General features: G+C 59.7%; 80 protein-coding genes and 1 pseudogene. 41 read left to right on the plus strand and 40 right to left on the minus strand.

Features of this window, described 5'->3' with window-relative positions; genetic code table 11:
* The first annotated feature begins 215 nt into the window (after positions 1-215).
* Positions 216-1,181, plus strand: coding sequence for a GlxA family transcriptional regulator (locus tag F8N12_RS16210; RefSeq protein ID WP_150581341.1), 966 nt, complete (start codon positions 216-218; stop codon positions 1,179-1,181).
* Positions 1,182-1,327: 146 nt separating this feature from the next.
* Here F8N12_RS16210 and F8N12_RS16215 read toward each other — a convergent pair whose 3' ends face one another.
* Together F8N12_RS16215 and F8N12_RS16220 are read right to left on the minus strand one after the other, a co-directional pair.
* Positions 1,328-3,739, minus strand: coding sequence for a penicillin acylase family protein (locus F8N12_RS16215; protein WP_150581342.1), 2,412 nt, complete (start codon positions 3,737-3,739; stop codon positions 1,328-1,330).
* Between the two features lie 83 nt (positions 3,740-3,822).
* Entirely contained in the window at positions 3,823-4,434 is a 612-nt protein-coding gene (locus tag F8N12_RS16220; RefSeq protein WP_150581343.1) for a DUF6436 domain-containing protein, read from the minus strand.
* A gap of 97 nt (positions 4,435-4,531) precedes the next feature.
* Between F8N12_RS16220 and F8N12_RS16225 the strand changes: the two genes are divergently transcribed.
* Positions 4,532-5,479: an alpha/beta hydrolase gene (locus F8N12_RS16225; RefSeq protein WP_150581344.1), complete on the plus strand. Its 948-nt coding sequence runs from the start codon at positions 4,532-4,534 to the stop codon at positions 5,477-5,479.
* 71 nt (positions 5,480-5,550) lie between these two features.
* Here the strand turns inward: F8N12_RS16225 and F8N12_RS16230 are convergent, their stop codons facing one another.
* Positions 5,551-6,288 carry a DUF2059 domain-containing protein gene (locus F8N12_RS16230; RefSeq protein ID WP_150581345.1) on the minus strand — a complete coding sequence of 246 codons (738 nt, stop codon included), beginning with the start codon at positions 6,286-6,288 and terminating at the stop codon, positions 5,551-5,553.
* A 108-nt stretch (positions 6,289-6,396) separates the two neighbouring features.
* Between F8N12_RS16230 and F8N12_RS16235 the strand changes: the two genes are divergently transcribed.
* Both F8N12_RS16235 and F8N12_RS16240 read left to right on the plus strand, forming a co-directional pair.
* Complete coding sequence (locus F8N12_RS16235) at positions 6,397-7,041, plus strand: 2OG-Fe(II) oxygenase (protein WP_150581346.1); 645 nt, start codon at positions 6,397-6,399, stop codon at positions 7,039-7,041.
* The gene (locus F8N12_RS16240) at positions 7,032-7,517 is read left to right on the plus strand and encodes a DUF523 domain-containing protein (RefSeq protein WP_150581347.1); all 486 of its coding nucleotides are present in this window, start codon (positions 7,032-7,034) and stop codon (positions 7,515-7,517) included. The genes F8N12_RS16235 and F8N12_RS16240 overlap by 10 nt, the downstream gene beginning before the upstream one ends.
* 122 nt (positions 7,518-7,639) lie before the next feature.
* On the opposite strand, the gene F8N12_RS16245 is transcribed toward F8N12_RS16240, so the two are convergent.
* Entirely contained in the window at positions 7,640-8,227 is a 588-nt protein-coding gene (locus F8N12_RS16245) for a transporter substrate-binding domain-containing protein (protein WP_150581348.1), read from the minus strand.
* A gap of 134 nt (positions 8,228-8,361) precedes the next feature.
* Here F8N12_RS16245 and F8N12_RS16250 point away from each other — a divergent pair, with 134 nt between their 5' ends.
* Complete coding sequence (locus F8N12_RS16250; RefSeq protein ID WP_150581349.1) at positions 8,362-8,787, plus strand: DUF4399 domain-containing protein; 426 nt, start codon at positions 8,362-8,364, stop codon at positions 8,785-8,787.
* Positions 8,788-8,909: 122 nt separating this feature from the next.
* On the opposite strand, the gene serA is transcribed toward F8N12_RS16250, so the two are convergent.
* Positions 8,910-10,139 (minus strand): phosphoglycerate dehydrogenase, encoded by a 1,230-nt coding sequence (serA, locus tag F8N12_RS16255; protein ID WP_150581350.1) that lies wholly within the window; start codon positions 10,137-10,139, stop codon positions 8,910-8,912.
* Positions 10,140-10,340: 201 nt separating this feature from the next.
* Between serA and F8N12_RS16260 the strand changes: the two genes are divergently transcribed.
* From F8N12_RS16260 to F8N12_RS16275, 4 genes are all read left to right on the plus strand, one after another.
* Positions 10,341-11,735, plus strand: coding sequence for an FAD-binding oxidoreductase (locus F8N12_RS16260; protein WP_150581416.1), 1,395 nt, complete (start codon positions 10,341-10,343; stop codon positions 11,733-11,735).
* Positions 11,736-11,771: 36 nt separating this feature from the next.
* Positions 11,772-12,437 (plus strand): fumarylacetoacetate hydrolase family protein, encoded by a 666-nt coding sequence (locus F8N12_RS16265; protein ID WP_150581351.1) that lies wholly within the window; start codon positions 11,772-11,774, stop codon positions 12,435-12,437.
* A 248-nt stretch (positions 12,438-12,685) separates the two neighbouring features.
* Complete coding sequence (locus F8N12_RS16270) at positions 12,686-13,615, plus strand: SdiA-regulated domain-containing protein (RefSeq protein WP_150581352.1); 930 nt, start codon at positions 12,686-12,688, stop codon at positions 13,613-13,615.
* A gap of 117 nt (positions 13,616-13,732) precedes the next feature.
* Positions 13,733-14,650 (plus strand): SdiA-regulated domain-containing protein, encoded by a 918-nt coding sequence (locus tag F8N12_RS16275; RefSeq protein WP_150581353.1) that lies wholly within the window; start codon positions 13,733-13,735, stop codon positions 14,648-14,650.
* Between the two features lie 122 nt (positions 14,651-14,772).
* Here the strand turns inward: F8N12_RS16275 and rpiA are convergent, their stop codons facing one another.
* Positions 14,773-15,447: a ribose-5-phosphate isomerase RpiA gene (rpiA, locus tag F8N12_RS16280; protein WP_150581354.1), complete on the minus strand. Its 675-nt coding sequence runs from the start codon at positions 15,445-15,447 to the stop codon at positions 14,773-14,775.
* Positions 15,448-15,999: 552 nt separating this feature from the next.
* Between rpiA and ilvA the strand changes: the two genes are divergently transcribed.
* Together ilvA and F8N12_RS16295 are read left to right on the plus strand one after the other, a co-directional pair.
* Entirely contained in the window at positions 16,000-17,514 is a 1,515-nt protein-coding gene (gene ilvA, locus F8N12_RS16290; RefSeq protein ID WP_150581355.1) for a threonine ammonia-lyase, biosynthetic, read from the plus strand.
* A 38-nt stretch (positions 17,515-17,552) separates the two neighbouring features.
* Positions 17,553-17,978, plus strand: a complete 426-nt coding sequence (locus F8N12_RS16295; protein WP_150581356.1) for a DUF2269 domain-containing protein — start codon at positions 17,553-17,555, stop codon at positions 17,976-17,978.
* 119 nt (positions 17,979-18,097) lie between these two features.
* Here F8N12_RS16295 and F8N12_RS16300 read toward each other — a convergent pair whose 3' ends face one another.
* Positions 18,098-18,754: an HAD family hydrolase gene (locus F8N12_RS16300; protein WP_150581357.1), complete on the minus strand. Its 657-nt coding sequence runs from the start codon at positions 18,752-18,754 to the stop codon at positions 18,098-18,100.
* Positions 18,755-18,897: 143 nt separating this feature from the next.
* Here F8N12_RS16300 and F8N12_RS16305 point away from each other — a divergent pair, with 143 nt between their 5' ends.
* Together F8N12_RS16305 and ptsP are read left to right on the plus strand one after the other, a co-directional pair.
* Entirely contained in the window at positions 18,898-19,377 is a 480-nt protein-coding gene (locus tag F8N12_RS16305) for an RNA pyrophosphohydrolase (protein WP_028623697.1), read from the plus strand.
* A 22-nt stretch (positions 19,378-19,399) separates the two neighbouring features.
* A complete protein-coding gene (ptsP, locus tag F8N12_RS16310; protein ID WP_150581358.1) occupies positions 19,400-21,679 on the plus strand; it encodes a phosphoenolpyruvate--protein phosphotransferase in 2,280 nt (759 codons plus the stop codon).
* 112 nt (positions 21,680-21,791) lie between these two features.
* On the opposite strand, the gene F8N12_RS16315 is transcribed toward ptsP, so the two are convergent.
* Complete coding sequence (locus tag F8N12_RS16315) at positions 21,792-22,538, minus strand: NRDE family protein (protein WP_150581359.1); 747 nt, start codon at positions 22,536-22,538, stop codon at positions 21,792-21,794.
* A 132-nt stretch (positions 22,539-22,670) separates the two neighbouring features.
* On the opposite strand from F8N12_RS16315, the gene F8N12_RS16320 reads away from it, so the two are divergent.
* The 3 genes from F8N12_RS16320 (at position 22,671) to F8N12_RS16330 (ending at position 25,361) form a co-directional block, all read left to right on the plus strand.
* Entirely contained in the window at positions 22,671-23,453 is a 783-nt protein-coding gene (locus F8N12_RS16320; RefSeq protein WP_150581360.1) for a sulfite exporter TauE/SafE family protein, read from the plus strand.
* Positions 23,454-23,535: 82 nt separating this feature from the next.
* Positions 23,536-24,342, plus strand: coding sequence for a prolipoprotein diacylglyceryl transferase (lgt, locus tag F8N12_RS16325; protein WP_150581361.1), 807 nt, complete (start codon positions 23,536-23,538; stop codon positions 24,340-24,342).
* A 47-nt stretch (positions 24,343-24,389) separates the two neighbouring features.
* A complete protein-coding gene (locus F8N12_RS16330; protein ID WP_150581362.1) occupies positions 24,390-25,361 on the plus strand; it encodes a thymidylate synthase in 972 nt (323 codons plus the stop codon).
* A gap of 126 nt (positions 25,362-25,487) precedes the next feature.
* Here F8N12_RS16330 and cadR read toward each other — a convergent pair whose 3' ends face one another.
* Positions 25,488-25,937: a Cd(II)/Pb(II)-responsive transcriptional regulator gene (gene cadR, locus F8N12_RS16335; RefSeq protein ID WP_150581363.1), complete on the minus strand. Its 450-nt coding sequence runs from the start codon at positions 25,935-25,937 to the stop codon at positions 25,488-25,490.
* A gap of 84 nt (positions 25,938-26,021) precedes the next feature.
* Between cadR and F8N12_RS16340 the strand changes: the two genes are divergently transcribed.
* The 7 genes from F8N12_RS16340 (at position 26,022) to F8N12_RS16370 (ending at position 35,166) form a co-directional block, all read left to right on the plus strand.
* Complete coding sequence (locus F8N12_RS16340) at positions 26,022-28,283, plus strand: heavy metal translocating P-type ATPase (RefSeq protein ID WP_150581364.1); 2,262 nt, start codon at positions 26,022-26,024, stop codon at positions 28,281-28,283.
* A 16-nt stretch (positions 28,284-28,299) separates the two neighbouring features.
* On the plus strand, positions 28,300-29,163 hold the full coding sequence (locus F8N12_RS16345) for a LysR family transcriptional regulator (RefSeq protein ID WP_150581365.1): 864 nt from the start codon (positions 28,300-28,302) through the stop codon (positions 29,161-29,163).
* 290 nt (positions 29,164-29,453) lie between these two features.
* Positions 29,454-30,530 (plus strand): putative 2-aminoethylphosphonate ABC transporter ATP-binding protein, encoded by a 1,077-nt coding sequence (locus F8N12_RS16350; protein ID WP_150581366.1) that lies wholly within the window; start codon positions 29,454-29,456, stop codon positions 30,528-30,530.
* A complete protein-coding gene (locus tag F8N12_RS16355; RefSeq protein WP_150581367.1) occupies positions 30,530-32,254 on the plus strand; it encodes a putative 2-aminoethylphosphonate ABC transporter permease subunit in 1,725 nt (574 codons plus the stop codon). The genes F8N12_RS16350 and F8N12_RS16355 overlap by 1 nt, the downstream gene beginning before the upstream one ends.
* A gap of 42 nt (positions 32,255-32,296) precedes the next feature.
* The gene (locus F8N12_RS16360) at positions 32,297-33,322 is read left to right on the plus strand and encodes a putative 2-aminoethylphosphonate ABC transporter substrate-binding protein (protein WP_150581368.1); all 1,026 of its coding nucleotides are present in this window, start codon (positions 32,297-32,299) and stop codon (positions 33,320-33,322) included.
* Between the two features lie 141 nt (positions 33,323-33,463).
* The gene (locus tag F8N12_RS16365; RefSeq protein WP_150581369.1) at positions 33,464-34,597 is read left to right on the plus strand and encodes a TIGR03364 family FAD-dependent oxidoreductase; all 1,134 of its coding nucleotides are present in this window, start codon (positions 33,464-33,466) and stop codon (positions 34,595-34,597) included.
* Positions 34,597-35,166 carry a phosphonate degradation HD-domain oxygenase gene (locus tag F8N12_RS16370; protein WP_150581370.1) on the plus strand — a complete coding sequence of 190 codons (570 nt, stop codon included), beginning with the start codon at positions 34,597-34,599 and terminating at the stop codon, positions 35,164-35,166. The genes F8N12_RS16365 and F8N12_RS16370 overlap by 1 nt, the downstream gene beginning before the upstream one ends.
* Positions 35,167-35,461: 295 nt before the next feature.
* Here the strand turns inward: F8N12_RS16370 and F8N12_RS16375 are convergent, their stop codons facing one another.
* Together F8N12_RS16375 and F8N12_RS16380 are read right to left on the minus strand one after the other, a co-directional pair.
* Positions 35,462-36,841 (minus strand): GTPase/DUF3482 domain-containing protein, encoded by a 1,380-nt coding sequence (locus F8N12_RS16375; protein ID WP_150581371.1) that lies wholly within the window; start codon positions 36,839-36,841, stop codon positions 35,462-35,464.
* Positions 36,834-38,204, minus strand: coding sequence for a DUF2868 domain-containing protein (locus F8N12_RS16380; RefSeq protein WP_150581372.1), 1,371 nt, complete (start codon positions 38,202-38,204; stop codon positions 36,834-36,836). Before F8N12_RS16380 ends, F8N12_RS16375 begins: the two co-directional genes overlap by 8 nt.
* A gap of 100 nt (positions 38,205-38,304) precedes the next feature.
* On the opposite strand from F8N12_RS16380, the gene F8N12_RS16385 reads away from it, so the two are divergent.
* A complete protein-coding gene (locus F8N12_RS16385) occupies positions 38,305-38,817 on the plus strand; it encodes a dihydrofolate reductase (RefSeq protein ID WP_150581373.1) in 513 nt (170 codons plus the stop codon).
* Positions 38,818-38,907: 90 nt separating this feature from the next.
* Here the strand turns inward: F8N12_RS16385 and F8N12_RS16390 are convergent, their stop codons facing one another.
* Positions 38,908-40,299 carry an L-cystine transporter gene (locus tag F8N12_RS16390; protein WP_150581374.1) on the minus strand — a complete coding sequence of 464 codons (1,392 nt, stop codon included), beginning with the start codon at positions 40,297-40,299 and terminating at the stop codon, positions 38,908-38,910.
* A 254-nt stretch (positions 40,300-40,553) separates the two neighbouring features.
* Here F8N12_RS16390 and F8N12_RS16395 point away from each other — a divergent pair, with 254 nt between their 5' ends.
* Positions 40,554-41,621 (plus strand): haloacid dehalogenase-like hydrolase, encoded by a 1,068-nt coding sequence (locus tag F8N12_RS16395; protein ID WP_150581375.1) that lies wholly within the window; start codon positions 40,554-40,556, stop codon positions 41,619-41,621.
* Between the two features lie 326 nt (positions 41,622-41,947).
* Entirely contained in the window at positions 41,948-43,297 is a 1,350-nt protein-coding gene (gene mgtE / locus F8N12_RS16400; protein ID WP_150581376.1) for a magnesium transporter, read from the plus strand.
* A 97-nt stretch (positions 43,298-43,394) separates the two neighbouring features.
* On the opposite strand, the gene ilvD is transcribed toward mgtE, so the two are convergent.
* From ilvD to F8N12_RS16430, 6 genes are all read right to left on the minus strand, one after another.
* Positions 43,395-45,236 (minus strand): dihydroxy-acid dehydratase, encoded by a 1,842-nt coding sequence (gene ilvD, locus F8N12_RS16405; protein ID WP_150581377.1) that lies wholly within the window; start codon positions 45,234-45,236, stop codon positions 43,395-43,397.
* A 258-nt stretch (positions 45,237-45,494) separates the two neighbouring features.
* Positions 45,495-46,700, minus strand: a complete 1,206-nt coding sequence (locus tag F8N12_RS16410) for an MFS transporter (RefSeq protein WP_150581378.1) — start codon at positions 46,698-46,700, stop codon at positions 45,495-45,497.
* A complete protein-coding gene (locus tag F8N12_RS16415) occupies positions 46,693-47,667 on the minus strand; it encodes a diiron oxygenase (protein WP_150581379.1) in 975 nt (324 codons plus the stop codon). Before F8N12_RS16415 ends, F8N12_RS16410 begins: the two co-directional genes overlap by 8 nt.
* Positions 47,664-48,740 (minus strand): SagB family peptide dehydrogenase, encoded by a 1,077-nt coding sequence (locus F8N12_RS16420; RefSeq protein ID WP_150581380.1) that lies wholly within the window; start codon positions 48,738-48,740, stop codon positions 47,664-47,666. The genes F8N12_RS16415 and F8N12_RS16420 overlap by 4 nt, the downstream gene beginning before the upstream one ends.
* Before the next feature lie 601 nt (positions 48,741-49,341).
* A complete protein-coding gene (locus F8N12_RS16425) occupies positions 49,342-50,538 on the minus strand; it encodes a class I SAM-dependent rRNA methyltransferase (protein WP_150581381.1) in 1,197 nt (398 codons plus the stop codon).
* Positions 50,539-50,764: 226 nt separating this feature from the next.
* Positions 50,765-51,304 carry a type 1 glutamine amidotransferase domain-containing protein gene (locus F8N12_RS16430; RefSeq protein WP_150581382.1) on the minus strand — a complete coding sequence of 180 codons (540 nt, stop codon included), beginning with the start codon at positions 51,302-51,304 and terminating at the stop codon, positions 50,765-50,767.
* A 210-nt stretch (positions 51,305-51,514) separates the two neighbouring features.
* On the opposite strand from F8N12_RS16430, the gene F8N12_RS16435 reads away from it, so the two are divergent.
* From F8N12_RS16435 to F8N12_RS16445, 3 genes are read left to right on the plus strand one after another with little or no spacing between them, the layout of a single operon-like run.
* Positions 51,515-52,330, plus strand: a complete 816-nt coding sequence (locus tag F8N12_RS16435) for an HDOD domain-containing protein (protein WP_191623176.1) — start codon at positions 51,515-51,517, stop codon at positions 52,328-52,330.
* Positions 52,331-52,373: 43 nt separating this feature from the next.
* Positions 52,374-53,186, plus strand: coding sequence for a bifunctional DNA-formamidopyrimidine glycosylase/DNA-(apurinic or apyrimidinic site) lyase (gene mutM / locus F8N12_RS16440; protein WP_150581384.1), 813 nt, complete (start codon positions 52,374-52,376; stop codon positions 53,184-53,186).
* A 54-nt stretch (positions 53,187-53,240) separates the two neighbouring features.
* On the plus strand, positions 53,241-53,564 hold the full coding sequence (locus tag F8N12_RS16445; RefSeq protein ID WP_150581385.1) for a multidrug transporter: 324 nt from the start codon (positions 53,241-53,243) through the stop codon (positions 53,562-53,564).
* A gap of 223 nt (positions 53,565-53,787) precedes the next feature.
* On the opposite strand, the gene F8N12_RS16450 is transcribed toward F8N12_RS16445, so the two are convergent.
* The 5 genes from F8N12_RS16450 to F8N12_RS16470 all read right to left on the minus strand — a co-directional run bounded on the left by F8N12_RS16450 (position 53,788) and on the right by F8N12_RS16470 (position 58,467).
* Positions 53,788-54,039 (minus strand): YfhL family 4Fe-4S dicluster ferredoxin, encoded by a 252-nt coding sequence (locus F8N12_RS16450; protein ID WP_028621174.1) that lies wholly within the window; start codon positions 54,037-54,039, stop codon positions 53,788-53,790.
* A gap of 102 nt (positions 54,040-54,141) precedes the next feature.
* Positions 54,142-54,621, minus strand: a complete 480-nt coding sequence (coaD, locus tag F8N12_RS16455; protein WP_007945531.1) for a pantetheine-phosphate adenylyltransferase — start codon at positions 54,619-54,621, stop codon at positions 54,142-54,144.
* A gap of 115 nt (positions 54,622-54,736) precedes the next feature.
* Entirely contained in the window at positions 54,737-56,332 is a 1,596-nt protein-coding gene (locus tag F8N12_RS16460) for a GMC family oxidoreductase (protein WP_150581386.1), read from the minus strand.
* A gap of 130 nt (positions 56,333-56,462) precedes the next feature.
* Positions 56,463-57,008 (minus strand): twin-arginine translocation pathway signal protein, encoded by a 546-nt coding sequence (locus tag F8N12_RS16465; RefSeq protein WP_150581387.1) that lies wholly within the window; start codon positions 57,006-57,008, stop codon positions 56,463-56,465.
* A gap of 28 nt (positions 57,009-57,036) precedes the next feature.
* On the minus strand, positions 57,037-58,467 hold the full coding sequence (locus F8N12_RS16470; RefSeq protein WP_150581388.1) for a coniferyl aldehyde dehydrogenase: 1,431 nt from the start codon (positions 58,465-58,467) through the stop codon (positions 57,037-57,039).
* Positions 58,468-58,613: 146 nt separating this feature from the next.
* Here F8N12_RS16470 and F8N12_RS16475 point away from each other — a divergent pair, with 146 nt between their 5' ends.
* Both F8N12_RS16475 and F8N12_RS16480 read left to right on the plus strand, forming a co-directional pair.
* Positions 58,614-59,285 (plus strand): TetR/AcrR family transcriptional regulator, encoded by a 672-nt coding sequence (locus F8N12_RS16475; protein ID WP_150581389.1) that lies wholly within the window; start codon positions 58,614-58,616, stop codon positions 59,283-59,285.
* Positions 59,286-59,318: 33 nt separating this feature from the next.
* Positions 59,319-60,173: a sulfurtransferase gene (locus F8N12_RS16480; RefSeq protein WP_150581390.1), complete on the plus strand. Its 855-nt coding sequence runs from the start codon at positions 59,319-59,321 to the stop codon at positions 60,171-60,173.
* A 102-nt stretch (positions 60,174-60,275) separates the two neighbouring features.
* Here F8N12_RS16480 and F8N12_RS16485 read toward each other — a convergent pair whose 3' ends face one another.
* Genes F8N12_RS16485 through F8N12_RS16500 form a run of 4 tightly spaced genes read right to left on the minus strand, consistent with a single transcriptional unit; the run spans position 60,276 to position 64,781 of the window.
* Positions 60,276-61,271 carry a hydrolase gene (locus tag F8N12_RS16485; RefSeq protein WP_150581391.1) on the minus strand — a complete coding sequence of 332 codons (996 nt, stop codon included), beginning with the start codon at positions 61,269-61,271 and terminating at the stop codon, positions 60,276-60,278.
* 57 nt (positions 61,272-61,328) lie between these two features.
* Positions 61,329-61,943 (minus strand): 16S rRNA (guanine(966)-N(2))-methyltransferase RsmD, encoded by a 615-nt coding sequence (gene rsmD, locus F8N12_RS16490; RefSeq protein ID WP_150581392.1) that lies wholly within the window; start codon positions 61,941-61,943, stop codon positions 61,329-61,331.
* A complete protein-coding gene (locus F8N12_RS16495; protein WP_150581393.1) occupies positions 61,943-63,433 on the minus strand; it encodes a M16 family metallopeptidase in 1,491 nt (496 codons plus the stop codon). The genes rsmD and F8N12_RS16495 overlap by 1 nt, the downstream gene beginning before the upstream one ends.
* Positions 63,426-64,781 carry a M16 family metallopeptidase gene (locus F8N12_RS16500; protein WP_150581394.1) on the minus strand — a complete coding sequence of 452 codons (1,356 nt, stop codon included), beginning with the start codon at positions 64,779-64,781 and terminating at the stop codon, positions 63,426-63,428. The genes F8N12_RS16495 and F8N12_RS16500 overlap by 8 nt, the downstream gene beginning before the upstream one ends.
* A 341-nt stretch (positions 64,782-65,122) precedes the next feature.
* On the opposite strand from F8N12_RS16500, the gene ftsY reads away from it, so the two are divergent.
* The 4 genes from ftsY (at position 65,123) to rpoH (ending at position 69,292) form a co-directional block, all read left to right on the plus strand.
* The gene (gene ftsY / locus F8N12_RS16505) at positions 65,123-66,637 is read left to right on the plus strand and encodes a signal recognition particle-docking protein FtsY (protein ID WP_150581395.1); all 1,515 of its coding nucleotides are present in this window, start codon (positions 65,123-65,125) and stop codon (positions 66,635-66,637) included.
* Positions 66,634-67,305 carry a cell division ATP-binding protein FtsE gene (ftsE, locus tag F8N12_RS16510; RefSeq protein ID WP_150581396.1) on the plus strand — a complete coding sequence of 224 codons (672 nt, stop codon included), beginning with the start codon at positions 66,634-66,636 and terminating at the stop codon, positions 67,303-67,305. The genes ftsY and ftsE overlap by 4 nt, the downstream gene beginning before the upstream one ends.
* Complete coding sequence (ftsX, locus tag F8N12_RS16515) at positions 67,302-68,324, plus strand: permease-like cell division protein FtsX (RefSeq protein WP_150581397.1); 1,023 nt, start codon at positions 67,302-67,304, stop codon at positions 68,322-68,324. The genes ftsE and ftsX overlap by 4 nt, the downstream gene beginning before the upstream one ends.
* A gap of 113 nt (positions 68,325-68,437) precedes the next feature.
* Entirely contained in the window at positions 68,438-69,292 is an 855-nt protein-coding gene (rpoH, locus tag F8N12_RS16520) for an RNA polymerase sigma factor RpoH (RefSeq protein WP_007897890.1), read from the plus strand.
* A 191-nt stretch (positions 69,293-69,483) separates the two neighbouring features.
* Here rpoH and mtgA read toward each other — a convergent pair whose 3' ends face one another.
* Positions 69,484-70,206: a monofunctional biosynthetic peptidoglycan transglycosylase gene (gene mtgA / locus F8N12_RS16525; RefSeq protein WP_150581398.1), complete on the minus strand. Its 723-nt coding sequence runs from the start codon at positions 70,204-70,206 to the stop codon at positions 69,484-69,486.
* 74 nt (positions 70,207-70,280) lie between these two features.
* On the opposite strand from mtgA, the gene F8N12_RS16530 reads away from it, so the two are divergent.
* Entirely contained in the window at positions 70,281-70,652 is a 372-nt protein-coding gene (locus tag F8N12_RS16530) for a DUF423 domain-containing protein (protein ID WP_150581399.1), read from the plus strand.
* A 30-nt stretch (positions 70,653-70,682) separates the two neighbouring features.
* Here F8N12_RS16530 and F8N12_RS16535 read toward each other — a convergent pair whose 3' ends face one another.
* The gene (locus F8N12_RS16535; protein WP_224787713.1) at positions 70,683-72,689 is read right to left on the minus strand and encodes an acyltransferase family protein; all 2,007 of its coding nucleotides are present in this window, start codon (positions 72,687-72,689) and stop codon (positions 70,683-70,685) included.
* Between the two features lie 226 nt (positions 72,690-72,915).
* Here F8N12_RS16535 and thiS point away from each other — a divergent pair, with 226 nt between their 5' ends.
* Genes thiS through trmB form a run of 3 tightly spaced genes read left to right on the plus strand, consistent with a single transcriptional unit; the run spans position 72,916 to position 74,704 of the window.
* Positions 72,916-73,116 carry a sulfur carrier protein ThiS gene (gene thiS / locus F8N12_RS16540; protein ID WP_150581400.1) on the plus strand — a complete coding sequence of 67 codons (201 nt, stop codon included), beginning with the start codon at positions 72,916-72,918 and terminating at the stop codon, positions 73,114-73,116.
* 58 nt (positions 73,117-73,174) lie between these two features.
* Complete coding sequence (locus F8N12_RS16545; RefSeq protein ID WP_150581401.1) at positions 73,175-73,969, plus strand: thiazole synthase; 795 nt, start codon at positions 73,175-73,177, stop codon at positions 73,967-73,969.
* 9 nt (positions 73,970-73,978) lie between these two features.
* A complete protein-coding gene (trmB, locus tag F8N12_RS16550; RefSeq protein WP_150581402.1) occupies positions 73,979-74,704 on the plus strand; it encodes a tRNA (guanosine(46)-N7)-methyltransferase TrmB in 726 nt (241 codons plus the stop codon).
* Between the two features lie 163 nt (positions 74,705-74,867).
* Here trmB and F8N12_RS16555 read toward each other — a convergent pair whose 3' ends face one another.
* The 9 genes from F8N12_RS16555 to F8N12_RS16595 form a co-directional block, all read right to left on the minus strand.
* A complete protein-coding gene (locus F8N12_RS16555) occupies positions 74,868-75,191 on the minus strand; it encodes a DUF3392 domain-containing protein (protein WP_150581403.1) in 324 nt (107 codons plus the stop codon).
* Positions 75,192-75,200: 9 nt separating this feature from the next.
* Positions 75,201-76,340 carry a radical SAM family heme chaperone HemW gene (hemW, locus tag F8N12_RS16560; RefSeq protein ID WP_224787714.1) on the minus strand — a complete coding sequence of 380 codons (1,140 nt, stop codon included), beginning with the start codon at positions 76,338-76,340 and terminating at the stop codon, positions 75,201-75,203.
* Between the two features lie 62 nt (positions 76,341-76,402).
* On the minus strand, positions 76,403-76,999 hold the full coding sequence (rdgB, locus tag F8N12_RS16565) for an RdgB/HAM1 family non-canonical purine NTP pyrophosphatase (protein WP_150581405.1): 597 nt from the start codon (positions 76,997-76,999) through the stop codon (positions 76,403-76,405).
* Positions 76,996-77,430, minus strand: coding sequence for a DUF4426 domain-containing protein (locus F8N12_RS16570; protein ID WP_150581406.1), 435 nt, complete (start codon positions 77,428-77,430; stop codon positions 76,996-76,998). The genes rdgB and F8N12_RS16570 overlap by 4 nt, the downstream gene beginning before the upstream one ends.
* 40 nt (positions 77,431-77,470) lie before the next feature.
* Entirely contained in the window at positions 77,471-78,091 is a 621-nt protein-coding gene (gene metW / locus F8N12_RS16575; protein ID WP_150581407.1) for a methionine biosynthesis protein MetW, read from the minus strand.
* A gap of 14 nt (positions 78,092-78,105) precedes the next feature.
* Positions 78,106-79,245, minus strand: coding sequence for a homoserine O-succinyltransferase MetX (gene metX, locus F8N12_RS16580; RefSeq protein WP_150581408.1), 1,140 nt, complete (start codon positions 79,243-79,245; stop codon positions 78,106-78,108).
* Between the two features lie 193 nt (positions 79,246-79,438).
* Positions 79,439-80,029 (minus strand): YggT family protein, encoded by a 591-nt coding sequence (locus tag F8N12_RS16585; RefSeq protein ID WP_150581409.1) that lies wholly within the window; start codon positions 80,027-80,029, stop codon positions 79,439-79,441.
* A gap of 10 nt (positions 80,030-80,039) precedes the next feature.
* On the minus strand, positions 80,040-80,858 hold the full coding sequence (proC, locus tag F8N12_RS16590; protein WP_150581410.1) for a pyrroline-5-carboxylate reductase: 819 nt from the start codon (positions 80,856-80,858) through the stop codon (positions 80,040-80,042).
* Positions 80,859-80,894: 36 nt separating this feature from the next.
* Positions 80,895-81,581: a YggS family pyridoxal phosphate-dependent enzyme gene (locus F8N12_RS16595; protein WP_150581411.1), complete on the minus strand. Its 687-nt coding sequence runs from the start codon at positions 81,579-81,581 to the stop codon at positions 80,895-80,897.
* Positions 81,582-81,637: 56 nt separating this feature from the next.
* Here F8N12_RS16595 and F8N12_RS16600 point away from each other — a divergent pair, with 56 nt between their 5' ends.
* On the plus strand, positions 81,638-82,672 hold the full coding sequence (locus F8N12_RS16600; protein WP_150581412.1) for a type IV pilus twitching motility protein PilT: 1,035 nt from the start codon (positions 81,638-81,640) through the stop codon (positions 82,670-82,672).
* Positions 82,673-82,963: 291 nt separating this feature from the next.
* Here F8N12_RS16600 and F8N12_RS16610 read toward each other — a convergent pair whose 3' ends face one another.
* The gene (locus F8N12_RS16610) at positions 82,964-83,584 is read right to left on the minus strand and encodes a C40 family peptidase (protein WP_150581414.1); all 621 of its coding nucleotides are present in this window, start codon (positions 83,582-83,584) and stop codon (positions 82,964-82,966) included.
* A 247-nt stretch (positions 83,585-83,831) separates the two neighbouring features.
* Between F8N12_RS16610 and F8N12_RS16615 the strand changes: the two genes are divergently transcribed.
* Positions 83,832-84,263, plus strand: coding sequence for an NINE protein (locus tag F8N12_RS16615; RefSeq protein ID WP_150581415.1), 432 nt, complete (start codon positions 83,832-83,834; stop codon positions 84,261-84,263).
* A 303-nt stretch (positions 84,264-84,566) separates the two neighbouring features.
* Here the strand turns inward: F8N12_RS16615 and F8N12_RS16620 are convergent.
* Positions 84,567-84,721, minus strand: a pseudogene (locus F8N12_RS16620) (dihydroorotase); the annotation flags it as partial.

Below are 84,721 nucleotides of genomic sequence, written 5' to 3' on the forward strand. Positions count from 1 at the left end.
GCCACAGAGAGGCCCATTGCTACAGGGAGCGCCATTGCCACAGAGAGGCCCATTGCTACAGAGAGCGCCATTGCCACAGAGAGGCCCATTGCTACAGAGAGCGCCATTGCCACAAAGAGCCGCATTGCCCCAGAGAGCGCCACTGCCACAAAGGGCCCCTCGGCACAAAAAAACCTTGCCACAGGTAAGCCTGAAACCATGAGACCTTTCGTAGCATGACTAAAACCATCGCCATCGTTGTCTTCGCAGGCGTCCAGTCGCTGGACGTCACCGGTCCCATGGATGTGTTTTCCGAAGCCAATCGCTTCCTTGCCCCGCAGGATCACTATCGGCTGGAAGTGATCGGCGTCGAGCGCGGAGCCATGGCCTGTTCCAACGGTTTGTCACTTAACGCCCATCGGCATTTCAGCGAGGCGCTCGAGGCGTATGACTTGTTGCTGGTAGCGGGTGGTCCGCAGCTGCCTTTCATGGACTTCGGAGCAGCCTTCGATGCCTGGCTACGCGAGGCTTGCGCCCGGGCGCAGCGTTTCGGCTCGATCTGCAACGGCGCTTTCATGCTCGCCCGGGCCGGGTTGCTGCAGGGCAGGACGGTGACCACTCATTGGGTCGACGCAGCGGCGTTAACGGCGTTGTGCCCTGGCACGCAGGTTGAAGCGGATCGGCTGTACGTGCAGGACTGCGAGCTGTACACCTCGGCCGGGGTCACGGCGGGAATTGATTTGTCACTGTACCTGCTGGCCCGCGATCACGGAGCGGAAGTCGCGCTGAGCGTGGCGAAGCGATTGGTGGTATTCACGCAGCGCTCGGGTGGGCAATCGCAGTTCAGTCCATTCCTTACGCCCCACGCTGAACCGACGTCAGCGGTGGCCATGGTCCAGCATTACGTCCTGGCCAATCTCACGGGCGATCTGACGATTGCCGACCTGGCGAACGCGGCCAACATGAGCGCGCGCAATTTTTCCCGGGTGTTTGCCAGGGAGGCGAAAATCACCCCGGCGGAGTTTGTCGAGCGGGCAAGAGTGGATGCGGCGCGGGTGCTGCTTGAGAGCACCCGGTCGCCATTGAAGACCGTGGCCTACCAATGCGGTTTTCGCGATGCCCAGCACATGCGCAGTGTCTTCAATCGCAGACTTGGAGTAACGCCGCAGCAGTTCAGGCTAAATTTTGCGGCGATGGTTTAAGCGGTTATTTTGAGTGCCCGTGAGTGCCTCCTCGGCGAATCGCCGCCCGGAGCAAGCGCGCTTTCACAATCAAACCGAGCCTCTCTGAGCAGCTCGGTCACCTGTGGGAGCGGGCTCGCTCGCGAAAGCGGCCCTGACAACAACACTTATTGCCCGGAGCGCCTCGGCAGCAGCTTCAGGGTGCTGCGCGTATTGGCCATGACTTCTTCATCATTGAGATACGCCTGGAAATACATCCCTTCGATATACGCCTCGGCCTGATCTTCATAATGCTTGTCCAGCGGCACGCCGCTCTGGCCAACCGGGTTGACGGTCAGGCTGTGCGCCGGGTCGGCGAAATCGATCAGGCGGCGTGTCGAGGGGCCGTAAGTCACGGGCCACGGCGCGGGACCGATTTTCGATGACAGGTTGTTCGGCACTTCATGGCTGCCCGGCGCGGCGAATGGTCCGACGTTGAACACGCGATCCAGCGGCTTCTGCTGACCCAGCGGATGGCCGTGCGTCAGCGTGTGCGCCTTGCCCCACTGCCATTGCGCAGCATCGCCTCCCAGTGTGGTCCGAAGGTGCGCAAGGCTCGCTTGCCACGCCAGCTTGACCGTATCGGCGCGAGTTTCCTTGCCAGCGGTAGTGCGGTTATCCCACCACGGCGAGTTGGCGTCTGCGGCCAGACGTGGCAACGCGGCATCGATCACCCGGGTCGAAAGCAGCGTTTCGAAAAAGTCATTACCCAGCTCATCGTGCATCGTCGCGTCGGCCAGGTTGAACAGCAACTGGTTGAACAGCGTGGCGCTGGTGGAATCCAGCGGGTAGTCACCCTTCCACTGTGCCAGTTGCTCAATCATTTTCAGCTCGGCCGCATCGCTGGCCACTTCGCGCAGTACCGGCAACAACGGTGCGAGCAAGCGTGGGCCGTACGTGGTGGTGGTGCCCAGCTGCAGCTGCTTGCTCGCTTGCAGATCCCATTTGATGTTCTTGTCGCTGAGTTCACGGTTGAGCTGCTGCCCGCGATCGGCGAGGTTGTAATAGCCTGGAATCTCGATGCCCACCGGTGACACCGGCTGGAAGTTAGCCGAGACAATGTAGCCACGCGCCGGGTTTTCTTCCTGCGGATTGGCGCTGAACGGGTAGAAACCATCCTTGTCTGCCTCAGCGCTACCACCATCGAGGATGAACCACGGCCGCACGCCCGCCGGACGCTTCGGCAGTTGCGCCGCCGCCCACCAGCCGATGTCGCCCTTGGCGTTGGCCCAGACGATGTTCAGGCCCGGCGCCTGAACCTTGGCGGCGGCACTGCGTGCCTTGGCGAGGGTGTCGGCGCGGTTGAGCTGATAAAAACCTTCAAGGATCGGGTTTTCGCTTTCGAGGAAGCCCCACCACATGGCAATCGGGGTTTTGCCAGCGTTCTTGCCCAGTGCGTCATTGACGATCGGACCATGCGGCGACTGGCGCAGCACCAGCGTCACCGGTGCCTGGCCTTTGACCGCGATCTGCTGCTCGGTGGTCACCATGTCCACCCAGTTGCCGCGATACCAGACCTGGTTTGGATTGTCCGGATTGACCTTTTCGGCAATCAGATCCAGATCGTCATTCTGGAACATAGTGATGCTCCAGCCGAAATGGCTGTTCAAGCCGAGGGAAGCGAACGGCATCAGCGCCTGATAGTGACCGTAAAGGTCAAAGCCTGGCGCCGAAAGTTGCGCTTCGTACCACACCGAGGGCGCTGAGAAGCGAATATGCGGATCGCCGGCCAATAGCGGTTTGCCACTTTTAGTGCGGCTACCGGCAACCACCCAGGCGTTGCTGCCTTCGAACTGCGGCAATCCGTTATCGGCCAGCACCTGCTCGCTCAGACGGGCGAGGGCATTAAGGTCTTGCCAGTCCACACTGGCAAGGTGCGGCACGACGCTGCCCGGGTTTTTTGCCAGTGCACCGTTGGGCTGCCAATCCAGTTCGAAGACTTTCAGGTACTCGGGGCCGAGCTGATCGCGCACGTAGGTCAGCAATGGTTCGGTGCGAAACGCTGCAGCAAAACTGTAGGCCATGTAGCCGGCGATGCTGATGGTGTCCTGCGCGGTAAACGGGCGCCTGGAAATGCCGAGCGTATCGAACTCGGCAGGCTTGGCGCGGCTGTCCTGATACTGGTTGATGCCGTCGAGGTAGGCCTGCATGGCGATGAACGTTGGCGATTGCTTGTCCAGGTTCGTCAGATAGGTTTCGGCGCGTTCGCGAATGCGCAGGCTGCGCATCAGCTTGTCGGTGTCGAGCAGTTTCGGGCCGAGCACTTCGGCGAGTTCGCCACGGGCGAGGCGGCGCAGGATTTCCATCTGGAACAGCCGATCCTGGGCGTGCACATAGCCGAGGGCGCGGTACAGATCAGGCTCGTTTTCGGCGCGAATATGCGGAACACCACGCTCGTCGTAGCGCACGGTGACTGAGCCCTGCAGGTGCTGCAACTCGACCACGCCCTGGCGTGTCGGCTGCTTGCTGTAGACGTACCAGCCGATCCCGGCGGCCAGCACGACGATCAGCAGGACAAGTACGGTCAGCAGACGCTTCATGAGAATTCCTTGTTATTGTTATGTGGGGCAGCGGTTCCCTGGCGCCACTGTTTAACACGGCTTGCTGGCTCGGCCCATCACCCTTAGGAGGGATTCGTATTGCCGGGTTTGTCATGCTTCGTGGTGTCAGCCTGCCACGGGCAGTAACACCCCACCGCTAGCGTGTGTGTGGCATTCACGGCTCGACCTTCGTTAAGCGCCTGCAGAATTGGCTCGATAAAACTGTTACCCGAATTGCACGTCAGCCCTTCGCTGTACGGGCCGAAATACGCCAGTTTGCCGCTGCGATCCCAGATTGCCACGGCGGGACTGGCGGGGATCTGTTCTGCGCCGGGTAAAACCGTGATGGTTTTCAGATCGCCGAGAATGTCCGGCAACTGGCCGTGGCTGCCGGGTTTTTGCACCGCATAAAATTCAACGCCTTGCGGCTCGTAGCGGGCGACCAGTTCGGTGAGGTGTTGTTGATTGCCGACATTGCACGGGCAGGCCGGATCCCAGAAATGCACGAGGCGGATCGCGCCGGCGCCGGCGAGCTGATCGGGCAGGCGCAAGGGGTCGCCGGAAAACACCGCCGTGTGCGAACTGAAGGCGCGCAGGTAACGGCCCTGAAACCAGTCATACGCTGCCCACAGAACACCGGCACACACGAGAACGAGCAGGGTGGCGAGCAGTGGGGTGCGGTAAGGCGAGCGCATGGGTGGGTGTCCTCGAAGATCGCCCAGCTTGCCATGCTTGCCGCAACAGATGAATATCGCAGGCCCATAAAGTCCGTTTCATGTTCTGGAATCATCCATGGCTGCCCACTTCGACCCCGATATTCTGCGTGCCAGCCTGCGACCCTTGGTCGAATGGCAGCCGCTGTCGGAACAGGCGCAGGCTTATCGACGCTTCTACGGTGTGGATTTTCCGGGGCGCGAATTGCGCAGTGGTCTGGGGCGATTCGAGGTGGGCAGTTACGAAGTGGTCAGCCAGGTCTGGTGGCCAGCACGGGTGAAGGCGACGCTGCTGCTGTTCCATGGTTTCTACGATCACACCGGGCTGTATCGGCACGTGATCGAGTGGGCGCTGGATCAGGATTTTGCGGTGATTGCCTGCGACTTGCCGGGTCATGGACTGTCCAGCGGTGAACGGGCGAGCATCAAGGATTTCGCTGAGTATCAGGATACGTTGCAGAGACTGTTGGTCGAGGCGCAGGCGCTGGATTTGCCAAAGCCGTGGCACTTGTGCGGGCAAAGTACTGGTGGTGCGATCGTGATTGATCACGTTTTGCATGCCGGCGCGGACAGCCCGGCCCAAGGTCAGGTGATCCTCTTGTCGCCGCTGGTGCGACCGCGCGCATGGGGCTGGTCGCAGCTCAGCTATTACGTGCTCAAGCCTTTCGTCAAAGGCATCGCGCGGCGGTTCAGCGAAAACTCCAACGATCCGGATTTTCTCCCGTTCCTGCAGGCCGATCCACTGCAGCCTCGGCGTTTACCGACGGCGTGGGTTGGCGCCCTGGCGCGGTGGATCAAGAGAATCGAAGCTGCACCGGCCAGCACCCGGAGCCCGCTGATTGTGCAGGGTCAGGCGGACATGACGGTGGATTGGGTGCACAATCTGGCTGTCTTGAATGCCAAGTTTGATCGACCGCAGGTGTTGATGTTGCCGCAGGGGCGACATCATTTGGCGAACGAGACGTTGGCGATGCGGCGGGAGTATTTCGGATTTTTGAGCAAGTGGATCAATAGCCGAGGTGTTTAGTGGCGGTTCCGGCGTCTTCGTCGGATCGCCGCCAGGGGCAAGCCTCGCTTCCACAGTTGACCGAGTTGTCCTTAAGGATTCTGCCCCACCGCCAAGCCCGCCCGAATCGCGGCCAGTGCTGCCTGGTAATACGCCTTGCCTTCAGTCGACTCGGCAAACGTCGCAAATTCTTCCAGTTCGTTATCCGACAGGTCGCGGTAGACGTACAGCAGCGTGTTATTCACATCGCTGCCGATCTGGTCCATCAAACGCTGGCGTTGCCCGTTCAACATGCCCTGCGCCTGACCGCCACCGAGCAGGCCGGGGATCATCGAGCTCAGGCTGTCGGCCGCGACACCGGCGATGGCCAGGCTGACTTCCGCACCCGCTTCGCGCGCCGGCAATGCCTGGGCCAGGTGGCCAATGATCAGTTGGCGGTTATCGCTGACCTGCATCTTCGGCAGACCCTGGGCGTTTTTCGCCAGTTGATCGCGCCGGGTCGCGAGCAATTCGGCTGCGACGATTTTCTTGCCCAAGGGCGACTGAAAAAAGGCCAGGGCGGGTTGCGGATCGGCGAGTGTCTTGCGCAGTTGCGCTTCAGCACGCAGGTCCACAGCCTGTGGTGCAAAGCGTTTGTTGCTGTTGTTCACCAGGGCCTGAAAGACCGCCGGCGGCAGGCTGTTCTGATAGCGCTGCTGCGCCGCCGAGAGGGCGTCGTTGAAATGCGCACGTTGTTCCGGCCAGCCGGCAACCTTGTAGAGCTGGTCATAGCCGTCTGCCCAGGCGGGCATTACGCAGAACATCAGCAGTGAGAAAAGCAAACGGCGCATAGGGACTCCTGTCAGCAGGCGACTATTCTCCGTGTGGCATCCGGACTTGTCGAGAATTCGTATCAAGGCGCTGCGCGGCTCTGTCGGATTTTCGGGCACAGGAATACTATGCGCGCCATGCAAATACCCTCTGACCACCCGCTGCTGTTACGTATCGTCGACGACCTGGCCGAACAGGGCTGGTCGCAGCAGAATATCTTCCTGCCTCTGGATCTGACCGGAGCACTGGCGGCCGAGTGCCGCAAACGTGCTGCCGAAGGTGAACTGGCCCCGGCTGCAGTGGGGCGCGGGCCGTCGTCGGAGATTCGCGAAGGCATTCGCGGTGATCACATTCAGTGGATCGAGCCCGGTCAGGCGCTGCCTTGCGACAGCTACCTGCAACTGATGGACAGCCTGCGCGAGGCGATGAATCGCGGTTTGTACCTGGGCCTTGAAGACTTCGAAAGCCATTTTGCGATGTACCCGCCCGGAGCTTTTTATCTCAAGCACGTCGACCGTTTTCGCGACGACGACCGGCGCATGGTTTCGGCAGTGGTCTACCTCAATGACGCCTGGTTGCCGGAGCATGGTGGTCAGCTGCGCATGTACCTCAAGAATGACGTTGAATACGATGTGGTGCCCACCGGTGGCTGCCTCGTGGTGTTCCTCTCGGGCGAAGTGCCCCACGAAGTGTTGCCGGCAACGCGCGACCGCCTGTCTCTGACGGGTTGGTTTCGGCGTCGCGGCAACGAGCCGTTCTTATCATGCAAATGATCCTGGTAAGCCGCTGTCTGCTCGGGCACCGCGTACGCTACGACGGCGGGGCCAGCGGACCGTTTGATCAGCTTCAGCAGTGGCTGGATGAAGGTCGAGTAGTACCGCTGTGCCCGGAAGTGGCCGGAGGTTTGCCGACACCGCGGGCGGCGGCGGAAATTCCCGGCGGGCAGGGGAGTGAAGTGCTGGATGGGCGGGCTGCGGTGATCACGACGGATGGCGAGGATGTCAGTACGCAGTTTCTGAGCGGTGCTTTTCAAGCGCTGACGTTAGTGCGCGAGCACGGTATTCGCGTTGCGGTGTTGAAGGCCAACAGCCCATCCTGCGGCAATTTGTTTACCTATGACGGGACGTTCAGTGGCGTGAAGGTCAGCGGCGAAGGTGTGACGGCTGCGTTGCTCAAACGCCATGGCGTGCAGGTTTTCAGTGAGCTGGAGTTGCCACAAGCGGTCGAAGCGCTGATCGCACAAGCCTGAAGTCACAACCCCTGTGGGAGCGAGCCTGCTCGCGATAGCGGTTTGTCAGTCGACATCTCTTCCGGCTGCCGGCCTCATCGCGAGCTAGCTCGCTCCCACGGGGTAAGCCGCTGACTCGAAGATCAGGGTTTCGGGTTCGCGGTGGAATCCGCCTTCAACCACTTCTGCTCCAGCGCCTCCAGTCGTCCATCGGCCTTGATCCGCTGCAATGCGTTTTCCAGGCTGGCGTGGAACGCCGGGTTACCTTTTTGAAAAGGAATCGCCAAGCTCACCTTAGGCGCTGCTTTCGGCGCGGCTTGCTGCAACGATTGCACCAACACCATCGGCCGTGGTGGCTCGTCGTTCTGTGCGAGCAGTTGCCCATCAGCTACTGCATAGGGTTCGCTGAAGTCGAAACGATCCTTGAGATCCGGGGTCAGTGCTATGTGATTGATGGCGACGTCGTACTTGCCACTCTCGACGCCTGCCAGCAGATCATTGGCATCGGTGACGACGAAGTCGGCGCGTACATCCAGTTCGCTGGCCAGCATCTGGCCCAGCTCGACTTCGAAGCCTGCGAGTTTGCCATCGTCTTTGTAATTGAAGGGCGGTGTATTCGCCTCAAGGGCGATGCGCAGTTCGCCGCGGTCGTTGACGTCGTCGATCAGTTCGGCATGAGCCAGCGGGCTCAAAAGGGGTAGCAGGCAGATCAGGCCAGGCAGAAAGCGCATGGTCACTCCTTTGAATTCATTATCGCGAGACTCAGGGTCAGGCTCGCTTTGCTATGGTTATGCGTGCCTTCGACAACGAATGGTCATGAAGTTGTCATGACCGAGCGGATTTTACGGAAAAACTGGAGAAGAAAATGAAAACCTTTATGTCACGCGCCGCTTTCGCTGGCCTGTTGCTGAGTGCTTCGATGTTGGCGACCGCTGCGACGCCCGCTCCAAAAGGGGCAGAAGCGTTCATTGTTTCCCCTGAAGATGGCGCTACTGTGTCGCAGGAGTTCAAGGTCAAATTCGGCGTCAAACACATCTCATTGGCACCAGCGGGCGACGTTACCAAAAACACCGGGCACCATCACCTGCTGATCGACGTCGATAAACTGCCTCCTGCGGGCGCGCCGATTCCAACCGATGCCAACCACATGCATTTCGGCAAGGCACAAACCGAAGCCACCATCAAGCTGGCGCCGGGCAAGCATACCTTGCAGCTCGAACTGGGCGACGCCGGTCACATGCCGTTCGATCCGCCGATCGTGTCGGAGAAGATCACGGTCAATGTGAAATAAAAAACGGGAGCCCTTTTGGGGCTCCCGTTTTTATAGCTGCAAGCTTCAAATCATAAGCGGCAAGTCAAAGCAACAGCGAACTCAGCTTGCCGCTTGAAGCTTGCCACTTGCAGCTGCTCCTCCTAGAACAACACCCGGCAACGAATGGTGCCATTGATGTGCTGCAACTTTTCCTGGGCAATTTCCGAGTAGTCGGCATCGACGTCGATCACGACGTAGCCGACTTTTTCGTTGGTTTGCAGGAACTGACCGGAAATGTTGATACCGTTTTCGGCGAACACCTTGTTGATTTCGCTCATCACACCCGGAATGTTTTCGTGGATGTGCAGCAGACGGTGCTTGCCAGGGTGAGCCGGCAAGGCCACTTCCGGGAAGTTGACCGACGATACCGACGTACCGTTGTCGCTGTACTTGACCAGTTTTTCCGCCACTTCCAGACCGATGTTGGCTTGCGCCTCAGCGGTGGAGCCACCGATGTGCGGGGTCAGGATCACATTGTCCAGGCCACGCAGCGGGCTTTCGAACTCTTCATCGTTGGAGCGTGGCTCCACCGGGAATACGTCGATGGCGGCGCCGATCAGGTGCTTGTCCTTGATCGCATCCGCCAGCGCTTGCAATTCGACCACGGTGCCGCGAGCGGCGTTGATCAGGATGCCGCCCTTCTTGATCGCGCGAATTTCTTTCTCGCCGATCATCCACTGGGTGGCCGCCGTTTCCGGCACATGCAGGGTGACGATGTCGGACATGCCGAGCAACTCGTGCAGATTGTTGACCTGGGTCGCGTTACCCAGGGGCAGCTTGGTCACGGTGTCGTAGAAATACACCTGCATGCCCAGGCCTTCCGCGAGAACCGAAAGTTGCGTACCGATCGAGCCGTACCCGATGATACCCAGCTTCTTGCCACGGATTTCGAAGGAATTGGCTGCGCTCTTGATCCAGCCGCCACGGTGGCAGGATGCGTTTTTCTCAGGGATGCCGCGCAGCAACAGGATTGCCTCGGCCAGCACCAGCTCGGCCACGGAGCGGGTGTTGGAGTAGGGCGCGTTGAACACCGCAATGCCACGTTCGCGCGCTGCGTTGAGGTCGACCTGGTTGGTGCCGATGCAGAAACAGCCGACCGCCACCAGCTTCTTCGCGTGATCGAAGATTTCCTCGGTCAGTTGCGTGCGAGAGCGAATGCCGATGAAATGCGCATCAGCGATCTTTTCCTTCAGCTGGGCTTCCGGCAGAGAACCCGTGAGGTACTCGATGCTGGTGTAGCCCGCCGACTTGAGGACGTCGACAGCCGATTGGTGGACGCCTTCGAGAAGAAGGAACTTGATCTTGCTCTTATCGAGAGAAGTCTTGCTCATCTGCGTAAACCTGTATCCCGGAAAAAAATGGCAGGAGATAGCCAGCAGACGCTGACCCGGACGGCAAAGCCGTCGCCGCAGAACAGCCGTTGGGCACTATCCTGCGGGGTCGATATGCTAGCATAGGCGCCCCGCTAAACACTCATTCCTGCGACGTGAAGCGTTCTCAGGATGACCATGAATTGTTCGAGAGTTCTGTCGATGACCGATCCTGCGCTGATTGATGAGCTGAAGACCCTGGTTGAGCCTGGCAAGGTGCTGACCGACGCCGACTCCCTCAATGCTTACGGCAAGGACTGGACCAAGCATTTCGCCCCGGCACCTTCTGCGATCGTGTTCCCCAAGAGCACCGAACAGGTCCAGGCCATCGTGCGTTGGGCCAATGCACACAAGGTTGCACTGGTGCCATCGGGCGGTCGCACCGGACTTTCCGCCGCCGCCGTCGCTGCGAATGGCGAAGTGGTGGTGTCTTTCGACTACATGAACCAGATTCTCGAGGTCAACCTGACTGATCGCACAGCGGTCTGTCAGCCGGGCGTGGTTACCGAACACCTGCAGAACGTTGCTGAAGAAAAAGGCCTGTATTACCCGGTTGATTTCGCTTCGGCAGGTTCCAGCCAGATCGGCGGCAATATCGGCACCAATGCCGGCGGAATCAAGGTGATTCGCTACGGCATGACCCGCAACTGGGTCGCCGGCATGAAAGTCGTCACCGGTAAGGGCGATGTGCTCGAACTCAATCGCGACCTGATCAAGAACGCCACCGGCTACGACATGCGTCAGTTGTTCATCGGCGCCGAAGGCACGCTCGGCTTCGTGGTGGAAGCGACCATGCGCCTCGACCGCGCCCCGAAAAATCTCACCGCCATGGTTCTCGGCACCGCCGACTTCGACGCGATCATGCCGGTGCTGCACGCCTTCCAGAGCAAACTCGACCTGACCGCCTTCGAATTCTTTTCCGACAAGGCTCTGGCCAAAGTCATGGGCCGTGGTGACGTGCCGCTGCCGTTCGAAACCGATTGCCCGTTCTATGCATTGCTGGAATTCGAAGCGACCACCGAAGAGGTGGCCAACCACGCCCTGGAAACCTTCGAGCACTGTGTAGAGCAAGGCTGGGTGCTGGATGGCGTCATGAGCCAGAGCGAAACCCAGCTGCAGAACCTGTGGAAGCTGCGCGAGTACATCTCCGAAACCATTTCCCACTGGACGCCCTACAAGAACGACATTTCGGTCACTGTGTCGAAAGTCCCGGCGTTCCTGAAGGAGATCGACGCGATCGTCGGCGAACACTATCCGGACTTCGAAATTGTCTGGTTCGGCCACATCGGCGATGGCAACCTGCACCTGAACATCCTCAAGCCGGAAAACCTGAGCAAGGACGAGTTCTTCGCCAAGTGCGCGACCGTCAACAAGTGGGTGTTTGAAACCGTCGAGAAGTACAACGGTTCGATTTCCGCCGAACACGGCGTGGGCATGACCAAGCGTGACTACCTGACCTACAGCCGCTCGCCGGTTGAGATCGAGTACATGAAAGCCGTCAAAGCGGTGTTCGACCCGAACGGCATCATGAATCCGGGCAAGATCTTCGCAGTTTGATTTCGAACTTAAGTGCAACGAATCAGGAGTCGGTCAATGAGCTATCAGCACCAGTATGTCGACGGTACCCGTATTCACTTCCCGCTGGGGAAAGTGGTGTGCATCGGCCGCAACTACGCCGAACACGCCAAGGAGCTGGACAATCCGGTGCCTACCGAGCCGCTGCTGTTCATCAAGCCGGGCAGTTGCGTGGTGCCGCTGGAAGGTGGTTTCAGCATTCCGACCGAGCGCGGCTCAGTGCACTACGAAGCGGAAATCGCGGTGCTTGTCGGCAAGCCGTTGTCGACCAAGCCGAGCCGCGAAGAGGTGCTCGACGCCATTTCCGGTTTTGCCCCGGCGCTGGACCTGACCCTGCGTGACAAGCAGGCCGAGCTGAAATCCAAAGGTCTGCCGTGGGAAATCGCCAAGTCGTTCGACGGCGCCGCAGTGATCGCCCCATTCGTTTCCGGCAGCCATTTTGCCGACCTGACCGACATCGGCATCCGCCTGACCATCAACGGCGAAGTGCGCCAGGATGGCAACAGCAAGGACATGCTCAACCCGATCGTACCGATGATCCAATACATGGCCGGTTGCTTCTCGCTGCAAGCGGGTGACGTGATCCTCACTGGCACACCGGTAGGGGTTGGCCCGCTGAATGTCGGCGACGAACTGGTTCTGGAATTACCGGGCGCCAGCAGCTTCAACAGCAGCGTCCGCTAGTCCCTACACCGCAATACCCTGTGGGAGCGAGCCTGCTCGCGAATGCGCTAAGTCATTCAACATTTTTATTGAATGTGCTGGACAGTTCGCGGGCAGGCTCGCTCCCACAATGATGCGCGGGTCATGCACAGGTGTGCCTTTTTCCGTTTTTTTTCACATTTTGACTGGATAATTCCGGGGCCACCTGCCGCTTCGCCGGTTCCTTATGTGCTATTACCTTCGCCCTGTATCCCTGGAACATGCCCTCGATGCCGACCCAGCCTTTTCCCAAGCTTGAAACTTCTCGCCGCCCGCGCTTTTTCATGCGCTGGTATGTCTGGCTTTTACTGATCCTGGCAGCCGCCTATGGCCTCGCCTTTGCGATGCATTGGGATGACCGCGGCGTGCTGTGGTTGCTCGAGGGTTTCGAAAGCCCGGCGGAGCGTAAGGACAGCATCTGGCTGCCGGATTACAAGGCGGTGATTGATGCGAAAGCGTTGCCCGGCATGGAAAAGGACGAAGCGTCCGACATCGCCTACAACCCGCAATCCAAAACCCTGTTTTCGGTGATGGGCAAGAATCCGTTTCTGGTCGAGCTGAATTTGCAGGGCGACGTGCTGCGCAAAATGCCGTTGGTGGGCTGGAGCAATCCGGAAGCGTTGACGGTCATGGACAATGGTCTGCTGGCTATCGTCGATGAGCGCGAGCATGTTTTGTCCATCGTCAAGGTTGAAGCCGATACCCGTGAGCTCAATATCGCCAGCTTCCCTAAATACGACCTGGGCCCTTCCGAAGACCAGAACAAGGCGTTTGAAGCGATTGCCTGGGACGCCGGCCGTCGACAGATCCTGCTGGGCGAAGAACGTCCGCCGGCATTGTTCACCTGGAACAGCGACGGCAGCCAGACGCTCACCGGCGACAAGCAGAAGCTCGCCAGCGACGAACTGGATATCCGCAACCTGTCGGCGCTGGCCATCGACCCGCGCACCGGTCACACGCTGGTGCTGTCTGCCGATTCACACCTGTTGCTGGAACTCGACGAGACGGGCGAGCAGGTCAGTTTCATGACCTTGCTGGGCGGTTTCAACGGGTTGAAAAAAACCATCCCGCGCGCCGAGGGCGTGACCATGGACGAGGCGGGCACGCTGTACATCGTCAGTGAGCCGAACCTGTTTTATCGATTCGAAAAGCAGCACTGATCAATTAGTTTGTAGGAAATACGACGCTTTGTTGTAGGCCAAGGCTAATGGCCATTAAGCTTCAATTCAGACTGCCGTGGTATTTCATCCGCCCGTCCTGATTCCGAGCTTCCCTGAATGCGCCGACTTGCCCGTCCCAAACCCTTGATTATGATGTTCGGGGTCTTTGCTCTGATCGTGCTGATTGCGATTGGCCAGTTCATGCGCCTGTTCGAGCGCGCCTGGTTCAATGTGAACACCCTTTGGCAAGCCGAAAGCGCCCAATCCATCGGGCTCGATCACTACAGGGTCACGGTTGAGGCGCGGGTCATCGATGGGCTCAACGATAATGTCTCTGCCCTGACGTACGATCCTGTGCGCAAGAGCCTGTTTACGGTGACCAATAAAGACTCCGAACTGGTTGAGCTGTCGCTGGAGGGCCAGATCATTCGGCGTATTTCTTTAATTGGTTTCGGCGATCCGGAGGCGGTGGAGTTCATCAGCGCCGATACTTATGTGATCACCGACGAACACCAGCAACGCTTGATCAAGATTCATCTGGACGAAGAAACGACGTTCCTGGACGCAGCCGATGCCGAGCAGATGACGCTGGGTGTGCATATGAACGGCAATAAAGGCTTTGAAGGGCTGGCGTACGATTCGGTGGGCAAGCGTCTGTTTGTCGCCAAAGAACGCGACCCGATGCTGATTTATGAAGTTCAGGGTTTTCCTCATTACAATCCAGAAAAATCCTACGCGGTGCACGTGGTGAACAACCCGAAGCGCGATGCCGGAATGTTCGTGCGCGATCTGTCCAGCCTGCAATACGACGAGCGCAGCGGGCATTTGCTGGCGCTGTCGGATGAGTCGCGGCTGATTCTGGAACTGGATGTGGACGGGCGGCCCCTGAGCACCATGTCATTGAGCAAGGGGCGTCAGGGATTGCAGAAGACTGTGCCGCAAGCGGAAGGCATCGCCATGGATGACGACGGCACGATGTACCTGGTGAGCGAGCCGAACCTGTTCTACGTCTTCAAAAAACCGGTACAACCCTGACCAACACCCCGAAACAACTGTGGGAGCGAGCCTGTCGCGAAGGCGGTCGGTCAGCCGACATCTCCATCGACTGATGCTGCCCCTTCGCGAGCAGGCTCGCTCCCACAGGTTTTGCGTTGGTCTTACTGGGCGCGCAAGGTTTTCACACCTTCGCTGGTGCCCAAGAGCAACAGATCCGCCGGACGCGCCGCAAACAAACCGTTGGTGACCACGCCCACAATCGCATTGATCTGCGTTTCCAGCTCCACCGGGTTGGTGATCTGCATGTTGAACACATCCAGAATGATGTTGCCGTTATCGGTCAGCACGCCTTCGCGGTAAACCGGGTCGCCGCCGAGCTTCACCAGCTCGCGGGCCACGTGGCTACGAGCCATCGGGATCACTTCGACCGGCAGCGGGAACGCGCCGAGGACCGGCACCAGTTTGCTGCCATCGGCGATGCAGATGAAGGTCTTGGCCACAGCGGCGACGATCTTCTCGCGCGTCAGCGCAGCGCCGCCGCCCTTGATCAGATTCAGGTGCTCATCGCTTTCATCGGCGCCATCGACATAGAACTCAAGGTCGCTGACGGTGTTCAGTTCGTACACCGGAATGCCATGTCCCTTCAGGCGCGCGGCAGTCGCTTCGGAGCTGGCGACCGCGCCGTCGAACGCACCTTTGTGCTTCGCCAGGGCATCGATGAAACAGTTGGCGGTGGAGCCAGTGCCAATCCCAACGATGCTCTTGTCATCGAGTTTCGGGAGGATGAGGTCGACGGCGGCCTGAGCCACTGCCTGTTTGAGTTGATCCTGGTTCATGCGGGCTCCGAAGTGCCGAGAGGACGAAAGGCCGGCATTATAAGCTTCAGGACGGGGGAGGTCATTGCCCGATTGGCCGGTGCGGCGGTATGTCAGTGGGAGTTTTATTTTGTGGCGAGGGGGCTAGCTTGTGGCGAGGGGGCTTGCCCCCGTTGGAGCGCGAAGCGCTCCCCGGCATTCTTTCAGGCAGACCTCATTCGCACATTTTTACGACTGCTTTGCAGCCGAACGGGGGCAAGCCCCCTCGCCACAGTGGATGTGCTGCAAAGGGGCAAGCCCCCTCGCCACAGTGGATGTGCTGCAAAGGGGCAAGCCCCCTCGCCACAGTGGATCTGCTGCAAAGGGGGCAAGCCCCCTCGCCACAGTGGATCTGCTGCAAAGGGGGCAAGCCCCCTCGCCACAGTGGATCTGCTGCTAAGGGGGCAAGCCCCCTCGCCACAATGAGTCTCCATCGCCTATGGAGGGTTAAAACCACCGGTTTAGTGTGGTCGCCCGGCCGAAAGCCGGGTTAGACTCCTTGGCCCTGCCCAAACCGCTCAGTGATGTTTTCCGATGCTCGAACAGTACGTCAAAAAGATCCTCACCTCGCGCGTTTATGACGTTGCCGTAGAAACCCCGTTGCAGACTGCCCGTCAGCTCTCCGAGCGGCTGGGCAACAGCATTTGGCTCAAGCGTGAAGACTTGCAGCCGGTGTTCTCGTTCAAGATTCGCGGCGCTTACAACAAGCTCACTCAGTTGAGCGACGAGGAACGTGCCCGTGGCGTCGTGACCGCGTCGGCGGGCAACCACGCGCAAGGCCTGGCGCTGGCGGCGAAGGTATTAGGCGTGAAAGCGACCATCGTCATGCCCAAGACCACCCCGGAAATCAAAGTCGAAGGCGTGCGCTCACGTGGCGGCAAAGTGGTCCTGCACGGGGATTCGTTTCCGGAAGCCCTGGCCTACTCGCTGAAGCTGGTCGATGAAAAAGGCTACGTTTACATTCACCCCTATGACGATCCCCACACCATTGCCGGGCAGGGCACGGTGGCGATGGAAATTCTGCGCCAGCACCCTGGCCGCCTGGATGCGATTTTCGTTCCGGTAGGCGGTGGCGGGCTGATCGCCGGTATCGCCGCTTACGTGAAATACCTGCGCCCGGAAATCAAAATCATCGGCGTCGAGCCAGACGACTCCAACTGCTTGCAGATGGCCATGGCGGCCGGCGAGCGCGTGGTGTTGCCAACCGTTGGCATTTTTGCCGACGGCGTTGCCGTGGCGCAGATCGGTCAATATACGTTTGAAATCTGCAAAGATCATGTCGATGAAGTGATTACTGTCAGCACTGACGAAATCTGTGCGGCCATCAAGGATATCTACGATGATACCCGCTCGATCACCGAACCTGCCGGCGCACTCGGCGTTGCCGGGATCAAAAAATACGTCGAGCAGCACGGGCTTGCCGGCCACACCTTCGTCGCGATCGATTCAGGTGCCAACGTCAACTTTGACCGTTTGCGCCATGTTGCCGAGCGCGCCGAACTGGGCGAGGGTCGCGAAGCCATTATCGCCGTGACCATCCCGGAGAAACCGGGCAGTTTCAAGGCGTTCTGCGAAGCCATCGGCAAACGCCAGATCACAGAATTCAACTACCGCTACAACACCGGCAGCGAAGCGCACATCTTCGTCGGAGTACAGACCCACCCGGACAACGACCCGCGCAGTGCACTGCTCGCCAGTCTGACCGAGCAGGGTTTTCCAGTGCTCGACCTGACCGACAACGAGTTGGCCAAGTTGCACATTCGCCACATGGTCGGCGGGCGTGCGGCGCACGTTGTCGATGAGGTAGTGCTGCGTTTCGAATTCCCGGAGCGTCCGGGCGCGTTGTTCAATTTTCTCAGCAAACTCGGCGGGCGCTGGAATATCTCGATGTTCCATTACCGCAACCACGGCGCGGCGGATGGTCGCGTGGTGGCCGGGCTGCAGGTGCCTCACGACGAGCGTCATCTGGTTCCAGCAGCACTTGAGGAAATCGGCTACCCGTATTGGGATGAAAGCGACAACCCGGCCTATCAGCTGTTTCTTGGCTGAGTGGCTACGCTGATGGCAAGTCATAGGGAAATCGAACCATGGATACGTTAACCGCCCTGAAAATGGCGCACACCGCGGCGACAGCAATCATGTTCGGCTGTGCACTGGGCCTGGCGATATGGGTCTGGCAAACGCGGCGTAGTGGTGATGCGACTGCTGCGGCGCGCACGCTGCAACGGCCACGGCTGTTCGTCTGGCTGCTGATGGGCTTGGCATTGTTGAGTATGCCGTTCACGGGTTGGTGGATGGTGCATCTGGTGGGCTGGCCGCTGGGGCAGACGTGGTTACTGGCCTCGAGTGTGCTTTACACGGTGGCGGCGCTGGGCTGGTTCTGGCTATTGGTGCGGTTGAACAAGTTGCGCAAGGCGTCGGGCGGGAGCGGCAAGTTCACCTTTGCGTTAGCGTTATTCAGCTTCGTCTGTTTCGTCGCGATTGCCGGACTGATGGGTGCCAAGCCGGTTTAGCGCGGACCGTGTAGCAGCTGCCGAGGCACGAGGCTGCGTTGCGGTCCCGCAGGACCAGCCATAGGGGCCGCTTCGCAGCCCATCGCAGCCTCGTGCCTCGGCAGCTGCTACAGGTGATGTCAGTCGCGCAATGACATCACCGGCCAGCCACGCTTCTGTGCTTCGGCGCGCAAATTCGGGTCCGGATCCACCGCCACCGGGTTCGCCACCTGCTCAAGCAACGGCAAATCATTCATGGAGTCGCTGTAGAAATAGCTGTCCTCCAGTGAATGCCCGGTCTCTTCCAACCAACGATTCAGCCGCGTCACCTTGCCTTCACGGAAGCAGGGAACGTCAGTGCTGCGCCCGGTGTAACGGCCATCGACCATCTCGCATTCGGTGGCGATCAGGGTGTCGACGCCCAGGCGCAACGCGATCGGCGCGGTCACAAAGCGGTTGGTGGCAGTGATGATGACCAGTTTGTCGCCGGCGTCGCGGTGCTTGGCCAGCAGGTCCATGGCCTTTGGCAGCACGATCGGCTCGATGCAGTCGCGCATGTAATCCAGGTGCCACTGGGTCAGCGTGGCCATCTCGGTGCGGCCGAGCACTTCCAGGCAAAAATTCAGATATGCGTCATTGTCCAGCTTGCCAGCCAGGTAATCCTGATAGAACTCGTCGTTGCGAGCCTTGTAGGCCACGGCGTCGAGGAAGCCGCGCTCGCACAGGTAATCGCCCCAGGCGTGGTCACTGTCGCCGCCCAAAAGCGTGTTGTCCAAGTCGAATAAAGCCAGGCGCATTGCGGTTGCTCGCTGAAAAGTCTGTAGAAAGGCGTCCAGAATACGGACTTTTCACAAGAGTGCACATAAGGTAGGCAGCCTCGTTGCTGCCTTCACGACCTTTGTGGAACAATGCGACAACATGCGTTTGCGAGGTTGTTGCCGTGATCGACCCCGATGGTTTCCGCCCCAATGTCGGGATCATTCTCACGAATGATGCTGGACAGGTGCTATGGGCTCGCCGTATCAATCAAGATGCCTGGCAGTTTCCACAGGGAGGGATCAACCCCCAGGAGACGCCGGAAGACGCCTTGTACCGCGAGTTGAACGAAGAAGTCGGACTGGAGCGCGAGGATGTTGAAATACTCGCCTGCACCCGGGGCTGGTTGCGCTATCGTTTGCCGCAACGTCTGGTCAGGACCCACAGCCAACCGCTGTGCATCGGCCAGAAACAGAAATGGTTTCTCCTGCGCCTGATCTCCAACGAGCAGCGGGTGCGGATGGATTTGACCGGTAAACCGGAATTCGATGGCTGGCGCTGGGTCAGTTATTGGTATCCGTTGGGCCAGGTGGTGACATTCAAGCGCGAGGTGTATCGACGCGCTCTCAAAGAGCTTGCCCCGCGCCTTTTATCGCGCGACTGACGACGGAGTTCGACCCCGAGCCATGCTCAATACGCTGCGCAAGATCGTCCAGGAAGTTAACTCCGCCAAGGATCTCAAGGCGGCGTTGGGCATTATTGTGCTGCGCGTCAAAGAGGCGATGGGCAGTCAGGTCTGCTCGGTCTACCTGCTTGACCCCGAGACCAATCGATTCGTGCTGATGGCCACCGAGGGCCTCAACAAGCGCTCGATCGGCAAGGTCAGCATGGCCCCGAACGAAGGTCTGGTCGGTCTGGTCGGTACCCGTGAAGAACCCTTGAACCTGGAAAACGCTGCGGGTCACCCGCGTTATCGTTACTTCGCCGAAACCGGTGAGGAGCGTTATGCATCTTTCCTCGGCGCACCGATCATTCACCACCGCCGCGTCGTCGGCGTGCTGGTCATTCAGCAAAAAGAGCGTCGCCAGTTCGATGAAGGTGAAGAAGCCTTCCTGGTGACCATGAGTGCGCAACTCGCCGGCGTTATCGCCCACGCCGAGGCCACCGGTTCGATCCGCGGTCTGGGCCGTCAGGGCAAAGGCATTCAGGAGGCAAAGTTCGTCGGCGTACCAGGCTCGCCGGGTGCGGCGGTCGGTACTGCGGTGGTCATGTTGCCGCCAGCCGATCTGGACGTGGTGCCGGACAAGACCATCACCGACATTACCGCCGAGCTGGGGCTGTTCAAGACCGCCATCGAAGGCGTGCGCGCCGACATGCGTGCGTTGTCCGCCAAACTCGCGAATCAGCTGCGCCCGGAAGAGCGCGCGCTGTTCGATGTCTACCTGATGATGCTCGACGATGCCTCGCTCGGCAGCGAAATCACCACCGTGATCAAGACCGGCCAGTGGGCGCAGGGCGCATTGCGTCAGGTGGTCACTGAACACGTCAACCGTTTCGAGTTGATGGACGACGCCTACCTGCGTGAGCGTGCCTCCGACGTCAAGGACCTCGGCCGTCGCTTGCTGGCCTATCTCCAGGAAGAACGTCAGCAGACGCTCGTCTACCCCGACAACACCATTCTGATCAGCGAAGAACTGACGCCGGCGATGCTCGGCGAGGTGCCGGAAGGCAAGCTGGTCGGTCTGGTTTCGGTCCTCGGCTCGGGCAACTCGCACGTGGCGATCCTGGCGCGTGCCATGGGCATTCCGACGGTGATGGGCTTGGTCGATCTGCCGTATTCCAAGGTCGACGGCATCCAGATGATCGTCGACGGTTACCACGGCGAGGTCTATACCAACCCCAGCGATGTGCTGCGCAAGCAATTCGCCGAAGTGGTCGAGGAAGAAAAACAACTTTCGCTCGGGCTGGATGCGCTGCGTGATCTGCCGTGCGTAACGCTCGATGGCCACCGCATGCCACTGTGGGTCAACACCGGCCTGCTGGCGGACGTTGCACGCGCACAAAAACGCGGCGCCGAAGGCGTGGGCCTGTACCGCACCGAAGTGCCGTTCATGATCAACCAGCGCTTCCCGAGCGAAAAGGAGCAGTTGGCGATCTATCGCGAGCAGCTTTCCGCGTTCCATCCACAACCGGTGACCATGCGCAGCCTGGACATCGGCGGTGACAAGTCGCTGTCGTACTTCCCGATCAAGGAAGACAACCCGTTCCTCGGCTGGCGCGGAATTCGGGTGACCCTCGACCACCCGGAAATCTTCCTGGTGCAGACCCGCGCGATGCTCAAGGCCAGTGAAGGCTTGAACAATCTGCGTATTCTGCTGCCGATGATCTCCGGCACTCATGAACTCGAAGAAGCCCTGCACCTGATCCATCGGGCCTGGGGCGAAGTGCGCGACGAAGGCACCGATGTGCCGATGCCGCCGATTGGCGTGATGATCGAGATCCCGGCGGCGGTGTATCAGACCAAGGAACTGGCGCGTCAGGTGGACTTCCTGTCGGTCGGATCCAACGACTTGACCCAATACTTGCTGGCGGTTGACCGCAACAATCCAAGGGTCGCCGATCTCTACGACTACCTGCACCCGGCTGTGCTTCAGGCCCTGCAGAACGTGGTGCGCGACGCACACGCCGAAGGCAAGCCGGTGAGTATCTGCGGGGAAATGGCCGGTGACCCGGCAGCGGCAGTGTTGTTGATGGCGATGGGTTTTGACAGCCTGTCGATGAACGCCACCAACCTGCCGAAAGTGAAGTGGATGCTGCGCCAGATCAATCTGAGCAAGGCCAGGGAATTGCTGGCTGAGCTGATGACCATCGACAACCCGCAAGTTATCCACAGCTCGCTGCAATTGGCCCTGAAGAATCTGGGCCTGGCGCGGATGATCAATCCGGCGTCGGCCAAGACTCTCTAAAATGCTGATGGCCTCATCGCGAGCAGGCTCACTCCCACAGGGGGGCTGAGTCGATCACAAAACCCTGTGGGAGCGAGCCTGCTCGCGATGAGGCCAGTCCAGACAATAATCATCACACCCGGATTTCCACCTCCCCAAGATGCCCCCCATATGGACCGAAACTCCTCTCGACCATATGTCGTGTCCCATCCGCCTGAACAATCAGCGCCGTACTCGCCCGGGTTCCATAAGTCGGGCTGGCAATAAACACACTCGATAACAGTGCTTCGGTCGCCAATCCCACCCCGGTGTCCGGCAATTCGGTAAACGGCGCAGGCTGCGGATCATTCAGCAATGCCAGTAACGCCTCCGGCTGCGGATCGTCCAGCAACGCTTCCAGCCCTGCGCGCGCCCTCAGCAACTTCGGCCAGGGCGTGTCCAGCCCGGCGTTCGACAACCCGTAAACACCCGGCGGCACCATCACCGCCTCGGTTTCGTGTGCGTTGAAATGCCACAGCTCATGAGCATTGCCGATCAACAGGTTAAACCCGGCATATTCGAGTGAGCGCCCGATAACCTCGCTCAAATAATCATCGATCGGCATCTCACCAGTTAGAAATCGCGCCACCAGCTCACCGCGCGATTTTCGGGCGGGCGGTTGATGGGGGTCGCGAATATTGGTCAGCGCGGCAAAGCGTCCATTGGCGCCGATACCCAGCCAGGTGCCGCCGGCTTCGAGGTCGCGGCCGGCGTAAACCTGCGGCGCTTCCGGCCATTGCGCCAGCGGCAGGCTGGGCCGGGCATAGAATTCGTCGCGGTTGGCCGCAACGATCAGCGGTTGCGCATGACCTGGTCGCCAGGCGAAAACAATCAGGCACATAAGGCGGTCCTTCTGTGTTTTTTGCTCACTCTACGCAGTCGACGCTGATCGATCCATCGCCATCCGCAGTGGGCCTCCGGTCACGCATCCGTTACCATGCGAGGCTATTTTGCGAAGCGGACCAGGACGGCCATGGAATTTCTGCTCTATCTGGCGCTCGGCGCCTGCGCGGGCGTGCTGGCTGGCCTGTTTGGCGTGGGCGGTGGGATCATCATTGTCCCGGTGCTGGTGTTCAGTTTTACCTTGCAGGGTTTTGATCCCTTGATCCTGACTCACCTGGCGGTCGGCACATCGCTGGCCACGATCATCTTCACCTCGATCAATGCCGTGCGCGAGCATCACCGCCGCGGCGCCGTGCGGTGGCCGATCTTTGCCTGGATGACTGGCGGCATATTGATCGGCGCCGGTGTTGGTGCGCTGACCGCCGAAGCGATCTCCGGGCCCAACTTGCAGAAAATCATCGGAGTGTTTGCGCTGGTCATTGCGGTTCAGCTCGCGCTGGACGTCAAGCCCAAGGCCAGCCGCACTGTGCCCGGTAAAGTCGGGCTGACCGTGGCCGGCACGGTGATTGGCTGGGCGTCGGCAATTTTCGGCATTGGCGGCGGCTCGTTGACCGTGCCGTTCCTGACCTGGCGCAGCGTGCCGATGCAGCAAGCCGTAGCGACGTCGTCGGCCTGCGGTCTGCCGATTGCGCTGGCCAGTGCATTGAGTTTCATGATTCTGGGGTGGCACGATCCGCTGTTGCCGGCCCATAGTCTCGGTTTCATTTATTTGCCGGCGCTGGTGGGGATCGCCCTGACCAGCATGATCTTCGCCCGCTTTGGTGCACGCCTGGCCCATCGCTTGTCGCCGCGCCTGCTGAAAAGACTGTTCGCCGCTTTGCTGTTCTGCGTCGGCCTGAGCTTTCTGCTCTGACGCGCAGCGCAATACTGGCTTAATCCTGGCGTGACAGCGTCGCCCGGGCATTTTTTGGTTTCAACTCTAACGAGGAGTCGCAATGCTGCCTTACCCGCAGATCGACCCGGTGGCCCTGGCCATCGGTCCGCTGAAAATCCACTGGTACGGTTTGATGTACCTGATCGGCATCGGCGGTGCGTGGCTGCTGGCGTCGCGCCGGCTCAACCGCTTCGACCCGACCTGGAGCAAAGAAAAGCTCTCCGACATGGTGTTCTGGATGTCGATGGGCGTGATCGTCGGCGGTCGTCTGGGTTATGTGCTGTTTTACGACCTGAGCGCATATCTGGCCAACCCGACGCTGATTTTTGAAGTGTGGAAGGGCGGCATGTCGTTCCACGGCGGGTTTATCGGCGTAATGCTCGCAGCGTTGTGGTTCGGCAAGAAGAACGGCAAGTCGTTTTTCCAGTTGATGGACTTCGTGGCGCCCATGGTGCCGATCGGCCTGGGCGCCGGGCGCATCGGCAATTTCATCAACGCCGAGTTGTGGGGCAAAGCCACCGACGTACCCTGGGCGATGGTGTTCCCCACCGATCCGGCGCAACTGGCCCGTCACCCTTCACAGCTTTATCAATTCGCGCTGGAAGGCGTGGCGCTGTTCGCGATCCTGTGGATATTTTCGCGCAAGCCGCGGCCCACCATGGCGGTCTCCGGGATGTTCGCGCTGTTTTACGGGATCTTCCGTTTCATCGTCGAGTTCGTCCGCGTACCCGACGCGCAGCTCGGCTATCTGGCGTGGAACTGGCTGACCATGGGTCAGGTGCTCTGCGTACCGATGATCCTCGGCGGGCTCTTCCTGATCTGGCTGGCGTATCACCGCGCACCGGCAGCGCCAGCAGCGACCGTATAAATCGGAGCCTGGGGCGACGGCCCCGGGTTCAAGGACACAGGTAATTCATGAAGCAATATCTCGAACTGGTCGCCCACGTCATCAAGAACGGCACCAAACAGGCCAACCGCACCGGCATCAACACCATCAGTTTTCCGGGTGCGATGCTGCGCTACGACCTGAAGGAAGGTTTCCCGGCGATCACCACGCGCAAGATGGCGTTCAAATCGGCCATCGGCGAGATGTGCGGTTTTCTGCGCGGGGTCAATAACGCTGCCGAATTCCGTGCGCTGGGCTGCAAGGTCTGGGACCAGAACGCCAACGAAAACGCGCAGTGGCTGGCCAACCCGTTCCGTCAGGGCGAGGATGATCTCGGCGAAATCTACGGTGTGCAGTGGCGCAAATGGCCCGCGTACAAGCAGATCCCGGTCAGCAACAAAGCCGCCATCGAGCAGACCCTGAGCCAGGGTTATCGTCAGATTGCTGAAGGTGAAGAGGACGGCCGAGCCTATGTGGTGCTGTACAAAGCGATCGATCAGATTCGCCAGTGCATCGACACCATCATCAAGGACCCGGGCAGCCGCCGTATTCTGTTCCACGGCTGGAACGTGGCGCAGCTCGATGAAATGGCCTTGCCGCCGTGTCATCTGCTGTATCAGTTTCACCCGAATGTAGAGACTAAGGAGATCTCTCTGACGCTCTATATTCGCTCCAACGATCTGGGCCTGGGCACGCCGTTCAACCTGACTGAAGGCGCCGCGCTGCTGAGCCTGATCGGTCGCCTGACCGGCTACACGCCGCGCTGGTTCACCTATTTCATCGGTGACGCCCACGTCTACGAGAACCATCTGGACATGCTCAACGAGCAGCTCAAGCGCGAGCCGTTCCCGATGCCGAAGCTGGTAATCAGCGATCGCGTGCCGGAGTTCGCCAAGACCGGTGTGTATCAGCCCGAGTGGCTGGAACTGATCGAGCCGGGTGATTTCTCGCTGGAAGGGTATGAGCACCATCCACCGATGACCGCGCCGATGGCGGTTTAAGCTACAGCGCAGTACCCCTGTGGGAGCGGGCTTGCTCGCGAAAGCGGTATGCCAGTCGACATAATTGTTGCCTGACACGACGCCTTCGCGAGCAAGCCCGCTCCCACATTTGGTTTTGTGGTGTTTTCAGTGTCCGTGGCTACGGCCCACATGCGAGTGCTCCACCTCCGTCGCCACAACCCCGCCGCTCACTTCCAGGCGCTGCAAGATTCCGCACTGATCCGCATCCGGCCCTTCACCACAGCGTTGACGCAGGTCGAGCAGTTGCGCCTGCAATGCCAGCAAGCCGTCGATCCGCGCTTTGACGTGGTGAATATGCTCATCAATCAGCGCATTCACGCTTTCGCATTGATCCTGCGGGCTGTCGCGCAAGGCCAGCAGACTGCGGATCTCCTCCAGCGTCATGTCCAGTGTTCGACAATTACGGATGAAGGTCAGGCGTTCGGAGTGGGCCTGGGTGTAGACGCGGTAGTTACCATCACTGCGGGCCGGCTCCGGCAATAGGTGTTCGCGTTCGTAATAGCGGATGGTCTCTACGGCGCAGTCGGTGAGTCTCGCCAGTTCTCCAATTTTCATGAGGGGCATTTCCGAATAGATGCTTGACCCTATAGTGGCTACAGGGTCTTTACTTGGCAACAGGCACTTTTATGGACGAAACCAATGAGCGATTCCCGGCACACGCATAAACATGAAGTCGCAGACACCTGCTGCAGCAAACCCGAACCCGCGCCCAAGCACGCGCATGGCGGCACGGGTGATGCCTGTTGCTCCTCGACCGCCGCAGCGCCGGCGCTGGTCCAGTTGACTGAGGCGCCCAGCGCCGACGCGCGGCTGAGCAGTTTTCGCATTGACGCCATGGATTGCCCCACCGAGCAGACGCTGATCCAGAACAAGCTCGGTAAGCTCGCCGGCGTGCAGCAACTGGAATTTAACCTGATCAACCGCGTATTGGGTGTCACTCACGACCTGCCGGGGACGGCGCCGATCATCGATGCGATCAAGTCCCTCGGCATGCACGCCGAGCCCCTGGAACAGGGCGTCGAGGCCCCGGCCCCTGTGCCGGAGAAAAAATCCTGGTGGCCGCTCGCAGTGTCCGGCGTGAGCGCGCTGGTCGCCGAAGTTATCCACTTCACCGACGCCGCGCCGAACTGGGTGGTGGCGTTGATTGCGCTGGTCTCGATCCTCAGCGGCGGCCTCGGCACCTACAAAAAGGGCTGGATCGCCCTGAAGAACCTCAATCTCAACATCAACGCGCTGATGAGCATTGCGGTGACTGGCGCGATCCTGATCGGGCAGTGGCCGGAAGCGGCGATGGTGATGTTCCTCTTTACCGTCGCCGAATTGATCGAGGCGAAGTCGCTGGACCGTGCGCGCAACGCCATCAGCGGTTTGATGCAGATGACCCCGGAGCAGGCCACGGTGTTGCAGGCCGACGGCAGCTGGAATTTACAGGACGTCAAAACTGTCGACCTCGGGGCGCGGGTTCGTGTCCGGCCTGGCGAGCGAATCGGTCTCGACGGTGAGGTGGTGTCGGGTAACTCGACGATTGATCAGGCGCCGATCACCGGGGAAAGCCTGCCGGTCGAGAAGACCCTCGGCGACAAGGTCTTCGCCGGCACCATCAATCAGGCCGGATCGCTGGAGTACGCGGTGACCGCTGCGGCCAATCATTCGACCCTGGCGCGGATTATTCATGCCGTCGAACAGGCCCAGGGTGCGCGGGCGCCTACCCAGCGTTTCGTCGACCACTTTTCAAAAATCTATACGCCTGCAGTGTTCGTCATGGCCCTGGGCGTGGCGGTGATTGCGCCTCTGTTCATGGGCGCAGTCTGGTTTGACTGGATCTACCGGGCGCTGGTGTTGCTGGTGGTCGCGTGCCCGTGCGCTCTGGTGATTTCCACCCCGGTGACTATCGTCAGCGGCCTCGCGGCAGCGGCGCGCAAAGGCATTCTGGTCAAGGGTGGCGTCTATCTGGAGGGCGGTTACAAGCTCGATTATCTGGCCTTGGACAAGACCGGCACGATCACCCACGGCAAGCCGGTACAGACCGATTACCTGTCGCTGGATCCGACTGCCGATGAAACGGCGCCGGCAATCGCTGCGGCACTGGCCGGCCGGTCGGATCATCCGGTATCGCTGGCGATTGCCAATGCGGCGCAAGACAAACTTCTTGCCGCGTTGACGGTGGATAACTTCGAGGCACTGGGCGGGCGCGGTGTTCGGGGCGACATCAACGGCCAGACCTATCACCTGGGCAATCACCGCCTGGTCGAGGACCTCGGCCTGTGCTCGCCTGAGCTGGAAGAGAAGCTGTTCGCCCTGGAAAAACAGGGCAAATCCGTGGTGTTGCTGCTCGATTCCGCCGGCCCGCTCGCGCTGTTCGCCGTGGCCGACACGGTGAAAGAGTCCAGTCGTGAAGCGATCCAGCAATTGCACGAGCTGGGCATCAAGACCCTGATGCTCACCGGCGACAATGCCCACACGGCGCAGGCCATTGCCGCACAGGTCGGGATTGATCAGGCGCAGGGCGACCTGCTGCCGACGGACAAGCTGCAAGCCATCGAAGCACTTTATGCACAGGGTCATCGGGTCGGCATGGTCGGCGACGGCATCAACGATGCGCCGGCGCTGGCCCGTTCCGAAATCGGCTTCGCAATGGCCGCGGCCGGGACCGATACTGCGATAGAAACCGCCGATGTCGCTCTGATGGACGACGATCTACGTAAGATTCCCACGTTCATCCAGCTGTCGCGCCAGACCTCGCGCATCCTCAAACAGAACATCGCCCTGGCATTGATCATCAAAGCGATCTTTCTTGCGGTAACCTTTGCCGGGTTCGCCACGATGTGGATGGCGGTGTTTGCCGACATGGGCGTCAGCCTTTTAGTGGTGTTCAACGGTTTGCGCCTGTTGCGCAAATGATCGACGAGGGATAGCTGTGCTGAGTGCCGAGCTGAAGGCGTTTTATATGGTGGCCCGTTTGGGCAGCATCACCCTGGCCGCGAAGAAGCTCGGCCTCAGTCAGCCGACGGTGACGACGCAGATTCGCCATTTGGAAAGCCAGTATTCGGTGGAACTGTTCTACCGCGGCGGCCGGCGCTTAAGCATCAGTGAAGAGGGCGCGCGCCTGCTGCCGATGGTCAAGGCGCTGTTGCAGCAGGAAGCGGATATCGAATTTTTCCTGCGCAACAGCGGCCAGGTTCAGGGCACGTTGCGCATTGCCGCCACGGCGCCGTATTACATTCTCGATCTGGTGAAGGCCTTTCGTGAGCGTCTGCCGCAGGTGGAGGTGTCGGTGGAGATCGGCAATTCTCAACAGGTGCTTGAGGCGCTGGAGGATTATCGGGTCGACGTTGCCGCGTCTTCGCAGATGCTCGACGATGCGCGGTTGATCCGCCGGGTGCTCGGCAGCGATCCGCTGGTGCTGGCGGTGCATCGCAATCACCCGCTGGCGGTGCACGACCATGTGCCGCTGAGCGCACTGGCCGGGCATACCTTGTTAATGCGCGAGTCGGGCTCGACCACCCGGCGTTTGACTGAAGAGTTGCTGGCCGGCGCCGGGGTCAGCTTCGGCCCGTTGCTGGAGATCGGCAGCCGCGAGTCGATTCGCGAAGCGGTGCTGCGCAACATCGGCATTAGCCTGATCGCGCGCCAGGAAGTCCCGCACGATGCGCAATTGCGCGTGCTGACCCTGGAGAATGCGCCGCAGATTCCCGAGTATCTGTACTGCCTCAAGGAGCGCAAGGGCGCGCGATTGCCGGCGGCGTTTTTGGGGTTGGCGCAGGAGATGTCGCCTGTTTAGTCCCTTGTGGCGAGGGGATTTATCGGAATGCCGCACTACCCCGTTCGGCTGCGCAGCAGTCGTAAAACCATTGAATGCGATCTGCCTGACGAAACACGATCACAGGTTTTAGGGCAGCTTCGCGACCCAACGGGGGCAAGCCCCCTCGCCACAATTTCATCCGGCATAAGACCGCAGAGCTCCCCAACCCAAATCCCCCAATACCACTATCAGCCATTTTTGCCTCGCTGCCACATGACAGACGCATTACATCCCTAGGATGAGCCTCATCTGCTTGATGAGGCCTGTCCATGAACCACTCGATCGCAACTGCCCTGACCAACCCCGGTGCGCCGATGAAAGTGCGTGGCGTGCAGAAACGCTTTGGCGCTTTCACCGCACTGGACAACGTCTCGCTCGACGTCGCCGCTGGCGAGTTGGTGTGCCTGCTCGGCCCGTCCGGCTGTGGCAAAACCACCTTGCTGCGCTGCATCGCCGGTCTCGAGAAGCAGGACAGCGGCGAACTGTACCTCGGTGATCGCGACGTTTCCCACCTAGCACCGCAGGCTCGCGACTACGGCATTCTGTTCCAGTCCTACGCGCTGTTCCCCAATCTGACCGTCGAAGCGAACATTGCCTACGGCCTCGCCGGCAGTGGCCGCGATGAAGTGCGCAAGCGCGTGGGGCAGATGCTGGAGCTAGTCGGCCTGATTGGTAGCGAAAAAAAATACCCTGGCCAGTTGTCCGGCGGCCAGCAACAACGTGTCGCCCTGGCTCGCGCTCTGGCGCCGGCGCCCTCGCTGTTGTTGCTCGACGAACCGATGTCGGCCCTCGACGCCCGGGTTCGCGAGCATCTGTGCACCGAGCTGCGTCAGCTGCAGCGCAACCTCGGCGTGACCACGCTGATGGTCACGCACAACCAGGACGAAGCCATGCTGATGGCCGACCGCATCGCCGTGATGAACAACGGCAAGGTCGAGCAGTACGCCACGCCGCAAGACATCTACGACCGACCGGCGACGCCGTTTGTGGCGGAATTTGTCGGCCAGGGGAACTGGCTGCCCTTCAACCGCAGTAGCGTTAGCCACGCGCAGGTCGGCGGCATGAGCATGCGCCTGGCCGATGGCAGCGCGAATACCACGTCGGGCCGTCTGTTCTGCCGCCCGGAAGCGATCAACGTCAACCCGCCGGTGCACGAGGAAAACCTGTTCCCGGCGAAAATCCGCGAAATTACCTTCCTCGGCAACCGCTGCCGCATGAGTTTCGAACTCGATCAATTGCCCGGTCACGCCTTGCTCGCCGAGCTGGCGCCAGAATCCATGCCACGCCTCGGCGCGCAGCAGATCATGGTCGCTTTGCCCCCGCGCAGCTTGCAGGTGTTCGCCTGATGAGCGCGAATATGGCGCTGCCGATACCGCACAAGCAGGTTCGGCAGACCTCCCGTGCCGAGATAGGCGACCGGGTGTTCGTGGTCGGCGGCAAGGTCCTTTTGCTGGTGCTGCTCGGCGTCGCGGTGTTGATGCCGTTGCTGGCGATCTTCTGGCGCGGCTTCAGTTCGGAAGCCGGGCAGGGCGGTGGTTGGGTCGCCGCACGCGAGCTGGTCACCAGTGCCAACTTTCACTGGCTGGTCGGGAACAGCCTGAAAGTTTCCCTTAGCGTGGCGGCCATCGTCGTACCGCTGGCCTACCTGTTTGCCTACGCGCTGCAACGCACATTGATTCCCGGCAAGGGCATCTGGCGCGGCATCTCGCTGTTGCCGCTGATGGCGCCGTCGATGTTGCCGGGCATCGCACTGGTCTATCTGTTCGGCAATCAGGGCATGTTGCGCGGTTTGCTCTCGGACAACATCTACGGTTTCTGGGGCATCGTGCTCGGCGAGGTCATTTACACCTTCCCCCACGCCTTGATGATTCTGCTGTCGGCGCTGTCGCTGGCAGATGCGCGACTGTTCGACGCCGCCTCCAGCATGGGCGCCAGTCCGGCCAAAGCCTTTCGCAGTATCACCTGGCCGGCGACGCGTCAGGCCGTGTTCGCTGCGTTCTGTCTGGTGTTCACCTTGACCATCACCGACTTCGGCGTGCCCGTCGTTGTCGGAGGTGATTATCAAGTACTCGCGCTGGAAGCCTACAAAGCCGTGGTTGGCCAACAGCAATTTGGTCGCGGCGCGCTGATCGGCATGGTTCTGCTGCTGCCGGCGCTGCTGAGTTTTGCGGTGGATGCCTGGCTGCGTCGGCGTCAGGGCGATTCCATGAGCGGTCGGGCGCAGGTCTTTCAACCGGCACCTTCGAGGCTGCGCGATGGTTGCTACCTCACCATCGTCTTGCTGATCTGCGCGGCGTTGCTGCTGGTGTTCGGCATGGCCGTGTTCTCGTCACTGGTGAAATTCTGGCCGTACAACCTGTCGCTGTCGCTCAACCACTACCAGTTCAATGACACGGCGGGCGGCGGCTGGCTGGCCTATGGCAACAGCGTGAGGATGGCCATCTGCACGGCATTGATCGGCAGCGTGCTGATCTTCACCGGTGCCTACCTGATGGAAAAAACCAAAGGCCAGCGCGGCCTGAACCTGAGCCTGCGCATGCTCAGCTTTGTACCGATGGCGGTCCCCGGCCTGGTGCTCGGCCTCGGTTACGTCTTCTTCTTCAACCTCAGCGGCAACCCGCTGCATGTGCTCTACGGGACCATGACGCTGTTGGTGGTTTGCACCATCGCTCACTATTTGACCACCGCGCAGATGACCGCGACCACCGCGCTGCGTCAGCTCGACGCCGAGTTCGAAGCCGCAGCGCTGTCGCTCAAGGCGCCGCTTTATCGGCATTACCTGCGGGTCACCGTGCCGATCTGCCTGCCGGCGCTGCTGGACATCGTGCGCTACCTGTTCGTCTCGGGCATGACCACCGTCTCGGCGGCAATTTTTCTCTATAGCCCCGACACCATCCTCGCGGCCGTGGCGGTGCTGAACATGGACGACGCCGGCAACGTCGGCGGCGCGGCGGCGATGTCGACCCTGATTCTGTTTACCTCAGCGGGCGTGTCCCTGCTGCTGGCCTGGGCCTCGCGCGGTTTGTTGCGCCGCTCTCAGGCTTGGCGGCAGACCGCGCCCGGCAACTGATTCACTGCTCAAAATAACCTCAACTCAAAACAGGAAAAGATCATGTTCAAGCCCCTGGCTCTGGCCGCTGCTGTCCTCTCCGCTTTCAGCCTGAACGCCCTTGCGGCGACCACTGAGTTGACGGTGTACACCGCCCTCGAAGCTGAACAATTGAAAACGTACAAACAAGCCTTCGAAAAAGCCAACCCGGACGTCGAGATCAAGTGGGTACGCGATTCCACCGGCATCATCACCGCCAAATTGCTCGCTGAAAAAGCGCGTCCGCAGGCTGACGCCGTCTGGGGGCTGGCCGCTTCGAGCCTGGCGATTCTCGATCAGCAAGGCATGCTGCAAACCTACGCGCCTAAAGACCTCGACAAGATCGGCGGCAACTATCGCGACGCCGCCAACCCGCCTGCGTGGGTTGGCATGGACGTCTGGGCCGCGACCATTTGCTTCAACACCGTCGAAGCGGAGAAGCAGGGTTTGAGCAAACCGGTGAGCTGGCAGGACCTGACCAAGCCTGAGTACAAAGGCAAGATCGTCATGCCTAACCCGGCGTCTTCCGGCACTGGTTTTCTCGACGTCAGCGCCTGGCTGCAGACCTTCGGCGAGAAGCAGGGCTGGCAGTACATGGACGACCTGCACCAGAACATTGGTCAGTACGTTCACTCCGGTTCCAAGCCGTGCAAACTGGCCGCGGCCGGTGAATTCCCGATCGGCATTTCCTTTGAATACCCCGCTGTGCAGCTGAAACGTCAGGGCGCGCCCCTGGACATCATCCTGCCGAAAGAGGGCTTGGGCTGGGAGATCGAAGCGACTGCGGTGATCAAGGGCACACCGCACGAGGAAGCTGCGAAGAAACTGGCTGATTTCTCTGCCAGCCCGGCGGCGATGGACTTGTACAAAGAAAACTTTGCTGTTCTTGCGCAGCCTGGCATCGCCAAGCCGCAGACCGAATTGCCGGCGGATTATGAGCAGCGCCTGATCAAGAATGACTTCGCCTGGGCCTCGAAGAATCGCGATGCAATCCTGGCCGAGTGGCGCAAGCGCTATGACGGCAAGTCCGAGAAGGTGGTTGCCAAGTAAATCTTCATTGACTGACAAGGCCTCATCGCTGGCAGGCCAGCTCCCACAGTTTCAGGGCAGCTACAGAATTTGTGTTTAGCGCCAACCCTGTGGGAGCTGGCCTGGCAGCGATAGCGGTCTTTCATTCAGGACATTATTCCAATGACACAACACAACGACATGCTGATCATCGGCGCCGGAATTTTAGGTCTGTCCCACGCCTACGCCGCTGCCAGGCGCGGCCTCAAGGTCACGGTTTTCGAACGCAGCGAAACCCCGATCGGCGCGTCGGTGCGTAACTTCGGCCAGGCCCTCGTCACCGGTCAGCCGCCGGGCCAGATGCTCGAACTGGCCAAAGCCAGCCGCGCTATCTGGGGCGATTGGGCGCAACACGCTGGCCTGCAACTCAAGCGCAACGGTTCATACCTGTTTGCCCGTACCGAAGCGGAAGAGCACCTGCTGGAAATGTTCTGCGCCGGCCGCGCCGTGGAGCACGACTACCGCGTCGAATTGTTGCAAGGCGCGGCGCTGCGCGACCTCTATGGCGGCCAGTTTCGGCATCACCGCGCAGCGTTGCACGGCATCGAAGACCAGCAGCTGTACTCGCGCGAAGCGATCCCGGCGTTGATCGACTACCTGCGCCGCGAACTCGGCGTCGAGTTTCACTTTTCGACGCTGGTGCGCGACATCGAGCCGGGGCGCCTGCACAGCACCGCGGGCACTTTCAGCGCCGAGCAGATCATCGTCTGTTCCGGCCACGATTATCAGACGCTGCTGGCCGAACCCATCGCTGCGCTCGAACCGCAGATCTGTCGCCTGCAAATGCTCCGCGCCCGTCCGCAGCACAATCTCAACCTGCAACACGCACTGCTCACCGGTCTGAGTTGCGTGCATTACGGGGCCTTCGCCGATCTGCCGGAAGCGGCCGCCGTGCAGGCGCAGATCCTGCGCGAGCAACCGCACTTGCATGACAACGGCATTCACTTGCTGATCAGCCCCACGCCTTACGGTGAGTTGATCATTGGCGATTCCCATCACTACGGCCGTGATCCTTCACCGTTCAACGCGGAACAGGTCGATGACTGGATGATCGAACTCGCTGAGCAGACACTGGGCTGCAAGGTGCGAGTAGTGGAGCGCTGGCAGGGCGTCTATGGTTCACGAGGGCCGGGGCCGTTTTCGTTTTTGCGGCCAATGCCAGGCGTTAGTATGGCCCTGATGCACAGCGGTGTCGGCATGAGCGTCGGCCCGGCGATGGCCGAGCGTAATGTCGCGACCTTGTTGGGAGAAAGTTGATGGACCGCAATGGGCAAGTCATCGAGGAAGTATTCAGTCTGTATGAACGGTTTGGCGACAATGATTACATCGGTGAGCCAGTGTCGCAGCTTGAGCACATGTCTCAGGCTGCTCAGCTGGCGATCACCGAAGGCTTCGATGATGAGGTGGTGCTCGCGGCGTTCTTCCATGACATCGGCCACATATGCGCTGCCGAAACTACCGAGAACATGGGCGGGTTTGGCGTGGTCAGCCATGAACGACTGGGCGCCGATTACCTGCGCCGCGCCGGCTTCAGCGAACGCCTGGCGCGGCTGGTGGAATACCACGTGCAAGCCAAGCGCTACCTGACGCTCAGGGAGCCCGACTATTTCGAGCGGTTGAGCGAAGCCAGTCGCCGGACGTTGGCGTATCAGGGTGGGGTGATGACGGAGGTGGAGGCTGAGGCGTTCGAGCGTGATCCGTTGTGCGCGGTCAGTTTACGTATGCGTCAGTGGGATGAGTCGGCGAAGGAGATGGATGTGCCGGTGATAGATCTCGAGATCTTGAAATGCAAAGCCGCGAACGTTTTGTCCGGCGCGTCACGTTGAGTGCCATACAGTCAAAGCACTCGCTGACATCGCCCCCAATCCCCGTAGCAGCTGCCGAGCCTGCGAGGCTGCGTCCGAGGTGACATCGCCCCCAATCCCCGTAGCAGCTGCCGAGCCTGCGAGGCTGCGTCCGAGGTGACATCGCCCACAATCCCCGTAGCAGCTGCCGAGCTTGCGAGGCTGCGTCCGAAGCCGAAGCACTCGCACCATGGGCGATTCGGTTCTCAGACACTTCGCGTCAGCAGCTTTGGCATCTGCTTCGCAGCCGAACGCAGCCGCGCGGGCTCGGCAGCTGCTACAGGACTTTTTCGGCCAGTGCTTCGATTTGCTCCTGGCGCTCGGCCTGATCCAGCTTCGGATGAGGATTGAGCGACGTCCACTGCGGATGCGCGCGGGCCTTGTTCAAGGCTTCGGGTAATTTGCCTTCGCGCCAGGTCTTGTCCTGCGGCGTGGCGACCTGAATGCTGTCCATCGCCGCATGTCCGCGGGCATTCAGCGCCTGCAGCAGCTGACGCTGACGCAACGCCAGCAGCCTCAGTACGCTGTCATCGACGGTCAGTTCGCGCTGGCCTCTGATCTTGCCGAGTAAACGGCTGCCATAACTGCGCGCGGTTTGCAGTGCGCCGCCGGCAATTGCACCGGCCAGCGCTGCTGCGCCCAGGGTCAGGCCACCGACCAGCAGATCGACGCCAGCCCCCGCCGCCGCGCCCGCTGCAATACCGCCGCCGACGCGCACACCCAGCCGCTTGAGGGTTTCCGGATTGAAAAGGTCATCGCCCCAGCGCCCGTCGAGCAGCGGCAAGTCGCTGGCTGCCGCATCTTGCGGCCGGAACACATAAAGCCTGAGCAGCGCTTCGACGCAACGTTGTTCGCGTTGACGTACGGCTTTGCGCAGCTCGCTGATCGCTTGTTGTTCCTGCTCCGGGTCGCTGACCACACTGCGCCGGCACGCGGCGCAATCGATCAGCAGCTCGGCAATCAATCGTGCCGCACCGTGTTGACGCGCGAGGCGTTGCGCCTGTTGATCGGTAATCAGGCGCTCCAGTTGTGGCCGCGAGGTTTCCAGCAGCAGCGCGAGGCTTTCATAGAGTCGACGCTCGCCATCTTCCGGCGGCGCGACGCTGTCGAAACGCACCAGCGCGTGCAAGCCCAGCCGCGCCAGCGCTTCTCGCCAATCCAGTTCGCGGTGGTTGGCGCTGCTGACGAAATTGAGCACCGGCAACAGCGGTTTGCCACAACTGGCCAGCACCTCCAGTTCATCGCGGTATTTCGACAGCACCGGCTCGCGGGCATCAATCACGTAGAGACCGGCGTCGCAGGTCAGCAGTTGCCGCAGCACTTTGGCTTCCTGTTCGAAGCGTTGCCGTGCTTCGCTACCCTCCAGAAATCGCGCCAGTCGCGCCGGGCCGTCGAGGCGTTCGCCGGGACGCTCCAGGCGTTCGAGGTAATCGAGCAGGGCGATGGCGTCTTCCAGCCCCGGCGTGTCGAACAGGTCGAGCAACGGTTCACCGTCCACCGATAACCGTGCGCCTTCGACGTGTCGTGTGGTGCTGGGCCGGTGCGACACTTCGCCGAAACCGACATCCCGCGTGAGGGTGCGCAACAATGAGGTCTTGCCGACGTTGGTATGGCCGACGACGGCGAGTTTCAGCGGCGGTTTGCCCGGCTTAGTCATGACCTGTCTCCAGCCAGTTCAGCGGCGCACTGTCGGAAAATGCCAGCTCCAGTTGCTGCAGCGCCAGGTGCCAGTCACCGAGCCGGTCGGCATCGAGCGCTTCACCCGGAGGCGCTTGCAACAGCCAGACACGGGTGGCGCTCGCGTTACGCGCCAGTTCGGCAATCAGCGTGAGGCTGCCGCGATCCGGTGAACGGCGCGGATCGCATGCGATGGCCAGGCGAGCGGGCGGAAAACGGCTGAGTTGTTCGAGTAATTTATGGCGCGACTCACGACTGTCGAGAATGCCTGCGTCGCTGACATTTTTCGGCAGCGATGGCGGCCACGGTCGCTGATCATCCAGCTCGATCGCGACCAGCAGCGCGCCGTCGCTTTGCAGCGCATTGACCGTGCTTTCGACACGATGCAAATGTTCGGGCGCCGCATCGCTGATCCCGAGGCGCTCGCTGGTGGGCATCAGCCGTTCGCGCAGTTGCGCGTAACCGGGCAGGTTCATATCCAGACGCAGACGGGCTTTGCCGCTCTTCCAGCGCCACAGGCAGAACGCAGCCAGTAGCAGACGCGGCAACACGCCATAGATCAGCAACACGCCCACCAGCCACCCCGCCCAGGCCTGGCGCGCGCTTTCGATGTTCAACGCGCTGTCGCCGCTGGCGCGGATCATCTCCACGGTCGGCACGCTGAAACCGAGCAGGGCAGGTACCGCGCCAAGGGCTTGAGTCAGGGTGACGAAGGTGTCGCCGCCGAGGATCGTGGTTTCCCAGACGAAGCCATAACGGCGGGTCGCCATCAGCATCAGCAGAATCACCAATGCGCTGAGCATCGCCAGCAGCCACAGGCCGTTGACCAGCGCACCGAGTGCCCAGCGATTGAGTTTGTGACGTTGCAGCAGCAGGAGCAGGGCCGGTGCCAGTTGTGCAGCCTTGGCATCGCGGGCGAGTTTTTCGCTAAGCCACAACCACAAGCGGCCAAGCGTTGCGCCGTGGTCACCGGCAAATACCGAGCCCAGTGCCCAGCTGATCAACAGAATCAGGTTCAGCCCAAGCAGACTGCCCAGCGCCCAGAAGACATTCACCGGCGTCTGGCCGTCGCCGAGTGCGGTGAATGCCAGGCCAGCGCCGGTGACGACGGCCAGTATCGCCATGACGATCAGCGCCAGGCGCGCGCCTTGCAGCCAGTGCGTGAGGGCGTTGCTCAGCCCGTCGCGCTCGGCCAGCCAGAGTGCGCGGCGCCGGATGCGTGCCGACAAGTCACCCCCTGCGCTGCGGGCAAGACGGTTGGCTTCCAGATCATCCAGAGGGCCGGCGTGTTCTTCCCGCAAGCGGATGGTTTCGGTCAACCAGAGGGTATTCAGTTCAGTCACGCGTCGTCCCGTCGCTCCATTGAGCTTGTGAGCATAACCGCTGTGGCGCTTGTCGGGGGGCTACGTTGCGAGAAGCTGAGGCTCTGGTATCCTCGCCGGCATGACCAAATCACTCCCCCTCAGCCTGATTGCAGCCCTCGGTGAAAACCGCGTGATCGGCGTCGACAACAGCATGCCCTGGCACCTGCCGGGGGACTTCAAATACTTCAAGGCGACCACGCTCGGCAAGCCGATCATCATGGGTCGCAAGACCTGGGATTCTCTCGGCCGTCCGCTGCCGGGGCGGTTGAATCTGGTGGTCAGTCGTCAGACCGGCCTGGTGCTGGACGGTGCGGAGGTTTATCCGTCGCTGGAAGCCGCCGTGGTCCGCGCCGAAGCATGGGCGCGGGAGCAGGGCGTCGATGAACTGATGTTGATTGGTGGGGCGCAGTTGTATGCGCAGGGACTGGCGCAGGCAGACCGGTTGTATCTGACGCGCGTGGCCTTGAGCCCGGAGGGGGATGCGTGGTTTCCGGAGTTTGATTTGAACCAGTGGAAACAGGTGTCGAATGTTCCGAATCCGGCTGCGGGCGATAAGCCGGCGTACAGCTTCGAGGTCTGGGAAAAAGTCTAAAACGTATCGCGAGCAGGCTCACTCCTACAGGGGAACGCATTCCAATTGTAGGAGTGAGCCTGCTCGCGATAACGGTCTGTCAGGCGCTACTTAAGCGTGCGCCAGTTCGGCATGCTCATCCGCCCCCAGCAACTCCTTATCCGTCTGCTGCATCACCTGACTGGTAATCGCCCCCGCCGCAATCGAGCCACTCACGTTCAGCGCCGTACGACCCATATCGATCAGCGGTTCAACCGAAATCAGCAACGCCACCAGTGACACCGGCAAACCCATTGCCGGCAATACGATCAGCGCGGCGAACGTTGCACCACCGCCCACCCCCGCGACACCTGCCGAACTCAGGGTGACGATCGCCACCAGCGTCGCGATCCACAGCGGGTCCAGCGGGTTGATGCCCACCGTCGGCGCCACCATTACCGCCAGCATCGCCGGGTATAGACCGGCACAACCGTTCTGGCCGATGGTCGCGCCAAACGAGGCGGCGAAACTGGCGATCGACTGCGGGATGCCCAGACGGTTGGTCTGCGCTTCGATACTCAACGGAATCGTCGCGGCGCTGGAGCGGCTGGTGAAGGCAAACGTCAGCACCGGCCAGATTTTGCGGAAAAAGCGCAGCGGATTAATCCCGGCGGCGGACACCAGCACGCCATGGACCACAAACATCAAACCCAGCCCGATGTAGGAAACCACCACAAAACTGCCCAGCTTGATGATGTCTTGCAGGTTGGAGCCGGCGACCACTTTGGTCATCAGCGCCATAACCCCATACGGGGTCAGCTTCATCACCAGACGCACGAGACGCATCACCCACGCCTGCAAGGTGTCGATGGCGCTGATCACTTTCTGACCTTTCTCGACGTCATCTTTCAGCAGTTGCAGCGCGGCTACGCCCAGGAATGCCGCAAAAATCACCACGCTGATGATCGACGTCGGCTTGGCCCGGGCCAGGTCGGCGAAGGGGTTTTGCGGGATGAATGACAACAGCAACTGCGGCACATTGAGGTCGGCAACTTTGCCGGCGTAGTCGTTCTGAATGGTTTGCAAGCGGGCCATTTCCTGGGTGCCGGCGACCAGTCCTTCAGCGGTCAGGCCGAACAGGTTGGTCAAGCCGATGCCGATCAGCGCCGCGATGGCCGTGGTGAAGAGCAGCGTGCCGATGGTCAGGAAGCTGATCTTGCCCAGCGACGAAGCATTGTGCAGCCGCGCCACGGCGCTGAGGATCGAGGCGAAGACCAGCGGGATCACGATCATTTGCAACAACTGCACATAACCGTTGCCCACTAGATCGAACCAGCCGATCGAGGCTTTCAAGATCGGGTTGCCAGCACCGTAAACGGTATGCAGAGCGACACCGAATGCCACGCCCAGCACCAACGCAAGCAAGACTTTTTTTGCCAGACTCCACGAGGTGTGACGGGTTTGCGCCAGGCCAAAAAGCAGGGCGAGGAACACCAGCAGATTGAGGATCAACGGCAGGTTCATTGAGAAACTCCACTAAGACTTGTGCCAGCCCCTCCGGGGAAGCTGCGAGCCGGCAAGCCTAACAGCTTGATTTACAATGAATTAATATCAAAAAAGCAGAAGGACTGTCGTTTTTGGAATAAGCGGGTGTCGTTGTCGGGGATGCAGCTGACGCGTAGGGGACTCAGGCGGTCGCAGTCAGGAGTAGATCGTTGTGGAAATTTGCTAGCGTCTATGGCGTTGATCCAGGGACTTTTATTTAGGGAAGCATGCCGATGAAACTCGCTCCGACATTTCTCGCGGTTGCGCTGGGATTGGGCCTTGGCCTGAGCCTCGCGAGTCAGGCGTTCGCCACCGATCTCAAGCACTGGCCGCGCGATCAGGCCAAGGCGCTGGATGCCATGATTGCCGCCAATGCGAACAAGGGTAACTACGCCGTGTTCGACATGGACAACACCAGTTACCGCTATGATCTGGAAGAGTCGTTGCTGCCGTTCATGGAGAACAAGGGCCTGATCACCCGTGAGAAACTCGACCCCTCTCTGAAACTCATTCCCTTTAAAGACACCGCCGAGCACAAGGAAAGCCTGTTCAGTTATTACTACCGCTTATGCGAACTCGACGACATGGTGTGTTACCCGTGGGTCGCCCAGGTATTTTCCGGTTTCACGCTTCAAGAGCTCAAGGGGTATGTCGACGAGCTGATGGTGTCCGGCAAACCGGTACCGAGCACGTATTACGAAGGCGACGTGGTCAAGACTATCGAGGTCAATCCGCCCCGGATTTTCACCGGTCAGAAAGAGCTGTACAACAAGCTCATGGAGAATGGCATCGAGGTCTATGTGATGACCGCCGCCTCCGAAGAGCTGGTGCGCATGGTCGCGGCCGATCCGCAGTACGGCTACAACGTCAAACCGCAGAACGTGATCGGCGTGACGATGCTGCTCAAGGACCGCGCATCCGGTGCCTTGACCACGGCGCGCAAACAGATCGCCGCCGGCCAGTATGACGAGCAGGTAAACCTGGGCCTGGAGCTGACGCCTTACCTGTGGACGCCGGCTACCTGGATGGCCGGCAAGCAGGCCGCGATCCTGACGTACATCGATGAATGGAAAAAACCGATCCTGGTCGCCGGCGACACCCCGAGCAGCGATGGCTTCATGCTTTTTCACGGCGTTGACGTGGCGAAGGGTGGCATCCATTTGTGGGTCAATCGCAAGGATAAATACATGACCCAGATTAACGGCATGATGGCCAAGCACGCGGCCGCCCAGGCCAAGGAAGGGTTGCCGGTAACAGCAGACAAGAATTGGGTGATCGTCACCCCCGAAGAAATTCAATAAGGCCCCAGGCGCCGCTTGCGCGAGCAGGCTCACTCCAACCCTGCATACGGGCTGAAGCGTCTGAAATTCGTCAAACGTCTGTAGGAAGCATCTGAAAGTAGGCGGACACCGCTATCCAGCGATTGTCTCGTCCACTCGCTCTTCATAAACTCCGACCCGCCGCATGTGCGGCTCAAGAGGCAACGCCCTTACATGGACCTTCCCAGTTTAAGTTCACTTCGAACTCATAACTCCAGATCAACCGCTTACGCGGTGGACTTGCCTGTGAGCTGACGTCAGCCCTGTCTGCGCCTACTCCGGGCGCGCCGCGACGCCCGGAGAAACAAATGACTACATCTGCAATTGCAACAAACCTGAGCACATTGCTCAGCAAGCAACGCCCGCACGATGCTCATGCATCCCTGACGCAGCTGCAGCCAGCCGACGCTGCCGAGCAGCTCGACCAACTCACGACCCTGCAGGTTATCCAACTGCTCGGACTGGAACCGCTCACCCGGCGTGCCCAGGTCTTCGGCTATTTCAGTCTGGAGCGGCAAGTCGAACTCTCCCGCGCACTGCCCCGTGCGGCGCTGGCCACGCTGATCGCTGCGATGTCGGCGGATGAACGTGCGGATTTGTTCAACCGCTTCGACGAGGAGCAGCGAGAGGCACTGCTGCCGGCGCTCGCCCAACTGGAACGGGACGATCTGCGCCGGCTGAGCAGCTACCTGGAAGGTACCGCCGGTGCCTTGATGACGTCGGAATACTCAACGCTCAAGGCCGGCATGAGCGCCAGTGAGGCTATTGCCGCGTTGCGCTTGGGCGCGGCAGATGCCGAAACCATTTATCAGACCTACGTGCTGGACGATGAGCGCCGTTTGCTGGGTACTCTGTCGCTGCGGGAATTGATTCTGGCTACGGGGGACACTCCAGTGTCACAGCTGATGGTGCAGCCGGTGATATCCGCCCGGGTCAATGACACCCAGGAGCAGGTAGCAAAGAAAATTGGCCGTTACGACCTGCTGGCGCTGCCGATTCTTGACCGTGACCACCGATTGGTGGGCATTGTCACTACAGACGATGCACTGGACGTGGTGGAGCAGGAGGCTACCGAAGACTTCCACAAAGGTGCATCGATCAGCTTGAAGATAGGCAATATCAAGAATGCCACCATCGGTTTGCTGTATCGCAAGCGAGTGTTCTGGCTGGTGCTGCTGGTTTTCGGCAACCTGTTTTCCGGGGCTGGCATCGCCGCCTTCGAGGAAATTATCGCGGCCAATATTGCCTTGGTGTTCTTCCTGCCTTTGCTGGTCGATAGCGGTGGCAACTCGGGCTCTCAGGCAGCAACGCTGATGGTCAGGGCACTGGCAACTGGCGAAGTGGTTATGCGCGATTGGTTACGGCTTTTAGGGCGAGAGTGCTTCGTTGCGCTGGGCTTGGGATTGACCATGGCGTTGGCGGTGGCCGGTTTGGGCCTGATGCGCGGTGGCCTCGATATTGCCCTGGTCGTGGCCAGCAGCATGGTATTGATCGTAATAATAGGCAGCCTGATCGGCATGAGTTTGCCCTTTCTGCTTAGCCGCATGCGCCTGGACCCGGCGACGGCCAGTGCGCCACTGATCACCTCGATTGCCGACGCAACGGGAGTGTTGATTTACCTGGGCATTGCTTCACAGGTACTGGACCTTTCGGTTTAGCAGCGCATGATCAGGTAAACAATCGCACATCAAGCGCGTGAATCGGCAGCAAAATGCCCCGCACTCGGCGGGGCATTTTGCAGTGCCGAGGTCGGGCTTACAGCCCGTCGAGCATCGCTTTGTTGCGCACGGCACCCTTGTCGGCGCTGGTCGCGAGCAGAGCGTAGGCCTTCAGTGCAGTGGTCACTTTGCGCGGGCGCTTCTCAACCGGTTTCCAGCCTTTGTGGTCCTGCTCGGCGCGGCGGCCGGCCATTTCGGCATCGCTGATCAACAGGTTGATGGAGCGATTCGGAATGTCGATCAGCACTTTGTCGCCATCCTGCACCAGACCAATTGCGCCACCCGCCGCCGCCTCCGGCGAAGCGTGGCCGATGGACAGGCCCGAGGTGCCGCCGGAGAAACGGCCGTCGGTGAGCAGAGCGCAATCCTTGCCCAGGCCTTTGGATTTCAGGTACGACGTCGGGTAGAGCATTTCCTGCATGCCCGGGCCGCCTTTCGGACCTTCGTAACGGATGATCACGATGTCGCCGGCTTTCACTTCGTCGGCGAGGATGCCACGCACGGCGCTGTCCTGGCTTTCGAAGATTTTCGCGTTGCCTTCGAATACGTGGATCGACTCGTCGACGCCGGCGGTTTTCACCACGCAGCCGTCCAAAGCGATGTTACCGTACAAAACAGCCAGGCCACCTTCTTTCGAATAAGCATGCTCGACACTACGGATGCAGCCGTTTTCACGATCGTCGTCCAGGGTTTCCCAACGGGTCGACTGGCTGAACGCGGTTTGCGTCGGGATGCCCGCCGGGCCGGCCTTGAAGAAGTGGTGCACGGCTTCGTCGTCGGTCTGGGTGATGTCCCACTTGGCGATGCCTTCGGCCAGGGTCTTGCTGTGCACGGTCGGCAAGTCAGTGTGCAGCAGGCCGCCACGGGCCAGCGAGCCGAGGATGCTGAAGATCCCGCCGGCACGGTGCACGTCTTCCATGTGGTATTTCTGGATGTTCGGCGCGACTTTGCACAGTTGCGGCACATGGCGGGACAGACGGTCGATATCGCGCAGGTCGAAATCGATCTCGGCTTCCTGAGCAGCGGCCAGCAAGTGCAGGATGGTGTTGGTGGAACCGCCCATGGCGATGTCCAGCGTCATGGCGTTCTCGAACGCCTTGAAGTTGGCGATGTTGCGCGGCAATACCGACTCATCGTTGTCGGTGTAGTAACGCTTGCACAGCTCGACGATAGTGCGGCCGGCCTGCAGGAACAGCTGTTCACGGTCACTGTGGGTGGCCAGGGTCGAACCGTTGCCCGGCAATGCCAGGCCCAGGGCTTCAACCAGACAGTTCATCGAGTTGGCGGTGAACATGCCGGAACACGAACCGCAAGTCGGACAGGCGCTGCGCTCGTACTCTGCAACCTTCTCGTCAGAAGCGCTGGAGTCGGCGGCGATAACCATGGCGTCGACCAGGTCGAGACCGTGGGAAGCGAGTTTGGTTTTGCCGGCTTCCATAGGACCGCCGGAAACGAAAATCACCGGGATGTTCAGGCGCAACGCAGCCATCAGCATGCCAGGGGTGATCTTGTCGCAGTTGGAAATGCAGACGATGGCGTCGGCGCAGTGGGCGTTGACCATGTACTCGACGGAGTCGGCGATGATCTCGCGGCTCGGCAGCGAATACAGCATGCCGTCGTGACCCATGGCGATGCCGTCATCGACGGCGATGGTGTTGAATTCCTTGGCCACGCCGCCGGCGCGTTCGATTTCGCGGGCGACCAGTTGACCCAGGTCCTTCAGGTGCACGTGCCCCGGGACGAACTGGGTGAACGAGTTGGCAATGGCGATGATCGGCTTTTTGAAGTCGTCATCTTTCATCCCGGTGGCGCGCCACAATGCGCGGGCACCGGCCATGTTGCGGCCGTGGGTGGATGTTTTCGAGCGGTAATCAGGCATGAAGCACTCCGGGCGGCTAATCAGGTATCAAAAGGGAAGTGAGCTTCTATTGACGTCTGGAACACCCGGAAATGGCCGTGTGTCCGGAAGTTGCCGATAACTTTGCGGGATCGCCGCGCGCTTCAGCTTGAGCTCATAAACCCGCCGGGGGATGACTGGCGATGAATGTGGCGATTCTACACGGCTGGCAGCGGGAGGGAATGCCGGGAAGCGCGGATCCGGCCTTGACGGAGCGTGCAGGATGACGACCGGCAGCTATCAATCGGCGTCCATGGCCGGCTGCTGGCGGGTGACCAGTGCGTTGAGACCCACGCCAAGGATGCTCAATATCAGGAAACTGCAGGCAAGCGTCGTTTGCAGATGACTGCCACTCTGGGTCACTAGCGCGCTGATCAGCCCGCCGAAGATAAAAACCAATGTGTTACCCGCCGAGGCGGAGGCGCCGGCGCTGCACGGGAATATGTCCATGGCCTTGGAAGTCGCAACCGGGCGCGCGATGGTCGTGCCAGCGGTGCATATGATCATCGGGATCAGCACTGTCAGGGTGGAAAGCCCCAGCTGACTTGATAGTAAAAGCATCACCAGTCCCGAAAAAAAGATCAGGGCAAGTCCCACGATTATTAGCGTGTTTGGCGCGATCCGGTTGGCGAGGATGCGGGCAACCACTCCTCCGAAAAGGTAGGCCGCACCATAAAGCAAAAGGGTCAGGGAAAACTCGTACGGTGACAGCTGCAATTGCTCCATGAACATCAGGGGTGAAATGACGATAAAAGAGAAGTGACAGGTGAATGCAATGGCAGCGATGAACCAATAACCAATGAAACCGATGTCGCGACCGATCATCCGGTATGACTGGAGGATGTTCTGGTGCCGTGTTGTAGGGGGGCGCAGGTTTTCGAGTTGGAAACAGGCCTTCAAAAACACCACGGCGGCCAATGCGATGAAGGCAATGAAACTACCGGGCCAGTCCATTACCTGATGCAGCAGGGTACCCGCCAATGGAGAGACGGAAATGAAAACGCCGCTGGCGGTGACCATCCAGATCCGCAACTGATCGCGCTCCTTACCTTCGAACAGGTCCTGAACCAGTGCCTGCGAGAGTACGAAGCAGCCACACCCGATGGCTTGGACCAACCGGAACGCCAGGAATGAGGTGTACTCAGTGGATAGTACGCAGCCGGCTGCACTAACGATTGAGACTGCCATACCAGCCAGCAACAGGCCTTTGCGTCCAATGATGTCCGAAAGCGGCCCGATCAGCAGTTGAGACAGCGAAATCCCGATTGCAAATAGGCTGATGGAGTACGCGATGGTTGCCGGTGCAGTCCGAAAGTGTTCGGCCAGCGCCGGGAAGGAGGGCAGCAAGACATCGAGGGGAAAGACCCCAAGCAATACCATTGTCATCAACAGGATGACCGCAGACCGCTGTTTTTCTACAGTGCCTGCCGCTTTCCCGTCATTCATCGAGCAGCCCTGCCTTGGAGAAGAGTTGCCGGTTGGCGGGCAGATCGAAAAAGCCCGCTTTGTTCAACGCGACGAGTGTTGAAGCAGCGCCTGACTGAGTGCGGTGTAGAACGTTGGGGGTATCTGTCAGATCACACAGAATCTGCGCCACAGACATTTCACCAAGACCCGCACAGCGCAGGCTTTCGACCAGCCAGCGTTCGTCAACTTCAAAGAAAATCAGCAGGATTTCCAGCAGCGACCTGGCAGTGAATGTGCGTTGGCCACAATCCAGACGCAGCCACAGGTAATGGAACACGTCGCAAAAGTAGCGACTGTGGCGCGCCTCGTCCGCGAGGTGGTCCCTGAGCATTTCCTGAACGCCGCTCACCAGTTCGTCTCGACAAACGTCAAGCAGTTCCTTGGCAATGATCGTCTCTGAGACGAAGCCAACGAGAAACCATGCCAACGACTTGTGCCTGGCTGGTGTACGTTCGATCAGCGCGTTCAACCGGATTATTCGTTGGGGCATAACCGGTCGATCAACCATGCCGTAGAACTCAGCAATCTGTTCGGCGAGATGACTGGAGAACAACGCGTGATAACCCTCGTCGGTGTAGAGCTGCAGTGCCGACGTTTTCATCTGAGCCGGGATGGGAATGCCGAGCTCATCGTGGACGATGGTTTCTACCGATCGATTGACGATGCGGTGTTCGAGCAGGGTGGTGTAGTCGAGGAAATACACCAGATGGTTGGCGGACAGACGATGAGCCGTCGTTCGACCTGCGGCTTCAACTGCCGGGTGATTCAGATAAGGCAGGAGGCTCGCTGGAAACCAGCGTCGAGTCTCCAGTTGGCGTTCCAGGTCCGAGTGCAATAGGTAACTATGCTCGCTGGTTCTAACCGAGGATCGGGAATCCCAGTCACCGAGGGTGAAGCGTTCGACCCAGGACGCCGGGGAAGCCGGATCAGTCTGAGGTTCGGTCATTGTTCCTGCCCTCGAAGGTGCAGCAGCGCCTTTAATTCCTTGCACATAACTTGCCCGTCGCTCTCGCCACAGCCTACGAAAAACAACGGTTGCTCTGCACTGTTTTCGAGTCCCAACAAGGGTTCGACTTGATCGTCAGTCAATGCGCCGGTCAACCAGGTGTTCAATCCCAGTGAGGTGGCGACCAGTTGAAAGGTCTGAGAAATGTGACCTGCTTCTACGTAGGCCATTCGGTAGGCACGAGAGTGTTGATATTTCCACCATAGTTTGTCGAATCGACAGGTGATAAACAGGCCGATTGGCAGGTCATTGATAAAGTGTTGTCCGCATAGCAGCTGCCCCAAGGGTTTGTCGGGCAGCGGATTAACGAAACAAAGCACGTGTTCTGCCGGCTGATAGGCGTAGACGCCGGCTCTCAAACCGAGGACGTTTTGCACAAGCAGAAAGCCTTCACAGGCATTCAGCCCACCACCCGAAGGACTGCTTCGCCGGGCGCTAAGACCTTCGGCAACACTGCTATCGATGTCGCTTTCGCGCTCATGCAAATAGCCGAGAGACAGATACAACAGCGTACTGACTGCGTTGAGGGAAACAGCTTCGCCGGTGAAGGAGCGACACGTTTTCCGGTCGATCAAAACATCAGGAAGGGAGCCTTCCATGAGGGAAGGCGTTGGCAGCGCAATGCGCACCTCTGCCGTTCTTTCCGAAACCCTGCCACGCGGGGCGGGAGTGGTGAGTGTCTGGGCGCAATGGTCAAGGTACTGTGCCGACCATTCTTGAATGTCTTCTGGGACATGGTCAAAGGGAATGTTCTTGGTACCAATATGGAATATTTTGGATAGTTCATCCCAGCCCCATTCGTAAATATCAAGTTTGGATGTGGTCAGTATTCCCGCGCTAAAAAGTTCGGCGTCAATTGTATTCAGGTTATTGAAGTTGCTCGGGTTGTCTATTAGCTCTGCCAGCCGAGTAGAGTATGTAATATCGAGTTCAAATTGTTTGTGATTTTTGTAGTCCCAAATTATTTGACCGGGCGTGCGTGGTAGTATGAATATATGAGGGTTAATTTGCATGTGGATAGTTCTCTGAGCATTGCTCCAGAAAACGCTGGGTAAGCCGGCACTCCCCAGCGCTTCATTTACTTACCGGGCTTTTGGAGCAACCAGAAAAGCCAAGTTGGCGATGGTGCTAGCTTCCAGAGTAATTGCTTTCATATTGAAACTCCTTGTAATTGAAAGTACGTGTCACTCGTAGTGACAACTCAATCATAGGCCGTAACGGGCGATTATCAAGGCAATATGAAGTAAGACTTTTCTGGGAATGCTATCGGAACGATCCTACGAGCGAGAGAACCTTGCAGGGTTGTAACCGCTATATAAATTAGCTCTTTGAATTTTCCTGCAAATCAGCAAGTGCTTACGCAAGTCAATAACAGGAAACAAAAATAATCGATTGGCATGCGCCGATTGTAGGTGCTGCGAAGCAGTCAGATCATGCGATGCGGTGTATCAGCGATACCGCGTGCTCTGACTTTACGACTTATTCGCAGCCGAACGCAGCCATGAAGATCAAAAGATCGCAGTCTTCGCCAGCTGCTACAGGGGGCGAATTCACCTCTTGTAGCCGCTGGCGCAGTCTGCTTTGGGGTTGCGCAGCGAGCCCATTTTTCAGCGGTTAGCTATTCGGCAGCAACCGGCAAGTAATGCTCTTGATGTACCGGGTTTCCGCAATCGCCGGGTGAACCGGGTGATCCGGCCCCTGGCTGCCGCGTTCGAGCATCTGGATGTTGCGGTCCAGGTGACGGGCGCTGGTCAGCAGGATGTTCTGCAAGTCGTCCTCCGGCAGGTGCATCGAGCACGAGGCGCTGACCAGGATGCCGTCCTTGGTGAGCAGGCGCATGGCTTGCTCGTTCAGACGGCGGTAGGCGCCTTCGCCATTTTTCATGTCTTTCTTGCGTTTGATGAACGCCGGCGGATCGGCCACGATGACGTCAAAACGTTCTTCGCTGGCTTTCAGCTCTTTCAGGGCGTCAAACACATCGCCTTCGAGGCAGGTCATTTTCTCGGCGACGCCGTTAAGTGCGGCATTGCGCTCCACGCCGTCGAGGGCAAAGGCGGACGCATCGACGCAGAACACTTCGCTGGCGCCGAATGCAGCGGCTTGCACACCCCAGCCGCCAATGTAGCTGTACAGGTCGAGTACGCGCTTGCCTTTGGCATACGGGGCCAGGCGCGCGCGGTTCATGCGGTGATCGTAGAACCAGCCGGTTTTCTGACCCTGGATGACAGGCGCTTCGAATTTCACGCCGTTCTCTTCCAGCGCGACCCACTCCGGCACCAGGCCGAACACGGTTTCGACGTAGCGGTTGAGGCCTTCGGCATCGCGTGCGGCGGAATCGTTCTTGAACAGAATGCCGCTTGGCTTGAGCACTTGCGTCAGCGCCGCGATCACGTCTTCTTTATGGGCTTCCATGGTCGCCGAGGCGATCTGTACCACCAGGATATCGCCGAAACGGTCGACCACCAGGCCGGGCAGCAGGTCCGAATCGCCGTAGACCAAGCGATAGAACGGCTTGTCGAACAGGCGATCGCGCAGGGACAGCGCGACGTTCAGGCGATGCACCAGCAGCGACTTGTCCAGCGGCAACTTGATGTCGCGCGACAGCAGGCGCGCGCAAATCAGGTTGTTTGGGCTCATGGCGACGATGCCAAGCGTCTTGCCGCCAGCGGCTTCGAGGATCGCCTGATCACCGGCCTTGAAGCCGTGCAAAGGAGTCGCCGCTACATCGATTTCGTTGCTATAGACCCACAAGTGGCCGTTTCGCAGGCGACGGTCGGCGTTGGCTTTGAGGCGCAGGCTAGGCAGGGACATGACGTCGCTCCGGAAAAAAGAGCGGGAGTATAGCGTGTTGGGCCACGCACAGGTTTGCGGGTGGACATGTGGTGAGGGGGGCTTGCCTGTGGCGAGGGGGCTTGCCCCCGTCCGATTGCGCAGCAGTCGCAACCCATCGCAAATGGGATTTCGTAATCTCTGCGCTGGTTTTGGGGCTGCTGCGCAGCCCAACGGGGATGAATCCTCTCGCCACACTGTTTCGGTGTCAGGCCGACAATGCGCTGATCAGCTCTCGATTGAACGCCGGAATATCATCCGGCTGACGGCTGCTGATCAAATTCCCGTCAGTCACCACTTCCTTGTCGACCCAGTTCGCCCCGGCATTCTCCAGATCATCCTTGAGCGTTTTGTAACTGGTCATGGATTTCCCCCGAACCAGTCCGGCGGAGATCAGCAACCAGCCGCCATGGCAAATCACCGCAATGGGTTTACCCGCCGATGTAGCGGTTTTCACCAGGTGCTGAGCATCGAGATCAATACGAATTGTGTCGGAGTTCTGCACGCCGCCCGGCAAAACCAGTGCATCGTATTGCTCGATGCTGGAGCTCTTGAAGGTCTGGTCAACCTCGAAATCGTCGGCCGGTTTGTCGTGATTCCAGCCTTTGACCTGGCCTTCCTCGGCGCTAAGAATATCGACCTTCGCGCCTGCCTCCTCCAGTGCCTGCTTGGGGCCGGTCAGCTCGACCTGTTCGAAGCCATCGGTTACCAGCATTGCGACACGTTTGCCGTTCAGGGATGTGGACATGACTGAGTCTCCTGAGTTGAGTGTGTGTTTTGCCGTCATCGGCATTACTCAGTCCGAAGCCTTGCAAACAATGAAAGTTCCGTCGATGTGCCCGCTGGTGTGTTGGATCCAGATTCAGAAGGGGTAGAATCGGCGCCTGACCCTGAGTGTGTACTTATGCCCCAAGAGCTCACCGCCGAACAGATCCAACAGTCCCTGCAAGGCATCAGCGTGCCTGCTCAGCCGCAGATCATGGTGGATTTGCAGATGGAGCAGTACATGCCTGATCCGGACCTGGAGGTGATTGCCAAACTGATCTCCCAGGACCCCGGCCTTTCGGGTTCTTTACTGAAAATCGTCAATTCGCCGTATTACGGCTTGAGCAACAAGATCACTTCGATTCAGCGTGCAGTGAATCTGCTGGGCAGCCGTTCGATCATCAACCTGATCAATGCACAATCGATCAAGGGCGAGATGAACGACGACACCATCGTCACGCTTAACCGTTTCTGGGACACCGCTCAGGATGTAGCGATGACTTGCCTGACCCTGGCCAAGCGCATTGGCGTGCAGGCGGGCGACGAAGCCTACGCGCTGGGCCTGTTCCACGACTGCGGCGTGCCGTTGATGCTCCAGCGTTTTCCCGACTACATGAAGGTGCTGGAACAGGCGTATGCAAGCGCCAGCAGTGAATGTCGGGTAGTCGACACCGAGAACCGGGTGTTCAATACCAACCATGCAGTGGTCGGTTATTACACGGCCAAATCCTGGCGCCTGCCGGAACATGTGAGCATGGCAATCGCCAACCATCACAATGCGCTGGCGATTTTCAACGATGAATCGTCGCGCAACAGTCAGTTGAAAAATCTGCTGGCGATTCTGAAAATGGCCGAGCACATTTGCGCGTCTTATCGAGTGCTGGGCAATCAGGCCGATGACCATGAATGGAACAGCATTGCGCCAATTGTGCTGGATTACGTCGGGCTGTCAGACTACGACTTCGAAACCCTCAAACAAACCATCCGCGACCTTGGCGCTCATCGCTGAGTCGCGGCCAGTGCCTCATCCGAGCGCCTGATCCGAGAGCCCCATGCCAGAACTGCCGGAAGTCGAAACCACCCGCCGCGGCATCGCACCTCATCTGGAAGGGCAGCGTGTCAGCCGGGTGATCCTGCGCGACCGTCGTCTGCGCTGGCCGATCCCGGAAGACCTGGATGTGCGCTTGTCCGGCCAACGCATTGTGTTGGTGGAGCGACGCGCCAAGTATTTGCTGATCAATGCCGAAGTCGGCACCTTGATCAGCCATCTGGGCATGTCGGGTAACCTGCGTCTGGTCGAGATCGGCATGCCGGCGGCCAAGCACGAGCATGTCGATATCGAACTGGAATCGGGGCTGGCGCTGCGTTACACAGACCCGCGCCGTTTCGGCGCGATGCTCTGGAGCGCCGATCCGCACAACCATGAGTTGCTGCTGCGTCTTGGGCCGGAGCCGTTGACCGACCTGTTCGACGGCGATCGCCTGTTCCAGCAGTCCCGCGGACGCTCAATGGCGGTCAAGCCGTTCATCATGGACAACGCGATAGTGGTCGGCGTCGGCAATATTTATGCGACCGAAGCGCTGTTCGCTGCCGGGATTGACCCGCGTCGCGAGGCCGGGGGCATTTCCCGGGCGCGCTATCTGAAACTGGCGATAGAGATCAAACGTATCCTCGCGGCCGCGATTGAACGTGGCGGCACGACGTTGCGCGACTTCATCGGTGGCGACGGTCAGCCGGGTTACTTTCAGCAGGAATTGTTTGTGTATGGTCGCGGCGGCAAGCCGTGCAAGGTCTGCGCAACCGAGCTACGCGAAGTCAAACTCGGCCAGCGCGCCAGCGTGTTTTGCCCGCGCTGTCAGAGATGACAGGGCAATAGGTCTATAGTCTGTGTTTTCACTGTCCAGTCGAAGGATCGCGTCATGAAACTGTTTCGAACCCTCGCCGTTGTTTTGCTGATCAGCACCGCTACTTCAGCGCTGGCGTCCAATGTCGGAAGTGGCGATCCGCGCTACACCATCCAGAACCCGCCGGCTTACGCCATGATCGGCGATTTGCTGATCGCCCGGCCTTTGTTGATCGTGGCCACGGTGATCGGTGCCGGTCTGTTCGTGGTGGCTTTGCCGTTTACCGCGTTTGATGGCGGCATTGGCGATGCTGGCAAGGCGCTTGTGGTCGATCCAGGGAAAGCCGCGTTTGTGCGGTGCCTGGGGTGTATCGGCGAGGGGTTCGAGCAGCGGGAGTGAGGTCAGTCGGATCTTCGGTGTGGTTAATGTCCTCATCGCTAGCAGGCTAGCTCCCACAGGGACCTGGGTGACCACAACACTGTGATCCAATCCGCGACTTGTGGGAGGCTAGCCTGCAGGCGATGACGGCGGCATTGGACTTTCAATGCTGACTGACCTATCGCAATCTTGCTGTAGGGCGATCCGACGATGAGGGCGGTACAAGCTCTACAGAATGCCTGACTCAAACCTTCCCGGTAATCACCCGATACTTCGCCATCAATTGCTCTTCGGTTTCCGGATGTGCTTCGTCCAGCGGAATGCAATCTACCGGGCACACTTGCTGGCATTGCGGTTCGTCGTAGTGACCCACGCACTGCGTGCACAAGTTCGGGTCGATCACGTAGATCTCTTCGCCTTGGGAAATGGCAGCGTTCGGGCACTCAGGTTCGCAGACGTCGCAATTGATGCAATCGTCAGTGATGATCAGGGACATGCTAACTCCAGCCGGGGCGCGGAGCCCGGGCGCAATAAACCAATGCGCGCAATTGTGCCGCATTGGCGCCCGCAGTGCACGCGGGCGCCGCTCGAGCGGTTGTTACTTCTTGAAGCGTTCCGTCAGAGCGTCTGCCACGGCGGGGTGGACAAACTTGGTGATATCGCCGCCCAGGGCGGCAATTTCACGGACCAGCGTCGACGAAATGAACGAATAACGCTCCGACGGTGTGAGAAACAGACTTTCCACATCCGGCGCCAGCTGACGATTCATGTTGGCAAGCTGAAACTCGTACTCGAAGTCCGACACCGCACGCAGGCCACGCAAGAACACATTGGCGTTCTTCTCTTTGGCGAAATGCGCCAGCAACGTCGAAAAACCGACCACTTCTACGTTCGGTAAATGTTTGGTGACCTCGCGGGCAAGCTCTACTCGCTGTTCCAGGGGAAACAACGGGTTTTTCTTCGGGCTGGCAGCGACAGCAATGATCACGTGATCGAACAGGCGCGCGGCGCGTTCGACCAAGTCGCCATGGCCCTTGGTAATAGGGTCGAAGGTACCTGGGTACAACACTCGGTTCATCGCGTCGTCCTGGCGGGAGTCCGTTGGGGAGTCGGATGGTATCGCAGCATTCCCGGTCGGCCAAGTCGCCTGTTGATTAAGTAGGCACTATAGACGACAGGCATATTGTCTCGTTTCAGCGGTTTTTCAAACGTTCGGCCAGGGAAGTTGCCAGTTGCGCGGTCAGCCCATAGACGGACAGTTGCGGGTTCGCGCCAATGCTGGTGGGGAATAGCGAGCCGTCGTGGATCGACAGATTGGCAATCTGATGATGGCGGCCGAGGCTGTCGGTCACTGCGTTTTTCGGATCTTCGCCCATGGCACAGCCGCCCATCACATGCGCACTGCCCAGGCGCGTGCGGTAGAGCTGCAGGCTCAAACCGTCGATCAGCGTTCGCGCCTCCCCAAGGGTTTTCACATAACGCGCATCTGCATGCATCGGCATCACCGCTTTGGCGCCACCGGCAAACTGGATCTCGGCCATGCTGTGAAACGCCCGGCGCAGTCCGTCCCAGGTGTAGGGCGAAACTGTGTAGTCAAGGACCGGCGTGCCATCGCCGCGCAACTCAACGCTGCCGCCCGGGCTGTCCGGATGGAAGCCATCGCGCAACAGGGCGAGCATGGCGTGGGTATTAGGCAGGTTGTGCATGTGGCGCGCGCTTTCGTCGCCAAAGCCACCCAGCAGAGTGCTCGCCAATGCCGGGTGCAGCGGCGGCACTTCCAGTTTGTAGGACATCTTGCCAGTGGTGCCGTCCTGCCACTGAAAATGGTCGGAATAGATTGATTGCGGCGCGCCGTAAAAGGGGTTGATCACCTCGTCGAACAGCGCGGCAGACATGTTGACCAGATGCAGGAACGTGCGCTTGCCCAGCCGCTGGTGCGGATCGGGCGCGTCGGAGCGCAGGAGCAGGGCGGGGCTGTTGATGCCGCCGCCAGCCAATACGTAATGCCGCGCCTTGACCGTGATGGTCTTGCCGGTGGGTTCGACGCAGCGTTGGTCCATGGCGACACAGCGCAACTCGCTGATGGTATCGCCGCTGAACAGGAGTTTTTCAGCGCGGGTCAGATACAGCAGCTCACCACCGTTTTCCAGGGTCGCCGGTATAGTCGTGACCAGCATCGATTGCTTGGCATTGGTCGGACAACCCATGCCGCAGTAACCGATATTCCAGCAACCGCGCACGTTGCGCGGGATGACGTGCCAGCTGTAACCGAGTTGCTCGCAGCCCCTGCGGATCACGTCGTTGTTGGCATTGGGCGGAACTTGCCACGGCGCGACACCGAGGCGCTGTTCCATGTGCTCGAACCAGGGGGCCATGTCGGCGGGAGAGTGGCCTTTTACATCATGCTCACTGGCCCAGTGTGCCAGCGTCGGGTCAGGCGTGCGAAAGCTTGATGTCCAGTTGATCAGTGTGGTGCCGCCGACGGCCCGCCCTTGCAGAATAGTGATCGCGCCGTCCTTGCTCATACGGCCGATGCCTTCCTGATAGAGGCTGGTGTAGGCCTGATCTTCGAGCATCTTGAAATCGCTGCTGGTTTTCAGCGGGCCTTCTTCGATCAGCAGCACCGTGTAGCCGGCGGCGCTGAGGATTTCCGCTGTCGTGCCCCCGCCCGCGCCGCTGCCGATGATCGCCACGTCGGCTTCCAGGGTCAGATTCTCCGTCAGGCGGGAGCCGTCGCGGGTTTTCCAGCCACGGGCCATGCCTTCGCGGAACGGATCGGGTACGGGCATGTTCTTGATCTCATAATGTTCTGAAGTTGAAGGTAAGGCGGCTGACGCCTTCACGGGCCAGCCACGCTCCCACAAGAACGACGCGAACCCCTGCGGGAGCCGGCTTGGTCGCGAAGGGCGCGACTCGATCTCAAACGGTCGGCGGTCCCGGATACCCGCAATGCGCCCACGACTCCTTGCGGGCATACCATGCCATCATCACCATTTGCAGCAACGAGCTATGCCCCATGCGCAGCAGACTTAACGAGCTGTTTTCCCAGCGCTGCAGAAAGTGCCGTATCTGATCGGCACTGGCGTTTTCCCAGCTGCCCCAGATCCCGGTCAGCGGTCCGCGCGTGACAGCCATCCCCAGCACATCGAACAATTGCCGGGTCAGCTTGAGCATTTCCGGCGACAGGTGGTCGAGCCCGCTGTCCAGGTTCTTGAGGGTGCCGTCGACGGCCGCTGTCATGTTTGCTATGGCCACGGCACCGTCGAGCATCACCGGGATCACTGCCCTTAAAAACAGCAGATCCCCCGTGCGTAATGTCGCAAAACCGTTGGCGGGGCTGCTTGAAGAACAGCCGCTCAGGCCCGCGCCCACTCCGGCAGTGGCCAGGAACGCGCTCGCGCCAATTCCGAATTTGAGCAAGCCGCGCCGTGACAGCGTGGGTGATTCAGACAGGTCTGGGCTCATTATTGTTATTACCCGCGTGCGACGGTTGTTAACGGATAAACAGCTTCTGAATCAGTTTCTGAATGGACTTGCCATACGGCGGGTAGATCAATCGCGCCGCATTGAAGCGCTGTTTGATCAGCACACCCTTGGCCTTGCTGAACGTCATAAATCCTTCGCGCCCGTGGTAATGGCCCATTCCCGAGGCGCCGATACCGCCAAACGGCATATCGTCCTGAGCGACATGCGACAAGGTGTCGTTGAGGCACACGCCGCCGGAATGGGTTTCATGCAACACGCGGTTTTGTTCGCGCTTGTCGTAGCCAAAGTAGTACAGCGCCAGCGGCCGAGGTCGTTGATTGATGTAGGCGAACGCCTCGTCCAGATCCTTGTAGGGAACAATCGGCAGCAACGGCCCGAAGATTTCGTCCTGCATCACCATCATGTCTTCAGTGACATTGAGCAGCAGGCTGTGACTCATGCGACGACCCTGACCCTGGTCGAACAACGGAATCAATAGCGCGCCTTTGCTGGTGGCATCGCTCACATATCCGTTCAGTCGAGCGAGTTGTCGGTCATTGATGATCGCGGTGTAGTCCGGGTTGTCTGCAAGTGTCGGATAAAACCCGCGGACAGCCTGACGATACGCTTCGACAAAGGCGCCGACACGTTCATGCGGCACCAGGACATAGTCGGGCGCCACACAGGTTTGTCCGGCATTGAGGGTTTTGCCGAATGCGATGCGCTCGGCCGCGTCTTTGAGCGGTACGTCGCGGGAAACGATGGCTGGCGACTTGCCTCCCAGTTCAAGCGTCACCGGCGTCAGGTTCTCCGCAGCGGCGCGCATCACGTGTTTGCCGATGCTGGTGGCGCCGGTGAACAGCAAGTGATCGAAGCGCAGCCTGGAAAATGCCACGCCCATGTCAGCCTCGCCAAGCACCACGCAGACCAGGTCTTGCGGGAAAATCCGGCCGAGCAGCTCCTTGAGGAGCAAACCGGTGGCCGGTGTCGACTCACTGAGTTTGAGCATCACCCGATTGCCCGCCGAGAGCGCGCCCACCAACGGGCCGATGGCCAGATACAGCGGATAATTCCACGGCACGATCACCCCGACCACGCCCAGCGGTTGATAAACCACCTTGGCCGCCGCCGGCTGGAAAGCCAGCCCGACCTTGCGCGGCGAGGCTTTCATCCAGCCTTTCAAGTGCTGACTGGCGTAATGAATGCCGTGCAGGCTGGGCATCAGTTCGGCGAGGAGGGTTTCGTCAGCGCTGCGATGACTGAAATCCTGGCTGATCGCGTCGATCAGGCGCTGACGCTCATTGCTCAATAGGTCGCGCAAGGCTTTCAGCCATTGCAGGCGCTGCGCGGCGGGCGGCATCGGGTTGGCAGCATAGGCCGCGCGCTGGGCGTTGAATTGTTGTTGAAGGTCGTCCAGTGGCTGCTGCAAACTTTGCAGGTAGGCAATTTCAGCAGGCATCGTCAGCTCCGGATTTATTGTAATGATGAGCTTTTTAGAGTCAATGCTCTAGGAAGTCAAATACCCTGTTCGCATCCTGTGGTTTTATCCGTTCGTCGATAAGCCGTAAGATGCCCGTTATCGCACTCTGAATTAAAGCTCAAGCCATGGCCCCTCGGATCAAAACCAGCGAGCGCATCGTGCAGAACAGCCTCGAGCTGTTCAATCAGCAGGGCGAGCGCAGTATCAGCACCAATCACATTGCCGCCCACATGGAGATCTCTCCGGGCAATCTGTATTACCACTTCCCTAACAAGCAGGCGATTATCGCCGTGCTGTTCAGTGAGTATGAGAGCCTCGTCGACAGTTTTTTGCGTCCGCCCCAGGGGCGCGCGGCAACGGTCGATGACAAGCGTTTTTATCTGCAGGAATTGTTGGCGGCCATGTGGCGCTATCGTTTTCTGCATCGCGACCTCGAACACCTGCTGGACAGTGACCCCGATCTCGCGGCGCGTTATCGGCGCTTCTCACAGCGCTGTCTCATCCATGGCACCCACATTTACGCAGGCTTCGTCGACGCCGGCATTCTGCGCATGGACAAGGTCCAGATCGAATCGCTGACCCTGAATGCGTGGATTATTCTGACGTCCTGGGTACGTTTTCTATGCACAACGCGGGAAAATTCCAGCCATTTGAGCGAACAGGCGATTAAACGCGGCGTGTATCAAGTGCTGGTGCTGGAGGCCGGATTTGTCACTGATCAGTCGCGCGCCGCGGTCAACGCATTGTTCGAAGAGTTTTACGTGCCGCTGGCCCAGGCGCTCGAGGAAGTGCAGTAGGATCCAGCATCATCGCCATCACAGGAGCCCGTTATGCCCATTGCGCAACTGATCAGCCCACAAGCACTTGACCAGAAAAAAGAGCAGCCAGGGCGGGTGATTCTGGACTGTCGTTTTGCCCTTGAAGACCCGGTCTACGGTCAGCGCAGTTATGCCGAAGGTCACATCGCCGGGTCCAGCTTCGCCGATCTTGAACGTGATTTGAGCGGTGAAGTGGTCAAAGGAGTTACCGGGCGGCACCCGTTGCCGCAAGCGCAGGACCTGATCGAGCGACTGCAAGCCTGGGGTGTGAATGCCGACAGCGAAGTGATTCTATACGACGACGGACCAGGTGCTTACGCGGCACGGGCCTGGTGGCTGCTGGCGTGGCTGGGCAAGCGCGACGGCGTGTTCATTCTCGATGGCGGTATCAAGGCCTGGCATGCCGCCGGATTGCCACTGAGCCTTGATGCGCCGTCGATCATCCGCGGCACCTTCACCGGCACGCCTGATGATTCGTTGGTGCTCGATGCCGAGCAGCTGCAACAGCGACTTGGCCAGCCAGCGCTGACCTTGCTCGACGCCCGGACCTTGCCGCGCTTTAAAGGCGAGGTGGAGCCAATCGACCCGGTGGCTGGGCACATTCCCGGTGCGCAGTGTGCCGCGTTTACCGACAACCTTGGCAGTGACGGTCGATTTTTGCCCGCCGATCAGCTCAAGCAGCGCTTCGCTGAAAAGCTCGCTGATCGTTCACCGGAGCACCTGGTGGCGTATTGCGGCTCCGGGGTCACCGCTTGCCATAACCTCTTTGCTTTGTGCCTGGCGGGTTATCCGCTCGGTGCTTTGTACGCCGGGTCGTGGAGCGAGTGGATCAACGAGCCGGCGCGGGGCATCGCGGTTGGCGAATAGTCGCTATACCCTGTGGGAGCAGGCTTGCTCGCGAAAACGGTCCGTCAATGGCACAGGTGTCTTCTGGCCTGACTCATCGCGAGCAAGCTTTCATAGCGGTGTTCATTGTTCAAGGCTGGCCAGCCACTGTGGAATACGTCGTTCCAGGTAGTAATCCGGGCGTCGCAGCGTGCCATCGACAAATCCGACATGGCCACCCTTAGGCTGCAACTCGAATTGCGTGGTGGTAGACAGCTCTTCAGCGATCGGCAGGCTGTGGGGGAAGACGAAAGGGTCGTCCGCTGCCTGAATGATCAATGTCGGCGTACGAATCTCACCCAGAAAGTAGCGGCTTGAGGCGCGGCGGTAGTAGTCGTGCGCATCGGTAAATCCATGCAGCGGCGCGGTAACCCGGCCATCGAAATCCCAGAAGGTGCGCAGGTTCTCCAGTGAGCCAAGTGCGGCCAGCTCCGCCAGGCCGTCCTCGCGTCCATCGTGCTGAAACTGGCGTTGCTTGTTTTTGATGTAGCCGACCATCTCACGCATGAAGTGCGCCTGATAGACCCTGGAAAAACCTTGGCCGATGCGATCGGCGCATTGGTCCAGCCGAAAAGGTACCGACACCGCAACTGCCCCCGTGATGCCGCTTTGTCGACCTGTCTCGCCCAGATGCTTGAGCAAAATATTGCCGCCCAGCGAGTAGCCGACTGCGTACAGCGGTGCGAGCGGCCGCTTCGCCCGCACGTGTGCGATGACCTCGGCGAGGTCCTCGCTGGCGCCGGAGTGATAGCTGCGCGACAGCAGATTCGGCTCGCCGGAACAGCCACGCCAGTTCAGCGCGACACTGGCCCAGCCTTGAGCCCCCAGCACTTTTTGCAGGCCGGCTACGTAAGGCGAATTGGACGATCCGGTAAGGCCGTGCAACACCAGCACCAATGGCGCATCGACGCTATGCGGGCCGTGCCAGTCGAGGTCGAGGAAGTCGCCGTCTTCAAGCCACAGGCGTTCACGTTCGCGGTCTATGTGTGTGGTTTTACGCCAGAGCGGTCCCCACAAGGTCTGCAAGTGCGGGTTGCCGAGGCCGAAGGCGGGGGTGAAGCGTTCTGCGGGATGGGACACGAGGGTTCTCGATGCAGCGGTGCATCATCGCTGACGCACCTTGTTCGGGTCGGTCGATTAACCGACGATCTCTACTGTACGTTGCCATAAAGAATAGTAGACCCGCCCGGATTTTTGCTCGCGATGCAGGCGCCAGTTGGCCGGCAGGCCGAGGGTCGAGGGCGCGGTTTCACTTTCGGTGTACACCCACGCCTCGTCTGCCAGCCACTGACGCTCTTCCAGCAGCGTGCAAACGATCGGCAACAGGTTCTGATTGAAAGGTGGGTCGAGGAACACCAGATCGTAGGCGACTGCGGCCTGGGTTTCCAGATAACGCAACGCATCGGCGGTCTGCACCTGCCCGGTTGTGCAGCGCAACGTGCCCAAATGCTCCTTGAGGCTCGACACCGCAATGTTGCTCGCGTCCAGCGCCTGCCCCATGGCCGCGCCGCGCGACAAGGCTTCGAGAAACAGCGCGCCGCTGCCGGCGAACGGATCGAGCACCCTGGCCCCGGTAACATAGGGCGCAAGCCAGTTGAACAGGGTCTCACGTACCCGGTCCGGGGTCGGTCGCAAGCCCGGTGCGTCGGGAAAGCTCAGCTTGCGGCTGCGCCATTCGCCGCCAATGATGCGCAGTTGATTTACACCGTTGTGCACGTTGTGGACAGGCTTTTTAGGACGAGAGGTGGCCATTAATGCTCCGGAACCCCGAGCGGTTGCTCGGCAGGTTTATCAGATGGGGCCGGTAACGGCTTTTGCGGTACGGTCGGGCCAACGCTGACGACTACCATTTTGTCCGTGCTCAAATGTTTGTTCAGCGCTGTTCTGACCTGTTCGACGCTCAGGCGCTGGGACTCTTGCATGAAGTCTTCAAGATAGCTCAGCGGCAGGTCGTAGAAGCCCATGGCGCCGAGCTGCCCGACGATATCGGCGTTGCTGGCCGTGGACAGCGGGAAGCTGCCGGCCAGTTCACGCTTGGCGTCTTCGAGTTCTTTTTCGGTGGGACCGGTCTTCAGGTAATCGGCGAGCACATCCTGCACCAGCTTCAGCGTACCTTCGCTCATTTCCGCGCGGGTTTGCAGGTTGATCAGGAACGGACCGCGCGCCTGCATCGGGGTGAAGCCCGAATACACGCCGTAAGCCAGGCCACGCTTCTCGCGTACTTCGCTCATCAAGCGCGTCCCGAAACCACCACCACCGAGAATCTGATTGCCCATGGACAGTGCCGCGTAATCCGGATCATCGCGATCGATCCCCAGTTGCGCGAGCATCAGGTTGGTCTGCTTCGACGGGAATTCGATGTGACCGATGCTGGCCGCTGGCTCGGTCGGTTGCGCCAGTTTCGGCAATGCTGGCCCCTTGGGCAATGCAGAGGAAACCTGAGCGGCGATCGCCTCGGCTTCGCTGCGCGACAAATCGCCCACCAAGGCGATCACCACGTTGCCGGCGGCGTAGGCTTTCGCATGGAAGGCCTGCAGCTGCGCCAGTGTAATCGGTGGAATGCTTTTCGCCGTGCCGTCGCTGGTATGGGCGTAAGGGTGATCGCCGTACAAGCGGTTCATCAGCTCAATGCTGGCCAGCTTGCCGGGGTTCTGTTTCTGGTACTCGAAGCCCGCGAGCATCTGATTCTTGATACGCGCGAAGGAGTCGGCGGGGAAGGTCGGTTTGCCAATTACTTCCGAGAACAGTTTCAGTGCGGGTTCGCGTTTGTCCGTTGCGCTCAGGCTTCGCAACGAGGCCAGCGCCATGTCTTTGAACGCGCCATTGCCAAAGTCCGCGCCGAGACCTTCGAAGCCCTGAGCGATGGCACCGACGTCTTTGCCGGCGACACCTTCATTGAGCATGGCGTTGGTCAATACGGCGAGGCCGGGGGCATCGCCGTCCTGGCTGCTGCCGGCGGAAAAAATCAGGCGCATGTCGAACATTGGCAGTTCGCGGGCTTCGACGAACATCACCTTGGCGCCTTCGGCGGTGTTCCAGGTCTGCACGTCCAGCGACCGATGGCTAGGCGCCTTTCCATTGAGTTCGGCGAGCGATTGCAGTTTCTGGCTGGCCTTGGCCTTATCCAGCGCTTCGCTGGCATTCGACTCGTCGGTCTTCGAGAAATAGAAAACGGCAGAGCCGATCAGTGCGACGACAACGAGGCCGATCAGCGCCAGGCGCGGTGTTTTACGCTCACTCATGAGTCGTCTCCTGTGGCAGTACATGGGCGACGCTGAGACGTTCGCGGGTGAAATACAGCTTGGCGGCTTTCTGGATGTCTTGCGGGGTCACGCTTTCCAGGTCGGCGAGCTCGCTGTCCATCAGTTTCCATGACAGGCCGACGGTTTCCAGTTGGCCGATAGCGGTAGCCTGGCTGGTGATCGAGTCGCGCTCGTAGACCAGGCCGGCGATGACTTGCGCACGCACGCGCTCCAGTTCTTCAGCGGACGGCGCGGTGTTTTTCAGCTGATCGAGCAGCTTCCACAGACCGGCGTCGGTCTGCGCCATGGTGACGTTTTTCTGAGTGTTCGGCGTCGCCGACAGGGTGAACAGGCTGTCCCCGCGGGTGTAGGCGTCGTAACTCGACGAGCCGCCCGAGACCAGCTCTTCGCCACGCTCAAGTTGGGTCGGAATACGTCCGCTGTAGCCGCCGTCAAGCAGCGCGGAGATCAGGCGCAAGGCGTTTACCGAGCGCTTGTCTTCAGAGGTGGCGATGCTTGGCACGTTGAAGCCCAGCATAAGGCTCGGCAGTTGAGTCTGTACGTGCAGAGTGATCTTTCGTTCGCCGGGTTCGGCCAGCTCCAGCGGGATTTTCGCCGCCGGGATGTCACGCTTGGCTATCGGGCCGAAATAGCGCTGGGCCAGGGTTTTGACTTCGTCCGGGGTGACGTCGCCGACCACCACCAGCGTGGCGTTGTTCGGTGCGTACCAGGATTGATACCAGTGCCGCAGCTCTTCGACTTTCATGCGGTCCAGGTCTGCCATCCAGCCGATGGTCGGCGTGTGGTAGCCGCTGGCCGGATACGCCAGGGCCTTGAAGCGTTCGTAGGCCTTGGACATCGGCTTGTCATCGGTGCGCAGGCGACGCTCTTCCTTGATGACTTCGATCTCGCGGGCGAATTCGTCCGGCGGCAAGCGCAGGCTTGCCATGCGATCGGCTTCCAGTTCGAATGCTACACCCAGACGATCGCGGGCCAGCACCTGATAGTAAGCGGTGAAATCGTCGCTGGTGAAGGCGTTTTCTTCAGCGCCGAGGTCGCGCAGGATCAGTGACGCTTCACCCGGTCCGACTTTCTCGCTGCCTTTGAACATCATGTGTTCGAGTGCGTGGGACAGGCCGGTCTGCCCCGGCGTCTCGTAACTGGAGCCGACCTTGTACCAGACCTGAGAAACGACCACTGGCGCACGATGGTCTTCGCGAACGACGACCTTCAGGCCATTGTCGAGGGTGAATTCGTGGGTAGGTTGCGGGTCGGCAGCGAAGACTGAAAATGGCAGACAAACTGTGCTGAGCAGCAGGCCTGCAGCGCGGCGGACAAAAGCATTCATTCGTTTTTAAACCTTTGGGACTGCCCGCTAGGTCTTAGCGTCGGCGGGCGAGAGGGTGCTAGGATACTGACCCGTTAGAGCGGCGGCCACGCCTATCAAGCCTAATTGCTTGATCAGGTTGTATGGGTTTGTGACGGTAAGCAGGCTTTTATTAGCTTGATTCAGTGTTTTCGCCGATTTTAATGCTTCAGTCCTGCGTTATACCGTTCCTTGAAGTGCCATGATCGCCTCAACAAATTGTTGCGCGTGAACAAGCTGGGGAAATCGCAGTCTGTTGCGCATCGAATATTTAATTGCCGAGGCGCCCATGGCGCGTCGCCACCGTGAGATAGCCGTCCTCCATGTTTGGTTCCAACGACGACAAGAAAGCACCAGCTGCGGCTGGCGAGAAAAAAAGCCTGTTCGGATGGCTGCGCAAAAAACCGCAGGAACCCGTCGTCGAACAGCCACAGCCACTTCCAGAGCCAGCGCCCGCGCCGGTTATGGAAGAAGCGCCCGCGCCGATTGTGTTGCCGATCACCGAGCCGGTGCTACAGCCGGTTGCAGAGCCTGAACCTGAAATCGTTGGCGAACAGCCGCTGACACCTGCTGCTGAGCCATGGCTGAGCTTGCCAGTGGCAGAAGAGCCGGTGGCGCTGGTTGAAGACGAGCAGGCTGCGCATGTAGCGCCGCCTATTCCTGCGCCCACGGCGTTTTCTCCCGAGCCGGTTCAAGCAACAGTGATTGAACCGGTGGTGGTCGAGCCTGCAGCCGTAGTTGTAGAACCTGAGTTGCCTGCTGTCATGGCTCCGGTTGCTCCGGTTGCTCCGGTTGCTCCGGTTGAGCCCGTGCTCGCCGCGCCAGCGCCTGTTATGGCTCCTGCAGTCGCCGAGTCCGTTGAACGGGTCGAAGTCCCCGCCGAGCCGTCGCGCATTGAAGAAAACAAAGCCGGTTTTTTCGCCCGTCTCAAGCAAGGGCTGTCCAAGACCAGCGCCAGCATCGGCGAAGGCATGGCGAGTCTGTTTCTCGGCAAAAAAATCATCGATGACGAGCTGCTCGAAGACATCGAAACCCGCTTGCTGACGGCCGACGTAGGTGTTGAAGCAACCTCGGTGATCATTCAGCGTCTGACGCAAAAAGTTGCGCGCAAGGAACTGGCCGACGTCGCTGCGCTATACAAATCCTTGCAAGCAGAGCTTGCGGCGATGCTCAAGCCTGTCGAGCAACCGCTGAAAATCGCCTCGCAGAACAAGCCGTTTGTGATTCTGGTCGTTGGCGTCAACGGCGCCGGCAAGACCACCACCATCGGCAAACTGGCCAAGAAGCTGCAGCTCGAAGGCAAGAAAGTCATGCTCGCGGCCGGCGACACCTTCCGTGCCGCTGCCGTGGAGCAGTTGCAGGTATGGGGTGAGCGTAACAAGATCCCGGTCATCGCCCAGCACACCGGCGCCGATTCCGCCTCAGTGATTTTCGACGCCGTGCAGGCCGCCAAGGCTCGTGGCATCGACGTACTGATCGCCGACACGGCCGGTCGCCTGCACACCAAAGACAATCTGATGGAAGAGCTGAAAAAGGTTCGTCGGGTCATTAGCAAACTCGACGCCGACGCACCGCACGAAGTGCTGCTGGTGCTCGACGCGGGCACCGGTCAGAACGCCATCAGCCAGGCCAAGCAATTCCACCAGACCGTCGAGCTGACGGGGCTGGCCCTGACCAAACTCGACGGCACCGCCAAGGGTGGGGTGATCTTCGCCCTGGCCAAGCAGTTCGGGCTGCCGATTCGCTACATTGGTGTCGGTGAAGGCATTGATGACTTGCGTACTTTTGAAGCAGAACCCTTTGTCCAGGCATTGTTTGCCGAGCGGGAGCGTTCATGATTCGTTTCGAACAGGTCGGTAAACGCTACCCGAACGGTCACGTCGGCTTGCATGAACTGAGCTTTCGAGTCCGGCGCGGCGAATTTCTGTTTGTCACCGGCCATTCCGGCGCGGGCAAAAGCACGCTGTTGCGCCTGTTGCTGGCCATGGAGCGTCCGACCACGGGCAAATTGCTCCTCGCCGGGCAAGACCTCGGCACTATCAGCAATGCGCAGATTCCTTTTCTGCGTCGGCAGATCGGCGTGGTGTTTCAGAATCACCAGTTGCTGTTCGATCGCACGGTGTTCAACAACGTGGCGCTGCCATTGCAGATTCTCGGCCTGTCCAAAGCCGAAATCACCAAGCGCGTGGATTCGGCGCTGGAGCGCGTCGCGCTCTCGGACAAGACCGATCTCTACCCGGGAGATTTGTCCACCGGTCAGCAGCAGCGCGTCGGCATTGCCCGCGCCATCGTCCATCGCCCGGCATTGCTGCTGGCGGATGAACCCACCGGTAACCTCGACCCGCGTCTGGCCGCCGAGATCATGGGCGTGTTTGAGGACATCAATCGTCTGGGCACCAGTGTGCTCATCGCCAGCCATGACCTGGCACTGATTGCCCGCATGCGTCATCGCATGCTGACCTTGCAGCGTGGTCGCTTGATCGGCGACGGGGAGGCCGGGGTATGAGTGCGACACGCAGTCCCAAGGTTTCCGAGCGAGTAGCGCCGAAAGCCGCCGACCCGCATGCGCCGAAGAAGAAACGCGACGAGGACGACGGCCCGGACTTCGCCACGCTGTTCCGTGCCTGGGTCGAAAGCCATCGCGCGAGTCTGCTCGACAGTTTGCGCCGTTTGGGCAAACAGCCTATCGGCAGTTTCTTCACCTGCATGGTGATGGCCGTGGCCCTCAGTCTGCCCATGGGGCTGTCACTTCTGCTGAATAACGTCGAGCGTCTGGGCGGCTCCTGGCAGCGCGCGGCGCAGATTTCCCTGTACCTGCAACTCGACGCCAGCCCGACCGAGGCCGAAGCGTTGCGTGCGCAGATCAAAGGCATTCCCGGCGTCGCCGAAGCTGAATATGTCAGCCGGGATCAGGCGCTGGAAGAATTCCAGCAACAGTCCGGACTGGGCGATGCGCTCAAGGAGCTGCCGGAGAACCCGCTGCCCGGCGTAGTCCTGGTCACTCCGAACGAGGTCGACAAGCCCGCGCTTGAAGCATTACGACAAAAACTTTCCGAGTTACCCAAGGTACAACTGGCGCAACTTGATCTAGTCTGGGTCGAGCGTCTGGCAGCCATACTCAAGCTGGGCGACCGATTTGTCTTCGGTCTGACCGTGCTTTTGGTTTCCGCATTACTTTTGGTGATAGGCAATACCATTCGTCTTCATATTGAAAACCGGCGCACAGAGATAGAAGTGATTAAACTCGTCGGTGGCACTGACAGCTATGTGCGCAGGCCCTTCCTTTATATGGGCGCGCTGTATGGCCTCGGTGCAGGGGTTCTGTCCTGGGGTGTATTGGCCTTCGGGCTTGATTGGTTGAACGATGCGGTGGTTGGGCTGGCCGGCTTGTACGGCAGCGATTTTGCGCTGGCGGGAGTGCCGGTTGCCGATGGTCTGTCGCTCTTGCTTGGCGCGTTGCTGTTGGGTTATATCGGTGCATGGATTGCAGTCGCTCGTCATCTCAGGGAGTTGGCGCCGAAGTAGTATCTTTTTGCGCGTATTGACCTTTCAGTTTTTGTGGGAACTTGTCTTTCGGTTTCCGGTCAATTTTCGCAGTGCTGAACTGCACGAGTTATGTAAGACGGAGGTTTTTTCGTATGACCAATTCTTTGCAACCTGCATATGCTCTGGTCCCAGGCGCGAACCTGGAGGCTTATGTGCACACGGTGAACAGCATTCCATTGCTGACGCCGGAGCAGGAGCGTGAACTGGCCGAGAGTCTCTACTATGAGCAGGATTTGGGGGCGGCTCGGCAGATGGTGCTCGCCCACCTGCGTTTTGTCGTACACATCGCCCGTAGCTATTCCGGTTACGGTCTGGCTCAGGCTGACCTGATCCAGGAAGGTAACGTCGGCCTGATGAAGGCTGTAAAACGCTTCAACCCGGAAATGGGTGTGCGTCTGGTGTCGTTCGCCGTGCACTGGATCAAGGCGGAAATTCACGAGTTCATCCTGCGCAACTGGCGCATCGTGAAAGTCGCGACCACCAAGGCTCAGCGCAAGCTGTTCTTCAACCTGCGCAGCCAGAAGAAACGTCTGGCGTGGCTGAACAACGAGGAAGTCCACCGTGTGGCGGAAAGCCTCGGCGTCGAGCCGCGGGAAGTGCGCGAGATGGAAAGTCGCCTGACCGGCCATGACATGGCCTTCGACCCGGCTGCTGAAGCCGACGACGACAGCGCTTTTCAATCGCCGGCCAATTATCTGGAAGACCACCGGTACGACCCGGCTCGTCAACTGGAAGATGCCGACTGGAGCGACAACTCCAACCACAACCTGCACGAAGCGCTGGAAGTGCTGGACGACCGCAGTCGTGACATTCTTTATCAGCGCTGGCTGGCTGAAGAGAAAGCTACGCTGCATGACCTGGCGCAGAAGTACAACGTGTCGGCCGAGCGTATTCGTCAGCTCGAAAAGAGTGCGATGAACAAGCTCAAGTTGTCGATCGCCGCGTAATCTGGCGCCTGGCAATTAAAAACGCCCCGATCAGTGATGATCGGGGCGTTTTTGTGTGCGTGCACTGGCAGCTTTACCTTGGTTTGATTGTGGAAGTGAGCCTGCTCGCGATAGCGGTCAATCATCCGGCGACTATGGCGACTGAATGGACGCCATCGCGAGCAGGCTCGCTGCCACAGGGGATTGCGGTGTTATTGCGCCCACGGCGCCCGCCGTGAATCATTGAGCCCCACCAGATAACTGTCGCCGCCCAACTGGTTCATCTGCTGGCGAATCCACCCGGCCCGGCGCGCTACGTAACTGGTTGGACGACTCGCGCTCCAGACCCTTGGGTTGGGCAGGACTGCTGCAAGCAAGCTCGCCTGTTGCCGCGACAACGACCGCGCGCTCACGCCAAAATGATGCCGGGCCGCCGCTTCGGCGCCAAACACACCCTTGTCCAGCTCGACACTGTTGAGGTAAACCTCAAGAATACGCTGCTTGGGCCACAACACCTCAATCAGTGCGGTAAACCACGCTTCCAGGCCTTTGCGCAGCCAGCTGCGCCCCGACCATAGAAACAGGTTTTTCGAGACCTGCTGGCTAAGCGTGCTGGCGCCTCGAACCGTACCGCCGAGTTCGTTGTGCGCCAAGGCTTTCTGAATCGCTCCGAAATCGAAGCCCCAGTGCTCCGGGAATTTTTGATCTTCCCCGGCAATTACAGCAAGCTTGAGATCATCGGAGATTTCATCCCAAGGCTTCCAGGTGCGCTGCAGATCGATCGGTTCGCCATCGGTCCACGATTCGACCTTTCGCTCGATCATCAGCGCCGTTCCCGGTGGTGGAACTACGCGGAAAATCAAAACCAGCAAAATGCTGCCGCCGGCGAACCACAGCAAGGCTTTGATGAAACGTCGCAAAAAAATACGCAGCATAGAGATGGCTTGGCCGAACCCGTTGAGCGGGCCATTATACAGACCCTGTGGATTGAGTCTGACTGGAGTTCTTCATGCTGCGTGGCTTTCTGATGCTGGCTGCTTTTTTCGGCTTCACCGGCGTTGCCCTGGGCGCGTTCGCCGCTCACGGCCTGAAAAGCCGTCTGACTGCCGAATACCTGGCAATATTCCACACTGGCGTCACCTACCAGCTGGTGCATACCCTGGCCTTGTTAGGAGTAGCGTTGCTGGCCACGCAGGTCCCCGGCCGGCTGGTCACATGGGCCGGCGCCTCGTTTGCCATCGGCATTTTGCTGTTTTCCGGCAGCTTGTACATCTTGACCATGACAGGCATCAGCAAACTGGGGGTCATCACGCCTTTCGGCGGTTTGGCATTCTTGATCGGCTGGTTTTGTCTGGGCCTTGCTGCCTGGCGGCTGAGCTGAGAGCGCATCCCGTTTGAATCGGCCGCTGAATCAGCTCGCGTTCTTCAAGATGGTCAGCAGGACTTCGGTAAAATCAGCCTCAAGAACGCGATTGCCGTATCCGCTGAGGTGATCGGCGTCGCGATATAACGGTTTACCGTCGGCAAAGGCTGAGCAAATCTTGCCCGGGCACAAAAGCGGCAGCGGGTCCCACACATGGACCATCGGGTATTGCTCTGTCAGCCGGTCGATCAATGCCATTTGGGGGCCCCGCAACCGCTCCAGCTGTTCCCGATCCATGCTGAATCCATCGGCGCATATTGGGTTCAACCGGTTGAACCAGTCCGAGCAGCGGTAAGGCGGCGCCTTGAAAATAGGTTTGGGCGCATCAATCAGCACCTGTACCTGGGTCGCCATTAGCCGAGAGAGCACTGCTCGCGCGGAGGCGTGTGCGCCATCGATCTGATTCGGCGTAAGTTCGGAAAGCACCTCTTCGAGGACTACTGCATCACCCCGGGCCCAACCGCGGCCGGCCAGCTCTGGCATGCGTAATGAGGCGAGAAAGACGATGTCACCCGGTTTCGCTTGCGTTTCCACCTTGCGCAAAGCGCTTTCCCGAGCTTGCGTGCAGGCGCCTTGCGGGTCAGGCGCGATCAGGTTGACCACTGCACAACCACCACGCTCATATTCCACAACCCTGATGCCCAGTCGCTGAGAAGCAATGCTTAACAGGGTGCGATAGGCTGCGGCATGCGAATCGCCGATAACAAACAGCTGACGGTCCTCCCACTGCGGGTCCCTGACTGGATCGCTGATCAGGTGTTGCGGGACCTGTCGGGAAAACCAGGTCGAAGTGTCTCGAGTATTGCTTAGCGACAAGACTTCGGGATTATCGGAGACCCACTGTGCAGTCGACCAGGACACGCTAGTTGCCACGAGACACCCGGCGATCGGCACCCAGGGGCTGCGCCCGAGGGCCAGGCGACCGTGGCGCAACGGCAATTCAATGCAGTGATAGGAGGTTGCCGCAAGCGCCATCACGATGAACGGGTAGGCGAGTTGAGCCGCAAGCTGCTCCAGGCCAATGGTCCAGCGCAAGAACACCAGCACCGGCCAATGCCAGAGGTACAGCGAGTATGAGATCCGCCCGATATAGGTCACCGTCGACGACTGCAGCAGTCGCAAGGGCAAGGATGGAGCAGCCGTTGGCTGCACCAGAGCGCTGATGACGAGCAGCGTGCCCGTCACGCTGACGAGTGCCCAGGGGAAAGGAAACTGGTTTTCGTCTGCCAGCAGGAACCCTGCGGTGATCAGTGTCAGCCCGGCGTAAAGTAGTATGCCCGGGGAACGCAGTGTGAACCGGCCGCTTTCTGTCAATTGGTAGAGGATGGCACCGGCGGCTAGCTCCCAGAATCGGCTGGGTAGCAAGTAGAACGCTTCAAGAGGACTGTCTCGAGTTTGGACAGCACTGACCGCCAGTGATATCAGCGCCAGCAGCGGCAAGATTAGCCAGACGGACCTGTGCCGGTCCTTGTAGCGCAGCCAGGCGAAATAGATAAGCGGGAATACCAGGTAGAACTGCTCTTCAACGGCGAGCGTCCAGGTGTGGGTATAGGGATTGAGCAAGGCGGAAGGGGAGAAGTAAGTATCGGTGTTCCATGCCAGCACAAAGTTACTCAAGCCGAAAAATGCCGCGAGCCCGGTGCTGTCATTTTGCTGGCTGAGCCAGGCTTGCGGCACGAACATCGTGGAGATCAGGCTGCACGTCACCAGTACCACCAGCAGCGCGGGCATGATCCGCAACAAGCGGCGGCGATAGAAGTCCGTCAGATAGGCTGCAAAGCCTTGGTCGGATCGGCCGGCAAGTGATTGGCTGATGACATACCCTGAGATGACGAAGAAAATGTCGACACCAGTAAAACCGCCGGGTAGCACGCCCAGGAAGTCAGCGTGGAAGATCATCACGCTCAGTACTGCAACGGCGCGCAGGCCGTCGATAGCGGGGATGTTTGCTGTCAATCGCATGCAGGTCACGCGTTCTCCTTGCGGGAAGAGCATTCTTGGTTTGACTTGACGTGAGGCGAGGATAGCCGGTTGAGAAATGGCGGAAGTAAATAAGGTGTTGCGGGGTTAGTCCGTGCTAAACGCACTCAATGCAAGTCCCAGGGCCTGCACCGCCGGGCAGTTGAGCTGACCGCACGGTCCAATTCATGACGAATGGCTTGGGTCGCCAAGTCTGATCGGGCTAGAATGCCAGCCCCTAAAATGATGGCGGCCATTCGGTATGCGCATTCAGTTGAACGGCGAATCCCTTGAACTGCCCGACGGTGAAACCGTTGCGGCCCTGCTGACCCGTCTGGAACTGACCGGTCGCCGGGTTGCGGTTGAACTCAATCTGGATATCGTCCCGCGCAGCCAGCATACGGAAACCATGCTGAACGACGGCGACTCGGTCGAAGTGGTACACGCCATCGGCGGCGGCTAGCCGCGCAGCCCGCAAGGCCCGAATTCTGCAAGACCCTCACCCCTACAGAGGATTTCCCATGAGCATCGTTCGTAGCGACAAGCCCTTCGTCCTGGCCGGTCGTACTTGCCAGTCGCGTTTGCTGGTCGGCACCGGCAAGTACCGCGACATGGAAGAAACCCGCCTGGCCATCGAAGCCTCGGGCGCCGAGATCGTGACCTTCGCCGTGCGGCGTACCAACCTCGGCCAGAACCCGGGCGAACCGAACCTGCTCGAAGTTCTGTCGCCGGAGCGCTATACCTTTCTGCCTAACACTGCCGGTTGCTTCGATGCTACCGAGGCTGTGCGCACCTGTCGCCTCGCCCGCGAGCTGCTCGGTGGCCACAATCTGGTGAAGCTGGAAGTGCTGGCCGACCAGAAAACTCTGTTCCCCAACGTGATCGAAACCCTCAAGGCCGCCGAAGTGCTGGTCAAGGAAGGTTTCGACGTGATGGTCTATACCAGCGATGACCCGATCATTGCCCGTCAACTGGCGGAAATCGGCGTTATCGCGGTCATGCCGCTGGCCGGTCTGATCGGTACAGGCCTGGGGATCTGCAACCCGTACAACCTGCAGATCATCCTCGAAGAAGCCAAGATCCCGGTGCTGGTGGATGCCGGTGTCGGTACCGCTTCCGACGCCACCATCGCCATGGAACTGGGTTGCGAAGCGGTGCTGATGAACTCGGCAATCGCCCATGCTCAGCAGCCGGTCATGATGGCTGAAGCCATGAAACACGCCATCGTTGCAGGTCGCTTGGCCTACCTCGCCGGCCGGATGCCGAAAAAACTCTATGCCAGCGCCTCCTCGCCGCTGGATGGTCTGATCAAGTAAGAGCCATTGATGACTGAATCAAACGACACGCCAATCCAGACGGAAGAAGGCGACGAGCGCCAACACCGCCGCATCAAGAGTTTCGTGATGCGCGCCGGGCGCATGACCGAAGGCCAGCAACGCGGCCTTGACCAGGGCACGCCGCTATTCGTGTTGCCGCTGGCCGATGCGCCGGTGGACTTCGATCAGGTGTTCGGTCGCTCGGCGCCGCGCTCGCTGGAGATCGGTTTTGGCATGGGCCATTCGCTGCTGGAAATGGCAACGGCTTCGCCCGAACAGGATTTCATCGGTGTGGAAGTGCACCGGCCCGGTGTTGGCGCATTGCTCAATGGCGTGGTGACTCAGGGCCTGACCAACTTGCGCGTCTACGATTGCGATGCGATCGAAGTGCTCAACCGCTGTATCGCCGACAACAGCCTCGATCGCCTGATGCTGTTTTTCCCGGACCCGTGGCACAAGAGCCGTCATCACAAGCGCCGTATCGTTCAGGCGTCGTTTGCTGAACTGGTGCGCAGCAAGTTGAAAGTCGGCGGCGTCCTGCACATGGCCACCGACTGGGAACCGTATGCGGAGTACATGCTGGAAGTGATGAACGTCGCGCCGGGTTATCGCAACCTGGCCGAAGACGGCAAGTGCGTCCCGCGCCCGGCCGAGCGCCCGATCACCAAGTTCGAACGCCGTGGCGAACGACTTGGGCATGGCGTGTGGGATTTGAAGTTCGAAAAGCTGTCCTGAACCGTAACGCAATAAACACTGTGGGAGCGACGGTGCGACGATTCGACCTGCTCGCGAAAGCGGTCTGACATTCAAAGAAGATGTTGAATGTTATGACCTCTTCGCGAGCAGGTCGAATCGTCGCACCGTCGCTCCCACATTTGTTTTGGGGTGTTTTCGAGATTCAGCGGCGGTCGGCGACGACACCGATCAGCACCAGCACTACCAACAACACCGGCGCCAGGCTGTAGTTGTTGAACTGGCTCAAACCTTTGACGATCCATGGCGTGGCGTAAATCAGCGCCGCACCGCTGCCGACCATGCACACTGCAGCCATCAACGGGACGCGCAAGGCACCGGCGATGCTGCCCAGACGCTGGTCGACCCAGCCTTTGATGTCCGCGCCGAACAACACCAGCAAACAGCCCACCAGTGCCAGAGAGATTTCCGACAGGTTGCTGCGGCTCCAGCGGGACACCGTGGCGAGCAGGTCGAGTACCAAATCCATTCGAATTCCTTAGGTCAGAAAATTCTGCAGCAAGTCATTGAGAAAGAGTTGTCCGCGCTCGGTGGCCGCCAGACGTGACGGTTCGACCTGCAACAGGCCACTTTGTTCTGCATCACGGCGGCCTTCGGCGAGGCTTTCCAGCGGCAAACCGGTGCGTTCGGGATACAAGTGCGATTCAACGCCAGCGGTCAAACGCAAGGCGTTCATCAGAAACTCGAACGGCAGTTCTTCATTGGTCAGGGCTTTCTCGCCCGCCTGGAAGTTTTTCGCCGGGTTCAGATAGTCTCTAGGCAGACGCGTCTTCCAGGTGCGCACGATGCGCCCGTCCGGGTGGCTGAGCTTGCCGTGGGCGCCGGCGCCGATGCCGATAAAGTCACCAAAGCTCCAGTAATTGAGATTGTGCCGCGCAGGACGACCGGGCTGCGCGTAGGCCGATACTTCGTACTGCGCGTAACCGTGTTCCGCCAGTAACGCCTGGCCGGCTTCCTGGATGTCCCACAGCGTGTCGTCTTCCGGCAGCGTCGGCGGCTGGTTCCAGAATACGGTGTTCGGCTCCAGCGTCAGTTGATACCAGGACAGATGCGTGGGGTTCAGCGCGATGGCCTGGCGCAGGTCGCTCAATGCATCGTCCAGCGACTGGTTCGGCAGGCCGTGCATCAGGTCCAGATTGAAATTGTCGAAGCCGGCCGTGCGCGCCATGCCGGCAGCCCGTATCGCTTCGTCGCCGTTATGGATCCGCCCCAACGCCTCCAGCTTTTCCTGCTGAAAACTCTGGATACCAATCGACAGGCGATTGATCCCCAGCGCTCTGTAAGCCACGAATTTTTCCTGTTCGAACGTCCCGGGATTGGCCTCCAGGGTGATTTCGATGTCGCTGGCAAACGGGATCCGTTGCTCGACACCCTTGAGCAAGCGACCCAAGGCAGCAGCGCTGAACAGGCTGGGCGTGCCTCCGCCGAAGAAAATCGAACTCAACTGCCTGCCGTAGACCGCGTGCAAGTCCTGATCGAGGTCAGTCAGCAACGCGTCCACGTACTCTTCTTCCGGCAGCACCGGGCTGGCGGTGTGGGAGTTGAAGTCGCAATACGGGCATTTGCGCACACACCACGGAATGTGGATGTACAACGCCAGCGGCGGCAGTACGGGCATGGCCGCACGTGGCGATTGCACGGCGCCGCCGAAAATCAGCGGCGACGCGGAGGGGGTGTGGGTCATTTCAGGCCCAGACGCTGGCGCAGCAGATCCATTGCACGGGCGCGGTGGCTGATCAGGTTCTTTTCATTCGGACTCAGTTCCGCACTTGAGCAATCTCGCTCCGGCACCCAGAACAGCGGGTCATAACCAAAGCCATGTTCACCGCTGGCGGCCGGCAGAATGCGTCCGTGCCACAGGCCCTCGCAGAGGATCGGCAACGGATCGTCGGCATGCCGCACCAAGGCAAGCACACAAACGAACTGCGCACCGCGTTCGGTTTCCGGCACATCCTTCAAGGCCTCCAGCAGTTTGGCGTTGTTCGCCGCGTCGCCCTTGCCATCGGCGTAACGGGCCGAATAAATGCCCGGCGCGCCACCTAGGAAATCCACCGCCAGACCGGAATCGTCGGCCAGCGCCGGCAAACCGGAAATGCGCGCCGCGTTGCGTGCCTTGAGAATGGCGTTTTCGACAAACGACAGGCCGGTTTCTTCAGGCTCGACGCTGCTGAACTCGCCGATCGAGCGCAGTTGCACCGAGTCGCCGAGCATGGCCTGGAGTTCCTTGAGTTTGCCGGCGTTGTGGCTGGCCAGCACGAGTTGGGTGAAAGTGATCATTCGCCGGGGAATAGCTCTTGGTTGAAATTAAGGGTGTTGATTTTATCGCCGGTCTGCACGTTGATATTGAAAGTGCGGACTTCCTGCTGATCCACCGGGAACTGGGCGATGTAGTAGATCGCGCCCTGCTCGGTGATTTGCCGGAAGTTCAGCTTTACGCTTTGGCTGGTCAGGTCTTTGATCGTACCGCTGACCTGAGCCATCTGCGGCTTGCCGTCTTTAACCACGGAAACATTGATGACGCCTTGGTTCTTGCTGCGTGTCAGCTCGGCGGCCTTGGCGATGTCCGGGGTCAGGAACGTCGAGTTGAAGGTGTTGTAATGCACCGTCACATCGCCGAATTTTTCCTGGCGGTCACCCTTGATGGCGTCGGCAGCCATCGCCGTGACGCTCAGGCAGGCAGTGAGTACAAACAGCGCTAGGCGAACCATGATCCTTACTCCTTATAAATGGCCTGGCAAATGGCGTGATTCAGACCGCGATCCGGTGATCCTGCAGCCCTGGACTGCTGACGCGGTAGATGCCGATCTCACCTAACAGATTAGGCCAAAGCTTACTGGCCCACCCGTGACGGTGCTGTTGATCCACCGCCAGCCGATCAATGACCTTGGCTTCACGTTCGCGACATAATGCTTCAAAGTCTTCGAAGGTACAGAAGTGAATGTTGGGCGTGTTGTACCAAGTGTAAGGAAGGAATTCCGATACCGGCATACGTCCCTTGCTCGCCAGATACCAGCGGCAACGCCAGTGACCGAAGTTGGGGAAGGTGATGATGCATTGGCGGCCGACCCGTAGCATCTCGTCGAGAATGCGGTCGGGGTAGTGGACGGCTTGCAGGGCCTGGGTCATGACCACGATGTCGAAGCTGTTGCTGGCAAAGTTGCCGAGGCCCTTGTCCAGATCCTGCTCGATGACGTTGATGCCTTTGGCAACGCACTCGGCGATGTTGTCCGGGTCGTTTTCCAGGCCGTAGCCGGTCACTTGCTTGTGGTCGCGCAGCCAGGTCAGCAGCTCGCCGTCACCGCAGCCAAGGTCGAGCACGCGGCTGCCGGCGGGTATCCATTCCTGGATGATTTCCAGATCAGCTCTCATGGCTTTCTCGCTTCTCACAACGGTATGCGGTTCATGTAATTGCTGAACGCCTGCAGATAGCGCGGGATCGGAATCAGGAAGGCGTCGTGGCCTTGCGGAGCATCGATCTCGAGGTAGCAGACGTCTTTCTTGGCCGCCATCAGCGCGTCCACCAGCTCCCGTGAGCGGGCAGGGGAGAAACGCCAGTCAGTGGTGAAGGACATCACGCAGAATTTCGCCGAGGCGCCAGCGAAGGTTTTCGCCAGGTCATCGTCGAAGTTCGCTGCCGGGTCGAAGTAGTCCAGCGCTTTGGTCATTAGCAGATAAGTGTTGGCGTCGAAACGGCCGGAAAACTCTTCGCCCTGATAACGCAGATAGCTTTCCACCTGGAACTCGACGCTGTGGAAGTCGTAGTTGAGCTTTTCGCTTTTCAGGCCACGGCCGAATTTCTCGCCCATGGAATCGTCGGACAAGTAGGTGATATGACCGACCATCCGCGCCAGCATCAGCCCGCGTTTGGGGATCACGCCAGCTTCCTGGAACGAGCCGCCGTGGAATTCCGGATCGGTGAGGATGGCCTGGCGCGCGACTTCATTGAAGGCGATGTTTTGCGCCGACAGCTTGGGCGCCGAGGCGATGGCCAGGCAGTGCCGTACTCGATCCGGGTAGGTGATGGTCCACTGTAACGCCTGCATTCCGCCGAGACTGCCGCCGATGACGGCGGCCCACTGGCTGATGCCGAGCAGATCAGACAGACGCGCCTGACTGTGCACCCAGTCTTCAACGGTGAGCACCGGGAAGTCGGCGCCAAACGGCTTGCCGGTGTCCGGGTTGAGGCTGCTCGGACCGGTCGAACCGTTGCAGCCGCCTAGGTTGTTCAGGCTGACGACGAAGAACCTGTCGGTATCGATTGGCTTGCCGGGGCCGATGCAGCTGTCCCACCAACCGGGTTTGCGCTCGTCGGGGCTGTGGAAACCGGCAGCGTGGTGATGCCCGGACAAGGCGTGGCAGATCAGCACGGCGTTGCTCGCCGTGGCATTGAGCGTGCCGTAGGTTTCGTAGATCAGGTCATACGCTGGAAGCGAGCGGCCACAGGCCAGGGCCAGGGGATCGCTGAAGTGGGCGACTTGCGGCGTCACCAGACCAACAGAATCGGCGGGAAAGGCAGTTGGCATCGACCCTGCTCTCGTTGAAATGAGGCGTAAGTCTAAAGACCGGTGGGGTTAGCGGCAAGCAAAGGCCGGGGCTGATTTCATTCAGTGAGACCGCGGTGCAGCCTTCGCGAGCAGGCTCGCTCCCACAGGGATCACATTAATCCTGTGGGAGCGAGCCTGCTCGCGAAGAACGATGATTCGGTGAGCCTGCTGGTTACATCAACAGGCGCAGGATTTCCGGCATCATGGTCATGGCGGCAAGATTGTTGATCACCAGCATGTCGATCAGCTTGAGCACCAGGAACGCGAGGATCGGCGAGATATCCAGACCACCAAGGTTCGGTACGATTTTGCGGAACGGCGCCAGGGCCGGCTCGCAGATGTCATTCACCAGTTCAGCGCCAGGGTTGTGGCTGCCCGGCGCGACCCAGGACAGGATGACGCTGATGATCAGGGCGAAAAAGAAAATCTTCAGGAACAGCGCCGTCACGCCGATCAACGACCAGATGAACAATTGCAGCGGGTTGCCGGTGGTGCCGTACGTCAGCAGCAGCGTCAGGGCCATCAGCGCCAGTTGCACCAGAATCGCCAGCACCAGCGAGGACATGTCCAGACCGAACATGCTCGGGATGATCCGGCGCAGTGGCTTGAGCAGCGGTTGCGTGGCTTTGACGATGAACTGGCAAAGCGGGTTATAGAAGTTCGCGCGTACCAGCTGCAGTACGAAGCGCAGGAGCACGATCAGCAAATACAGGCTGCCGAGGGTTTGCAGCACGTAGACCGCTGCAGTGTTCAATCCAATCATGTAAGGCTCCTTATTGACCTAGTTGTTCGGCCATTTCGGCCGAGCGGTGCGCAGCGGCGCCGAGTGCTTCTTCAACCAGGGCTTCGAAGCCCCCGGCCTGGAATGACTTGATTGCAGCTTCCGTGGTGCCCGACGGCGAGGTCACGCGGCGACGCAGTTCAGCGGCATCGACATCGCTGGCCACCGCCATGTGCGCGGCGCCCAGAGCGGTTTGCACGGTCAGTTGTGCTGCGATGTCTGCCGGCAGGCCAAGCTTGACGCCGGCAGCGGTCATCGCTTCAATCAACAGGAAGAAGTAGGCAGGGCCCGAACCGGATACCGCAGTGACCGCGTCCAGCTGTTGTTCTTCATTCAGCCACAAGGCGATGCCGACTGCAGATAGCAGTTCTTCCGCCTGCCGGCGTTGCTCCTCCGTCACCTCGGCGGTGGCGAACAAGCCACTTACACCCTGACGCAACAGTGCCGGAGTATTGGGCATGCAGCGCACGATCGGCTGGGCGCCAAGCCAGTTGTTCATGCTGGCACAGGTGATGCCCGCCGCAATTGAGACAACCAGTTGATTTGGTTTCAGGCTGGGGCGGATTGCCTCGCAGACGGCTTTCATCGCCTGGGGTTTGACCGCCAACACCACGACGTCTGCATCTTTGATGGCTTCTGCGTTGTCGGCGAAGACGTCGATGCCCTGTTCGGCGTTCACTTTGGCGCGAGTCTCTGCGCCCGGGTCGCTGGCGCGGATCAGTCCAGCGTCCAGTCCCTTGGCACGAAGCCCGCCGATAAGGCTGGCGGCCATGTTGCCGGCACCGATAAAGGCAATACGCGTGTTGCTCATGTCAGGTCCTTATAAAAGAGAAGAGTCGGCCATGGTTCAAGGCTGATGATAGTCGCGGGCACCAAACAGGGCCGTACCGACACGCACCCAGGTGGAGCCCATGGCGATGGCCGATTCGAGGTCGTGGCTCATGCCCATGGACAGTGTGTCCAGCGGCAGACTGAGGCTGGCCTGCAGGCGTTGTACGGCAGCAAAGGCGGCATCCTGCGCGGCGCGATCTTCAGTCGGCTCGGGAATCGCCATCAACCCGCGCAACGTGAGGTGGGGCAGTTCGCTGATGGCTTTGGCCAGTGCCGGCAGATCGGCAGGAGTACAGCCGGATTTACTGGATTCGCCGCTGACGTTGACCTGGATGCAGATGTTCAGTGGCGGCAAATCGGCGGGGCGTTGTTCGGACAATCGTTGTGCGATTTTCAAACGATCCACGGAGTGCACCCAGGCGAAGTGCTCGGCAATTGCACGAGTCTTGTTCGATTGAATGGGGCCGATGAAGTGCCAGATCAAGGGCAGGTCCGCCAACTCGAGCTGTTTGCTCAAGGCTTCCTGCAGATAGTTCTCGCCAAAATCGCGGATTCCGGCGGCGTAGGCTTCACGCAGTGCCTCGGCGGGCTTGGTTTTGCTCACTGCCAGCAGTTGCACGCTGTGCTCGTCGCGGTGGGCAGCGAGTGTGGCGGCACGTATGCGCGAAGTAACCTTAACGATGTTGTCTGCTATCGTGGACATTCAATGTGCGCCAGCGGGTCAGAGTTCGCGGCATTCTACTGGAATTGAGGAGCGCTATGGATATCACTGAGCTGCTGGCTTTCAGCGCCAAACAAGGCGCGTCCGACCTGCACCTGTCGGCCGGCCTGCCACCGATGATCCGCGTCGACGGCGATGTACGGCGCATCAACCTGCCGGCACTGGATCACAAGCAGGTGCAGGAGCTGATCTACGACATCATGAACGATACCCAGCGGGTGGACTTCGAGAAGAATCTGGAAACCGATTTTTCCTTCGACGTGCCCGGGGTGGCACGTTTTCGGGTTAATGCGTTCAATCAGAATCGTGGTGCGGGCGCGGTGTTCCGCACCATTCCGTCGAAAGTCCTGACCATGGATGACCTGGGCATGGGCGAAGTGTTTCGCCGCATTACCGAGTCGCCCCGTGGTCTGGTGCTGGTAACGGGCCCGACCGGTTCCGGCAAGTCGACAACACTGGCGGCGATGATCGATTACCTGAACAACCATCGCCATCATCATATTCTCACCATCGAAGACCCGATCGAGTTCGTTCACGAATCGCGTAAATGTCTGATCAATCAGCGCGAAGTTCACCGTGATACCCGCAGTTTTTCCACCGCGTTGCGCTCGGCGCTACGGGAAGACCCGGACGTGATTCTGGTGGGTGAAATGCGTGACCTGGAAACCATTCGCCTTGCACTGACGGCGGCCGAAACCGGGCATCTGGTGTTTGGCACCCTGCACACTACGTCAGCGGCGAAGACCATTGACCGGATAGTGGACGTGTTCCCGGGCGACGAAAAATCGATGGTGCGCTCGATGTTGTCCGAGTCGTTGCTGGCGGTGGTATCGCAGGCGTTGGTGAAAAAGGTCGGCGGCGGGCGTATTGCCGCGCATGAAATCATGCTCGGCACCTCGGCGATCCGTAACCTGATTCGAGAGGACAAGGTGGCGCAGATGTACTCGTCGATTCAGACTGGCGGGAACCTGGGGATGCAGACGCTGGATATGTGCTTGAAGGATTTGCTGAGCAAGGGCTTGATCAGTCGCGAACACGCGCGGGAGAAAGCGCGCACGCCGGATAATTTCTGACGTTGAACACAGCCCTGTGGCGAGGGGCTTTATGGGAGGGGGCTATGTGACAGGTGGCTTTGTGGCAAGGGGCTATTTAGCAGGGGGCTTTGTAGCAAGGGGTATGTAGCAGGGGGCTTGGTAGCAGGGGCTTTTGTGGCGAGGGGACTTGTCCCCGTTGGACTGCGCAGCAGGCCTGGAAAAGCGGGGTCGCTGCGCAACCCAACGGGGGCAAGCCCCCTCGCCACACAGGCCCCCTCGCCACAAAATCCCCTCACCGCAGGTCCCATCACTACAGGGGCTCACCATTGATCAGCGCTGAACGACCTGCAGCGTGCTCTTCTCTTTCGGCAGCACCCGCTTGGCGACCACGTAATGGCTCTGCCAGTAAGGCTTTTTCAGCGTGTCGATGGTCACCGACTTGCCACGCCGGGGCGCGTGGATAAAGCGGTCGTTGCCAAGGTAAATGGCGACGTGATTGACGCGACGGCTCTTGATATTGAAGAAAATCAGGTCGCCTGGTTTCAAATCCTTGCGATCGACTTTCTCGCCATGACCTGTGGCCATGGCGTTGGAAGTGCGTGGCAGGTCGAAGGTGGCGTCGTTGAACGCATATTTCACCAGACCGCTGCAATCAAAGCCTTTACTTGGGCTGCTGCCGCCCCAACGATAAGGTGTGCCGAGCACGTTTACCGCGCGGCTCAACACGTTGCTGCTTTCCTTGGTCCCCATTGGAGGCACAAGTTTGCTGTTGGCTTTGCTCAGCTGGGTCGGCCGTTTTGCAGTTTGCTTGTTCTTGCTCGTTGGAGCAGAAACATGGGATTTAGGGGTGAAACCATTGACGTTAGGAAGACGTTGCTCACGATTGGTGGCGTGGGCGGCCAGTGGCATTAGTAGGCAGATGGTCAGCCATGTCTTGAAAAATGGACGCATTCGGCAGGGCTCATATAGGTTAGCGCGCAACTTTATAACAGCTTTTCCGCCGCTTCCGGGTCCGTTTGTCGATTCGGCCCAGGGCCAAGGGAACCAAATAAACTCGAATTCGTCTGCGCTGTCGGACAAAAGTTAAGAGCAACAAGGCTTTAACAGACGCACAGTGTGGACGACCGTACGTCGGCCGCTTGTAAAAAAGTCACAAAGAATTCAACAATATTTATCTATCGTGTGCATCGAGGCCCAAATGAACACCTATCAACATCCTGTTCCGCGTCAGAACACGCATAGCAAACTCATAGGGTACTTGCTGTGGATTCTCGGCTTCACTGGCGCTCACCGCTTCTACTACGGCAAGCCAGTAACCGGGACGATCTGGTTCTTCACATTCGGATTGCTTGGTATCGGCTGGCTGATCGATCTGTTCCTGATTCCAGCCATGGACCGTGAAGCGGATCTGCGTTTCACCGCTGGGCCGATCGAATACAACGTCGCGTGGATTCTGCTGACGTTCCTGGGCGTGTTCGGCGTGCACCGTATGTATCAAGGCAAGTGGATCAGCGGCTTGCTGTACCTGGTGACGGGCGGGCTGTTCTTTCTGGGAGTGCTGTATGACTTCTGGACGCTGAATGACCAGGTGTCCGTGCGTAACGCGCAGAACCGCGGCGCTTTCCAGTAAGTAATGCGGCGAGGGCTATCTGGTTGGTGGTCTTCTTGTGGCGAGGGGGCTTGCCCCCGTTGGGCTGCGAAGCAGGCCCCCAAATCTGCGACTGCTGCGCAGCCGAACGGGGGCAACCCCCCTCGCCACAAAAGCCCACTCTTCAAGTAGCCCTAAAACCAACAGCCCACTCTTCAAGTGGCCCTAAAACCAACAGCCCACTCTTCAAGTGGCCCTAAAACCAACAGCCCACTCTTCAAGGAGCCCTAAAATCAGCAGCCCACTTTTCAAGTAGCCCTTAACCAGCAGACCCTCACCACAACGTCAGGCCTGGTGACTGATCCGCCCATCTACCAGCGTGTAACGCACCACACTCGGCAAGCTATGCCCAATGAACGGGCAGTTTTCACCCTTGGACAGCCAGGTTTCGCCGGCCACGGTCGACGCCGCTGGGTCGAACAGCACGATGTCCGCCGGGC

This window comes from Pseudomonas fluorescens (assembly GCF_902497625.1).
Lineage (GTDB): Bacteria > Pseudomonadota > Gammaproteobacteria > Pseudomonadales > Pseudomonadaceae > Aquipseudomonas > Aquipseudomonas fluorescens_BQ.

Excerpts from the sequence above, each read along its gene's own strand:
- F8N12_RS16210 (WP_150581341.1), top strand. The coding sequence starts at position 216 with ATGACTAAAACCATCGCCATCGTTGTCTTCGCAGGCGTCCAGTCGCTG.
- F8N12_RS16215 (WP_150581342.1), bottom strand. The coding sequence starts at position 3,739 with ATGAAGCGTCTGCTGACCGTACTTGTCCTGCTGATCGTCGTGCTGGCC.
- F8N12_RS16220 (WP_150581343.1), bottom strand. The coding sequence starts at position 4,434 with ATGCGCTCGCCTTACCGCACCCCACTGCTCGCCACCCTGCTCGTTCTC.
- F8N12_RS16225 (WP_150581344.1), top strand. The coding sequence starts at position 4,532 with ATGGCTGCCCACTTCGACCCCGATATTCTGCGTGCCAGCCTGCGACCC.
- F8N12_RS16230 (WP_150581345.1), bottom strand. The coding sequence starts at position 6,288 with ATGCGCCGTTTGCTTTTCTCACTGCTGATGTTCTGCGTAATGCCCGCC.
- F8N12_RS16235 (WP_150581346.1), top strand. The coding sequence starts at position 6,397 with ATGCGCGCCATGCAAATACCCTCTGACCACCCGCTGCTGTTACGTATC.
- F8N12_RS16240 (WP_150581347.1), top strand. The coding sequence starts at position 7,032 with ATGCAAATGATCCTGGTAAGCCGCTGTCTGCTCGGGCACCGCGTACGC.
- F8N12_RS16245 (WP_150581348.1), bottom strand. The coding sequence starts at position 8,227 with ATGCGCTTTCTGCCTGGCCTGATCTGCCTGCTACCCCTTTTGAGCCCG.
- F8N12_RS16250 (WP_150581349.1), top strand. The coding sequence starts at position 8,362 with ATGAAAACCTTTATGTCACGCGCCGCTTTCGCTGGCCTGTTGCTGAGT.
- serA (WP_150581350.1), bottom strand. The coding sequence starts at position 10,139 with ATGAGCAAGACTTCTCTCGATAAGAGCAAGATCAAGTTCCTTCTTCTC.
- F8N12_RS16260 (WP_150581416.1), top strand. The coding sequence starts at position 10,341 with ATGACCGATCCTGCGCTGATTGATGAGCTGAAGACCCTGGTTGAGCCT.
- F8N12_RS16265 (WP_150581351.1), top strand. The coding sequence starts at position 11,772 with ATGAGCTATCAGCACCAGTATGTCGACGGTACCCGTATTCACTTCCCG.
- F8N12_RS16270 (WP_150581352.1), top strand. The coding sequence starts at position 12,686 with ATGCCGACCCAGCCTTTTCCCAAGCTTGAAACTTCTCGCCGCCCGCGC.
- F8N12_RS16275 (WP_150581353.1), top strand. The coding sequence starts at position 13,733 with ATGCGCCGACTTGCCCGTCCCAAACCCTTGATTATGATGTTCGGGGTC.
- rpiA (WP_150581354.1), bottom strand. The coding sequence starts at position 15,447 with ATGAACCAGGATCAACTCAAACAGGCAGTGGCTCAGGCCGCCGTCGAC.
- ilvA (WP_150581355.1), top strand. The coding sequence starts at position 16,000 with ATGCTCGAACAGTACGTCAAAAAGATCCTCACCTCGCGCGTTTATGAC.
- F8N12_RS16295 (WP_150581356.1), top strand. The coding sequence starts at position 17,553 with ATGGATACGTTAACCGCCCTGAAAATGGCGCACACCGCGGCGACAGCA.
- F8N12_RS16300 (WP_150581357.1), bottom strand. The coding sequence starts at position 18,754 with ATGCGCCTGGCTTTATTCGACTTGGACAACACGCTTTTGGGCGGCGAC.
- ptsP (WP_150581358.1), top strand. The coding sequence starts at position 19,400 with ATGCTCAATACGCTGCGCAAGATCGTCCAGGAAGTTAACTCCGCCAAG.
- F8N12_RS16315 (WP_150581359.1), bottom strand. The coding sequence starts at position 22,538 with ATGTGCCTGATTGTTTTCGCCTGGCGACCAGGTCATGCGCAACCGCTG.
- F8N12_RS16320 (WP_150581360.1), top strand. The coding sequence starts at position 22,671 with ATGGAATTTCTGCTCTATCTGGCGCTCGGCGCCTGCGCGGGCGTGCTG.
- lgt (WP_150581361.1), top strand. The coding sequence starts at position 23,536 with ATGCTGCCTTACCCGCAGATCGACCCGGTGGCCCTGGCCATCGGTCCG.
- F8N12_RS16330 (WP_150581362.1), top strand. The coding sequence starts at position 24,390 with ATGAAGCAATATCTCGAACTGGTCGCCCACGTCATCAAGAACGGCACC.
- cadR (WP_150581363.1), bottom strand. The coding sequence starts at position 25,937 with ATGAAAATTGGAGAACTGGCGAGACTCACCGACTGCGCCGTAGAGACC.
- F8N12_RS16340 (WP_150581364.1), top strand. The coding sequence starts at position 26,022 with ATGAGCGATTCCCGGCACACGCATAAACATGAAGTCGCAGACACCTGC.
- F8N12_RS16350 (WP_150581366.1), top strand. The coding sequence starts at position 29,454 with ATGAACCACTCGATCGCAACTGCCCTGACCAACCCCGGTGCGCCGATG.
- F8N12_RS16355 (WP_150581367.1), top strand. The coding sequence starts at position 30,530 with ATGAGCGCGAATATGGCGCTGCCGATACCGCACAAGCAGGTTCGGCAG.
- F8N12_RS16360 (WP_150581368.1), top strand. The coding sequence starts at position 32,297 with ATGTTCAAGCCCCTGGCTCTGGCCGCTGCTGTCCTCTCCGCTTTCAGC.
- F8N12_RS16365 (WP_150581369.1), top strand. The coding sequence starts at position 33,464 with ATGACACAACACAACGACATGCTGATCATCGGCGCCGGAATTTTAGGT.
- F8N12_RS16370 (WP_150581370.1), top strand. The coding sequence starts at position 34,597 with ATGGACCGCAATGGGCAAGTCATCGAGGAAGTATTCAGTCTGTATGAA.
- F8N12_RS16375 (WP_150581371.1), bottom strand. The coding sequence starts at position 36,841 with ATGACTAAGCCGGGCAAACCGCCGCTGAAACTCGCCGTCGTCGGCCAT.
- F8N12_RS16385 (WP_150581373.1), top strand. The coding sequence starts at position 38,305 with ATGACCAAATCACTCCCCCTCAGCCTGATTGCAGCCCTCGGTGAAAAC.
- F8N12_RS16390 (WP_150581374.1), bottom strand. The coding sequence starts at position 40,299 with ATGAACCTGCCGTTGATCCTCAATCTGCTGGTGTTCCTCGCCCTGCTT.
- F8N12_RS16395 (WP_150581375.1), top strand. The coding sequence starts at position 40,554 with ATGAAACTCGCTCCGACATTTCTCGCGGTTGCGCTGGGATTGGGCCTT.
- mgtE (WP_150581376.1), top strand. The coding sequence starts at position 41,948 with ATGACTACATCTGCAATTGCAACAAACCTGAGCACATTGCTCAGCAAG.
- ilvD (WP_150581377.1), bottom strand. The coding sequence starts at position 45,236 with ATGCCTGATTACCGCTCGAAAACATCCACCCACGGCCGCAACATGGCC.
- F8N12_RS16410 (WP_150581378.1), bottom strand. The coding sequence starts at position 46,700 with ATGAATGACGGGAAAGCGGCAGGCACTGTAGAAAAACAGCGGTCTGCG.
- F8N12_RS16415 (WP_150581379.1), bottom strand. The coding sequence starts at position 47,667 with ATGACCGAACCTCAGACTGATCCGGCTTCCCCGGCGTCCTGGGTCGAA.
- F8N12_RS16420 (WP_150581380.1), bottom strand. The coding sequence starts at position 48,740 with ATGCAAATTAACCCTCATATATTCATACTACCACGCACGCCCGGTCAA.
- F8N12_RS16425 (WP_150581381.1), bottom strand. The coding sequence starts at position 50,538 with ATGTCCCTGCCTAGCCTGCGCCTCAAAGCCAACGCCGACCGTCGCCTG.
- F8N12_RS16430 (WP_150581382.1), bottom strand. The coding sequence starts at position 51,304 with ATGTCCACATCCCTGAACGGCAAACGTGTCGCAATGCTGGTAACCGAT.
- mutM (WP_150581384.1), top strand. The coding sequence starts at position 52,374 with ATGCCAGAACTGCCGGAAGTCGAAACCACCCGCCGCGGCATCGCACCT.
- F8N12_RS16445 (WP_150581385.1), top strand. The coding sequence starts at position 53,241 with ATGAAACTGTTTCGAACCCTCGCCGTTGTTTTGCTGATCAGCACCGCT.
- F8N12_RS16450 (WP_028621174.1), bottom strand. The coding sequence starts at position 54,039 with ATGTCCCTGATCATCACTGACGATTGCATCAATTGCGACGTCTGCGAA.
- coaD (WP_007945531.1), bottom strand. The coding sequence starts at position 54,621 with ATGAACCGAGTGTTGTACCCAGGTACCTTCGACCCTATTACCAAGGGC.
- F8N12_RS16460 (WP_150581386.1), bottom strand. The coding sequence starts at position 56,332 with ATGCCCGTACCCGATCCGTTCCGCGAAGGCATGGCCCGTGGCTGGAAA.
- F8N12_RS16465 (WP_150581387.1), bottom strand. The coding sequence starts at position 57,008 with ATGAGCCCAGACCTGTCTGAATCACCCACGCTGTCACGGCGCGGCTTG.
- F8N12_RS16470 (WP_150581388.1), bottom strand. The coding sequence starts at position 58,467 with ATGCCTGCTGAAATTGCCTACCTGCAAAGTTTGCAGCAGCCACTGGAC.
- F8N12_RS16475 (WP_150581389.1), top strand. The coding sequence starts at position 58,614 with ATGGCCCCTCGGATCAAAACCAGCGAGCGCATCGTGCAGAACAGCCTC.
- F8N12_RS16480 (WP_150581390.1), top strand. The coding sequence starts at position 59,319 with ATGCCCATTGCGCAACTGATCAGCCCACAAGCACTTGACCAGAAAAAA.
- rsmD (WP_150581392.1), bottom strand. The coding sequence starts at position 61,943 with ATGGCCACCTCTCGTCCTAAAAAGCCTGTCCACAACGTGCACAACGGT.
- F8N12_RS16495 (WP_150581393.1), bottom strand. The coding sequence starts at position 63,433 with ATGAGTGAGCGTAAAACACCGCGCCTGGCGCTGATCGGCCTCGTTGTC.
- F8N12_RS16500 (WP_150581394.1), bottom strand. The coding sequence starts at position 64,781 with ATGAATGCTTTTGTCCGCCGCGCTGCAGGCCTGCTGCTCAGCACAGTT.
- ftsY (WP_150581395.1), top strand. The coding sequence starts at position 65,123 with ATGTTTGGTTCCAACGACGACAAGAAAGCACCAGCTGCGGCTGGCGAG.
- ftsE (WP_150581396.1), top strand. The coding sequence starts at position 66,634 with ATGATTCGTTTCGAACAGGTCGGTAAACGCTACCCGAACGGTCACGTC.
- ftsX (WP_150581397.1), top strand. The coding sequence starts at position 67,302 with ATGAGTGCGACACGCAGTCCCAAGGTTTCCGAGCGAGTAGCGCCGAAA.
- rpoH (WP_007897890.1), top strand. The coding sequence starts at position 68,438 with ATGACCAATTCTTTGCAACCTGCATATGCTCTGGTCCCAGGCGCGAAC.
- mtgA (WP_150581398.1), bottom strand. The coding sequence starts at position 70,206 with ATGCTGCGTATTTTTTTGCGACGTTTCATCAAAGCCTTGCTGTGGTTC.
- F8N12_RS16530 (WP_150581399.1), top strand. The coding sequence starts at position 70,281 with ATGCTGCGTGGCTTTCTGATGCTGGCTGCTTTTTTCGGCTTCACCGGC.
- F8N12_RS16535 (WP_224787713.1), bottom strand. The coding sequence starts at position 72,689 with ATGCTCTTCCCGCAAGGAGAACGCGTGACCTGCATGCGATTGACAGCA.
- thiS (WP_150581400.1), top strand. The coding sequence starts at position 72,916 with ATGCGCATTCAGTTGAACGGCGAATCCCTTGAACTGCCCGACGGTGAA.
- F8N12_RS16545 (WP_150581401.1), top strand. The coding sequence starts at position 73,175 with ATGAGCATCGTTCGTAGCGACAAGCCCTTCGTCCTGGCCGGTCGTACT.
- trmB (WP_150581402.1), top strand. The coding sequence starts at position 73,979 with ATGACTGAATCAAACGACACGCCAATCCAGACGGAAGAAGGCGACGAG.
- F8N12_RS16555 (WP_150581403.1), bottom strand. The coding sequence starts at position 75,191 with ATGGATTTGGTACTCGACCTGCTCGCCACGGTGTCCCGCTGGAGCCGC.
- hemW (WP_224787714.1), bottom strand. The coding sequence starts at position 76,340 with ATGCCCGTACTGCCGCCGCTGGCGTTGTACATCCACATTCCGTGGTGT.
- rdgB (WP_150581405.1), bottom strand. The coding sequence starts at position 76,999 with ATGATCACTTTCACCCAACTCGTGCTGGCCAGCCACAACGCCGGCAAA.
- F8N12_RS16570 (WP_150581406.1), bottom strand. The coding sequence starts at position 77,430 with ATGGTTCGCCTAGCGCTGTTTGTACTCACTGCCTGCCTGAGCGTCACG.
- metW (WP_150581407.1), bottom strand. The coding sequence starts at position 78,091 with ATGAGAGCTGATCTGGAAATCATCCAGGAATGGATACCCGCCGGCAGC.
- metX (WP_150581408.1), bottom strand. The coding sequence starts at position 79,245 with ATGCCAACTGCCTTTCCCGCCGATTCTGTTGGTCTGGTGACGCCGCAA.
- F8N12_RS16585 (WP_150581409.1), bottom strand. The coding sequence starts at position 80,029 with ATGATTGGATTGAACACTGCAGCGGTCTACGTGCTGCAAACCCTCGGC.
- proC (WP_150581410.1), bottom strand. The coding sequence starts at position 80,858 with ATGAGCAACACGCGTATTGCCTTTATCGGTGCCGGCAACATGGCCGCC.
- F8N12_RS16595 (WP_150581411.1), bottom strand. The coding sequence starts at position 81,581 with ATGTCCACGATAGCAGACAACATCGTTAAGGTTACTTCGCGCATACGT.
- F8N12_RS16600 (WP_150581412.1), top strand. The coding sequence starts at position 81,638 with ATGGATATCACTGAGCTGCTGGCTTTCAGCGCCAAACAAGGCGCGTCC.
- F8N12_RS16610 (WP_150581414.1), bottom strand. The coding sequence starts at position 83,584 with ATGCGTCCATTTTTCAAGACATGGCTGACCATCTGCCTACTAATGCCA.
- F8N12_RS16615 (WP_150581415.1), top strand. The coding sequence starts at position 83,832 with ATGAACACCTATCAACATCCTGTTCCGCGTCAGAACACGCATAGCAAA.